The sequence below is a fragment of the Spirosoma daeguense genome (assembly GCF_054776875.1).
On sequence record NZ_BAAHBF010000004.1, the window covers coordinates 57,672 to 173,014 of the forward strand.

Here is a 115,343-nt window from a genome sequence, read left to right on the forward strand (position 1 = left end):
GCTTTTTATCGGTTTGTGTAGTTATTCGGCCTCGTATGGTTATTGTTGCGGGTTTCGCAGGGGCCAATTTCACAAGCGGAATCTCTAGCCGGGAAGGTTGATCATCAGATAAATCCTTTGTAGAGAAACCGAGTTTATTATCCTGATAACCAGTCTGACTTGCCTGAAATTTCACTTCACTATCGGCGTCGATACAAACACGTACCAATCCTTCAGCATCGGTTTTCAACTGTTTCTGTCCGTCACTGGCAGCATTATCAAGAGCAACCGAAGCGTTGGCAAGCGGCTCTCTCGATTCAGCATCGAACACGCTCAATGTTAACTGACGACAGGGATAGAGCGAGCCTTCACGAGCGAAGCGGTATAGATCATCATCTGCACCACCGTTTTTCCGATTCGAGCTAAAAAAACCAGTTTTTCGGTCTCCATCGGTTACAATACCGAAATCATCTTTAGGTGAATTGAGCGGTTCGCCCAAATTACGTACCATTTTCCCTTCCTTGCCATCGGACACGATCTGCGCATAGAACATATCCAGATCACCTAGACCAGGATGTCCATCGGACGAGAAGTAAAGATTTCCTTTCTCATCCACAAAAGGAAACATCTCATTACCCTTTGTATTAACTTCTTTACCCAGATTAATTGGTTCTCCCCATTTTCCGTTTGTCCAGCGCGATACGTAGATATCTGTGCCACCATAACCGCCCGGACGATCTGAGGCAAAATAAAGGAGTTGATCATCCTTAGAAAGAGCTGGATGCCCTGTTGAAAACTCATCGCTATTGAATGGAAGCTCTTCGGCTTTGCTCCAGTATCCATTTGTTTGCGTAGCCGTGTACAACTTTAGTTTATTGATACCGTCGATACTTTTACGAAAATGTCCTTCATTGAAGTTATTACGTGTGAAGACTACCCGTGACCCATCTTTTGTGAAGGTAAGCGGCCCTTCATGGTATTTTGTATTTAACGTCCGGCTAAACTGATCGGAGTCACTCAATGGCGCATCTTCATAGCCCATTGTCATATTATAGCCACCATAGAAACCAACCGTTTTAGTATCATTGGCAGTTGGAGCCGTAAAATCATCACTGCCCAACGGGCGGATTAACTGTGTGCGCTTTTGTTTTACCGACGCTGAACTACCGCCAAGACTTGAGGCTTTGTCAACACGAATACTACTCAGGTCTGGCAAATAGTAGAGATCCAGAAAAGGTGAGTTATTCCATTTGAATACCCGTTTCACACCATTTCCGCCATGACCTGTAGAAACGAAAACCAGACCATCCCGGTAAAACATTGGACTAAATTCGGCTTTCTTGGTATTCATTTTCAGGTATTCGACCTTATAACTACCAGCGTTACGTGTAAGTGCGCTGACATCCTTATAGAGCTTTGTGAACGATGGACTACGTTTATCAGACTCCTGAATTTTTCCATACTTCTCGTAAGCCGTTTGTGCTTCCCTGTATTTTCCATTACTGGCTAATACCTGAGCGTAGTACAAGTAACATTTCGCATAGTCATTCGATAAACTACCATCACCGATTAAATCCCGATAAATCCGTTCAGCATTCTGGGTATCACGTAGCTGTTGGTAACTGTAACCTAGTTTGGCTTTGGCGTCTTTGAGTTCTGCTTCGTTACTTTTTTCAGAACTACTAAGCGCTTTTTCATAAAGTTCTACAGCTTTGGCATAGGCTAGCTGATCAAACTGACGATCGCCCTGTTTGATGAGTGACTGCGCTATTGACTGAGTAATAAATAGCCACAGCAGCCCGATTAGTGAAACGGTACGTATCATAAACTTAAAAGTTGGAAAGCGCAAGAAGAGAAAAGCAGGTGTTTATGTTTAGCTCTATAAAGAAATTATATCTTAATTTTAAGCAAAAAATACACCAAATAGGTACATATAAAGTTCACAAAAAAAGCGAAAGAGCAAAACCCATTTACTAGGTTTTTCAATCTTTCGCTTTTTTGTGTGTTATCCCGACCGGTTAGAAATAACGCGGAGTCAGGATGCGGTTTTTACCAAATCCGAATTCATATCGGATCATAATTTCGTGTGAACTTGGCGCTACACTTTGAAAATTATTCATCGTGCGGTCGTACGAATAGCCAAACCGGAACTGATCGGTCAACTGCACTTCCACCATTCCCACAATGGCATCGGTGCTGTATTGTGTCCAGGACGAGAACTGGTTCCGGCGAATCGAAGCGCCAATGGCAATGCGATCGGCAAACCAGAAGTTAATGTTACCATCAAATCCAAGCGGAGCACCTTCAGCATACTTAACCAACATCGATGGCTTCATTTTAACAGCAGGCCCTAATCCTACCACAAAACCAGCGGCTGCGTACGCGTGACGACGCTGTACTGACCGATAATCACCTGAGTTATACTCACTCAGTTTATTTTTGATCAGCCGAGGTACTGAAAGACTCAGATAAGCGCGGTCGTTGCTGAGGTAAATACCCGTACCAAAATTTGGCAGCACTTTCGAAATGTTACTGGCAAAGGCGGGATCGGGTAAACCCGTGCCGTCTGGACTGGTTTGCACATTAGCAAGGTTCCACTGGAAACTTGATGCGCCCCCCTGTAAACCCAACGCCAGTGTCGACTTTGCACCAACTTTAATGCGGAAAGCATACGATGCAAATGCACCAGCTTCCTGCATTTCGCCAAACTTATCGCCGTAGAGCTGCAATCCGACGCCAACCCGCTCCTGATTAAGTGGCATATCCATCGTGAACGTAGCGGTTTGAGGAGCTCCCTGAACACCTGTCCACTGGTTACGATAGAGGGCCGACATACTCAGTACGTCGCGGCTACCGGCATAAGCCGGGTTAAGGGCCAGCATGTTGAACATGTACTGAGAGAACATCTTGTCCTGCTGTGCCCGGACCTGGCCGCTGCCGATCCCTAGGATCAGCAGCAGCGCACCTGCCCAATGTTTGATTGAAAACTGATTTGACATCGGTATTAGCGGTTAATCGTCATGTATCGAACAAACTTACGTCCGTCGCTCAAAGTAATGATGTAGTAGTACGTTCCATCTGGCAGGCCGTTCGGATCTGCTCCAACAGCGATGCCTGTGTTTGGCTTACCATCCCAATCATTCTGGTAGTTATTGTTCTGGTAAACCATGTGGCCCCAGCGGTTGTACACTTCCAGACTAACTGTTAGGCCAGCGGCCCCACGTATCACAAACAGATCGTTAACACCATCACCGTTCGGCGAGAACCCTTGTGGTATGAATACCGTCGTGTTCGTCGCTGGCAGATTGAGCGGAGTAGCCTCGCGTTCGTTCGAATCGGTTGGGTTGTTGTTGCCGTTGAGGTCCGGATTCAATCCGTTCGTCGACACATCGCTAACCTTACCCGATTTCGAAGTTGCTTCTGCGTAAGCCGAGTTCAGATACGTTGTTGTGGTACCGTTGGTTGCCACATTCACAACTACTAACATCGTATCGACTTTGCCTACACCCAGTATGCTGGTACTATCACCTAGTACGATCACCGGATCAGAATCACCGTTGAAGCCAGGATTTAGTTTCAGCGCACTACCTGTTGAGGTTATCACCGGAGAACCAACGAGCGTGAAGGTTGCACCTGTCTGACTGTTGAAGACTTTCGACAACGAGTCGGTGACAGTTACATTTTTCAGTTCTTCCGTTCCGTAGTTTTTCACCACAATCTGATACGTAACATTAAACGTACCGTCTGCCTGACGAGCTGTATCACGTACTGCCATTGCCACACCGATGTGCGTCGATGTAGAGAGTGCATTCAGCGCCACTGGCGTTGGTCTGCTATCGTTACGTGGATCAAGGTCAGCATCGGGGTCGTTGTCTGTACCTGCTGTCGAGATATCTTCAACTACCGAGCTATCGGGAGCAACCGCTTTAGCCGTTGCCGTGTTGTAGAATGTCAGCGTATCAGCATTTTTCACATCTACCCGAACCGTGAAGCTCAACGATGCTTTTGCACCGACAGCTAACGTACTGAGCGAATCAACCAGCAGTTTGGTGATCAGTCCCTGACCAGAGTACAGCGTGTCGACAGCGACAGTACCTGTGCTCGTAACCGGGATGCGGTTGCTAACAATCAGCGCACCGTTGCCGAAGGTTTCGGATAGTTTATCCTCTACCTGTACATTCGTCAGCGGAACAGTACCAAGGTTAGCCAGCTCAATGGTGTATGGTACGTCATAGATACCCTCTTCTACCTGAGTTGGTGTACCTACCGATTTCGCTACGCCCAACAGAGCCTGTGGCAGATCGAAGCGTACCGTTGTTGGTTTCGAACCAACAGCGAGCGGATCAAGACCGTTATTCGATACATCCATAACTCGTATTGAATCTGGCGACAGACCTACCCCTGTTACGTTCGAATAGAACGGACCATTGTTACCGTTGGTTTTCACATTCACCGTGATCAGTACGGTATCCTGTGCACCGGCAGCCAGATGACTAGCGTTGGTTAGCAGATCAGGATGTACATTACCATCGAAGCTTGCGTTTGCCACCAGTGTACTACCTACACCTACGATTGGCGCGCCTACTACCGAATACGTAGCTGGTGCCGTGAAGACTTTCGTCAGCGAATCGGTCAGGCTGATGTTTTTCAGTTCAACATCACCGAAGTTCTTAATCGTCGCTTTGTAGGTGACGTTGTATGAACTATCCGGTTGCGCTTCGATTTTCACCACCGCCAGTGCAACACCGATGCTTGCACCTGTTGGCTGTTGCGAGCCGAGTGTGAAGCTAGATGCGCTCGTGTTGTTGGTCGGATTGCCATCCTGATCTGGATCAGAATCTCCTCCATCGACCGACGTATCCGACACAGATGTTACACTGTTCAGGGCGGTAATCGTAGCAATGTTGCTGAACGACTTGGTTGTATCACCAGTAGCCCGTTTCACTAATACATCCAGTTTGAAGTGCTGCGATTTGCCAGGGGCAATGTAGCTCGTCGAATCGAACAGATTAGCGTCACTTCCTGAGCCAGTGAAAGCCAGATTTGGACGCAGCGTTACGTTCGTACCAGAAGTCGTCAACGTAGTAGATACTACCGAGTTTGGTGAGAACGCGAAGGCCAGATCATCAACTACCTGTACTTTTCTCAGCGTATCGTCACCAAAGTTTGTTGCTACGAAGCTGTAGGAAACTTTAATGAGCGAGTCACCAATCGTTGCTGGCGTACCAAGCACTGCTTTTGCCAGACCAACCAGACTAGCTTTATGCGAACTGGTATCTTTCACGGTTACACTCGACGAATTGTTTGCCAGATTAGCGTCTTTGTTATCGAGGTAAACAATCTCTGCCTTGTTAACAATATCTACACCTTTCTTCACAACACGTGCCGAGTAGACGACGTCTGTAGACTGACCAACCTGCAGGCTATCGATGTGTTTGTAAAGTACACCACTCGACACTGTGTAGCTTGCTGGGATAGCAGGCACCAGTTCCAGACCGTCTGGCAGTACGTCACGTACATCAATATTCTTAGCCGTATGCGGACCTGCGTTGCTTACAGTAACTGTATACGTAACAGGGCCACCGTTTTGTACAACTGCTGCACTGGCCAGTTTAGCGATACTAACGTCAGCATTCAACGTATCAGAAGCGCAATCGAACACTTTCACAACCACTTTGGCTGGGAGGCTACGGCAACCTGCCGCATTTCGCTCAACAATCCAGTACGTGCCTTCGCAAACTGAATCCGGGCGAGCAATTACGTTCGATGTTACACAGGCACAAATCTGATAGATGTAGCTGCTACCAACGTTCGTTGTCGACAAGGCTTGCGTCAGGTCAACAATTTTCGACGGACACGTATTGCGCAGGTTGTGTACCAGCGGTGGCAGAACTGGGTCTGATACGTGTACAGTTACATCATCCGATTTAACCGAGCTACAGCCGTTGGCATCCATTAACTGAACACTATAGACACCGCTCGTTTTCACGATGATTTCCTGAGTTGTTGCATTCGTATTCCATTTGTAACCAGCAGCACCAGCAGGTGCTCTCAGGATTACGGAATCACCATAGCAGAAGTTAGTAGCTCCAACGATGGTAACGACAGGTACTGAGCGGCTACCGTTGATGGTTAACACCATGTCATCAGTTGCCACAGGGCAAGCTGCATTATTAGTGCTTACCGACAACGTCAGTGTTACTCGCCCTGACAGTAAGTCTTCTGCACTCGCTGTATAGACAGCGTTCAGTGTAAAAGCGTTATCGAACGAACCAGTACCACTGGTGGTCCAGTGGGCGGTTTTACCCGCACCGCCCATGGCACCACTCAGTTGATACGTTTTTGCCGCGCAGATACTTGCATCAACTCCTGCACTGGCCGTAGCCGGATTCGTAGCATCACAAGGTGTCTGCTCTTCACAAGTTCTGATTTGGACATGAATCGCTACTGGCAGGCTAGCGCAACCATTAACCGTACGCTCAACAACGTAGTACGTTCCTGTACCTACAGCCGCTGGGTTAGCCACTTTTGAAGCAGGGCTCAACGAAGCATCAGTATAGAACTCGAACACACCACCCGTTGTAGCTGTAGCGCTTGTTACAGCGGTGCTCAGGTCAACCGTATTGAACGGACACGTATTGGTTTTGTCGACTACTGTTGGCTGTGGCACTTTCGGCGTCACCGTTACAGTTACAGCGTTCGACGGTTCGCTCTTACAAGCTGCCGAGTTGCAACACATTGCGGTGAACGTAGCACTACTAGCCAGCGATACGGTGATCGACGTTCCTACCTGATTGTTCGACCATGTTACGTAGCTATTCGGACCACAACCTTCTGCTGTTAAGGTTACTGGTGCACCGAAGCAAGCGGTGGTGCTGTTGCCTGTTACACCAGCAATCGAGATGGTTGGTGCAGCAGGTCTGCCAACTTCGATAGTCGTCGTTGCCGACCAGTCGCTCAGGCAATCGCCTACTTTACATCTCACACGGTAGCTAACATTAGCGTTCGGCGTTACAGTCAGTATCGGACCAACCGTTGTGCTATCCGACCAGATGTACGTACCACCCGTGCAACCCGTTGCTGTCAGCGATACCGTTTCACCCACACAGGCAGCCAGTTTGTTAGTTACGATAACTGGGATGACCGAATTGCCTATAACGATGTCGACGCGCTCAGACATTGGGCTTGTGCAACCATTGATGGTGCAGGTAGCCGTTAGCCAAGTATTGTTGTAGATCGTTTTCTGAATCGTTTCACCAACCGAGTTATCCGACCAGGTCACTGTTCCACCTGCACAGCCTGTTGCAGTTAGCGATACTACACCACCAGAGCAAGCTGTGATCGATGGGCCACCTGCTATAACTGGTGCCTGCAGATTGCTTACGGCTACTGGTACACCGGTTGTATCGAAGGCTGCACACTTGTTACGAAGCAGCGCCAGAATATCAGCACTTGTCGTCACATTCGGCAGAATCACAGACAGATCGATGTATTGCGGACTAGCAGCATCAGCACTGTATACTAACGTATGGATACTGTAGTTAGCGGCCGTCGATGGTACTGTAAACTCTGGCAGTGAGCCAATTTGCTTAACTGTACCTGCTTCTGTCAGCGCATATACTACCGAGTAGCTGGCTGGCTGAATCAGACCACCATTTGGCGTAGCGGCAATGACAACCGTTCCACTCGAACCACCACAAACTGTTCCACTTACAGGAACCAGTGTACCTGCATTCGCTGCACAATCGCCAGGATTAATGATAATCGTGTTCGATGGGTCGCTTAGGCAAACTCGGAATTTGCAGCGTGCGTAGTAGCTCTGTGTACCTACTGGCTGTACTACTATCGACGTACCAACATCATTACCGTTGATATCGTTAGCCGACCAGATTACCGTACCGTTACAGCCAGAAGCTGTCAGCGTTACCGATCCACCAGGCGTTACCGACGTTGCCGATGCCGTAATGGTCGGAACTGCTGCCGGAATTACTGTGATCGTGTACGTATCAGACGTTGGACTCACACAAACACCGTCCTGACAATAAACTGTGTATCCGGTTGTTACACTTGGCGATACAAAGATTGTAGTCGTTGTCTCTCCTGTGCTCCAGTGTGGTACACCCTGACAGTTTTTCACCGATAGTTCTACCTCTTCACCAGCACAAACTGTATCGGCACTACAGAGGCAGCGAACGATCGTTGGTTTTGGTGTTGGCGTTACGTTGATATTAATCGTATTTGAACGACCTGTGCCACATTGCGCACCAGCTTTGCAAAGCGCGTAGTAAGAATGGTTAGCAGCAGTTGGCGTTACCGAAATCACCGAACCTGTCTGACCATCTGACCAGATCACCGTGCCGCTGGTGCAGCCCGTTGCTGTCAGAGATACCGTTCCACCGCTGCAGATTGCAGTTGTCGATGCGGTAATGGTTGGAGCAGGTGCAGACGATGTATTTACCGTTACACGTACACGTGTCGATGGATCACTTTCACAAGCACCTAGTTTACAGGTAGCGTAGTATTCTTTGGTTTCTGTCGGATAGATGTCAATGCTGGCTCCAATCCGATCAATTCCATACCACTTCACTGTACCTTGGCAACCCGTTGCGGTGAGCGTCACTTTCTCACCACTACAGATGATCGACTTATCAGCCGTAACTTCTGGTGTTGGTAGCGACAGCACAACAAGATTCACCGTGTTCGATGGTGCGCTCAGGCAAGTGCGGAACTTGCACTCAGCGTAGTAGCTGATGTTCGCATTCGGATTAACCGTGATGCTGCTTACACCTGTTACGCCATTCGACCATTGTACAGTACCGTTGCAACCTGTTGCAGTCAATACTACCCGACCACCCACGCAGACCGTATCGGCGCTAGCTGTGACGGTTGGTATTCTTGGTGCTACGATATCAATCGTGTAAACAGGCGACGAAGCACTGGTGCAAGATCCATTTTTACAGTATACTGAGTAGGTGTTATGACCAGCCGTCGGAATTACTGTGATGCTGGATGTTGTAGCCGTTGTGCTGTTCCAGACTGGCGTACCCGTGCAATTTTCAACTGTCAGCGTTACGGCTTCGCCTGGGCAAACTACCGACGTACTACATACGATAGTTGGTCTTGGCAAGTCGTTCGCGATGTTGATAGTCTTGATCGCTGGGCTGCTCAAGCAACCTGCAATCTGACACTGCGCCGTGTAAGTAGTTCTGCTATTTACAGTTACCACAATCGAGTTACCGCTTTGTGCTCTGTCAGACCAGATTACTGTACCACCCGTACAACCTGAAGCGGTTAACGTTACGGAAGTACCTGGGCAAACATTCTCAGAGCTAGCCGTGATAACTGGCGCCTGCGGATCAAGTACGGTTACTGTAACCGAGTTAGAAGCCGTGCTGGTGCAGCTACCCACTACGCAACTTGCAGTATAGGTCGTCGTTGTCGTTGGTGCAACAAATATGGTTTTACCTGTTTTACCATCCGACCAGATTACCGAACCACCTTCGCAACCTTTCGCTGTGAGCGTGGTTGTTCCACCACGGCAAATTTCAGTGATTGCGCAGTCGATTATTGGAGCCTGAGCCACACATGGATTAACCGGAATCACAACGCTCGACGTATCATTATCTGGATACTTCGGATCGTTATTCGGTCCACCGATGATCGCTACGTTACGGATCGACGTACCACCGTTAATCGTTACTTCGATTAACAGGTTACGATTCGAACCTGATGTTAGCGTACCAATATTCCACACACCCGTTGCTGGGCTGTATTGACCCGTTGGCGTTGAGCTTACGTAGGTCAGTGATGGCGACAGAATGTCAACCACTCTTACACCCGTAGCGGTGACCGGACCATTGTTAGAGGCAGTCAGCGAATACGTTATTTTCTGACCAACACTATATGGACCAGGCGTAACAACAGCTTTCACAACAGCTAGATCTGCCAGACATTGTCCAACTACAATCGTAAGCGATGTGCGCTCGCTGATACAACCTTCTGGGCTAATCGCTTCAGCAGTGTAAACTACTGGGCCTGTTGTAGATGGCGTTACCATTAATTTGCCACCACTAACGGTTGTGCCAATCAACGTACCAGCCTGATTGTACCAGTTGATTCGACCATTTGGTGCGAAGCCAACTAACATCGTGCTGTTACCCTGACAAACCAACGTATCATCACAAGCTACACCTACAGGAGCATCAGGACGTCTGTTGATTCTCAAAATGAACGAGCTTGTAGCAGCCTGGCAAACACCAGCACCATCTGGATCGTTCGTAGTAGCTGTCAGCAGAACTGAACCAGCCGCGATATCAGCCGCCGATGGCGTATAGGTCGTAGTTAGGCTAGTTGGATTAGTAAATCCGCCTGTGCCGTTCGTTGACCACGTAACACCCGTTGCAGAACCAGAGATGGTTGCCTGAGCAACTACTGTTCCACCGGCGCAGATTGTTGCGCTAGGCCCTACCGTTACTACGGCTACGTTCTGACAGTTACAGTTCGTAATTTGTGCCGTGATCACTGCTGGTGTGCTGTAGCAAGTACCTGCTTTCGCAAATACGTAGTATTGACCAGCGCCTACTGCTGTCAGGTTTGTTACCCGAGTTGCAACAGAAGGAGTAGCGGTTGTATACCATTCGTAGGTAACGCCTGGCACCTGATTCTGAATCTGAACCGTTGCTAGATTGACTGTCGTCTCTGGGCACGTATTAGCGATGTTAGCTGCAATTACAGGTGTTGTTACTGTGATTACAGATACGCTAACGGGTTCACGCGGGCTTACGCAACCATCAACCGTGAAGGCTTCAGCGAAATACGTTGTCAGCGTAGTCGGCGTCACAACGAGCGGCTGTCCACTAGCTGTAGTGTCAAAAGCAGCTCCACCAACTTGCGTCATATACCAACGGATCTGAGCGGCTGTTACCGAGCTTGATGCCGTTAACGTTGCCGATTCACCCGTGCAGATAATCAGATCGTTTGATGCAATCAGACCGAAGTTGGTCGGACACGCAGGATAGAACCCAGCATCAATCGTCGTGTTATTCTCGCCGGCCGTCAGCGTGATTGGGCCAGTAATACCACCTATTGGATCTGAATCAGTTGCATCAGAACCCACATTTGGTGTGGTAGCCGTCATGCCTGTTGGCGTAGTGAAGCTTACTGAGTAAGGTACACCCGGAGTCAGACCTGTGAAGCTATACAAGCCACTAGCATCGGTCGTGGCCGTAGCCACTACACTACCATTGCTTATTAACGTCACGATAACACCTGAAATGCCTGGCTCACCTGCGTCCTGCTGACCATCACGATCTGTATCGCTCCATACATAATCACCCAGGCTAGCATACTGACCCAGTGGTACAGTAACAGTCGCCGTGTTATTTGTCGGATTGCTATCTACAGGTGGAGTACCAGAGATGTCAGTGGTAGACGTAAAGCGGTCGACAATTGCTACGTTCACTACGTTACTTAGCGAGTAGCCAGCACTTACCTGCACCGTTAGTGTCAGGCTTGCGCTGCCGCCATTGGCAGCTAATGGGCCTGCTAGTAATGCACTTACCGAATTTGGGCTTGTGCTCGTGAAGCCAGCTCCACTTACAAAGCTTACACCTGTCGGTAAATTATCATTCACCCGCACATTGTAAACTGGCACTACTGAGTTATTCGTCACAGTCAGTTGATACTGGATCGAGCTACCTGGGTAGTAAGGACCAGTACTGATAACTGCTTTAGCAATACCTACATCGAAGATTGGCGTAAACCCAGCATCGATTGTAGTATTATTCTCACCTGCTGTCAGCGTCACGGGAGCCGTGATACCTCCTATTGGATCAGAATCGAAAGCGTCATCCCCAACATTCGGTGTAGTAGCTGTGTATCCGGTTGGTGCTGTAAAGCTTACCGAATAAGGTACACCTGGAGTCAGCCCTGTGAAGCTATAGATACCACTTGCATTGGTTACTGTAGTTGCTACTACTGTACCATTGCTGATCAGTGTCACGATTACGCCTTGTATTGGTAGCTCTGTTGGGTCTTGAATTCCATTTCCATTCAGATCGGCCCATACATAGTTACCCAAAGCAGCTACAACTGTTGGCGAAGATGGTGGCGTGTAACCAGCATCCAGATCTGGGAAATTTTCACCAGGCGCCAGTGTAACGCTACGTGTCGTACCTGTCACAGGATCAATATCACTATCCGCTGTATCATCACCACCTACTCCAGGAGCGGTAGCAGTGTATCCGGCTGGAGCCGTAAAGCTTACTGAATAAGGTACACCTGGAGTCAAGCCTGTGAAGCTATATAAGCCACTAGCGTCCGTGGTGGTCGTAGCCACAACCGTACCGTTGCTAATCAGTGTTACTATTACACCTGCAATTGGTGTATCGCCCACATCCTGAATACCGTTACTGTTGTTGTCGGCAAATACAAAGTCACCAAGTGAAGCGGTCGGGAAGTAGAACCCAGCGTCCAAGGTCAGGTTGTTCTCACCCGCCGTCAGCGTCACCGGGGCGGTGATGCCTCCCACGGGATCAGAATCACTGCCGTCTGGACCTACGTTCGACACCGTCGCCGTCATGCCCGATGGCGTGGTGAAGCTCACCGAGTAAGGTACGCCCGGTGTCAAGCCTGTGAAGCTGTACAAGCCACTAGCATCGGTAACCATCGTAGACACAACCGTACCGTTGCTCACCAGTGTCACGGTTACACCCGGAATGCCCGGCTCACCCGCGTCCTGCTGACCATCCCGATCCAGATCATGCCATACATAGTCACCCAACGTAGCAGTTGGGAAGTAGAACCCAGCGTCCAAGGTCAGGTTGTTCTCACCTGCCGTCAGCGTCACCGGGGCGGTGATGCCTCCCACAGGATCAGAATCACTGCCGTCTGGACCTACGTTCGACACCGTCGCCGTCATGCCCGATGGCGTGGTGAAGCTCACCGAGTAAGGTACACCCGGAGTCAAGCCTGTGAAGCTGTACAAGCCACTAGCATCGGTAACCATCGTAGCCACCACTGTGCCGTTGCTCACCAACGTAACGGTCACGCCCGGAATACCTGGCTCGCCAGCATCCTGCTGACCATCACGGTCCAGATCATGCCATACATAGTCACCCAACGTAGCGGTTGGGAGATAGAATCCTGCATCAACTGTTGGATTATTTCTGGCTGTGCTTGATTCTGGCTGGCTCGTATCAATTGTATAAATACCAGTATAACCATTGACACCCGCATCGCTATCCAATTCGTCAGTAACACCCGATGAATTAGCGACTGTTGCGGTATAACCTGTTGGAGCTATAAAACGTACTACGTAACTACCATCAGTCAAACTATCAAACAGGTATTTACCGTTCGCATCGGTAAATGTCGAATCTAGTATAGTTGTCTGAGTCTGGTCATATAAATAGACTTTAACCCCGCTGATAGGAGGTTCGCCCGAATCCTGTTGACCATCACGATCAGTATCACTCCATACATAATCACCCAGACTACCATAAGGTCCCTGAATAATTTGGATATCACAACAGTTTGTTGCTGGACAACCATTACGGTACGTAACGAATCGATACGTACCGGGGCTCTTAATTGTTAGAGACCCATCAGAATTCACTTCAGCCAATGATGTAGATATTGCGGAAGTACTGACAGGTATGTTATCCCGATACCAAACGATCTGATCGTAGCCAGATGGAATCGTTACGGTATATTCATCACCTACGTACCATAAGATAGGTACTGAAAAACAAACAGCATCGTAATCATCCTCGGTTAAGTTCTGATTGTTCGGAAGCGAATTGGTATCCGTTTGGTCAGCCCGCGTAACCTCCGCTGTATTAAACCATACACCGCGATCAAGTACTGTAGCTTTTAGAACAAGTATAACCGAATCATTTGGTGCAATAGATGGTATAGCCCAAACCCCTGTTCCGCCAGTTGCAGAAGCAGGGGGAGTAAAGGTTGCCGTACCACGTAACGCACTGGCCGATCCTGGCAGGTAAGTTACTCCACCTTCAGGAAGTTGATTGGTTACTTCTACATTCGTAGCTGTCGTAGCAGCACTCACACTGTTCGTTACCGTAATTGTATAGGTAACTACGCTGTTAATGGCAGGTGCTTGATTATCAACTTTAGTATGAAGACCTAAATTAATCTGTTGCGCCTGCGCCTGTGCTGGTACCAGCGTCAGCCAGCACAGCAAAAACGTCAATAACGACAAAGCCCCTTTAGAAACAGGTATTGTGGCCCAGCGACCATAGGCAACCAACGAAGATAGCAGCTTATTGAAGCTGCTGACTCCCGATGCCATTGCTCGCTTGGACTTTACACCTATTCCAGAGGAATCATCGTAAGGTGACATGTCTAGTAGAAATTGCTCATTCATTGGATAAGGCACTAATAAATTTAAAGCTTGCTGTTGAGTATCTTTTTGTAGACCGGGTGGCCCAGAATCGAGTATATCAGGCGGCTCTCGATATGACCGGGGTACATCCTGACTTACAGATAAATTCCCAGCTAAAAAACGGAATGAATGAGTAGTAAGTAATTGATTATAAAGAGAAAATGCTACTATCCGGGACGATAATAGTCTTTTAGGAATTAGCCCCAGAAAAAACTGGATCAACCATCCTGTAATACGGACGATTTGGCTCTGCTGCTTCACAGAGTTCTGACTCCTTTGCAGCCAGCGATGCCCTGTTGAAGGCTCAAGATGTTCTTTGTGTAGCGTAGACATTTCTTCCATCTGCAACTTTATTTGGACGGTCTAATTCGAACAAAATATGTCATACATATGCCTAGTTATTCAGACAACCAGATTTTATTTAGTCACTAAATATCTTTCCTGGCACAGAAAGACCTTTTTGCTCACTACAAAATCATCGAAAACTATGCCAAATAGCAGTTTTTGCCGACCACCTCACAAGTATAACCGTCTAAAAAGCTCTTTTATAGAAAGTTACCTCTAAGTAAGTACTACAATATAATTAGATACAGATGATTAATCAGCCTGTAGTCCGTCTTTATTAGTTAGTAAATTTGGCGGTGGGTGATTAGCGAAAACTATGCCAATTGAACTTTTTATAAACCAATCTTAGTCTATACAGTCAAATCACCATTTTTGTGGCTATACTATATATTAATCCGTTTCATTATTCGGAAGACAAGAACTGGCATACGTTAACAATTGGTGTCGACTCACTAACTGCACTATGCGGTTATAACACTTATGGGGCAGACAAAGATACTACCAACCAGTGGAGTTCCCTATGGATTTACTTTCCGGTAATATTTTTACATAAAAAAACCGCTCTCAGAAGCGGTTTTTTTATGCGCGATTAGTAGCTAAAAATCGTATCCTAATGTTAGATATGCAATTGGCTTACTTACGAACTTATCTTCTAAGCCCCATCCATAGTCAAACTTGACAAAATAACCAAAGAGCATCGTTCGTACACCAGCGCCATAGCCAATCAGGAAAGGATTTTTAAAGTTGGTCACAGTAGCTCTAAATGGAATTTTATCTCCTCCAATTATTTCTGTATTCAAACTGTTTGCCCGATTAAACGGCCCACTACCCGACCAGGCTGTACCAATATCGGTAAAAGCTATAAGCTGAAGGTTTCGTAAGAAATTAGATGTTACGTTACCTCGATACAGATAGCGAACCAATGGCAATCGAAGTTCTGCATTAAATTGCATATAACTATTACCCGTAAGTTTTCCTTGACGGAAACCACGTAATGGTGCCGCGAAGTCTAGAAAAAAGGTATTTCGATAATCATAAGGTACATCACTACGTAGCATGTTCGGAACCAGTAACGGATTCGACTGTACATTCTCCCGCTGATTTGCACCATAGCCAATCCAGTTTTCCATTCCACCCAACGTACTTTGTTTTGGCGCTGGCCCTCCTGACTGACTAAACGCAAAACGGGTTGCAAGAATTAAATCCCGGTGAATCCGCTGATAATGACGTAAGTCAAGCGATATCCGACGGAAACTTTCAGAAGCGGCACGCAACCCACCATACTCTTCATACCTAAGTTTCAGTCGTGTACCCACAATCATATTCATGCCATTCACCTTCGTATTATCAAACACAAACTCGGTCCGCAAACCAGCATAATCTGACACACGATCTGGTTCTGCGTAAGAAGTCAGGTCAATGAGCCGGGTCATCGCATAAAAAGGGGAGACCGTAAAACGGCTATTCACCGATAATGGATAGGATGCTGATATAGCAAAGCGATTATATCGGTTTTTCTGATTAATTCCCGGCTGATCAATATAAAGTGTTTGTCGGTCAAAGCGCGCACCAAAGTCGATTCGATGAGTTGAATTTGTGTATTCTGCAAATAAGTCGCTGTTATGTAGTGCATTTGTCAGACTAATAAATCCACCTGCCCGTAATACGTGATTTTCAAGTAAGTCGGTAAGCGTCACCTCCTGCGAATAACCAAATCCACGAATGGGATCAATTCGCCAGTTAGATGGTGCCTCGTTCACTCCAAACAGACCCTGATAAGGGAATGGCCCACGAATCGTGATATTTTCCCGTCGCCGGTTACGTAGCGACAGTGCCGACGTAACAACTGAAGACGTATTTGTGCCCGCTCGACGTTGGCGACTTTCGGCCGCTTTCAGTACGTCAGCATCGAACTGATAATTGTCGGTATCTACCTCGCCGGGTTCCAACGCCAATTGCACAGAAGTTGCTGCTTGTACGCCCGTCGTTTGTGTTTGGCCTGTTCCGGTAGAGTCTGCCACGCCAGCTCGCGCAGTTGAATCCGTTTTAGCTTGTGTAGTACGCACAACTGTAGCCACTTTGGGGCGACTACTTGCAACTCGCTGTGTAGGAGGAGTCTGCGTAGATTGCGACAGGTTAAGCTGTGATTTAAAACCGATGTAAATCTCCCCATTCCGAAGGCTACTATATACGAAACCACCGTTGCCTGGAATTACATCATAAAGTTGAATACTTTGTGAAAAGGCCGTGATTTGCTGAACCGATTTGCTCTCAGTTTCCAGACGATATAGATTACGAATTCCGTTAACATCGCTCAGAAAATAAATTGTTGATTCGCCAGCAGGAACAGGCTGTATTGCATGTCCTAAGGAATCGGTTAGCCGGGATACCGAAAGATTACGGGCACTTCCTTCATGCGTAAAAAGACTTAAATAATCACGTACCGTTTTATAAGATCCTTTGTCAACGCCTAACGTATCATCTTTGCGGTTCGAACTAAAAACGACCTGCTGAGCAGTACGTCCGATAAAAGCGGGATACAAGTCATCGTATAAATCGTTGGTAATCTGTTGATACGTACCGCGATTGATACTATATAAAAACAAATCGTTCTGCCCTTTGTGATCAGCACTTAGAATTAAACTTCCTCCATCTTCCGAAGCATCCATCCAGACAACCTGCGAAAGGTTGTTGACAGAACGCTTAAATTCCCGCTTCGGCCGTTTTTCAAAACTGTATTTATAGAGGTTAGTCTGACCCGACTCATCTGTAATTACAAGCAGATTATTATCTTTTTGCCAGGCAACCAGTGGCGTACTAGTACGGGAGGTTTGTCCGTCGAGCCGATAGCCACCTGTCAGGATGGTTGTTTTTTTACGATTCGACGTATTCACTACGTTCACCTGAAACCGCCCATCGTGTAATACAGTATACGCAATAAACTGTTTATCAGGACTTAATTTCAGGCTAATAAGTGAAGTCTTGTCATTTACTGAGCTTACTTTAATCCTGAAGTCATCGGTACTACTGACATAGCTCTGTGACACCGCATTAGCCATTCCGGTATAATAATCACGCCACTCCCGTAAAAAACGGGTATATGGAATGCCTAACGTACTGGAAATACTACTTTGCTCGTTCCGGATGATACGGGTAAGATTGAGGATGTTAGAGATGTTGTCTCTGCCATAACGCTGTACGATATAGTTCCAGATAGAATGGCCAACTCGCTCTGCATCAGTATCGGCCAGCAGCGACGGTTTACGTACCGGACGTGTCAGTGACACATCGCGCATGTAATCGTCAAGTTCCAGGCTATTTCCATCAGCAATGTAAGAAGCAACTCCAGGCATGAACCAATCGGGCAAGGTCAGTAAAAGCGAACTCTGGAGCGCATCTTTCAAACTACCGCCGTAGAGCATATCATACACGAATAGCATAGCTACATCGTGAATAATTTGTTTACGAAAACTAACCTGATCGCCCGTAAAGGCCAGCTCAATACGTGACTTCGACAAATCCTGCTCTTGGCTCGTCAGCCCTCCCTGCGCGTTGAGACCAATGTTGCTTTGAGCAAGCTCCTCAGGCGAGTTAAACAAGAAAATTTTGACGCGGTTATAGGGCGTATAACCCAACAATTCCGTTATCCGGTCAAACTCAGATTCAGCGTATTGCGCAGTCAGGTTAGCAATCTGCGTACCGTCTTGATAATAGTAAATCTCAAAATTCGACGTTCGAATAATTTTCCAATCAAAACTACGGTACTGAATACGATTTTTTCCAAATCGCTCCATCGATGGATAGTTTTGTGCCATGGCTGCGCTTATTCCCACCAGCCATAGGCCCACCAGCAAAATGTATTGATTCCGCATACGAGTAATAGTCAGAAGTAGAAGAGCATGGAATAAAATGTGAAAAAGATTATTTACGGGGCTTAACTCTGCCGTTTTAGCCGTAAACTAATTACGCCTTACTTTTCGCTCTTAACTCCTTCTAATAACGATATATACCGACTAATATTCACTTCCGTATCTAATTCTTCTCCATCAAAAAGGTACCGAGCAAACTCCTCTGCTAAATAAGGTGCCAATGATACACCTTTAGTACCCATTCCACCGAAAATTCCGATGTTAGACCGTTCAGGATGCATACCAATAAACGGACGTCTGTCTTTAGTTGATGGACGAATGCCTGCCTGTTGTCCAACCACTTCGTAAGGTACTTTCAGCACTGACCGAACTTTCGATTCTAAAAACTCCCGACCATCATCAGTTGTTTGCCAGTCTAAATCATGCCAGCTATACGTAGCACCAATTTTAATAAGACCTTTCCGCACAGGCAAGATAAAAATTCCCTGATTAACTATATTCTTGATCGAATAATTATCAACAAGAGCCGTGAGAATCTGTCCTTTTACAGGATTATACGGAAGCCAGTCAAATAACGGATTCTCGCGGGCCATAACACCATCAGAAAATATAATTTTCCCTATTTCAATACCTTTCCATTGTATCTTATTACTACTGGTGTATAGATCTTTATCCGTTACAATCCCTTCATAAAATTGATTTTTTTTTATAAAATAGCCTTTCACAATTCTGACAAACTCAGTTAAATCTAACCATCCTGCTTTTGTCACTTCTAAACCACCAAACGAATTATCAATAAATTCGCTATATTTCTGGCTATCAACATTTTGCGCTACGTATTGCTGCATATCATCAGCCGATATTAAAGCCTGATACGTTGCTTTTTCCTCTATTGATCGAAACGGGCGGTAGATATTTTTAGGATGAAAAAAACGAACGCCTAGCTTTTCTTCGATATCGCTGTAGAAACGATGCAGAAATGGAAAAAGCTCATCTGCTTTCCAGGTTCGAACCAGTTTACGACCTGTTAATGGATTTACAATGCCAGCGGCTACAGCCGAGGCAGATGGCAATTCGGGGGCATCGGCAAGGATAACGGAACAACCACGCTGGTCAAGCGTCCAGGCCAGTGCCGAACCAGCCACTCCCTGACCCACAATCAAGAAATCGGCTTTCATGAGGTAGTTTTCAATTAGGTTACTACCTTTCGATTACGTTCGCGGTGCAGCTCGGCGAGCCGTCGATCGGCCAGTTCAATCACCCAATCCACCTGTTCTTCAATAGTCATATAAGACGTATCGAGAAGCTCAGCATCTGGAGCACGAACCAAGGGGCTTTCTGCCCGAGTAGTATCAATAAGATCTCGTTTTTCCAGATTTTGGATAATCTCCTGCAGATTTACCATTTCACCTTTGGCAAGTAGTTCCTGCTGACGGCGTCGGGCACGGGTATACGTATCGGCCGTCATAAAAACTTTTACTTCGGCGTCCGGAAAAACTTTTGTGCCAATATCCCGCCCATCCATCACGACGCCCCGCCGACGCCCCATCTGCTGCTGCTGAGCCACCATGGCCCAGCGTACTTCCGGAATGGCGCTGACTTCGCTCACAATGTTGGAGATATACATTTTCCGAATTTCATCTTCCACATTCAGCCCATTGAGGCATGTTTCGTTTTTGCCTGTTCGGGAATTGTGTTTAAAGGCAATATGAATATTCTCCAGTGCCTTCACTACGTCGCGCTGGCTGGTAAGTGATATGCGTTCCTGAATAAAATATAAGCTAACAGCACGGTACATTGCCCCCGTGTCGATATAGCCGTATCCCATACGGGCGGCTACAGCTTTGGCGGTTGTACTTTTTCCGCAGCTCGAATATCCATCGATGGCGATGACTATTTTCGGCATGTATAATGGAACCGCATAGCGGTAATAGTTCAACAAATTAACTCAAAAAACAGCGTATAGTTAAATGAGTTTATGGGCAAATATACTACGTTCACTGAGGGTATTAACAAGTCGTCAGTTAACGATCGTTCCGTGACCGAGTTAAGTCTCTATGCTCAGCGCGAAGCATCGCATATACGTATTCGTCGAGATACTGATTATTCTTTATAGCTGCTTTTTTGTGAATTGCTTCGTGTTGATAACCGGCTCGTTCCAGCACACGCATCGAACCGATATTACCTTCTAAAACGCAGGCAAAAATACGATTCACCTGAAAATTCTGAAAGATATAATCCGTCATAATCGGTAATGCTTCCGTTACAATGCCACGTCCCCAGAAATCCTCGCTCAGCCAATAACCAATTTCAGCGTTATAGCGATAAATGTCATCTTTTACAGTAAAACCAATATTTCCAACAGCTTGCCCGTCTAAATCAATCGCAAAATTGTTAGGTTGCGAATATGATTTATTGGCACGCACCCAAGAATAAGCATCGCGGGGAGTGTATGGAAACGGAAAGAAATCCCGAACATTATTCCAGATATTACGATTATTGGCATGGCGAACCAATGATTCTTCGTCGCCCTCTCGCCAGGGACGCAACTGGCCGATCGATAGTGAAAAGCTTATCAAGGTAGTAGTCAAAACGAGCCGTCTTAAGTAAATCAGTAACAATACATTGAAGCAAATGTTAGCTCAAACGTATCGTTTATACGCATTTGTTTTATCAATACTACGAATAACTTCATCTCCCTCCTACCCTATTTCACTCCTTCCTTTTCAGTATTCGTCGGAAAACCTAGTCAGTTGCTCTGTTAAGGCATTAGTTTTGGTTAGTTTACAAATTAGCTAAATCAGAGGTGCCGGCTTCTGTTTCTGAGCGAAGGTATAGCCGTTAATCTATAAAAACATGACCAATGAACTGATAATCAATGAAGAAACGGCTATCCGTCAGATTTTTGACAAGCTCGCTACAGCCTGGAATACTGGCGATGCACATGCTTTCGCCGACTGTCTTACCGACGATTGTGATTACGTAACATTTGCCGGGCAACATATAAAAGGACGGCATGAAAATCAACAAATACATCACGATTTATTTCATTCCTGGGCTTTAAAAGGTTCAACCATGCACATCGGTTCGTCAGCGCCAATTATTGCTTTTTTAGGAGAAAATATAGCCTTGATGCACTCAACCGGAACTGTTAAACTTCGTTTTCAGAAAAAACCGCCTTTACATCGCTTATCAATTCAGACAACAATATTGGTAAAAACAAACGGTGAGTGGAAGATTCGGGCCTTTCATAACTGTAGGATTCAAAAACCAGGCTTATTCCAACGAATTGCCATGATATTTAAACACGATTAAACCTGCTTACCAACACTAGAAAACAATGAAAAGTATCTTTTGGGTATCATTACGTTGCTGCAACGTCATCAACGATTTCTGATTCTACTTTCATGACGCGCGAACAACTCATTGGTACAATCGGTAAAAATGGTCGCCGACTTAATATGATGGGCTCCGACCTAGCCAATTTCGATTTTAATGGCCTCGATCTGACACAGGCTGATTTTCGTTTTTCAAACCTTGAAGGAGCTAATTTCCGAAACGCTATACTGCGAGGGGCAGACCTTAGTTTTTCGAATCTAGAAGGTGCTACGTTTGCCGAAGCCGATTTATTTGAAGCTAATCTGAATTTCTGTAGTCTGGAAAATGTAGACCTGAATGGGGCAAACGTAGAAGGTGCTACGTTCAATTTTTCGGGACGTAGCAAATATCGCCCTCCTACTGCCGACCGGCCCGAAGCTATTACGCTCACCACCATTCTGCAAAAACCCGGGATCGGTACATTAATTGGGGCATTGCTGGGCGCGTTGCTCATCTACGGAAGTAACGCAGTCGTTTTTTTTACCAACCTCATTATAACTGCTAAAGACCCCCTCATGGCGGGTTTATATCGGTTCCTGATTATACAGAATCTTACCGATGGTGTTGTTGTTTTTTTGCTCACCTGGGCTTTGTCAGGCTGGCTTACTCGTCAGTTTCCGGCTATCTGGCAACGGCACGTAGTAGTCAGTTTTGCTGTGCTCATTAGTTTCACGGTCGTAAATTTAGGGCTCTATAAACTTCTGGGCGAATCTTATGTAAAAGCCTTGATAAATCGGCCGGGTGCTATTGAAGAAACTGCACCGTGGTATTTTTATATGTTTGGCGATTTATTGATTGCTAATTTTTTCCTATATATCCTTCAACAGGGGCGACAGTTGACCCGAAAATTATCGGAACAGGAGTTTCAGTTACTGAATCTGGAAAAACTGAAAACCCGTGCTGAATTAGATGCATTACAGGCTAAAATCAACCCGCATTTTCTGTATAATTCGCTCAATAGCATCGCTAGTTTAGTGCATGAAGATCCCGATAAAGCCGAAGAAATGACATTGCTTTTGTCAAAACTTTTCCGGTATTCAACTGGACGCAATGGTGAGTTATTTGCTACGTTGGCCGACGAGCTGGAAATGGTGCGGACTTATTTACAGGTAGAACAGGTTCGTTTCGGGAAACGGTTGACGTTCAGCGTTGAAGTAGCCGATCCAGCTCTAAATGAACTTAAATTGCCGCAGTTTTTATTACAGCCAATTGTAGAAAACGCCATCAAACACGGCATAGCAAAACGAGCGGATACAGGTCGAATCGATGTCAGAATTTACGAAAAAAATGGCGAATTGCATCTTTGCGTCCACGACAATGGCCCCGCTTTCCCCGACAATATGGATGGCGGCTATGGGCTACGTAGCATTCAGGATAAACTGAAGTTATTGTATGCCGATGCCTCACGCGTTGAGCTTCAGAACTGGCCGCTTAAGCAGGTTTTACTTTCCATTAACATGGCTAAAATCCGCACCACCGATTCGGCAAAATTTGCAAATCTCTAATCTCAACCCTCATGAACTTTCCTTTAAAAACCATACTCATCGACGACGAACCGCTGGCAGTCAGTCGACTGAAACGTCTACTCGATAAACACCGCGAAACATTCGAAATCATCGGTGAAGCGTCGAATGGTGCCGAAGGACTTACGCTTATTGAAGCCGAACAACCCGACGTCATTTTTCTGGATATTGAAATGCCGTTACTGAATGGCTTCGAAATGCTTGCCAAAGTAACCAAGATGCCGATGGTAGTTTTCGCCACGGCATTCAACCAATATGCCATTCGAGCCTTCGAAGAAAATTCGGTCGATTATCTTATGAAGCCGATTGAAGCCGAGCGTCTGACTCGTACAGCGCAGAAAATCAGGGCACTTGCCGAACGCAATGAGGCTCAAGCTAACCCTATGACGGAAAGCGTTATGCGAATGTTAGCGCAAATGCAGCCGAAAAAAGAAGTGTATTCTATCTCCGTAAAAACAGGTGAAAAAATCATTCTGATACCGCTCTCTGACATCGCTTTTTTCGAAGCAGAAGATAAATACGTATTCCTGTCGACTACAGATGGGCAGAAATACCTGACGAGCTATACGCTAACAACCCTTAACGAAAAACTTCCTGATACGTTCGTGCGTGTGAGTCGCTCGGTAATGGTTAACCGGCAAAAAATTTCGGAAGTCCATCGGCATTTCGATGGCAAGTTTGTATTGGCTATGAATGATAAGAAAGGCAGCAAACTTACCACCGGTAGTACATATGGCGATGCGATTCGGCAACTTATGGAATTATAATCAGTCCGTAAACGTGTACTTTTACATATGAGCAAGAAAAATCGCACTGGAGTTATCTATTCAACAAATCCAGACTTTCAATACCAGGACAACGAACAAAATGAAGCTGTTACGTTACCACCTGCCCAACAAAATCTTAAAATCTGGCTGGTAAAATTAGGCGGTAATAAAGTAGTGACGGCGATACGTGGATTTATAGGCACGGATGCTGATTTGTCGGACTTGGGTAAGCAATTAAAAACCGCCTGTGGATCAGGCGGTTCTGCAAAAGACGAAGAAATTCTGATTCAGGGAGACCACCGCGATAAAATGCTAACTTGGCTCACAGGAAAAGGATACAAAGCCAAGAAAGCAGGCGGGTGAAAAGAGAGATAAAATAGGATGTATCATATATGTTAGGTGCTACGTCCTGCTTCATACATCATACTTCTAATCAATTCCGCCCATCCAGCGTTTTAGTGGCTTCACAAAAAGCAACAGTAGCACACCGAATCCCAGACTGAAATAAGCTACGCTCTGGAACAACTCGGGCATTTGTTGCACATTTTTCTCATCGAAACCGCCCGCAAACAAACCCGCTATAAGATTACCAAGCGACGACCCGATAAACCATAATCCCATTAACTGGCTGGTGTATCGTTTAGGCGATAACTTCGAGAAGGCACTTAACCCTACCGGACTCAAAAACAACTCGGCGAGGGTGAAAAACAAATACGTAGCAGATAGGTACATAGGAGATGTTCGGACACCCGTCAGTGCTACTTCGGCAGCAAACACCATTACTACGTAAGCTACGCCCAGTAATAGTAGTGAGACTGCAAACTTGGCCGGAACTGGAAAACTTATCTTACGATTATCGAGAAATAACCAGAGGGCAGCCAGTACGGGCGAGAAAATCAGGATAAAGGCAGGATTCAGATTTTGAAACCAGCTCGACGGAATTTCCCACCCGAAAAAAACCAGATTGGTATACCGGTCAGCGAAAATCTGTAGTGATGAGCCTTGTTGCTCATTACCAGCCCAATACGCTGCCGACGCCAGAAAGAAAACAAACAGTACGCTCACTCGCTTTTTCTCGACAGCATCTAAGCCTCCCGCAATCATGATAAAAGTAAAATATCCAAGTGCTGTGGCCGAGATAATAGTACCCATACCTTTCGCCAGCCCTTGCGCCGTTGTCAGGTCAAGCACGCCCGTAAATTGCAAAACGGCCATCAAAGCAATTAAAGCAGCTACAAATATGAGTATAGGTCGATTGCCTGTTGAAGACGTATCCGTTTCGGCCAACGTTTGTTTCGCAGTATAGTTGCCAAGATTACCAAGATAGCGTTTGCCAAGAGTTTGAAAAGTAATCAGGCCCAGAGCCATCGCAATTGCCGCTGCCCCAAACCCATAATGCCAGCCCACTTTCTGGCCTAAATAGCCGACCACCGAAATACCTAACAGTGAGCCAGTATTGATTCCCATATAGAAAATCGAAAAAGCAGAGTCCTTCCGAGCACCACCTTCTGGATATAATTCGCCAACAATGGTACTGATGTTGGGTTTGAGTAAGCCTGTTCCGATAGCAACAATGCCCAAGCCAGCAAAAAATAGTCCCGGTCCCGATGGAATCGCCAGAATAATATGGCCCATCATAATAATAATGCCACCCAGTACAATCGACTTTCGTTGTCCCAGTAAGTTATCGGCAACCCATCCGCCGGGTAGCGAAAGCAAATAAACAGAAGCCGTGTAAATACCGTAGATAGCAGCCCCATCGCCTTCACTCAGGCCCATACCGCCCCGCACGTTATCAATCAGAAACAGGAGCAAAATGGCCCGCATACCGTAGTAGCTAAACCGCTCCCACATTTCGGTGAAGAACAGAACAAAAAGGCCAATTGGATGCCCAAACAGAGTAGGCGTACTGGGATTAGGTTTTTCAAGAGTGGCTTCCATTCGGTTGGGTAAATTGATTAGTTTGCCAAAGATTGTGTGTAAGTAACGAAAAAATAGCTGTAAATATACCGTTGCTACGTAACACTGGCAACTAACTTGTACCAGCAATCTGCCGATTTATGCTCCTTCCCTTCGATTTTCAAAACGATACGTATCTAGTTCTCGACCTCTCAGCCAGCAATCTCGATCTTGCTACGCTCGACCTAACGGATACGTCTACGTTCACGAAATACGTTTTCGACAAACTCAAAACAGCGGGGGCAAAAGTGGGTGTTGGGGGCTATAACGAACACCGTGTTATTTACCGACGTAGCAACCATTTCAACGTAGCAACCGAAGAATCGCCGTATGACGGCCCCCGCGAAATTCATCTAGGCATCGACTTTTGGGCAGAAGCCGGAATTCCTGTTTTCGCGCCCATGAACGGTATTGTCCATAGCTTTCAGGACAACGCCAACTTCGGTGATTATGGTCCAACCATCATTCTTGAACACTGGGACAACGTAACGCAAAAACCGCATTATACACTCTATGGCCATTTAAGCCGGTCATCGCTTGACGATTTATATGAAGGAAAACCCTTTAAAGCTGGCGAAAAATTAGGCGAAATTGGCCCTTATCCCGAAAATGGCGACTGGCCACCACACCTACACTTTCAACGAATGACCGATATGCTGGGCATGAAAGGAGATTTTCCCGGCGTCTGTTCGTTACGTAATCGGGATAAGTTTCTGACTATCTGCCCCAATCCAAACGAATGGTTAAGTATTTTGGGGCTTCCTTAACGCATTCTATTACATAATGAACTCGTCTGACAGAGTTTCTTAAATTATGAACAAAACCCGTGAGCAAAAAAACGGAGCTGCCCCCAGCTCCGTTCCGAATAAAAGCAAACAATTACTACGTTAACATTTCTGAAAAAGCAGTCGATCAATCTGTATCGGGTGAGCTTTGATTATAAACCAAAACCCACCCACAAAGTATTATCGCTGTATTAATAATCGCAACGTAGTGGACGATTGCCCGGCGGGTTTTATCTGCAAGAGATACAAACCATTAGGTTGCTGACCGATACCGAAGCTATATGGTTCTGTTGGCGCATTCTCCAAGTGCGTCTGCTGAATTGATCTACCGAAGAGATCATTTAGTTGCAAATCAACGGGTTTACCGAGAGCCGGACGGAGGTCAATTAGTACACGATCTCTGGCCGGATTTGGCCACATACTGAACGTAGCACTTAATTCTTCAACTCCTGATCTAGCTCCTGCCGGACACGTTGTTTCGGAAACACTCCATTGCTGATTCAGGCCCGTTCCAAGTGTCTGCTGAGTAATAGCTGCGCCTTCTGCTGTACTCGCATTTCGCACCGTAACAGCTTTATTAGAATTGTGATTACTGAAGGTGTAAAAGCCATCGGCGTTACGTTGCAAAGCCCATTGCTGATGACTGCCCCCCCAATAGGTCCACTGTTCCAGCAACACATCGTCGGTCGTTGAGAAGCTGGGCACCTGAACTCCCTTCTGATTATGCAATATGACCATTTTGTAATAACCTCCGTCGGTCGGAATTAGCCGCCACTTTTGCCAAGCCTGATCTGTATTGGCGTTCTGTCGCAGGTTAGCCCCATCGTCGTATGACCCATTTGGTACGTTCAATACCAGCCCACTGCTACGTGACTGGATTCGGTAACACTTTGCCGGATCGATAGTTACGACCGATGTAGGTGGAGGGGCGGTGGTGGTAGACGAAGGAGGAGACGTAGTACAGGCACGTTCTTCAATGAGCCACTGCTGATTAACTCCCCCGTCAGGCGCATTCTGGACAATCTGACCACCTTCGTCTGAATTGCCATTCTGCACTTCGAGCACCTTTCCCGAATGGCGCGCTGCAATTTGGAAATAACCACTGGCATTACGTTGCAAAGCGAAATGCTGATTATAACTCCAGTTTCCGTTGAACGTCCATTGTTGTATAGCCGCTCCATTTTCCTGAGATCCCCACAATACGTCGATGACTTTGTTACTGTGCACCGCGCCGATTTTGTAGTACCCATTGTCAGTAACCTCAAATCGCCAGCGCTGAGATTGTAGGTTGACATCGGAACGTTGTCTGACTAATGCACCATCTTCCAGAGAACTCCCTTCTACACCCAACACCTTACCACTTACCCGCGATACCACCCGGTAGCACTTGTCTGGTTCGACGCTTGAAACAGAGCCTGTCGCGGCATTGAGTGAGATATTAAATACCTGACTAGTGCTACGTTGCCCTTTTATATCTGTTACGGTAAGCTGGGCCGTAAAATTGTTAATGGTTCCTGACCCATGCTGGCCGGTTTGTGTCGTAAAAACCTTCACAGGGTTTGCTACGTTCAGATACGTACCATCACTAAACGCCCACTCATAGAAAAGTTGATCACCGTCAGGGTCGGAGGATTTGTCGCCAGTGAACGTAACACTGAGGGGTGACGTACCTGTTAACGAGGTTGACGTAGCCACAACCACTGGTGGACGGTTGACGCCCGACGATTTTGTGTTCACCTCTACCCCACCCGACCAGACACCAGCACGGGTATAAACCCGGAAATAATAAACTTGCTCTGGAGCCAGGTCTGTTACTACCACTGAATTGCCTGTACCTTCATAAAGTACCTGAACATTTCCTGGTACGTTACCTGTAAAGCTGGGGTTGGGTGTGAAGGTTGAACCCGGATCAGGTATATTGCCAAGAAGCGTTGAGCCAGCTCTTCCCACAACTACCACCTTATCGAAGGGAATTGTCGGATTCGTCCAATTGAGTCGCACGCTACTGCTCGTGAGCGTAGTAGCTGTCAGGCCAGTGACATTTAGCTTGGGCGAATTACAGTCGGGGTAAATCTTAACCGAATCCTGGGCCGTCAGGAGACCAACATCCGTCACTTTCAGCGTAAATACGTAGTAGTAATCGTCAACACCATCGCAACCTATCGGCGAAACCGTAAATACAGGATTGGCCTCCGTCATCGTTGTCGGGTATTGATCTTTGCCATTAATGCGCAATTTCGCCTGCCAGAAATAGCTAAGTCTGCTGGGTACATCGTCAGTAACAGCAGCAGCCAGTGTGTAACTAGTAGCCTTATTAAGAGCGTATTTGGATAAATTAACAGGCGTGGTGATCCTGGCCGTCGGAGCCGGATTGGTGACCTCCACATAGAATGTTTGGAATCCGCTGTAGCCCCCTTTATTATCGCCAACAAACATCCTAACTGTGAAACCGAGTTGAACAGAACCCAGTTTACCCAGGGTTGGCGTAAACACATGAACGGGGTTGGCTGCGCTAGACGAAGTACCATCGCCAAAATCCCAGTTGTAGGCAATAATATCGCCGTCGGGGTCATAGGATTTATCACCAGTGAATGTAACGCTCAGAGGTGAAGTGCCCCTTAGCGAGGTTGACGTAACCACCGCCACTGGTGGACGGTTGGGAGTAGCGGCCTTCGCACTCACCTCTATACCCCCATTCCACACAGCACCAGTTGAGGGAGCCGTTCCTTTTCGCGTGTAGACCCGAAAATAATAGGTCTGCCCCGGAGTCAGGTCTGTCACTACTAACGAGGTAGACTTTCCCTGATATAACGCTTTCCCACCCAATACAGCTGTGCCTGTAGCGGTGAAGCTATTGCTGGTTGTATACGTAGCACTATTTGGAATCTCTGTAATACTGGACCCGGCTTTACCTACTACCAGCACATCGTCGAATGCAACACTCGGGTTGGTCCAGTTGAGTCGTACACTGTTACTAGTAAGCTGGGTCGCTTGTAAGGCAGCCACATTAAGATTAGCCGAGCCACAGTTAGGGTAAATTTTAACGGAATCTACCGTTGAAGAAAGGCCGCCCAAATCGGTTACTTTCACTGAAATAACGTAGTACGTAACGTCTCCGTCGCAGCCAACAGGCAGGATGTCGAAGTTCGGATTACCTCCTGCCACGTTTCTCACCAGTATATCACGATCATTACGTCGAAGCTTGGCTGTCCAGGCGTAAGTTAGCTCTGTAGCAAACTCATCGGTAACTGCCGCCCTAGCCGTGTAGACGGTTGCTTTGTCAACTGCATACTTGTCGGTATTGGTCGGATATGTGATCTTAACCGTCGGCGGCTTATTAGGAATACTTACATAAAAGTTTGTACTCACAGTGATACCTCCTTTATTGTCGGACACCGTAAGTCTGGCCGTATAGCTCTGAACAATAACACCCTGCTTTCCACGTGTTTGCGTAAACACATGAACAGGATTGGCCTGTGTCGACGTAGTGCCATCGCCAAAGTCCCACAGAAAAGAGATGGGATCACCATCGGGGTCGTAGGATTTACTCCCAGTGAAGGTTACGCTGAGCGGTGAAGAGCCCGTAAGTGTTGTAGAAGTAGCAACGGCAATAGGCGACTGATTCGCGCTGAAATTGCTTTTTAGTTCATCGTCAAGACGGCTAAAACTCGTTGGAAGCGACAGGCCAAGAACAGAAGTTGAACTTCCCAGCCAAAGAAAAAGACTAACCAAAAGACTACAGCCAAAGGCATACACCTTTGGCGGGTACGTAAATGTTACATTCATTTTATGGGTTAGATTTTATGGGTATAAATAATATGTACCAGACTAAGCTTTACGTCGCCTGATACATATCATTTAGACAACTAATCCAATAAACGTAACATTAATAATAGCAAAGGATGAGCCTTATAGTCTACTGACCACTAAAAACGTAACAGTTACATATACTTCATTCAGGTCAGGAATCGAGCCGGAGTGCTGAGTTGCTAATCCGAAAGCAGTGGTACGTTATTTTTTAAGAAAATCGACCACAGCCGTTGCAAATTCGGGCGTTCGCATGGCTCCACCGTGATCGCCGGGCACAATCACCAATCGGGAACCGGGAATTGCATCGACCAGCGTTTGCGGATCGCCATTGTCTTTGTCCTTATCACCATTTACAACCAGCACCGGAATTTTAATCTGAGCCAGTTCGGTTTTAGTCGTAACTGGCTGAAACTCCTGCAAACGAGCCAGCACGACCATATCGGCTCCCGATTTCTGGGCATAATCGACGGCAGGTTGCAACTCAGGATGGCTACCGGGTTTGGTGAGTGCTTCGAAAAAATTCCGGCGACGAAACCAGTTTGGGTCCGAAAAATCGACGCTGATACCGCCCATCACAGCCCTACGTACCTGTTTATCCATCGTCAATAATTTAGCCGTCAGAATGGCTCCACGAGAATAGCCTACTACGTCGTAATTGGTCAGGCCTAGATGTTTTGTTAATGCCATAACATCCTTTAATTCAGTATTATCACGATAAGCTTCGGCTTCATGAGGTTTATCCGATAATCCATTCCCTCTCAAATCGAGCGTAATCACCTTAAAACCAGCATCGGCCAGCGCCTGTCGAACCGAAGCGCGTTTCCAGCTTTCACTATTGCTGATAAATCCGTGCAGCAGCACAACAGGCTTCCCTTCTCCTAAAATATCATAATGAATTTGTGCCATCGAACGACGTAAACAGTGGTTCGCGGGAGGTTTGCCCATTGGCCAGAAAAGCGAACAGGACGTAGTTAATGAGTAAGTAAAATTTCATCAGATGAATAGGTTGATTTATGACGTAAAAACTGTCTCCAACAAAGTTGTTAACGTAGTGAAGTCTAACCTTTCGGCTTTCTACCGGGTTATGTTAGCATCACTTAAGCAGACAACAATATGTATACAATTCAGGACAACGATACATTGGCTGATACGTATTCGGCAGGTGCGTGGGAAGACCGTATGGCTCCCGATCCGTTCCGAAATCAGAGTGGTGCCACTATGGAGGATGGCGATGATGAAACGGAAGCTAACAACGTAGCAAACGAAGAAGAATACGACGAACCGCTCGACGAAGACGGCGACCCAACGGGCGAACACGATCATCATCAGGACGATAATTACTCGCTTGGCGGTCACGTAACACGGTCGAGCAGCTAACCAAAAACACTACGTAGCACTATGAATATTAACGAAACCAAAGACTATAATCCAGCCGACGACGACAATCAGGGCGTTGTTCAGTTATTGGCACAGGCTGAAAAGGCTGAACCCGGCGTAGCGCAGGCCGAACAAATGAGTCCGTCAGCGGCAGCAAACACAAACTCATCTAAAACGGCTGAGATGAGTGATAATGAACGCATCAATGACGACGTACTAGCCGAAGAAGAAACCGAATTGGGCGAGCAAACGATGAACAATAAATAACGTTTCGTCCGTTATCTGCCACTTCTAACCTTCCTCTTTTTTATATCTTATGAATTCGAATCAGTTAGCTCAGCTTGTGATACGTATTGGCTTGGGCATCAATATGCTCATGCATGGGCTAGTACGTATTCCGAAACTTCAGGCATTTGTTGCAAAAACGGAAGCTGGTTTTGCCAATACTATCCTCCCGCCATTACTTACTAAAAGTTTTCTTTATACGCTTCCATTTTTTGAGCTGATCTGTGGAATTCTTATCCTAATCGGCGGTCAATTTTCAAAATGGGGCTACCTGCTCGGCGGATTAATTATTGGTAGTTTATTGTTCGGAACAACACTCAAAGAAGACTGGACAGGCGCTGGTAATCAGATAATTTACGTGATTGCGTTTTATCTGGCGCTACGTGGCCTGGATAGTACGAGCCGGGGGCGATTCTGATAATTTTAAAAAACGTTTACAACGGTTAGCAACTTCGAAGAGTCCGTATAGGAAATCAACAAAGTTTTATAATGAAGTCAACGTTTTTGTTAACAACTGTTTTAACGGTTAGCTTATTCAGTTTTTCATCATGCAAACAAGACGATGTGCCAACACAAGCTGGCCTTCCTTATCAATCTTCTTTCCAGCGCGACGCTGATGGCTGGACAGCCGATATTACCGATTATGGTACTCCACAGGCCGAAATCATGGAGTTTAAATCAGCTCATTCAAAGTTGCCTTCACCACTTGATTCTACCCGCAAGTCGATCATGATCGAGAGCATGAACCGCAGTGATGATGCATTCATGTTTTTGAAAAAGAAAGTAACAGGTTTACAGCCAAACAAAGATTACAAACTCGTTTTCAATGTTGAACTGGCATCGAAATATCCCGAAAATTCGATTGGTATTGGCGGTTCGCCGGGTGGCAGTGTCTGGCTGAAAGTTGGTGCTTCGGCTATTGAACCGGTCAAAGAACTGAAAGACGGCTTTTATTCACTTAATCTCGATAAAGGCGTTCAGAATAATGATGGCAAAGACGCTATCCGTCTGGGCAACATTGGCACCACTGACGATACTGGAAAATACACGCTTATTAAACGTAGCAACGCCGAAAAGCCATTCACTGCCAAGTCGAACGACAAAGGTGAACTCTGGTTGCTGGTTGGTACCGACTCTGGTTTTGAAGGTTTAACCACGCTCTATTACAGCGATATTAAAGTGACACTCAACTAATTTCTGATTTGCTCAACCTCACGATGCCGTTACGTACTACGTAGCGGCATTTGTTGTTTACGGCTCTGGACATTCACTCACTTCCGTCACTTTATTATGGTCGAGAAGCCAGCAATTGCCATACACATCAGCATAGTGAATACGTACCCGAAACGACGTATCGGCAATCATTTGTCCTACTTTCTGAACGATCGAATCATTTTTGCTCACAAACAAAAGTTCCAGGTTTTCGCCAGACTTGAAAACGTCACCACTAACCATACCACCAAATCCTTTTCCGCCAAGAGTACGTCGACCGATATTTTCGAAAAACAACGCCTGTATGTTCGGATACTCTTTCCCCTTATAGCTAAGCACATACTTCTTTATAATAGCCGGCCCTACGCCTTTGTTCTCCAGCCCGAAATGAAACTCCTGATCGAAATTCGAACCAATTGTCTGTAGATAAGGCCAGACAGAAGCGTGCTGTTCTTCGCGTGAAATCTTAGTTTGAAAAACAGAGACAATTAATGCTGCCAAACTCAGAAACGTAGCAGAGAGGCTCAAGTGCAATTCGATATTGATCCGTTTCTTGGGCGGAGGCATAAACAGATAGAGTATAAAGACTGATATTCCCGAAAATAACGGAAAGTTTCCGATATTTGTCCAGCCTGCCCGGAACGTACCCGTTAAGCCGAGTGTTAAAAAAGTAGCACAACGGTGCAATAAGGCAAGTCATTAACCGAGACTATGAGCAAGGACGCTGACATTTTAGAAAGCATAACCAACGCTGAATATAAATACGGATTCGAGACCAATATTGAGGCCGATGAGGCTCCGGTAGGCCTTGATGAGAGCATTATTCGATTTATTTCTGCGAAGAAAAACGAGCCTGAGTGGTTGCTCGAAAATCGCTTGAAGGCATTCCATATGTGGCAGGGAATGACCGAGCCTACATGGCCGAACGTTACGTATCAAAAAATTGACTATCAGGCCATTAAATATTATTCGGCGCCCAAACAGAAAAAAACTGTTAACTCGCTCGACGAAATTGATCCTGAACTGCTGGATACATTCAATCGGCTTGGTATTTCGCTAAGCGAACAGAAAAGACTGGCTGGTGTTGTTGATGGTACCACTTCGGATACAAATCCGAGCGACCGCCCGCGTGTGGCCGTTGATGCCGTTATGGACTCGGTTTCAGTAGCTACTACGTTCAAGAAAGATCTGGCTGAGCGTGGTATCATCTTCTGTTCTATCACTGAGGCCGTTCATGAACACCCTGAGCTGGTAAAGAAATACCTTGGTTCAGTCGTTCCTGCAAAAGACAACTATTTTGCTGCGCTCAATGCGGCAGTTTTCACCGACGGTTCATTCTGTTACATTCCGAAAGGCGTTCGTTGCCCGATGGAATTATCAACCTATTTCCGGATTAACGCTGCCGGAACGGGTCAGTTTGAGCGTACGCTGATTATTGCTGACGAAGGTTCGTACGTAAGCTATCTGGAGGGCTGCACGGCTCCCATGCGCGACGAAAACCAACTTCACGCGGCTGTAGTTGAGCTGATTGCTCATGCCGATGCCGAAATTAAATACTCGACGGTTCAGAACTGGTATCCGGGCGATAAAGACGGGAAAGGTGGAATTTATAACTTCGTTACCAAACGTGGTATCTGCGAAGGCCCGAACGCCAAAATCTCCTGGACACAGGTTGAAACAGGTTCTGCCATTACGTGGAAATACCCATCGGTGATTTTGAAAGGCGATAACTCAATTGGTGAATTTTATTCGGTAGCTGTTACCAACAACATGCAGCAGGCCGATACGGGCACCAAAATGATTCACATCGGCAAAAACACCAAAAGCCGGATTGTATCGAAAGGTATCTCGGCGGGTAAAAGTCAGAACTCCTATCGGGGTCTGGTAGAGGTGATGAAGCGCGCTGAAAACGCCCGTAACTATTCGCAATGCGACTCGCTGTTGCTGGGCGATAAATGCGGTGCGCATACGTTCCCGTATCTTGAAGTAAACAATCCTTCGGCCACGGTAGAACACGAAGCCACTACATCGAAAATCGGCGAAGATCAGTTGTTCTATTGCAACCAGCGTGGTATTCCAACCGAGCAGGCAGTAGCCCTGATTATCAACGGATACGCCAAAGAAGTTCTGAATCAGCTTCCGATGGAATTTGCGGTGGAAGCTCAGAAGCTGCTGGCCATCAGTCTGGAAGGTAGTGTGGGATAAACCACAACTAGTTTATAAATTGAAGCCTCTACAGAGTTGTAGGGGCTTTTTTATTCATAAGCTATGAAACGATTCGAATACAGAATTTTAGACGTATCTGCTGGCGGCTTTTGGGGCGGCAAGGTAGATGCACAGGAATTAACCAACCGATTAAATGAACTCGGTCAGGAAGGTTGGGAAGTTGTTTCGGTGGTCGATACCGACATTTACGGTGGCGGCACAAAAGGGCTGTTGGTCACGTTGAAAAGGGAACTAATTTAATACCTCCTTAACTGGATAAGAATCGAACTCTCCTTGGAATTCGGGCCATTTATTCGTAAATTAGCCAGATTCCAAACGGCACTAATGAACTTCCAACTAACCTCTGAATTTCAGCCCACCGGCGATCAGCCGAAGGCGATTGAACAACTCATCAAAGGGCTTAAAGAAGGCGAACCAGCGCAAGTGTTGCTGGGAGTTACAGGGTCTGGCAAAACATTTAGTGTTGCCAATGTAATAGCTCAGACCAATCGTCCTACGCTTGTTTTGAGCCATAATAAAACGCTGGCTGCCCAGCTTTACGGCGAATTCAAGCAGTTTTTCCCCAACAATGCTGTCGAGTACTTCATAAGCTATTACGATTATTATCAGCCAGAAGCTTATATAGCGACGACCAATACCTATATCGAGAAAGATCTGGCTATCAACGAAGAAATTGACAAGCTAAGGCTTTCTGCTACGTCGGCACTCATGAGTGGTCGGCGTGATGTTATTGTTGTCGCTTCTGTCTCGTGCATCTATGGCATGGGTAATCCCGACGAATTCAAACGGAACGTAGTACCAATTGAAGTAGGCGCCCGCTTAAGTCGGAATCAGTTTCTGCACCAGTTGGTTAGCATTCTGTATAGCCGCACGGAAGGCGAATTTCAACGCGGCAATTTCCGTGTCAAAGGCGATACCGTTGATCTATACGTAGCATACGCTGATTTTGCCTATCGGGTTATTTTCTTCGGCGATGAAATAGAAACTATCCAACGTATCGATCCATCGACCGGGCGCAAGCTCTCCGACGAACGTATCGTTACTATTTTTCCGGCAAATCTGTTCGTAACCAGTAGCGAAACAATGCAAGGTGCTATTCACCAGATTCAGGATGATATGGTGGCGCAGATACGTTACTTCGAATCAGAATTCCGCGAAATGGAAGCTACCCGTATACGTGAACGTACTGAATTTGATCTCGAAATGATGCGCGAATTAGGCTATTGCTCGGGTATTGAAAACTACTCACGCTATTTCGACCGACGGCTTCCCGGTCAACGGCCGTTCTGTCTGCTCGATTATTTCCCGGAAGATTATCTGTTAGTTGTCGATGAGAGCCACGTAACGATTCCGCAAATTCGTGCGATGTGGGGGGGCGACCGCTCTCGTAAAACGGCGCTGGTCGATTATGGTTTCCGGCTCCCTTCTGCGATGGACAACCGCCCATTGACGTTTCAGGAATTCGAGGATTTATCAGGACAAGCCATTTTCGTATCAGCAACACCAGCCGATTATGAATTACGACGTAGCGAAGGCGTTGTGGTTGAGCAACTTATTAGGCCAACGGGCCTGCTCGATCCAGAAATTGAAGTACGTCCGAGCCTGAATCAAATTGACGATCTGCTTGAATCGATTGATAGTCGGGTAAAAAAAGGAGATCGTGTGCTGGTTACTACGTTGACCAAACGAATGGCCGAAGAGTTAACCAAATACCTCGAGCGGGTTGGTATCCGAACACGTTATATTCACTCCGAAGTAAAAACGCTCGATCGGGTTGAAATTCTACGCGATTTGCGACTCGGAAATTTCGACGTACTAGTGGGCGTAAACTTGCTACGTGAAGGACTCGACCTTCCTGAAGTATCGCTGGTTGCGATCATGGACGCCGACAAAGAAGGATTTCTGCGCGACATTCGTTCACTGATCCAAACCATTGGCCGGGCCGCCCGGAATGCCGATGGAAAGGTAATTATGTATGCCGACAGGATTACAGGTTCGATGCAAAAAGCCATTGATGAAACGAACCGTCGCCGGGCTATTCAGATGGAATATAATATCGATCATGGCATCACTCCAACTACGGTTCTGAAATCGAAAGAAGCAATTATGGGTCAAACCAAAGTAGCTGATTCGAAAGTAAGACAGGTTTATATCGAGCCAGAGGAAATTCGGATAGCGGCCGATCCTGTGGTGCGTTACATGGGCAAAGGCGATCTGGAGAAAATGATTGTTGAAACCCAATCCAAAATGGAACGCGCAGCCAAAGACCTCGACTTTATGGAAGCCGCTCGTCTTCGCGACGAATTGTTTCAGTTACGCGATAAACTTAAACAGGAAACAGCTTAAGTAAATACGTGAGGGAGTCGCAATAGGTTGTACCCCCTCACGTACTATTGCCATTTTCGGGGATATAACGGCATTTGTAAGACATTCATGTTTTCACAATAGCTATACGGTTCGTACGGATTGAATAATTTGTACCTTGCAGCCAGTCTGTTTTCAACTACCTGACACACATGAAACGTCTTTTTATTGTTCTGGGAATTATTGCTGCGGTTGTACTCGTGGGTCTTTTTTCATTACGTAGCTGGACCAAATCCAGTAGTCCTGAAGCCATTGCCGAGTTCGACCAGAGTGGTCTTAAAATCAGTGTAAACTACTGCCGCCCCTATAAAAAAGAACGCGCGATTTTCGGAACTCTTGTTCCTTATGGTAAAGTCTGGCGAACAGGGGCAAATGAGGCAACGGTCATTACGTTCAATCAGAACGTAACAGTAGCAGGACAGCCTTTAAAAGCCGGTACTTATTCGCTCTGGACAATTCCATCGAATAGTACTTGGGTCACTATTTTTAATAGCGAAACTGGCCAGTGGGGCACTAATTACGACCAGTCGAAAGATGTGCTACGTGTGCAGGTCGAATCACATAAACATAGCCCAGTGGCCGAGCAGTTTACTATCAATCTGGCTCCGGCCACTAACGGCGCCGACATGTCGCTGGTATGGGATGAAACTGAAGTTATTGTTCCGATTATGCGCCAGTAGTCGTTACGTAGCAGCTTACCATTGAAAGCATATCCGATAAATTTCAACGCTTGGGGAAATCCTATGCGTCAATAAAGTATGTGCGCCATCACGAGCGCGGTATTCACGAAGAAATTTCCCGTTCCAGTAAAGTCAGACTAAGGCTGTTTTCGTTTAATTATAGATTAACCTTTACAGGTTACGATAAAAAATCCTGCTATTCTATCTTTTAACCAGCATATCCAATCGTTTATATAAACTTATCTAGTAAAAATATTATAATATTAGTATATAATCATAAATTAAGAGTAGTAGGAATCCAATATACGTTTAAAAATCTGCCCCCATATCAGTGTTACCTTTGCTTGAATAAGTGGAATAAAGTAGTGTAGTAACGTAATCCACCTGTTCATTCTTTACTATACATCTGCCAACGCCGATTTAGCAAGAAATTTGAACGAAAAAGTAGCAGTAATATTTTAAACGGTAGATAAATCTGACTGTGTGTCATACTATCTTTACAATGCTTACTATACCAACACTTATTAAGTAATATGAGAAAACAAGTTTACCTCCTCCTTTTGCTGATTCTGTCCTCACTGAACGTACTTGCCCAGGAAACAATTGGTAATCAGAATATTATTACGATGGTACAGGCCAAGATAGCCCGTGACCTAATAATTGATAAAATAAAAGCAAGTAAGCCTCAGTTCAATATGTCGACTAGCGGCTTAATCGAACTGAAACAAGCTAATGTTCCGGAGCCTGTAGTTGATGCCATGATGTTAGCTTCGTCTCCTCTTCCTACACTGAAGAATCAGGATATTATCGAAATGCATACAAGTGGAGTTCCACGTACCATCATCACTAAAAAGATTCAGTATAGCGATACGAATTTTAGTCTATCTACAGATGATATTATTGCGCTAAAATCAGCTCGTGTGCCTGACCAACTGGTTAAAGTGATGATGGTGCCTAAGCGGGCTCAGAAACAGAGTACAAACCCCAATCTCATTGCTGGCACACTGCCTCCGCATCCTGACAATTTGCCATTGGCAGCCCGGTCTCGATTTGCTGAACCAGGTATATATTACGAAGATTATAAAACTCCTAAAGCCCAGTATTTACAATTAGAACCAACCACAACCAATCAGACTAAAAATGGGAGTGTGGGCGAATCTGTTGCCAATAATACTACGCTGGGTATTAGCGGTACTACTCAACGAGTAGGTTTGGCCAATAAATCTGCCAACATGATTATTGAAGACAACCGTCCTGTTTTCTATCTGGTTTTTGGTGGTGCTCGTAAAAATATGAATACGGTTGCCGAGTCTGTTTTTGAGGGCGTTGCCAGCCCTAATGATTTTGTGGTTATCCGAACAAAAGTGAGTGATCGCGGTCGGGAAGTAGTTATCGGTCGTCAGTCATCTTATACATCTGAAACAGGTTTTGGTACAGGAGCCATTCCATTTCGGTTCACAAAAATCAGTAATACACTATATAAAGTATTTTTTGAAGAAGATGTGGCGGCAGGAGAGTATGCCATTTTATATAACAAAGGCAGTGAATTCACTTCGTCATTAAAAATCTACGACTTCTCCCTACACAACAATACAAAGTAATCTATTTTACGTCATTAAGCTGGCCTTTCTATTAAAAACAGACAGACTGCATAGCTCAACTATTTTGAAGCTAGCGGCCTGTCTGTCTTTTTTATTAGAGCTGTGCGTAACGTAGTAACTTACCGATGGAAGCTCGTTCCGATGAACTTCAACGCTTCGGGCAACCCTGTGCGCCAATACGACCAGGTATGTGCTCCATCACGAGCGCGGTATTCGTGAGGAATTTTTCGTTCTAGCAAAGCCAGATGTAGAGCCGCATTTCCAACAGTCAGGGCATCATCATCACCACAATCGATATACCAGCGCACGCGTGTCAGATCTCCTTCCGGAGCAGATTTTGCCAGCGTGATCGGGCTATTTCGCTTCCAGGTTAGTGTTAGTCGTTCATCGCCCGTAGCTGGCCCGCTAAAAATGGGGGCAAAAACTGTATTATAACGCTCGTCGGGAATACTTTTAAAGCTTTCATCAGTTCGGATACCCGCACTCAAAGCGGCACATGAACTAAATAAATCGGGGTGGTGCATAGCCAGCATCAACGATCCAAACCCTCCCATCGACAACCCAGAAACGCCCCTGTATTCCCGCTGTGTCCGGGTACGAAACATCGAATCGATGTGCGGAATCAGTTCCTGCACAAACATATCTTCGTAACGAATTTTATTCAGATAATCATTCACATACCACGTAGTACCGGCATTGGGCATGACAATTATCATCGGTGGTACGTCGCCAGATCGAATAGCGGCATCAGCAATACGGTCAGCTTCACCGAACTGAATCCAGCCCGTTTCATCATCGCCCAGACCATGCAGCAGATAAACTACCGGATAACGTCGGTTCGATACGTAGTAATCAGGGGGCAGATATATCGAAAATTTGACAGTCTGATTCATGATCGAGCTGTTCATCACCAGACTTTCAAGAAGCCGCGTTTGAGGAGCTGCTACAACCGGAACCGGCCCGCTAGACTGAGGAGTTGTTAGCTGTGTACGTCGTCGTGATTGGGCTGGCGACGCTACGTATATCAACAACAGTAGTAAACTAATTAAAAGACTACGTATAACCATTACGTTTGAGGTAGGTGAAAGGCCGTTAAATTTAGATGTAATTTAAGCCGTTTGCTGTATGGCTCGTGAATAAGTGCGTTCTTTAACATTCGCTTTTGCGCTAACGCATTCGCTTATGTACAGAAACAAACGTATTTACGATGCTCAAACGCTTACCTACCTTCCTCTTTTTAATCGTTTTTTTATCTGTAACCAGTCTTGCTCAGAATCTGCCTGATTGGGAAAACCCACAAATCATCAGCCTCAATACCGAAAAGCCACATGCCAACCTGATTCCTTTCGAAACCGAAACTCAAGCATTAGCTTCTACCAATTGGCGAACGTCGCCTTATACAAAATTGCTGAATGGTACGTGGAAATTTCGCTGGTTAAAACACCCTTCTCTAATACCGGGCGATTTCTACCAGCCCACGTTAAATGACCAAAACTGGGATAATTTACCAGTCCCATCAAATTGGCAGGTGGTAGGCGCCCGCGAAGGCCGCTCTTACGACCGACCTGTTTTCACTAATAACAAACACCCGTTTCCGGCTACTCCACCCCGCATTACGTCAGACACGAACGCCGTAGGTCTGTATCGGCTTCGGTTTACGGTACCAGCTAATTTTCAGAACCGAAATATATTCCTACACTTTGCGGGTGTTCAGTCAACTTGCCGAGTTTACTTAAACGGACAACCAGTTGGTTATCATGAAGATAGCATGACACCAGCGGAGTTTCAGATTACCGACAAACTCAAAACGGGCGAGAATTTATTGGCCGTTGAGGTCATTAACTGGTCGGATGGAAGTTATCTGGAAGATCAGGATTTCTGGCGAATTTCAGGTATTTTCCGGGATGTATTTCTGGTTGCTCGTCCTAAAACGTACTTACGCGATTTAACCATCGTTACCGATCTTGACGATCAATACCGTGATGCTACGTTGAAAATTAACGCCAATGTACGCACGTTGAATGCGCAGGGTACAATCGCCCCCTATCGACTACGTGTTACGTTATATAATCCAAAAAAGGAGGCAATTTTCACCGAAACCTTAACTTCCGACAATGCTACTGACACCGGGCAGGAATCACTGTTTCGATTGTCGAAAGAAGTAAAAGCGCCTGCGCTCTGGAGTGCCGAATCGCCATCACTTTATATGCTTACCGCTCAGTTGCTTGGCTCCGATGGTCAGCCCACAGAGGTTATCACCCAACGTATTGGTTTTCGTGAAATGAAACTAGCCGATGGACTATTGCTGCTCAATGGAAAGCCCGTTACGTATAAAGGAGTTAACCGACACGAGTTCGATCCAACGACTGGCCGAGTGATTAGCTACGAATCGATGGTGCAGGATATTAAGCTCATGAAGCAGTACAATATCAATGCGGTTCGTACGTCACATTATCCGAACGTAACAGACTGGTATGATCTCTGTGATGAATACGGGCTTTACGTTATTGACGAGGCTAATATCGAGAGCCATGAATTATGGGGTAAAGACCAGACACCAGCCGCTAAACCCGAATGGCGGGATGCGTTTGTGGCACGCGGAAGGGCTATGGTTGAACGGGATAAAAATCATCCCTCCATCGTAATATGGTCGTTGGGAAATGAAACGGGAATGGGCCAGAATTTCCGCGATATGGCCGACATAATCCGTATGATTGACCCGACCCGGCCTATACATTATGAAGGACGACAACCTTATAACGCTACGTCGTTAAGCAATTTCGACATTATTTCAACGATGTATCCGTCGGTCGATGACATGATCAAACTCATGGAAAAAGACCCGACCCGGCCCGTCATTGTCTGTGAATTTGCACATGCCATGGGCAACAGTGTTGGCAATCTTAAAGATTATTGGGCTGCTATCGATAAATATCCACGGATGCAGGGCGGTTTCATCTGGGATTGGGTCGATCAGGGTTTACGGCTGAAAAATAGTTCAGGGAAAGAGTACACAGCGCACATAAATTATATCGACGGTGCCAATGCCTGCGACGGTCTTGTTAACCCCGACCGAACGCCACAGCCTGAACTCAACGAAGTAAAGCTTGTCTATCAATATGTTAAATTAACGCCCCCAACAGCATTGTCGGCCGGGCAACCGTTTAAAATTAACGTTCGGAATGCCTACGATTTTTTACCCCTCGATTTGTTTCGGCTCGAATGGGAATTAGTACGTAACGGCGAGGTTGTACAACGCGGGGGAGAAAATAACCTCGTAGCAAAACCGGGGCAAACGCAGGTTTTAACGCTACCGATCCGGCTCGATGAATACGTCGATTCGCGGCAAATCGACGGCAATGCGCGGCCAAATCAAGCCAATCGAATGGCGCAATCGGGCGAATATTTTCTGAACGTAACAGTTCGACTGAAACAGGCTACCACTTGGGCCCCGGCTGGTCATGACGTAGCAAGTGGTCAGTTTCCGGTGAAGATCAACTCCCCTACGCCTATTGTTGTAGGCATGAATCGGCTTCTTCCTGTAAAAGCAACCTCAACGCCAACTAACGTAACAATCCGAGGGCGTGACTTCGCCATCATTTTCGATAAAACTAAAGGGACATTAAGTCAGTGGCTTTTTCGGGGTAAAAATATGCTGTCTACCGACGCCCTAAACAGGGGGTTTCAACCAAGTTTCTGGCGCGTTCCAACCGATAATGATGAAGGCGGACAGGTTAATTCTTTCGCATCACGCTGGCGAAAAGCAGGTTATGATACCGTTCAGACACACCCTGTTGATTTTAAGCTAGAACCCCATACACAAATGATTCGGGTTAGCTGCACGAATGAATTGGCCTGCAACGGTGGCGGTATTTTACAGCAAACGGATTATATAGTATATGGGACTGGCGACGTTCAGATTACTACTACGTATACACCCTCTGGTACGCTTCCTCCGCTTGCCCGTATAGGTATGCAGGTAACGCTTCCGCCAACGTTTGCAACGATGAAATGGTATGGACGTGGGCCGTTCGAAAGCTATGCCGACCGAAAAGATGCCGCAAAAATTGGCATTTATGAAACAAAAATTACGGATCAGTTTTTCCCCTATAGCATGGCTCAGGAAAATGGCAACAAAACCGATGTTCGCTGGGCAAAACTTACGGACGCACTAGGCACAGGCTTTTTAGTTATTGCCGACTTGAACTCTGGCAAGCCGCTCAACATCAATGCACGTGACTACACTGATGAGGCATTATTGCAGGCTAAACAACCCGATACACAGGAAGTTGAACATGGCGAACATACGGTCATAAACATTGATATGGCGCAAATGGGATTAGGGGGCGATGATAGTTGGTCTCCACGAGTTCATACCGAATATCTGTTGCCTGCCACAAAACCATATACGTATTCATTTCGTATACGTCCTATAGATCAACGTACCAACATAAACGAGGCTGTGAATCTACAATTACCGCGCTGATGCTCTCTGACTGTCGATTTTGGCAAATTTGACCGGCAATACGCTGTATGCCGTACAAATTTCCTATTTTTCGGCCCTGTAGATTTACTAGTTACTTAGTTTGCATTGCTACGTCTGACTATTATTAAGTTGTCGGTTCTAATGGAATAAAAACATATAGGGCACCCGATATAAATAAATTCTGACTTACTTTTACTTACCGAATAAAAATATCCAGTTCTATGGCCAAACTGATTATCGTGGATGATGAGTGGAAAATCCGGGCAGCGTTACGCGACATCCTGGAGTATGAAGGCTACGAGGTCGATGAAGCAAAAGATGGAGAAGAAGGGCTGGAAATGATTCTGCGCAGCAATTACGATGTTGCCCTGTGCGACATTAAGATGCCTAAACTGACCGGTCTTGATGTTCTTTTGAAAGCTAGTGAAGCCAGCAAAGCCACACAGTTCATCATGGTTTCAGCATTCGGCAATGTCGAAAATGCTGTTGAAGCAACCAAACGCGGAGCCTACGATTTCATTACAAAACCACCCGATCTGAACCGCCTGCTCGTTACGGTACGTAATGCCATTGAGCGGGCCAAACTGCTGCAGGAAACCAAAACCCTGAAGAAACGTATCTACAAATTGAACGAAATTGTTGGCGAATCAGAGCCAATCAAGAAAGTAAAGGATACGATCAATCGGGTAGCAGCAACTGAAGCCCGGGTACTGGTTACAGGAGCCAATGGTTCGGGGAAAGAAATGGTTGCCAAACAGATTCATGAAAAAGGTAGCCGCGCAAATCACCATTTAATAGAGGTAAACTGCGCAGCTATACCTAGCGAACTAATTGAAAGTGAACTGTTTGGTCACGAAAAAGGTGCTTTTACAGGCGCTGCGGCCAAACGTACGGGCAAATTCGAACAAGCCGACGGTGGTACGTTGTTTCTCGATGAAATTGGTGATATGAGTTTGTCGGCTCAGGCGAAAGTGCTTCGGGCGTTGCAGGAGAACAAAATAACTCGTGTTGGTGGCGATAAAGAAATCAAGGTAAACGTACGGGTTATTGCGGCTACTAATAAAGATCTTCGGCAGGAAATCATAAACGGCAATTTCCGCGAAGATTTATTCCACCGGCTCAGCGTTATTATGATTCACGTACCGCCCCTGGCCGAACGTCGGACCGATATTCCCTTGCTGGCCGATAAGTTTTTGCATGATATTGCCACCGAATACGGAGCATCGCCTAAAGAGCTGACGCCCGATGCCATGGCTTATCTGCAATCCTTACCCTGGACTGGTAATGTTCGTGAGCTACGTAACGTTATTGAACGATTGGTCATCATGTGTGGCGATCTGATTTCGCTCGATGATGTAAAATCGTACGCATAACTCAATGATAGAATTACAGAATGATTGAATAGCTTCTCTGAGCTGGTATTCAATCATTCTGTAATTCTATCATTCTATCATTAAATTACACCCTCGCACATCGGAATTGTCGAAACGCCCGATAACGCGGAAATTTCCTTCATCACCAACGTATTGACCAAGATCCTGCGTTTCGATAAATGAACAGGAATCCAGATTAGCTAAATCCGCTACGTTGATACCACCCGACCGCGTGGTGTCATGATCGTAAAAACAAAACGGATCATTAATATCTCGGAGGAAAACACGTAACGTTGCGCTTGGCCGAAATACGCCCTCTCCCATCGAATACGCCTGCGACAAAAGTTCGGTCATACCATATTCCGAATGAATGGCCTGCACGTTCAATTTCTCTTTGAGCAACGTATGAACTTCATCGCGTAGTAACTCTTTACGTCTTCCTTTCATACCGCCCGTTTCCATAACAATTAGATTTGGAAGATCGCCCAGAAAAGATAAATCTGATGACGATTCGGCCCAGTCGAGCAATCCAAACGTTACGCCGATAAGAAGTATTTTTTTCCCGTCTTTCTGGCGGCTAAGTGCATGCAACTGTTGGGTCAGTTCGTTATAGTTGTGGAGATAAAACCCGCTTGTCGGTTCATCAACGATAGACTTTCCGGCCAAAGGCTGTTTACTTCGGTCTATAAATCGCTGAACCATATACACCAGTGAGGAGTTATTTCGTTCAAGGTAGGAAGGCAGTAACGCCAGAATATGAACGTCTTGAAGAGGCCCATATAGTTGTTCAAAAAGTTGAGCACTGATGGCATCGTAAAGCGCCGAATCGGGCACATAATGCCGACTGGTTTGTTCGCCTGTTGTACCACTACTAGTAAACGCCAACGTATTAGTTAGAATCGGTTCCGATGAGTTTATAAAACTGGTTAAGACAGCGTGCTTTTTAAAAAAACTAATAGGCATAAACGGTATTTGACGAATCTCCTGAACCTGTTCCGGGCGTATATTCAGATGCCTTAAATAAGTTTTATAAAGCGGATTATGAGCCGACTGGTAGTAGAAAACAGATAGTGCCAGTTTTTCAAATTGAGCGGCATTGGGCGAACAACTACTAATTGACAGAATTTCGTCCCGCAATGCCCGGCGAGTCGGCTGAGCTTCGGCTGAGTAAATGAGTGAAAAAGACAATAGATTTAAGCGTTTATTGCGTAACAAGTACAACAATATGCAACGGCAACAAATTCAACCGTATTTCTTCATTCTGGGAGCAGCGTTGCTTCTTTCATCTTGTTTTACCGAACCCGACTACCCTAATACGCCCGAAATAGACTTCAAGGGCCTGTTTAAATATACCCTCAATGCTGGCACAGGCGTTGGTCAATCGAGACGCGATTCAGTGGTGATTACAATAGGCTTCCGCGATGGAGATGGGAATCTGGGTACAGCATCTCCACTTTCGAAAGCCGATTCGGCTAAATATGCATCGAATGGTGGCTGGGGGAATTATCAGATTCGTACGTTTCGACTAGTCAACAGCAGATTTGAGGAGTATCCTCTTTCAGTAAATAATACACTTATTTTTCCGGAGCTAACGCCTGGTAAACCCAAAGGGGCTATTGAAGGTAAGCTGGATTTTTATCAGATATTCCCTTATGGTACTAGCTTCCAGCTTTATCGGACGAAGTTTCAAATCAAAATTCGGGATCGCGACCTTAACGAAAGTAACGTAATCGAAACCGATACGTTAACCGTACCTTTTCCACGGTAACGTTTTTATTTAGATTTTTAAGGTTATAAAGTTATAGGGTTGTAAAGTTGGTGAGTGCGTCAGCCAACTTTACAACCCTATAACTTTATAAATCTAAAGCCTTATTTTACATTCAGTACAATTCTGAACGTAGTACCTTTTCCCACTTCGGAGCTTTTTACAAATAGTTTGCCGCTGTGATATTCTTCCACGATACGTTTGGCCAATGTGAGGCCTAATCCCCAACCCCGTTTTTTTGTGCTGAAACCCGGCGAGAATACCTTCTGCATATTCGCCTTAGAAATTCCTTTCCCTGTATCGGTAATGTCGATAGCGACCTGCTGATGTTGTGGCAATGCTATCATATTCAAGCGCAGCTCGCCCGTTCCTTTCATAGCATCGACCGCATTTTTACAGATATTCTCAATTACCCATTCAAATAGAAGTTTATTGATTTTAACAAGTTGATCAGCAGGTAATTGACTATCAAGAGTCATTTTCACTTTCGTCGAAATTCGTCGGGCGAGATAGCTGGTAAACTGGCTTACTACGTCATTGATATTTTCTTCTTTCAATGTTGGAATCGACCCAATACTTGAAAAACGAGCTGTTATCGTTTCCAGACGCTGTACGTCTTTCTCAATCTCGTCGGTTATGCTGGAGTCATACTGAGCAGGGTCAGAACGCATATACTCAACCCAAGCCATCAACGACGACATTGGTGTACCAAGCTGGTGAGCTGTTTCTTTCGCCAAACCTACCCAAACGCGGTTTTGCTCGGCCCGGCGTGATGAACTAAACGATAAATAAGCCAATACGCTCAAGATGGCCAGAATAGCGAGCAATACGTATGGGAAATAGTTGAGCTGAATCAGCAAATTTGAATTATTGTAATAAACCAGCCCACGCACGCCATTACCGATCTCAACGGCCAGAGGAACGTGATTTTTACGCATCTCCGCAATTTTCTGCCGCAAAAACTGCTCGGTTTCTTCAGCCGTATAATCTTCAGGAACGTCGATATTCCGTTTCATGGCAATTTGCCCGTCCGGATTGAGATAAATAGCCGGAATACTTTTGTTGGCTTCCAGAATTTCGCTCGTCACAAACGTAAGATCACCCGAAGCAGCATGACTGGTATCGACCAGAAAGGCAATGCTATTGGCATATAATTTCACATACTGTTCTTCACGACTCTCTAATTGATTAATCAATCGATCCGTATATAATAACGACGCCGTTCCGACCAGCAGCAGATTCAGAGCCACTATAATTTTCAGAGTGTTATTCTGACTGTAAATGTCAAATGACTTCAGCATAATTTCGTACTGATTTCAGACAGTTTATTTCCTGATTTTTGCTATCTGAAAGCACTTATTAGATCTTTATTTTTGCAATTAAATAGATAACGCGTTCCAGCTCGCAAAATGCTTGTTTCACCCGGCAAAATGTGCATTTAGCCCAATGAAGAGAACGTCTGAACTGCGTTATGTGTTACTTTTACGGATAGGATTGAAAACAGAGCGAGTGGAATTATTTAGAAGTTATCTAAATAGATATTGCCGCCCGAAAGGTTGTTTTTACGTCCATGATTGTGTTGTAAATTTGTGCAGGTCAATGGCCATTTAGTGTGTTTTATCGAAAATGTTAGATACGTTCAAAGCAATTAGTTTATCTCATAAAACGGCTCCCCTGCGGATACGTGAACTAATTGCACTTAACGAAGACGAAGCTAAGGGGCTTATGCTCCGGCTACGTGATTTTTTCGGGCTGACAGATTTATTAGTCATCTCAACCTGCAATCGTACCGAAATATACTACGCCCTCGATCAGGCTGGCGCTACTGATACTATAAACGCAGATATTGCGCGGTTGTTACTGATTGAAAAGGGTCTAACCGACTCCGATACGTATCTACCTTATTTTCAGTTTTTCGATGCGCACGATGATGCCGTTCGACATCTGTTTGAGGTTTGTACCGGATTGCACTCGCAGGTTGTAGGCGATATGCAAATACCGAACCAAGTGAAGCAATCGTACCAATGGTCGGCTGATCTTGACATGGCGGGTCCGTTTCTGCACCGATTGATGCACACGATTTTCTTTACCAACAAGCGGGTTGCTCAGGAAACGGCTTTTCGCGATGGTGCCGCTTCGGTTTCGTATGCTGCGGTTGAATTGATCGAAGAACTGGTTGGTGAACACCAGAAACCAAATATTCTGGTTGTTGGTCTGGGCGAGATTGGCACCGATGTTTGTAAAAACCTTGAAGCCCGCGCCGGTAACGATGTAAGTCACATTACTCTCTGCAACCGTACCCGGTCAAAATCAGAAGCACTTGCCCAACAATATGGCTTTCAGGTTGCGGATTTCGACAATCTGACCGACGAAATTCATCGGGCGGATGTGATCATCACATCGGTTATGCTCGATGATCCACTGATTACGCCCGAATTGCTACGTAATGTAAAAGTGCTGACATTCAAATATTTCATTGATTTGTCGGTACCACGTAGCGTCGATACGTCGGTTGAGCAGATTCCTGGCGTACTGGTCTATAACATCGATCACATTCGCAATCGGGCCGACGAAGCACTGAATCAGCGATTGGCTGCCATTCCGCAGGTTGAGGCAATTATTTCGCAGGCAGTTGCTGAATTCGGCGATTGGTCGAAAGAAATGGTTGTATCGCCAACGATCAATAAATTAAAAAATGCGCTGGAGCAGATTCGTCGCGACGAAATTGCCCGACATCTGAAGCATCTTACACCCGATGAGTCGGAGAAAATCGATAAAATTACCCGGGGCATCATGCAGAAAATCATTAAACTTCCGGTGCTTCAGCTCAAAGCAGCCTGCAAACGTGGTGAAGCCGAAACGCTCATCGACGTACTGAACGACCTCTTCGATTTAGAAAAGCAGCCTGTTGAAGAAAGCAGACATACGTATTAACAATTACCAAGTTCTCAAAAACGCCCTGCATCTGCTTAGATACAGGGCGTTTTTTATTGATGTATTCTATAACTTTCCGGTCATTCGCTACGTTCTATCCATCCAATGGCATACGTAGCATTGCGCAAATCAGTTGTTAAGCCATGTCCCGATTGTTAACCATTCTTTTCCGCCTGTTTCTGTTAGCCGTACTAGCAGTTGGCTTGATTGCGATCTGGGAACAGATACGTAGCAATGACGTCATGAGCAGGTTTCGGCGGGGCGACAAGACTACGCAAAGTGTTGTTTTGAAAGAAATAAAGGAATTAGGACGGCTGGAACTTGTACGTTATACATTCAAAGACATTGTTGAACACGAGCAGGTCAATACGTTTCTACCGAATGCAAACGCTATTTTGCTGGTAGAAGGTGAAGCAACTGGCTGTCTGGATCTTACAAAGATCACTCCAGCCGATATCAGGGTAAATACCGATTCGATAATCATTCTATTACCCAAGCCCGAACTTTGCACCTGGAAAATCAATCACGACCGCTCACGCGTGTATGACACCCGATTTTCGTTTCTGAATGAAGCTCAACTCGTAAGTGATGCGTATCGGCAGGCCGAGCGACAAGTTCGTGAAGCCGCCCTGAATAGCGGCATATTAGTCCAAACCAGCCGTAATGCCGACCAGATGCTACGTCCACTGCTTGAACGGATTTCTGGACGTAAAATCAAATTAGCCTTTCAAATGTGATACAGATGAATCTATAGGCGTAAATTGTTCGTAAAATAAGGAAGCTAGCCTCAGAAAATCGTTTGTATCAATACAGGAGAAAAAAAGTCGTTACTTAGTACAACTCACGCAGCAACCTGATGCCTATGTCTAGCCAGTCTATAGTCGTTACCAACGGCGACCTGCTGATTGCCGAACCCTTTATGGGCGATACCAATTTCGAACGTAGTGTTGTGCTGGTTTGTGAGCACAGTACGTCAGGTACGTTTGGCCTCGTTCTTAACCAATTGACGGATATTCATCTCGGCGATGTTATTGATGAAGTACATACCGATCTGCCACTTTTTGTAGGCGGGCCGGTTCAGCAAAACACCCTGCATTTTATTCACCGACGCCCCGATCTAATCGATGGCTCCATTCGCGTAATTGACGGTTTATACTGGAGTGGTGACTTTGAGCAGATTAAGAAGAATGTTAATCTGGGAACCCTCACAGAGCATGATGTTCGATTTTTTATTGGCTATTCGGGCTGGAGCGAAGGTCAGTTAGACGCTGAGTTAGGCCAGAAAGCCTGGATCGTAAGCCAGAGCAACCGAACTAGCGCCGAGTTTTTATTCGAAACACCGACAAAGGAATTCTGGCGGGGCGTATTGAAACGAATGGGGGGCGAATACAAATCGATTGCCCATTATCCGGTCGACCCACGACTAAATTAGGCGATTCGTTACGTTCAATTGAGGGCGTAACAACGGCTTCTTAACTTTTTTTAACCAACTTTGTGCATCCTTGAAGTCCAGCGTTTCGGTAGTATTACGTTATCGAAAGAAAACGCTCATGTTAAACGCTTGTATGCATACGTATCGGTTACTTTTTTTTCTAGTTGCAATTAGCTTTCCCGGCCTTGTTCTGGGGCAAAGTAATAAGCCAGTTGGTGGTCATTTCGGGCTCAAACTCGGCGGGTCATTTACCCAGATATCTATTTCTGGGGTCAGTCCGAATATTCCTCACCGTGCCCTCGAACCACATGCTGGCGTCATGTATCGGTATCGGTACAATCGATTGGTTCTACAGCCCGAAGCATTGGTAGGTATCCGTGGTGGTACGTTCCAGCAGGAGCTAACGACGGGTGGACGTTCCACAACCAGTGTGTCTTATTATTACGCCAGCCTCCCAATTCTTCTTGGCTATATTCCAACTGAAGGCATTACGATTCAGGCGGGCCCTGAGTTTAGCTATGCATTAAATGGTGGACGTACCGGCGGGCCGGGCCTTAAGTACGACACGGGAATTGTTGTAGGTGCGCACTACGATTTTCTCGATATGGCCGACAAATTTAGCCTGCATGTTCGCTACGTTCATGGCCTTGTCAACGTATCGCCCGAGCCCACGGCTCAATATTACAATCGCAATCTACAGGTAGGCATTGTCTATAACCTGTATCAGAAGAAGAAAAAATAAAGTTGTAATAGAAGTGGGGAGCGCGTAGTAGGAGTGCTAGCGCTTTATTTCAAAAGTATAAAACTCCTACTACGCGCTCCTCACTCTTACTACTCCAAAAGATATGCTTTCCGACTTTGGCATCATATTGTTATTTATTGTGGGGGCATTTGCGTTCATTGCCATCGTGCTGTTTGTAGCGCGTTTGCTACGTCCGAATCGTCCGAATATTGAAAAAAACAGTACGTATGAATCGGGCGAGGAACCCGTTGGAAATGCCAATGTGCAGTTCAATATCCGGTTCTACGTTGTGGCATTGGTGTTCGTTCTGTTCGATGTTGAATTGGTTTTTCTCTTTCCATGGGCAACTGTATTTGGTCAGGAGCAACTGATTAAAGCGACAAACGGCTTATGGGGCTGGTTCGCCCTGACCGAAGCAATTCTCTTTGTGGCCATTCTGGCGCTGGGGCTGGCTTATGTCTGGGTAAAAGGCTATCTGGATTGGGTGAAGCCAACACCGAAAATTCCAACCATCGAAACCAAAGTTCCAAAGCAGTTGTATCAACAGGTAAACGACCGGTATAAGGGTAGATTGTAAATTGCAAATTGTAGAGACAAGGCATGCCTTGCCTCTACCTATAAAATTATGACCTCTCATTCTATATCTGATAAATCGGGCGAAGCCAGCGTTTTGCTGATGCACTCGGAAGATTTGCTCAACTGGTCGCGAGAAAAATCGCTTTGGCCGCTTACGTTTGGGCTGGCCTGTTGCGCTATAGAGATGATGGGAGCCATGGCCTCAAATTACGATCTAGAACGATTCGGTATTTTTCCTCGCCCCTCCCCTCGCCAGTCTGATATTATGATCGTTTCGGGAACGGTTACCTACAAAATGGCCGACCGTATCCGCCGACTCTATGAGCAAATGGCCGAGCCTCGTTATGTAATTTCGATGGGCTCATGTTCAAATTGTGGAGGCCCTTATTGGCAACATGGTTACCACGTAGTAAAAGGCGTAGACCGCATTATTCCAGTCGATGTATACGTACCGGGCTGCCCACCCCGTCCCGAAGCACTGATTGATGGTTTTCTGAAATTACAGGAAAAAATCAGGACGGAACATCCGCTTTCAGGCGATTGATTAGTAACGAAGTATTTTCGTTTGGCCGACGCGAACAAAAATTCGTAATATGTGCCTTGAAAAGCCTGGGCACTCCGGCTAATATCTGACAGAACGTGAATTCGCTTCTTCTTTCTTTCCGCCAAACGCTCGGCAGTCTTCGGCTGGTATGGCTTCTGTATGGCATTACGCTGGTGCTTGGGCTCATTGCGGCACTCCCTTTTTATAATACTCTGAAAGTCGAAGGGCAAGATTCGCTGGCTTTCGAAGAGCTACTGAACGGTTTCGACTATACCGTTATCTCCGATTTTCTTCACCAAAGTAAAAAGGCTGTCAATCCACTAGTCAGCGTTGGGCGATGGTTAGGGCTTTTCTATCTATTTCTGAGTGTATTTTTTGCGGGTGGTATTCTGCTACGTTTCGCCCAACCCAATTCCCGATTCGATGCCGGTACGTTCTGGCAGGGCTGTACGCACTACGTTGGTCGGTTTCTGCGATTGTTGGGCGTTACGTTCGTCTTTGTTTTAATTGGCGGAGGACTATGGCTTGTAGCAGGTTCGTTAGTAGCGGTGCTCGCCAATGACGCGGTAACCGAGCGTGGCCAGTTCTGGATTGGTCTATCGTTTTTTGTTCTCTTCGCGCTGACCGTTACGTTGGTGTTGTGCATCAACGATTACGCTAAAGTGATTTTGTTTCGGGAAGATCAACGTAGCGCACTACGTGCTTTTGGTCTCGCCGGACGACTTGTGCTACGTAACCCGGTAAAAACCTACGGAATTTATTTGCTCCTTATTCTGGTCGGAACGGGTTTATTCGGTATCTATTTCTTGCTCGATTCCCTTATTTTAATGAGTGGCTGGCTCACCATTCTGCTCATGTTTGTGGTTCAGCAAGCTCTGATTTTCATACGAGTCGGTTTGAAAGTTTGGGCGTTGGGAACGGCCTATAGCGTTTACGGATTCCTGCCCAAACCACAACCCCTGCTACGTCCCGAACCAGTTATTGAGACAGTTCAAGAAACAAGTATTCCTCCCGAAAATCCAGCTCCAATAGATGAATGACAGCCGGGCGACTAAAAATAAAGGATAACAGGAAAAAATATTTATGTTCTTATGTGAGGTAATAAAGTCCAAACTTGTCTATGTTAAGTACTACCCGCTTAACGGACGTTTGTATGTCTCTATTACCGTTAAACAGTGACCTTCCTAAACCCGATAGCTTTCCTCGACTGTCGGTTAATAAAAGACCAGAATCGACGCCCAACGTGACGGACGACGAATTGATGCTTCGTCAGGCATTTACGCAAAATGCTCAACAAGGCTGCGCTTTGTTGTTTCGGCGCTACTATACCAATCTGGTTAACCATGCCGTCCGCTTCGTGTATTCGAAAGAGATAGCCGAAGATTTGGTAGCCGAGGTTTTCACTACGTTCTGGCAAGACCGGATTTTTGAAAACATTACTACGTCGTATCGCGCTTATCTGTATCAGGCCGTTCGGTACCGCGCTTACAATTATTTACGCTGGGAACTCCATCAGTCCGATTCGCTGGAGTCGGCAAAGGAGCAATCGGTTCCAACGTCGCTGCAACCTGATCAGGTGCTTCATTACAGCGAACTCCATCAGAAAATCGACGCGGTAATTCAGAACTTACCGCCCCAATGTCAACGCGCTTTTCTGCTCAGCCGAATCGAAGGAAAGAAATACACAGAAATCGCGCAGGATATGCAAATCAGCAACAGTGCTGTTGAAAAACTGCTCATCCGCGCGCTGAGCAAACTTCGGCAGGAGCTAAAAGCTGAATGGTTCATTACGTTGGTAATTGGCCTCTCGTCCCTTCTCGGTTTATAATTCACAACCTATCTCACCTTTGTTAATCAACATACTATCAAGCAGTTATGAACCAATCACCTTTAAAAAATATTGTCTTTGATTTTTTCGATGGAAAAGCGACAGCCATCCAGCGAAAATACATCGAAGCCTGGCTGACCGACGAAACGAATCGGGAAACGTATTACCAATATCTCGATGAATGGGAAAGTCAGCATCCGCAGTTCGCCGTCGATGACGATACTGCGCTGAACCAATTTCAGTCTGTTCTCCAGCAAAATACGCCTTCGGCCAACCAGCCCAGAGAGTCAAAACCGATGCGTGTGTCCTGGACAGCCGGTTGGATAAACTGGCAAATAGCGGCTTCAATTCTATTGATTAGTGCCATAAGTGCTTACTGGTTTCGGGCAGAACTGCTTTATACTACGTATCGGACCGCTTATGGTGAAACCGCTACGTTCCAGCTCTCCGATGGTACGTCGGTTGCCCTAAATGCCAATTCAACGCTACGTGTTCCCCGCTTCGGATTTGGCAGCGATACCCGCGATGTTTTCCTGAACGGTGAAGGCGAATTTAAAGTAACGCATAAGACTAATAATCAACGATTTGTGGTTCGGACATCCGGAAATTTTCAGGTCGAAGTGCTGGGTACGGAGTTTGTCGTCTACGCTCGTGAGCGGGGCAAGCGAGTTTTCCTTAATAAGGGAAAAGTAAAGCTTGAACTCCCTCAGGGTCAGCAGCTCTACATGAAACCCGGCAACGTAGTAACCGTAGCTAATTCGGGACGGTATAAACTCACCCAATCAGCCCCTGCCCGCCCATATACGGCCTGGAAAGAGTACTGGTTTTATTTCGACAATACGTCACTTTCTGAAGTTGCCGAACAGATAAAAGAACGCTTTGGCGTGAAAGTGATTGTGGTTGACGCGCAACTGGCGCAGCGACGCATTGCCGGAAATTTCAAGGCTGAAAAAGCAGATGATTTGCTCCAGATTCTGTCAGAGATGCTCAATCTGAATATTGTAAAAAATCGAAATCATATCGAATTAAGAACTTCCAAACAACCTCAGTAACATGTTTCGTTTACCTATACCCAACGCCTGGCTTGTTCTGTTCGGTTTGCTGTGTCAGCAATTGGCATTAGCTCAACCATTCGCACTGGCACGTCAGCAAAATAAATCAACTCGTGCTACACAATCAGTCTTTGCCGAAGGGCAGAAACTTAAAGAGGTTCTCACCGAACTGAGCCGCCAGCATCAGGTGAGTATCCTGTTCGAAGAAACAACCGTTCAGGGCATTGTCGTACCGGCTGAAGCCCGTAATCGGTCGGGTAAGCTGGAAAAGCAATTGCAAACGTTGCTGAAACCTTATGGTCTTCAGGTAAAAAAGTTAAATGAGCAGTCTTACTACGTCATCAAATCGGATGATCGAAAAACGAGTGCATCGGCCGGTTTAGGTCAGCCCGAAGCCAGCTTACAGCAGTCGTCCGAAAACAGTTTTTCGCCAGTTTCGCCGTTGAGTCCAAAGATGGCTCCACTGGCACCCGAAGACATTCGCGTAGTTGGCCGCGTTACGGGCGATAAAGGCGAAGCACTCCCTGGTGTGAACGTAGTGATTAAAGGCACGATACGTGGTACCAGTACCGATGCCGAAGGGCGTTATCAGATAGCCGTTCCCGACGAAAAAACGGTGCTTGTTTTCAGTTTCGTCGGATACACATCGCAGGAACTGGCAGTCGGCAATCGTACATCGTTGAACGTTACGTTGCAACCCGACAATCAGTCGCTAAACGAAGTCGTGGTAGTTGGCTACGGTACGGTGAAGAAATCGGATCTGACCGGGTCGGTGGCGAAGGTAGGCGAAGCGAATATTAAAGCCACGCCGATTCCATCGCTCGACCGGGCCATGCAGGGTCGTGCGGCCGGTGTTCAGGTAACGACCAACTCGGCACGTCCGGGCGGAAGTGCTACGATACGTATCCGGGGTTCCGGGTCAGTAAACGCCAGCAACGACCCGCTTTACGTGATCGATGGATTTCCGACGGGAAACCTCAACTCAATCAATACGGACGATATTGAGAGTATCGAAATTCTGAAAGATGCCTCAGCAACAGCCATTTACGGCTCACGGGGTTCGAACGGTGTTGTGCTGGTAACCACCAAACGGGGTAAATCGGGAAAGTCCGTAGTGAGTTACGATGGCTACTATGGTAATCAGACTCCACGGTATATTATTCCCCTGCTCAACGCCCGTCAGTTTGCCGAACTGGTCAACGAAGCGCAGACGAACAACGGCGGCAAACCCTATTTTGATGGTAGTACGGCTGATCGGCCGCTGGCTTCTACGCTGGGCGAAGGCACCGACTGGCAGCGGACTGTACTACGTGATGCACCTATTCAGAGTCATCAGCTTTCCATTTCGGGAGGGGGCGCTACGTCTCGCTACGCGGTTTCGGCGGGTTACTTTAGCCAGGACGGTATTATTCCCCGGTCCGATTTTAAGCGTTACACCCTGCGTACCAATCTGGATAACGAACTGTCCTCACGGGTTAAAGTGGGCATGACTATACAGGGAGCTTATACAATCAGCAATGGACCGCGCACGGAGACTGCCGGAAACCGGGCTGTCGACGGTGTAATTGCCTCAGCGTTCAATTACTCACCTACGTTCCCGATCTACAATGCCGACGGTAGCTATTATAAAAACGTGGGCGTGCTGAACGGTTTGGGAGCGGATAACCCAATGGCTATGGTTAGGGAATTTACCGACCGTACCTCGCTGATACGTCTGTTGGCGAACACCTACGTTGATGTAAAAATTCTGGAAGGACTGACGTTCAGAACCAGCTTCGGTGCCGATTTGCTAACCTCGAAGAACAACTCTTACATTACCCGACTTGCTACGTTAGGGGCCAGTTTGGGCGGAAGCGGTTCGGTTAGCTCGTCACAATCCATAAACTGGCTGAACGAAAATACGCTTAATTACAGCCGTCAATTGGGTAAAGATCATAACATCAATGCGATAGTAGGCTACACATTTCAGGGAATTAATGCGGAATCGGTGGATGCGAACGCCAATACGTTTGCCGATGATTTTGCATTGTATAATAATCTCGGAGCGGGTTCTACGTTGGTTGCACCGAGCACTGGCGCTAGTCAATGGCGACTCATTTCGTATCTGGCTCGCGTCAATTACTCGCTCAAAGATCGCTTTCTGTTTACGCTTACCGGTCGTCGCGACGGTTCCAGCCGTTTTGGTCCGAACAACAAGTTTGGCTTTTTCCCATCGGGTGCTTTTGCCTGGAAACTGGCGAATGAACCCTGGATGAAAGGACTGACAGGCGTATCGGATGCTAAAATCCGGGCCAGCTACGGCTTATCCGGCAATCAGGAAATCGGGAACTATCAGTATCTGGCCAACATTACCTCAACTCCTTACGTTTTAGGGGGTGCTTTACAGGTAGGATCGGCTACAGGCGGCATTGGTAACCCCGATCTGCGGTGGGAGAAAAACGCCCAGTTCGACGTTGGCTTTGACATTGGCCTGTTCAACAACCGGCTTCAGATATCGGCGGATTATTACAACAAACTAACGTCTGATCTCCTCTTCAGCGTGAGCGTACCCACCTCGTCGGGTTTCGGCAACACACTCAAAAACATTGGTAGCGTGCGCAATACGGGTTTCGAATTTGCGCTGAATACGATCAACGTAGACCGGGGCGGCTTCCGCTGGACATCGGAATTTAACATTACGTTTAACCGGAACAAAATCCTTACCCTCGATGGTCGGCAGGAGTTTCGGACTGGTTCCGACGCCACTATTTCGAACACGGGGCAAAACCCGATTCTATTGCGTGTAGGCAGCTCGCTAGGCAATTTCTTTGGGCTGGTAACGAACGGTATTTTTCAGAATCAGGCCGAAGTGGACGCATCATCTCAGAAAACGGCTAAACCCGGCGATCTTCGCTACGTAGACCGTAATGGCGATGGTATTATCAGCGATCTGGACAGGGATATTATCGGTAATGCCAATCCTGATTTTTTTGGTGGGTTTAACAATACGTTCTCCTACAAAGGCTTTGATCTGAATCTCTTTGTTCAGGGAAGTGCTGGAAACGAAATCATCAACTACGCTACGTTCGACCTGATTAATCTAACGGGCGGCAACAATCAGTCAGCGCGTGTACTGGAACGCTGGACGCCAACGAACGGCGGTAATACGATTCCTCGTGCCAATGCCGCCGGTGGTTCGCGGTTGCTGTCGAGCCTGCACGTAGAAGATGGCTCATACCTGCGTTTGAAAAATATTTCGCTGGGTTACACGCTGCCCACTACGTTGATTAACCGGGCTGGATTTTCGTCGGTCAAAGTATATGTAGCGGCTCAAAACTATCTGACGTTCACCAAATACACGGGCTATGATCCCGAGGTAAACCGCTACGGTAGCTCGTCGCTTAGTCAGGGAATTGACTACGGCGGGTATCCAGCCGCTAAGACTTTATTGATTGGCCTGAACCTGAAACTCTAAACCGAACTCCGATCATGAAAATTAACCGTCTTTTACTGATAATTCCGGTATTTCTGGCGTTCGGTTGCGAAAGTCAGCTCAATTTGTCGCCCGTTACCAATCTGACCAACGCTACGTATTACAAAAGTGCCGACGATGCCAGAGCCGCGCTGGGAGCCTGTTACAACGCGATTGGAAACGTCGATCCGAACCTCGATATCACAACTACCGACGATGCCATTCCGTTTCTGACAGGTGACGCGAACCGGCCATTGCTGTGGCGTTATCAAATAACACCGGCCAACGGATTTATCTCGCAATACGCACCTGCTTATCGGGGTATCAATCGTTCCAACATCGTTATTGATCGGTTGCCGGGCATTCCAATGGACGAAACCCTGAAGAAACGCTACGTTGCCGAAGCCAAATTTTTGCGGGCCTTGCATTACTTCAATCTGGTTCGTTTTTACGGTGACGTACCGTTAGTAACTTCAGAAACTACGTCGCTGGATGGGCTTGAACTGGCCCGGTCGCCGGTGGCGGACATTTACGCCCAGATTGAAGCCGATTTGAAGGAAGCCGAGAGTGTGTTACCCAAGAGTTACCCAGCCGCCGAATCGGGCCGGGCCACGCAGGGAGCCGCCAAAGGTATACTGGCAAAAGTTTATCTGACCCGCGCCGGTACAACCGCCAGTTCGCCGTTTTGGGCACAGGCGGCAGCCAAAGCGAAAGAAGTTGTTGACTTGGGTGTCTATGACCTCTACGCAAACTTCGCCGATGCATTTGCCTTGAGCGCTCGGGGCGGAAAAGAGAATATTTTTGAGGTTCAGTACCTTACCGACGTGCGCGGACACGGAATTGGCCGGGGTTTTGGGGTTCGTTCTGCCTTGATTTATCCAAGTGGTGGATCAGGAATTGCGCGAGTTAGCCAAAGTTTGTTCAATGCCTACTCCGATGCCGACAAACGGAAAGCCGTTTCATTCATCACATCTTTCGTGTATAACGGGGCAACTACGGTGCTGTCGATCACCGACCCGGACCCAACCAAAGCCGTTTCATTCCAGAAATTATGGGACAAAACGGCAAAAACGGCCGGTGGCGAAGGCACCAGTTTCCCAATATTACGGTATTCAGATGTACTGCTTATGCAGGCAGAAGCTTTGAACGAAGTGAACCAGGGACCAACGGCTGAAGCGTATGCGGCCATTAATAAGGTACGAACCCGCGCTGGGATTCCGGCTCTTTCAGGGCTAACGTATCAACAGTTTAAGGATGCCGTTGCATTGGAACGTCGACTGGAACTGACCTTTGAAAACCATCGTCGTTTTGACCTAGTACGTACCGGAAAACTGGTTGACGCGGTGAAGGCCGATAATACCTTCAGCCGAAATCCGGTTATTCAAGCGTTTCACAACCTGCTTCCGATTCCGCAAAACGATATGGATGCGAACCCGAAACTGGTGCAGAACCCAGGTTATTGATAAGCAGGGATTTTCCTTTAGATACGGCTACTTATGCGTAAAGAAAATCGCTTGCCTAATCGGCGTACCTTCCTTAAATCGACTGGTGGGGCAATTGGGGGTCTGGGATTAATCTGGCCCGGTTTCGACCTGACACAACTGACTGAAACAAGTAATGCTCCTTCAGAACTGGGGCTTATTCAGCAACGGCTCGCCGAACATTATCTGACCCTGATCCCGGAAGTGAACTGGATTAGCACGGAACAACTGCTTGCTACGTTAGACCCGACGGGTCATTGGCCTGATCTGGAAGCGCAGTTCAAACCCGAACACGAAGGCATCAAACGCTACGGTCACTGCACCCGCATTCTGAAACTGGCGGGAGCCTTTCACGAAGCGAAGGGACAACAACGTAGCGAGCTGGCCAGCGCACTGCATCGGGCGTTAAGCGTGTGGCTGGGTAAGCCTCATCCCCCATCGGCAGGCTGGTTCTACCAGATTGGTTCGCCTTTAGCGTTAGGACAGGCCGCCGTGCTGATGGGCAATGAGTTATCAGCAACCGAAAAAGCGCAGATCGTTACAATTCTGAAAACCTGTGTACGGCCCGATGGCGTTCTGGATTATTCCGGCTCTCCGGCAACGGGAGAAAACCTAATGCACGAAGCCTCTATTCAGGTATTGGCGGGTCTACTGTCGAACGATGCCGCCTACGTAGCGCGGTACGCCAGGCAGGCCGAACAGGAAATTGGCCCCGGTCGGCGAGAAAGTATTCAGGTCGATTACAGTTTTCACCAACACGGTCCCCAATTTTATTCGGGCGGATTATACGGGCTTGGTTTCTCCCGCGACGCTACGGCTTTGGCGTTGGCGCTACGTAACACATCGCTGGCTTTTGCGCCCGACAAAATAGAGACGCTGACCCGCTACGTCCTCGACGGTCAGCAACCGCTTACGCGGGGTCGTTCGCTTGATTTTACGACTGTAGGACGAATGGTTTCGTGGCCGGTGAAACATGGCCCCGATCACGACTCCGGTTTCGGAACCGAAGCCGCCTGCGATCATTTGATTCCGTTTGGCGGCAAACGCCAGGCCGAACTTCAGGCGTTTGCTCGTCGGATGCGGGGCGAAGCGGAACCCCAAACGGCTCCAGTCGGCAATCGGGTTTTCTGGATGTCGGACTACGTAGCGCATAACCGGCCCGGTTTTCAGGCGTCGGCCCGTATGTCGTCGCGCCGGGTCTACAGTCATGAATCGGGTGGAAAGCAGAACGAGTTAGGCTATCATCTCGGCGATGGAGCCATGTGCCTGATGCAGACCGGCGAGGAATATCGAAACATTTTCCCAATTTGGGACTGGCGTCGGATTCCGGGGGTAAGTTGTGTCTATAATCCGAGTGTACCCTTACCGTTGCACAGTTGGGGCGCTGGTTCGTACGGCGGCAGCGACTGGGCGGGTGGCGTCTCCGACGGAACACTGGGTGCAGCGTCTATGGAAGTTCATCGGGGTGGCTTACACGCGCAGAAAGCCTGGTTTTTCCTGGATAACGTAGTGGTCTGTCTGGGCGCAAGCGTTCGATCTTACGACGCTACGTTGCCCGTTGTAACCAGTGTTAATCAATGCTGGGTCAAGGGCGGAGTTACTACTAGTGAACAAACCGCTCCGTTGCCTGCTGGCGAAACCCACACCCAAACCAAGGCGGGCTGGGTTCACCACGATGGCGTAACGTATCTCTTTCCGCAGGCAACAAACTTACGTATCCGTACCGAGCGGAAGTCGGCCCCCTGGAAAACACTTAACACGGCACCGCACCGGGAAGCCCGCGAAGACCCTAAAAACCCACCTCCCGCCATTGAGGGCGACGTATTCAGTCTCTGGATTGAACACGGGAGTTCGGGCTCGAAAGACGGTTCTACCTATAGCTACGTAGTGGCACCGGGTCTGAAACCAGCCGATATTGCCTCTTTTCAATCGCCAACCGTTGTCACCAATACGACTAGCATACAGGCCATTGCGCTCCCCGATTTGGTGCAGGTTATATTCTGGAAACCGGGTTCACTGGATTTACCCAATCAGCGCAAACTGACTGTTGACCAGCCCTGTATTGTGCAATGGCGACGTAGTGAGACCAATCGGTGGACACTGTCCATCGGCAATCCAACCCATCGCGCCGGAAAGGTGACGGTTCGGGTGCAGGATTCAACCGCATCGGCAAAGCCCATCGCAACGACGTTTACCTTCCCGGAAGGTCCGGAATCTGGTCGTCCACAGGTACAATCCTTCCCGAAAGCTTAATTAATTATGACGTCACGCCGACATTTTCTAAAGGTATCTGGTCTGTCGATGGCTGCTACGGCAATTCCGTTCCAACCATCGTTTGCAGCCGCCAAACCCGTTATTCTGCTCAAGTCATCGTGGAACGATATGAACATTGGCGACATTGGCCATACGCCCGGCACGCTACGTCTGCTGGAACGCTACGTTCCCGAAGCGCAGGTTGTGCTCTGGCATGCGGCTCCCCGGCCTATTACGGAAGCGCTGGTAGCTAAAAACTTCCCGAAAGTGAAACTGGTTTCGGGCGAATTTGCTCCCGACAAACCCGATAGTCCGGTTATAAAGGCATTCAACGAAGCCAATCTATACATTCATAATTCGGGTATGCCGATGAATTACGGCCTGTTTAGTTACGAATGGACTGCGCCGATGGCGAACCTCACGCCGATGCTTTATTGCTACGAGCGGAACATTCCGTTTGGGCTGTATGGCCAGTCGTTCGATAAGTTTGCCTCCCCTTCCGATTTGATTTTCCGCGACGTACTGAATCGGGCCGCTTTCATTTATACCCGCGACAAAGATTCACTGAATTATTTGCAGGAAAACAAATTCAAACCTGCCGTGCTTGAATTCGGGCCAGACGGTTGTTTCGGTATTGATGTGCGCGATGAGGAAAAAGGACTGGCTTACCTGAAACAGACCGGGCTGGAAGCGGGTAAATTTCTGGCGGTCGTGATTCGGACGAATACGCCCCCGCTCGATGGTCACGGCAAGAGCAGTTTCCTGAACCCCGCCGACCCAACGCCCGAACAACAGGCTCAAAACCGCGACTGGATGGCTAAAACCGGCGCGGTAATTACCAACTGGGTCCGCAAAACCGGGCAAAAGGCCCTGATCGCTCCCGAATCGATCAAAGAAACCAAATACGGCAAGACGATGCTGTACGATACGTTACCCGACGACGTAAAACCGCGCGTTGTTTTTCGTGATACGTTCTGGAGTGCCGACGAAGCGATGTCGGTTTATGCACGCGCCCATACGGTGTTTGGTATGGAACCACATTCGCTCATTATGGCACTGGCGCTAGGCGTTCCGGTTATTCATGCCCGCTCCATCTGGCACGGACGCAAGGGCTGGATGTTCCGTGATATTGGCCTGAATGAGTGGCTGTTCGATATTAACACCACCTCAGCCGATACGATGAATACGACCCTGATGCAGATTCATCAAAACTATCCACAGGCCAAAGAAAAAGCCCGTATGGCCATGCAGGTGGTTGCCGACCGCCAAAAAGCATCGATGCAGGTCGTGCGTAAGCTTATTAAACTGACTTCTTAATACATTCGCTATGAATAACGAAACCCATTCAACCCGTCGCAACTTCCTGAAACAAACGCCCGCTCTGATCGGGTTACTATCCAGCATTCCGGCGTTGGCGCAATTGACCGAAACGCAACCGGGGGCAAATGGTCTAGCAGCAGACGGTCTGGCCCCAAAAAAATCCATTATACTACGTTCATCGTGGCAAACTGTCAACATCGGCGATATTGGACATACACCGGGCGTTCTAACGTTGCTCGAAAAATACCTGCCCGACGTAGAAGTGCGGCTGTGGCCGTCGAGCGTGGATAATGGCGTTGAAGAACTGCTGCGCAAACGGTTCCCGAACGTACCGATTATCCGAACGCCGGAGGAAATTCAAAAAGCCTTTACCGAATGCGTCTTTCTGTTGCATGGCTCCGGCCCCTCGCTGGTGGCGACTGGTAGCGTAGTGCAGTGGGATAAAGAAACCGGGAAACCGTTTGGCGTGTATGGCATTACGTTTCCGGGCGTCTACAGTCCCGACCCGAAGGCCGTGGTAACGCCCAATCCACAAGCCGTTGAGATGCTCAAAAAAGCACAATTTGCGCTTTTCCGGGATTCGATTTCGCTGGAGTTCGCGAAGAACATTGGTATAAAATCGCCCATTATGGAGTTCTGCCCCGATGGTGCCTTTGCCGTTGATCTACGTAACGATGCCGCTGCCACTACGTTCATGAAAGAGCACGGGCTGGAAGAAGGCAAGTTTATGTGCGTGATTCCGCGCACACGCTTCACGCCCTATTGGGAAATTCCAAGCAAGAAAACCCCTTTCAATGAAGAACGTGACGCACGGAATAAGGCCATGCGCGAACACGATAACGCCCCCCTTCGCGAAGCCATTATCCAGATTGTTCGGCAAACTCCGCTGAAAGTACTGATTTGCCCCGAAGATGAAACGCAGGTAAAACTCGGCAAGGAGATCCTGTACGATAAACTTCCCGACGATGTGAAAGCAAAAGTCGTCTGGCGCGACCGCTACTGGCTAACCGACGAGGCCGTCAGTACGTATATCCGGTCGGCGGGGTTGTTTGGCCTGGAGATGCACTCGCCCATCATGTGCATCGGCAATGGCATTCCGGCTATTGTCGGACGTTTTGCCGAACAAACCAGCAAAGGTGCCATGTGGAAGGATATCGGCCTCGGCGACTGGCTGTTTGATTTTGACAAAGAAGACGATATTGCCCGTTACGCTCCAACGGTACTGGAAATGGCTAAAAATCCAAAAGCCGCCAAAGCTAAAGCCGCTAAAGCCCGCAAATACGTAGAGCAACGCCAGCGCGAAACGATGGGATACGTCAAAAAAAATGTAATGGCGTAACTGAGTTTTTTTGGCAGGATTTACGGGATGAACATGATTTTTTATCAGTATTCAACGCAATAAATCCTGTAAATCCTGTCTAACTGTGATTCGAAATTATGCTAAACCGACGCGATTTTCTTCAACAGGTTCCGGGCATTGCCGGGTTGATTTTAGGTTCACTTTCTTCACTGAAAGCGGGCAACGTAGCATCTAAATCTATTATTCTACGCTCGTCGTGGCAGACCGAAAACATTGGCGACATTGCACACACACCGGGTGTATTAACGTTGCTCGAAAAATACCTGCCCGATGTACAGGTACGACTCTGGCCCTCGAACGTAGGAAACGGCGTAGAGGAAATGCTACGTAAGCGATTCCCAAACGTACCGATTATCCGAACACCCGAGGAAATCCAGAAAGCCTTTACCGATTGTGTGTTTCTACTGCACGGTTCTGGACCGCAATTGGTGGCGCGCAAGGACGTAGAACGCTGGGTAAAGGAAACGGGTAAACCATACGGCATTTATGGCATTACGTTTCCGGGTGTGTATGGGTTTGCCGAGGAACGTAGCAAATTCAACCCCATTGATATTGACCTGCTGACCAATGCCAAATTCGCCTTATTCCGGGATTCGGTATCGCTGGAGTTTGCCAAGAAGAACGGAGTAAAATGCCCGATTATGGAGTTTTGCCCCGATGGTGCATTTGCCGTCGACATTCGAAACGACGCGGCAGCCGACGCATTTTTGCGGGAACATGGGCTGGAAACGGGTAAGTTCCTATGTGCTATTCCACAATATCGGTTTTCGCCCTGGTGGGAGTTGCCCAGCAAAAATCAGACTCCCAACGAAGCCAAACGGGCGTACAATGATAAAATGAAAGAGCAGGACAACGCCCCCATCCGCGAAGCCATTATTCAGGTGGTTCGGCAAACCCCGCTCAAAGTATTGCTTGTGCCAGAAAACGGAACACAGGTACGTATCGGCAAGGAAATGCTTTACGATCCGCTCCCTGAGGATGTGAAGAAAAAAGTAGTCTGGCGCGACCATTATTGGTTGACCGATGAGGCTGTCAGTACGTATATCCGGTCGGCGGGGTTGTTCGGTCTGGAGATGCATTCCCCCATTATGTGCATTGCGCAGGGCGTTCCGGCCATCGTCTGTCGGTTCGAGGAGCAGACCAGCAAAGGAGCCATGTGGCGGGATGTTGGTCTAGGCGACTGGCTATTCGACATGGACACGCCCAGCGACGTAGCGAAAATTGTTCCAGCGGTGCTGGCTATGGCGAAAGACCCGAAAGCGGCAAAAGCCAAAGTGGCAAAAGCGCAGAAATTTGTGGAGCAACGCCAGCGCGAAACGATGGGATACGTCAAGAAAAACGTAGTCGCTACGTAAATCACTACGTAATGGAGTCTTTAACGTAGCATCGGTACGTAGCGAGTTATGATTTTTCGGTTTAAATCCGGGTAGTCATAACTCGCTACGTGCTTTTTTGAAACGTTCGACAAGAACTTACCATGTTAAGTTGACCAAACGCTTATGAAATTCAGCGCTCGTCTGTCTGCCGTTCTTCTTTTGTTTGTTACTCTCGCTTTCAGGCAGGACGTTCCTCCTCGATTGCAACTGTTTTTGCTAATCGGTCAGTCGAATATGGCCGGGCGGGGTGTTCCCGAAACCGAAGATAAGCAAACACATCCGCGTATCTGGATGCTGGATAAAGCTGAAACATGGGTACCTGCTCAAGACCCGATGCATTTCGACAAGCCAGCCGTTATCGGTGTTGGGCCGGGTTTCCCGTTCGCGAAACGACTGACTGAAGCGTATCCATCAATGAACATCGGTCTGGTCCCCTGCGCAGTTGGCGGTTCGGGGATTGATAGCTGGAAAACAGGGGCTTATTACGAGCCAACAAAATCTCACCCATATGATGATGCGCTACGTAGAGCGAAGAAAGCTTTGGAGAATGGTCAACTGGCAGGGTTTATCTGGCATCAGGGCGAATCGGATTCCAATCCAGAGAAAGCACCAGACTATGAAGCTAAACTGACCGAACTGGTAGCGCGATTTCGGAAAGATCTGAATGCACCCAACGTACCGTTTGTGGTTGGAACGCTTGGTGATTTTGTGGTGAAACGTAATCCAAATGCAAAAACCGTCAACGAAGCGCTTCAGAAAGCCACGCAGCACATTCCAAATTCATACTACGTTCTTTCAGAAGGATTGACCCATAAAGGCGATTCGACCCACTTCGATACGCAATCGGCGCGTACGCTTGGTCGGCGCTATGCCGATGTATTTATTCAGAAAAAACTGATCAAAACAAAACCATAATATTATCAGAGTATGCTTTCAGACAAATGCGAAGGTGATTCTAACCCATTTCTTCGTAAAACATCCTGAACCTTACCGGATTTTGGCCTAATCTTCTTTGGCTGTTTCGTATTATTGCAGAATTATTTCGCCCTTTTAATCTTCTTTTTTGCCGCATGGCTGTTTCTTCCGTCTCCCCTAAAACCGAATCTCCGACTGTTGGCCTGTTTAGTTTGCCTGTTATTGTAGCCGCCCTGGGTTACTTCGTCGATATTTACGATTTACTCTTATTTGGAATTGTACGCGTTCCCAGCCTACAAGACCTCGGCCTTACTGGTGAGGATATTTCGACCGTGGGAGCCAGCATCCTAAACTGGCAAATGGGCGGTCTGCTGCTCGGGGGTATTCTGTGGGGTGTGCTAGGCGATAAACGCGGACGTCTTTCGGTACTCTTTGGTTCGATCATTACGTATTCGCTCGCCAACATTGCCTGCGGATTCATCAAAAATATTACGTTCATGGACCCGGTGGTGTATTACGCGCTGATGCGTTTTATTGCCGGAATCGGCTTGGCTGGCGAACTCGGCGCAGGCATAACGCTTGTAAGCGAAGTACTTCCGAAAGAGAAACGTGCTATTGGTACGTCATTGGTAGCCGGTATTGGTCTGTTCGGCGCTGTGGTGGCTTATTTCACCGTGAAACTGTTCGACTGGCAGATGGCCTTTTTTGTGGGCGGTGGCTTGGGAGTTGGCCTCTTGCTGCTACGTGTCGGCGTAGTGGAATCGGGTATGTTTACTGACGTATCGTCGCAGGATCACGTAGCAAAAGGCGATTTTCTTTCGTTTTTCACTAATGCCGACCGCTTTAAGCGCTATCTGAAATGCATCGGCATTGGTTTACCAACGTGGTTTGTAATTGGTATCCTTGCTACGTTCGCCAATGAGTTCGGGCGCGCACTGGGCATTGTGGAAGAAATTCAGCCGGGTTTAGCCATTATGTGGTGCTACGTTGGTCTGGCGTTCGGCGATTTGGCCAGTGGTTTTATCAGTCAAGCAATGGCTTCCCGGAAAAAGGCCGTTACGTTATTAATGATTGTATCGCTCGTGTTCAGTCTGATTTATCTGTATTTCGGTGTGAAGAGCGCTACGGTTCTGTACGGACTCGCTGGAGCAATGGGCTTTGGAATTGGTTACTGGGCTATGTTTGTGACAATTGGAGCGGAGCAATTTGGCACCAACCTCCGCGCTACGGCGGCAACTACAGTTCCAAATATGGTACGTGGTACAGTTATTCTGATGACTAGTTTATACGCTTACCTGAAACCATCACTCGATATTATTAACGCAGGGGCGGCTGTAGGTCTGATCTGCTTTATACTCGGCTTTTACTCCATCCTAACTATTCCCGAAACCCACGGAAAAGATTTGAATTATCTGGAGGAATAGTCAGAACCGACACGTCGGCCCGGCGAGGTTTAGCTGATTTAGGGATTAAATCAGCTAAATCCCGGTCGAAATTCATATCTATTAATCTGCCTAATTCCGACTCCAACAATGGAAGTCCTTACTCCTTCGTCAACGCGCGTTTCGTTTCGTCCATTATTTACGTTGCCGGTCATTGTATCGGCGCTTGGCTTTTTCGTGGACGTTTACGACATGCTCATTTTCAGCATTGTGCGTGTTCCAAGTTTGCAGTCGCTGGGATTATCGGAAGCAGACGTATCGAAAGCCGGTACGTTCATTCTGAATTTTCAACAGGCGGGACTTTTGGTCGGCGGGTTTCTCTGGGGCGTTCTTGGCGATAAACGGGGCCGAATGTCGGTTCTGTTTGGTAGCATTCTTACGTATTCACTCACGAATATTGCCTGTGGATTCGTGCAGGATGTTACTACGTATGCTATTCTGCGATTTATTGCTGGCGTTGGTCTATCAGGTGAAATTGGGGCCGCTATGGTGCTGGTATCAGAAATTCTTCCGAAACAGATTCGGAGCTACGGTTCATCAATGGTTGCTGGCATTGGTTATCTGGGGGCAGGAGCCGCATACCTCACTGTCGAATATTTCAACTGGCGCACCGCTTTCTGGGTGGGCGGTGGAATGGGCCTTGCTTTGCTCCTACTTCGGGTAAGTATTTTTGAATCAGGTTTATTCAGCCGAATGAAAGCAGAGCATCAACACGTAAGCCGTGGAAATTTTCTTCAGTTTTTTAGCACTTGGCCCCAAATTAAAAAGTATTTTCGTTGCGTAACAATCGGAATGCCCACGTGGTTTATCGTCGGCATATTGGGTACGTTTGCCAACGAATTTGGCGAAGCACTGGCTATTCCAGAAATAGTTAAGCCTGGGCGTTGCGTCATGATGATTTACGTTGGTCTGGCCGGGGGCGATTTGTTAAGTGGTCCGATAAGCCACTGGCTTCAATCACGTATCAAAGCCATTACGGGTCTTTTGATATCCAGTGCATTATTAAGTAGTATCTATCTTTTCGGTGGAATAAACACAGCCAAAGGACTTTATACCATCTGTCTGCTGGCGGGCTTCTGTACGGGTTATATTGCGATGTACCTTACGATGGTAGCCGAACTATATGGTACAAACCTTCGCAATACAGCCACGACGTCGGTGCCGAGTGTGGTGCGCGGTACGTTAATTCCGATGACATTACTATTTCAGGCACTGAAGCCATCTATGGGCGCTTTAGTTGCGGCAGGTATACTGGGCGTTATTGTTTATGGGCTGTCATTTTGGTCACTCAGCCGCCTTCCAGATCCGTTTGGAAAAGATCTGGACTTTGTAGAATAGCTTTAACCACTTATCATTTTTTTTAGCCGTTGCTCCTAAACGGCCGCGACGGGCAGGTTGGCAAGCATCATTGAGTTGACACTTAAAGGTTCTCTTTAAATTAATCGACTCACATGAAAACTACCGTCAAAATGCTCGCTAGCGCCATCTTATTGGCACTTACTGTATCTGTTGTGACACCTGCTCTAGCTGATGATGGCAACTCGCAGAAGAAAGTTTTTGCCGCTGCTGTGTTTCCAGCCGCAGACATGACTAAGATGTGGATCTATCTGGAAAAGTATAAGTCAGAAAATAAAGTGAACCTTGAGTTAGTTAGCGAGAAGGGTGAAGTTCTCTTTCAGGAAACACTACTTCGGAAAAATAGTAAACGAAACGCATGCCGCCAGCAATTTGATATGAGTCAGCTTGGTGATGGAACCTACATATTTCGTATTACAGCCGGAACGCAGGTTGAGGAAGTATCTTTCAAACTGTCGACACCAGCGTTAACGAAACCGATGCCGATACGTCAGATTGCCATCAAATAATGGAATGCTAGTTAATAAACATAACGGCGGTGCTGATTTTCTGAATCAGCACCGCCGTTATGTTTATTAACAAATCTTTAAGTTAAAGGTTATCAGCATATAACATATACTTTAAGGGTACTAAATTTCGACAGCAAACTATTTAAGGACCGATAAATAAAGATGCACAAAAAATTAACTTATTGGTCATATCCAGATATGCTGGTTACGGATAAACTGCCTACATTTGTAAACAAGGCAGCTTATATTACCGAATCAGTGATAGTTTTAAAATAAAGTATCCAAAAAATACTTTGTCGTCTAAAATAATTCCACTAACTTTTCCACTTTATTAATTCATCGAACCGCAAATGAAACAAATTATCTACCTCGGCTTACTGGGCTTTAGCTTTTCGGCAGTAGGGCAAACCATTGAGGTTCCCTCTGGTACCCCTTTGACAGTTCAGGGTAACCTGAATATGCCTACTGGATTTTCTATCCAATATAACGCACAGAATTACATTAAAGCCCCTAACACTGGCTCCAACAGTGTTTATATGGGTCTTGAATCAGGTAATACAGGAGCTGGAATCAATAACGCATTTATTGGGCATCAGGCAGGTAAAGCCAATACCGGTGGTGGTAATGCTTTTCTGGGCGCACAGGCAGGTTCTAACAATACATCAGGAGCAGCGAACGTATTTGTAGGTTATCAGGCAGGTATCACCAACACAACCGGTACAGGTAACTTGTACCTAGGTCAGCAATCTGGAGCCAACAGCAATGGGTCATATAACCTGTTTATGGGTAATGGTTCAGGAAATGGTAATACTGCAGGTACTGGTAATACCGCCATTGGTGACGGAGTTTTCTTTAAAAACACGACGGGTGGTGAAAACGTATCGATTGGTCGATATGCTGGTTATCATAATGTGACCGGTTCTAATAACACATTCATTGGTGTAGCAGCTTCTCCTCCAAACGGAACAGGAGCCTTAAACAATGCTACTGCTATTGGATATAACTCAGTGGTATCAGCTTCGAATGCAATGATTCTTGGTAACACCAGTGTAAATGTTGGTATCGGTAATAGCGCTCCTCAAAATAAGCTGGAAATCACGAAAGGAACTGCCCACCAATCAGGTCTTCGGTTTACCAATTTGACCAGCAGCTCCCCTGCTTCGGCAACCAACCAAACAAAAGTCCTCTCCGTCAATTCTTCTGGTGATGTTATTCTGGTCAGCACAAATGCTTCGGCTCGTGAAGGTGTCGCTGAAAACTTCTGGCAACGGAAAGGTTCGTTCCTGCAAAGCACACAGGATGATGCTGTCATCATCGGTAGTAGCACTCGTACCCCAGCAGGTTATAAACTATTCGTTGAACAAGGTATCCTGACCGAGAAAGTAAAAGTAGCTGTAAAAAACACGGCTGACTGGAGTGACTACGTGTTCGCATCGGATTACAAACTGAAGTCGTTGAGCGAAGTTGAAAGATTTATCAAAGCCAACAAACACCTGCCAGGCATGCCATCGGCAGAGGAAATGGTACAGAAAGGTAACGACCTCCACCAAACGGATGCTAAACTGTTAGCACAAATCGAACAAGTTGTACTGCACAGCATCGAACTCGAAAAAGCCAACAATGCTCAAAAGTCTCAGATTGAACAACTTCAACAAGAGAAACAACAAACTGAGCAACGTCTGCAAAGCCAAATTGATGATCTAAAGAAATTGGTAAATCAACTGGTTGAGAAAAAATAAGCATAATAATAAGCCATTGCCCAGTAATTAATGGCAGATAAACAAGAAAGGCGCTAATCATTTTGATTAGCGCCTTTCTTGTTTATCTGCCATTCTACGCAAAAAATGCATGTATTATAGGGTATAAGTAGGGATTCATATCATTAAAAAAAGGCGGACTTGTAAATGATTTTGCTAAAAAGTAAGCCGAATTAGAGAAATAATTGCTTTTTTACACGCTAATTCGAAAACTATATTCCAAGCTATTCCATGAACCAGCTTAACCAGACTGATTACATCATTTTCTTCCTTTATTTCATTGGGGTCTCCTCGTATGGATATTGGATTTATAAAAAGAAGCAAAAGACTAAACTCGATACTAAAGACTTTTTTCTGGCAGAGGGCTCGCTAACCTGGTGGGCAATTGGGGCTTCATTAATTGCCTCAAACATTTCGGCGGAACAGTTCATTGGCATGTCGGGCAATGGTTTTACGTTTGGGATTGCTGTGGCAGCCTATGAATGGTTAGCCGCCGTTGCACTCATTATTGTGGCTATATGGTTTATTCCTATTTACCTGAAAAATCATATTTACACTATGCCGCAGTTTTTGAAAACGCGGTATAATGAAACAGTTAGTTTAATTATGGCCGTTTTCTGGCTATTTCTCTATGTATTCGTTAACCTGACGTCTATTCTATTTCTGGGAGCGCTCGCCATCAGTACGTTAGTTGGTGCAGATTTCTTTCACCCTATTGTCATTGGCCTAAGCATTTTCGCCCTGATTATTACGTTGGGCGGCATGAAAGTAATTGGCTACACCGATGTTATTCAAGTTGTCGTATTGATTATCGGAGGATTGGTTACGAGCTACATTGCCCTTACGTTAGTGAGTCAGAAATTTGGATTGGGCAACGATGTTATAGCCGGTTTTGGGGCTATGATGAACGATGCCGAAGATCACTTTCATCTGATTTTCCCAAAACCAGGTCCTGATACGCCACAGGTAGATGTAAATAAATACCTGACCGTACCGGGTATCACGATGTATTTTGCCGGTCAATGGATTGTAAACCTTAACTACTGGGGTTGTAATCAGTACATTACGCAGCGGGCGCTCGGAGCTGACCTAAAAACGGCACGTACAGGTATTCTTTTTGCAGCTATGATTAAGCTGTTTATGCCACTGATTGTGATGCTCCCCGGTATTGCGGCTTATGTATTGTATAAAAATGGCGGGCTGCAAAATGAAATGGCTCCGGGGGGTAAACTCTTGGCCGACAATGCCTACTCTGCGATTCTGTCGTTTTTGCCGAATGGACTGAAAGGCTTATCGATGGCCGCGCTTACAGCCGCTATTGTAGCATCGCTGGCAGGTAAAGCCAATTCAATCTCTACAATTTTTACCCTCGATATCTACCACAAGTACATTAAAAAAGACGCGACCGAAATACAACTTGTTTGGGCCGGACGTATCACTATTTTTGTGGCAATGCTTCTTTCTATTGCCCTAACATGGAAAGATACATTAGGTGTTGGTAGCGAAGGTGGTTTTACGTTCATCCAGAAATACACCGGTTACCTGAGCCCCGGTATTTTTGCGGTGTTCCTACTTGGCTTCTTCTGGAAACGTACTACAGGAGCCGCTGCCGTTGTTGGTATTCTGTTGGGCTTTGGTCTGACAACTCTATTCAATAACTTCGCCCCCCAGCTATTCGGGCACGAGACAATTCTCTACACGGCCTTCAAAAACGCCGACGGTATTTATGAAATTCCTTTTCTGGTTTCGATGGGTTGGGCCTTTTTCTTTACCGTGCTAGCAATGGTATTGATTAGCCTGACAGGGCCTGCCATAAATCCAAAAGCATTTGAGATCGATTCCAGAATGTTTAAACTAGCCCCATCAGCTACAGCACTGATTACGGTTATCATGCTTATTCTTACAGTTCTTTATATTCGATTCTGGTAGTTTCAAACCAAATAATCGTATAAAAAATGGCTAAACAAGTACTTGTTTAGCCATTTTTTATACGATCAACTTATAACCAATTCCCCGTACATTAACGATCTGAAGGCTTGGATCGTCGCGTAAATGCCGTCGTAGTTTGGTAATAAAAACATCTAAGCTACGGCCGTTAAAGAAACTATCATCGCCCCAAAGCTGAAGCAGCACAACGTTACGTTCAAGCACCTGATTTCGCTGTTCATACAAAAGACGTAACAGCTCCGATTCACGGTGCGACAGTAATACGTCATGACCATTGAATGATAACCGCTGTTTGGGTGAATCGAACAGATACCGACCAATATGTACTCCATCTTGCTTCAGGTTATCGGCTCGAGACGCTACGTTACGTCGAAGCAACGCATTGATCCGCACAATCAACTCATCCAGACTAAACGGTTTTTTGAGGTAATCATTTCCGCCTAACTCAAAACCACGTACTACGTCAGCCGTTTGCGAACGAGCCGTTAGAAAGAGTATCGGTACGTCCAGATCAGTCTGACGAATTTGTTTGGCCACCGAAAAACCGTCCAGATTTGGCATCATCACATCAGCCACAACAATATCGGGGCGCTCTTGCTGAAACATTGTTAAACCCACATCTCCATCAGTTGCATAACGTACCGTAAAGCCTCGTACTTCGAGACTGTCTTTCACAATCATTCCCAGTGCCGGTTCGTCTTCAATCAGCAAAACTATAGGCATACACGTAGCAGATTCGCTCTGTTTATGAAAATGTAAGTAAAAATTCACTCCCTTTTCCCGGTTCACTACGTAGCGATACGGACCCACTGTGTCGTTCAACAACCTGACGGACATAAGCGAGCCCAAGACCGAAGCCTTTTACGGGATGCAAATCGCCGGTGGGCACCCGGAAGAAGCGTTCAAAAATGGCTGACTGATAGGATTTAGCGATACCGATTCCATCGTCTGCAACCGACAATTGCCAGCCTGTTTCACTTCTCAGAAATGCCAATTGAATGGTTACAGCCTCTCTGGAATAATTAATGGCGTTGTCGATCAGGTTGTTAAGGGCATTTCCGAAATGAACTCGATCAACAGTTACCATAGTGTCGGCAGGGATAGTTACCCGGAACGTAACGGGTTTTGTGGCCTTCAACTCATGGCTCGTTACCAGATCAGCTACTACGTCGTTCAGGTTTGTTGGTTCAGGATGCAGCACCAGCTCGCGCTTTTCTTCGACGGCCAGATTCAACACTTTTTCAACCAAATCAGACAGCCGTTGCAGGTTGTTTTGCGAGATAGCCAAATACATTTGAGCCTTCTTTGGGTCATCCAAAGCACCAAAATTTTGCATAGCTTCTACAGCTGCCGTCACCGTAGCAATCGGTGTTTTCAGCTCGTGCGTCATGTTGTTGATGAAGTCGTTTTTCACCTCCGACAGTTTTTTCTGGCGCAGAATTGTACTCAGCATGAACAGAAAACTTCCAGTGGTCAAGAACAATAAAAACACCGAACCACCCAGTAGCCACCCCATCCGACGTAGCAAATAGAACTTTGGCGTTTCAAAAGTTACCTGTGCAAACAGATTCCGAATCGGGTTGACAGGTACCACTAATTTGTTCATTACGTTCGACTTATCATTCGGTTTTGACGGTGTTCTCAATTGACTTACCAGAATATTACCAGAAGTCTTTTGCGGCTGAACACTTACCGTATCTAGTTTAAAATCAGGATTTATACCGCGCTGAAGAAGCTCAGAACGGTATGCTTCTGACAATTTTGCCAGATTGATACGTGTGCCTTCGGCCCAGTCGAGCATTAACATAGTCGAAATCCGATGGGCAAGCGTGTCGGGCGATTCAAATACTTGTGTTTCTATTCCGGGTGAACCTGGCAACAACCGCTGATAAAAGCTATCAACGGCTACCACGCGGATATCACGCTTATGAGTTTCGTTGGCGTTTACTGGTGGCCCGGGTTGCCTTACGATAACTCGAATCTGCTCCCGATTGGTCGTACCGTCAAACTGGCGAATAATCATTCGCGTTGGTTTCAGCGACTTCTCATTATCCTGTCTGGCAAATAATCGGTTAGCCTCAACCATCTGGCGTTGCTGCAATACAGAAAACAGTGCATCCCGCATCGTTTGGTTAAACTGCTGGCTTTTCACATGATACGTTGTCCAGAGCCAATATCCCTGAAACGCATTGATGCCAATGATGCAAAGAGTCATCAGCCAGAATATCGAACGAATACGTCGGTTCATACACAAATCTACACTGTCTGAGCGGGCTTAGGATAGCCGTTAACACTGTTTAACACTATGTAGCAGTGCGTTACAAAACTCTGCCAGACCTTTGAGTCGTCCGTCATCTCGGATGCAAAATCAAACCAACATTATTTCATGAAACCGCTTCTATTTGTAGTTGTCAACTGCGTAGCCGCCTTTTTGGCAACTTATCCAATCATCGCCCAAACGGTGGCTACTACGTGGTCGGGGCAGATTACCTACGAGGGTGTCCGCAAAGTTGACCCATCCCAAATGCGTATCGTTATTAACGGCGAACAGGTAAAACCGGGTGACCCTAATTTCCCAACCGATATTCCTGATACACGCATGTTTGGTCAAAAGGTACTGATTAACGGTACGTATGCCAAAGAAAGCCGCGACGAGCAGGCAGCCGTTGTTCGGGTGCGGGGCGATGGTGGGCCAGCTCAAACCCGAAACTTCCCTCGTCCATTTTCAGAGCAGGTTTTCGTAGATCTGAAAGACCAGAAAAAGGTAACCTTGCTCACGGTAGGTAAAGATGCAGATGCGAAAACGTATCAGGCCGACGCACCGATCAAGCGCGTAAGTGGCTGGCAATTAACCAACCAGACAAAAAAAATAGCTGGCTATACCTGCCAGAAAGCTACCGTACCATTCAACAAGGAAACCTACACTGTCTGGATCACCAACGAGCTACCTATTACCTACTCGCCTATCCATGAGCTGACGCCCGAAACCGGAACAGTTCTACTGATCGAAGGAAGCAAAGAACAATTTAAGGCAACAAAAATTGACACTACGACTACTGATGTACAGGCCGCTAGACCAGATATAAAGGCTCAAGCCGTTACGCCCGAACAGTTAGCAGATCTACGTCAGAAGGCCATCACTGATTTTCAGCAACAAATCCAACAGAACGAGCGGAACTAGGTGGCAGAGAGCAAAGGGTTAGCTACAAAGGGTATCTTTCTACTCTCCGCCTTTTGCCCCATGCCCTCACCAAAAAGCCCTCTGCAAATCCATGAAACCGATTTTCTTACTCTTCTGTCTTTTTCTAAGTTCCGGTTTATTTGCTCAACGTAACGTAACAAAATCGGAGATTTGGGGAATGGTGTTTGATTCAACCAGTGGCAAACCGCTTCGGCAAGCTTCTATTTCGTTGATGATGATTCAGGATTCAAGCTACGTAATGGGCACAATTACCGATGGCGAGGGTCAATTTCAACTACGTAACGTAGCAAAAGGAAGTTATCGACTGCTTATTACGTTCCTTGGCTATCGCAATCTGTCTCAATTAGTTACTATCACATCTGGAAAGCCAATAATCAATGTCGGTGTTTTGCAGATGGTTGAGCAGAGTAATCATCTTCAGGAAGTAGTTGTTCGACAGGAAAGCCCGCCGATTACGGTAAAACAGGATACACTGGAGTTCAACGCAGAATCGTTCAAGACACAACAAAATGCCGCTGTGGAGGAACTGATCCGTAAACTGCCAGGGATGGAAGTTAGTCGAGATGGTACGATAAAGGCGCAAGGCCAGACCGTCAATCGGGTATTAGTTGATGGAAAACCGTTTTTTGGGACTGATCCGAAGATGGCGACCCGAAATCTACCCGCCGATATTGTTGATAAGGTTCAATTATACGATCAGTCGTCCGATCAGTCGCAATTTTCGGGTATCGACGATGGAAATCGGGAACGTACCATCAACATTACGCTCAAACGGGATAAGCGGAAAGGCTATTTTGGACAGAATTCGCTGGGATTGGGCACGGCCCGCGATGGAGAAGCGAATCGGTATCAGGGTCGATTGAATCTGAATCGCTTCGAGAATGGACGCCAAATTTCGCTGATCGGACAAGCCAATAATCTCAACCAGCAAAACTTTACGTTAGGGGCTTGGCCGGCACAGGGTCCCGTTTTTGTAGGCGGTTTGGAGAGTGCAGGACTTCCTGGTAACCAGACCCCAACGAATATAATTGAAGTACGTGCCGGTGGATTGAACTATAAAGACAAATGGGGTAAGCGGGCCGAACTAGCAACGAGTTATTTTCTTAATCAGGCCATTACCACTACCGAACAACAGAGTCGACGCACGAGCCTTTTGCCCGAACGTTCGCTCATAACCAATCAGCAGAACTATTCGCAGAATCAGCAATTGACGCATCGGTTCAACGCTCGGCTGGATTGGGTCCTCGATTCGCTAACTAGTCTTCGGCTTACGCCCAGTTTCTCGTGGCAAACTACAGATTTTACCAGCCAACTATCCAGCCGCTCTACGTTACCGGGCCTTTTGGGGCAAACAATTCAATCAGTAAATACAGGCCAAACTAATTACGGATCGACAGGTAATGGGGTAATTGGCTATAATAATCTACTACTCATGCGTAAGTTCCGACGAGAAGGGCGCACGTTGTCGGTCAATCTGAACACGATTTTGGGCGATGCAATTACAAAGGCGTTAAATCAGTCGATCAATACGTTCTACGACTCTACGGGTGTCAACCCCGTTTCGAACCTATTGAATCAGCAGAACCAGCAAGCAAATTACAACCTGCAAAACACGCTCACGGTATCATATACAGAACCGTTATCGTTCACGCAAAAACTGGAGTTGCGGTACGCTTATTCAGTGAACAGCAACCAGGCCGACCGACGGGTTACTGATCGAAGCGAAACGACGGGGCTTTACGACCACGTTAATTTCCCGCTATCAAATCAATTTAGAAACTCATTTGACTATCATCGGGTGGGTGCTACGTTTCAGACGCAACGACTACGGTATAAATTTGCTATTGGTGCAGACGTTCAGCAATCGCAGTTACAACTTGATAACATCTCCGTAGATACCAGCCAACGACGCCCCTATTTCAACGTATTGCCGAATGCCTTATGGAGTTTCACCTTTTCTGGAAATCGAAACTTGCGTTTGCACTATCGAACCCGCCTGAATGCGCCTTCGCTGTACCAATTGCAGCCTGTAATCGACAATATGAATCCGCTCAATGTTCGGGTAGGGAATCCATATCTCGCGCCAGAGTTTTACAATACGATGATGCTGAGCTACAATACGTCGGCCGGATTAGGGACTAAAAGCTTTTCGTTGTTTGCCAGCCTCAACCAGAGTTCTAACCGCATTGCTACGTCGACAACAATCAGTCCGTCGGGTGTACAGACAACGCAACCTATCAATGTAGGCGGGTTCTGGTCGGCCAACGGGGCAATGTCTGTCGGGCAAACGCTTCACCCCTCGAAACTAGGACTTACGCTCACAACCAACGTAGCACTGAGTTGGGCGGTGAGTTTTATTAACAATCAACGTAACGAAGCGAAAAATGCCAGTGTAGGCCAGGGCTTTCGGCTGCAATCTAATTTCAATAATAGGCTGGAATACGGCCTCAGCGGTAACCTAACCTACCAAAGTGCTACGTATTCGCTAACCTCGAAACAAAACACGTCCTTCTGGTCGCAATACGCTACTGCCGACTTGTTCTGGAAACTTCCTTTCCGATTCGTGCTCACCAGCGACGTAACGTATACAGGTACAACGGGCCGGGCTGCGGGTTATAATCAGCAGATTATGCTATGGAACGGAGCACTGGCAAAGCAGTTTTTCAAAGGCAATACAGGCGAACTGCGGTTACAGATTTTCGACGTATTGAATCAGAATAGCAGTCTGATACGTAACACGACCGATACGTATATCGAGGATGTGCAAAGCCGAATACTACGTCGGTATTTGCTGGTTAGTTTCGTGTATAACCTACGGAAGTTTGGAGTCTGAGTAATGATTTTTTGACAGGATTGACAAGATTTCGACGTACTACAACTACCAGAGTAGAGTGATAAAAATCCTGTAAATCCTGTCAAAAAGCAAAGACGAAAATTTGTCAACCTTTTCTCAACAGAATCATGATCGGAAGCTACATCAAAACATCACGACGCAACTTAATGCACAACAAGCTGTTTTCGGCCCTCAATATTGTTGGTCTCGCCATCAGTATGTCCGTCGGCTTGCTGCTGATCGCGTTCTTACTCGACCTGCGTTCATACGACAGATTTCACGAAGATGGGGAACAGATTTATCGCATTACCAACGTAGCAACATTTAAAGGTGAACAAGGTATATGGCGCCCCAGAGCCAAGTTTGCAACCACATCGATAAAGGCCGGAAAGCTTATTCGCGAGAAAGTGACGGGCATGGAGGAGGTAACGATTCTGCGTAGCGATTTTTCGCAGGATGCCAACGTTGGCGACGATATTATTCCGATAAAAGGCTACTGGGCTGATCCGTCGGTGTTTAGAGTTTTTACGTTTCCGATGCTGGAAGGCAATCCTGAAACGGCATTGAAAGACCCTTACTCAATCGTTCTTACGGAGACGGCGGCCCGAAAACTCTTTGGCAACCAATCGGCGCTGGGCAAGGCAATCAAATTCGATACACTCGCTTATCAGGTGACCGGAGTCATGCAGGATGTTCCTTTCTTTTCGCATATTCATTTCGAAGCACTCGTCTCACTGGCAACGGCCGCGCAGCTTAATAAAAACGACAAGAACTTCGACAAATGGACAAGCATGTCGTCGCACTACGTTTACCTAAAGTTGCCAGAAAATGCTGACGTAGTATCAATTCAATCACAGCTCGATGTTATAGCAAAACAGGAAAATCTTGCCGAAGAAAATACGAAGATTCAGCTTGAACTTCTTCCGTTATACAAGACCGTGGTTGGCGAAAATTTTCATGCCACTGAGGGTGGGCCGGGCTCTGTGGGGCCTCACATGTCTCCTCGTGTGCTTTGGATACTCGCCGGGCTTGCCCTTATTGTGATTTTGTCGGCTTGTTTCAACTATACAAATCTTTCGATGGCACGCGCCATCCGTCGCTTTAAAGAAATAGGTCTCCGCAAAGCAATTGGGGCCGAAAAGAGTCAGATCCGGCAACAATTTCTGGCCGAATCAATCCTGATTTCGCTGTCGGCTCTTGTTCTTTCATTCATTCTGTTTCTTGTTCTGCGACCGCTTCTGATAAATCTGGCTCCTGAAATGCAAGGTATCGTGAAACTCGAGCTTACATTGCCTATGGTCGTAGCGTTTATTATCTTTTCGCTTATGGTCGGCGTAATTGCTGGCTTCATGCCTGCGCTGTTCTTCTCGAAAGTCAACGCGATCAGTGCACTCAGGAACGTATCCGCGCCAACGTATCGGTCGGTGAAAGTTTTCAAACACGTAACATTACGGCGTGCATTAGTGGTGGTTCAATACACGCTCACCCTGATCTTTATCACAACAACCGCTATCGGTTATGTGCAGTACAAAAACATTCTGACATTCGATTTGGGATTCAACACCGAAAATATCCTGAACATCAATATGCAGGGCAACAAACCAGATGCCTTTCTCAAGGAATTGAGCGAGATGCCAGAAGTGTCTGCCCTTTCCCGATCGTTAATTGTCACCAGCGTTGGGAATGCCTGGGGCGGCTACATGAAATATAATACTTCACGCGATTCAGCGCTGGTGATGACCAACCACGTCGACGAAAACTATGTGTCTCTGCATGAATACAAACTCGCTGCTGGAGGAAATTTTATGGCCCGCCCTACCACAACCAAAGCCGCTACCGAAATAATCGTTAATCAGCAAGTATTGAAACGATTTAACATAGCGAACAACGACCCTCAGAAAGCAATCGGAAAAGAAATTACGTTCAGTAATTTCAATGGAACCCGCAGGATGACCATTGTTGGTGTCATGAAAGACTTTCATTACGGTAAGGTCGATAACCTCATCGGGCCGGTGGCATTCATGCACTGGACACCTGAAGACAGAACGGTTATTAATGCCAAAATACAGAACAAAGACATCTTGGCAACCCGAGCCAAAATCGAGTCGGTCTGGAAGAAAATTGACCGTGTTCATCCGTTTGACGCCAAATTCTACGACGAAGATATAGAAGAGGCCTATCGCGAATTTTCCACACTGATCAAGATCATTGGCTTCCTTTCGTTTCTGTCCATTTCAATCGCATCGATGGGTCTGTTTGGGATGGTAACTTACACAACCGAAACCCGACTCAAGGAGATCAGTATCCGAAAAGTGATGGGCGCAAGTTCAGGCAACCTCATCTACTTACTAAGTCGCGGTTTTCTCATGCAACTATCGGTTTCGGCACTCATCGCATTGCCGATAACGTACTTGTTTTTTGAAAAGGTTGTGCTCACCAATTTTCCGTACCATACCCCTGTGCAGATCACGGAGTTACTGATTGGCTTGCTGGCGGTATTACTGATCGCATTCCTTATGATTGGCTCGCAGACGATGAAAGCCGCGAAAAGTAATCCGGTAGACATTCTCAAAAGCGAATAGATGGGAACGAATTGATAATTAAGCTTCGGGCCAATGTTTAGTTCATTATAGTAACAGTTTATTGAGCGACCGAAGAGATGCATTTAAGAGAACAGTGTTTTTCAAGGTCTTATTGGATTATTTGAGACGGGATTGACAGTAATTGAGACAGAATTGACAGTGAGTTTAGTAAAGGGGTTAGATATTTGACGAGCAGAAAAACGCTACGTATCGACCCAGCCGATGGCTAAACTTTACGACTCGCTTTTTAAACCCTGATCTTCTCTCTTTTGCTCAACAGTACGTGTTTAAGAACTTGCCTATAAATTACATCAGGTAGAGATGACGCTAAAAATGGCATTGACTGAAACACATAAACCGACTCAATGTAATGCCTGACAAGACTCAATCAGTTGATACTCTTCTAGAAAATTATGTATTCATGGTTGCCAATCAATATATTGATCAGGTAGATGCTGAACTGCAAAAGAGACTAATAAGATTGTTGCTTGAAGTGGGGCAGGAAACTCGTCAGGAAGATCAGGCTGCACAGCAGATTGTTCTTGATCACAATGAAACCTAGCACTCGTGATTTCTACGATAGATTGTCAACAGAAAAGATTGAACTTGATACGTAGTCGTTCATTCTAGTTGTTGCTACGTTGATTGCTTTTATCGGCACATTCAATGTAAACTTTCATTTTTCAGCGCATTAAAGATAGTATAAAATTAAGGGTTGAGAATGTTCCAGGTCGGGTAGCTAATCTAAAGCTCCCAAAGTAGAATTAACGCCGTAAATCATAGCTCTTTTAACGTCTGTTTTCTATTTTTTGCCGTACTTTCGGTGCTATAATCACTCGCTCCGAAACGTTGGCCTTATGCCGCACACAACTACCGTACCGCCTTCTACTTCACTACGTCCACTGTTTTCCCTGCCCGTCATTGTTGCTGCGTTGGGCTATTTTGTCGATGTCTATGATTTGCTGTTGTTCAACATCGTTCGCGTTCCGAGTTTGAAAGATATGGGGCTTTCGGAGGCTGATATTTCACTAGTTGGCGGACGGATTCTGAATTTTCAGCAGGCGGGCTTGTTACTCGGCGGTATTCTCTGGGGCATTCTGGGCGATAAACGGGGCAGGCTTTCGGTACTTTTCGGCAGTATCATTACGTATTCACTAGCCAACATCGCCTGCGGATTTGTTCACAATCCAGAGCTTTACGCCTGGCTTCGGTTCATTGCCGGTTTTGGACTGGCGGGCGAATTAGGTGCGGGCATTACATTGGTGAGTGAAATTTTACCTGCTCGTCTCCGAGGCTATGGTTCATCGCTGGTAGCCAGCGTGGGTTTGTTAGGGGCGATTGTAGCCTACTTTACCGTATCACTTTTCGACTGGCGAATCACGTATTTCATTGGTGGCGGACTTGGGCTTGGTTTGTTGTTGCTACGTGTCAGCGTACTTGAATCGGGAATGTTTACCCGTATACAAACCTCTAACGTATCGCGTGGTAATTTCTGGGCATTATTTCGAAACGGGCCAGCTGTGCTACGTTACCTGCGCTGCATGGGAATTGCGCTGCCTACGTATCTGGTGATTGGTATTCTCGCTACGTTCAGCAATGAATTCGGAAAAGCGTTGGGTATTCAGGAAGCCATTCCGCCGGGCCGGGCCGTTATGTATACGTACATTGGCATTGTTGCAGGCGATTTGTTCAGCGGATTTCTGAGTCAGTGGTTGCAGTCTCGCCGGAAAGCGGTGGGGCTGATGATGGGCTTTACGTTGCTGTGTATCGTTGTGTATCTGTTTGGTGGTATTACGTCGGCAAGTGCGTTCTATACTGTGCTAATGATAATGGGTTTTGGAACGGGCTACATCGCCATGTTCCTGACCATAACAGCCGAAAGCTATGGCACCAACCTTCGGGCAACGGCTACTACGTCGGTGGCTAATAACGTTCGGGCTACTACGTTGCTAACCATTCCGGCGTTTCAGATGATGAAGCCATCGCTGGGTGTTGCCGAGTCAGCCGCTATTGTGGCACTGGTCTGTTTTGCACTGGGTTACTGGTCATTGGCTACCATTGAAGAAACGTTTGGTAAAGACTTGGATTACAGTGAGTAATATTCACAAACCAACATCTTTTGCTTTTATAAGCTAAAGTCAGAGACATTGCTTTATAATTCAGCATTTACGACTCATTTTTTATGAATCTGTTTGCAGCTACTCATACTATTTTCTATAGTTGTTTGTTCACTATTGGCTTGTTAACATCCTGCCAACCGAAGGCTGAATTAACACCTGTTCCACAGACAGCAGCGACAAACAAGACGAACGACAAAGATTTCCAGCCAATTGCGCAGGCTGTTAATTTACCAATAACTGTTGATTATCATGATTATGAGGGTATGCTGGCACATCTTGTCTACCGCTCAACCTTTACATATGACAATCAAAACCGACTGCTAAACATTAGCGATCAATTGACCGATTCGCCGGGTAGCAACAGTTCAAGCTGGGTGCAGTTTCAGTATACCGACAATCGGTTGACCAGCATCGATTTAAAATCTATTTCGGCAAATAGTGATGACCCAATCTACGACGAAGACCGAAAACCGGCTCGCTTTGAGTTAACCTATTCTGGTCAGAATGTAGCAGCACGGCTTTTTATTGGCGGAAAAGAAGTTCAGAAGAGTTCGATTATGCTCGATGAGAAAGGCCTACCCGTGAAAAGTAGTTTCAAAAAATTGTTTTTTGATGAGAAAGGGAATATCGATTTTATTGCTAAATCAAGAGCATTTCCTTTGGTTGGTACGGAAATTATTGAACAGCGATATGATGCCAATCCGACTGTGTTTAGTCAGCTCAGGGAAATGCAGCTTCTGGATGGTTTGTTAAGCTCGGTTAACCGATTCGCTACGTCAAGCGGCTTAACAGGGTTAGGTAGCAGCCTGAGTACGAATAATTTGATCTATACAAAACGTAAGAATTGCGATCCCAAATACGGTTGTAAGGAAATAGACGAACCGCATATTCAGGCAGTAACCCTAAATGGGCAGGGCTTTCCTAACCAGTTGATTTGCAGTATGGGTGCGCTGGGTAATTATAAGTTTACTGTTGCCTACAAACAGGTAAAGAATTAGGCCACACAAAACCTGTAGCCGTTCTAACCGGGCTGAGAGGCATCTCTTTTTTGCCAGTGATACGCAGCCATCGAATTCCTCCAGAAATATTTTTCGGCTACGGTTCGGCCTTTTGCTGTAAAATATTCTTTCACAAGACTCAATCCGGCGTTAATGGGCAACCAGTTATCGCTGTTCGGCCAATCGCTGCCATATAATAGCCGATCTTCGCCGAACGTAGCAAAAAACGTATCCAATCGATCTTGATAGAAGCTTAGGTTTTGCGGAATTTTTCCGTCGACCCGACGTAGCACTTCTGAAATCTTTACGTAAACCTGAGATCGCTTTCCTAATTCACGCAAATCGGCTTCATAATTATTCCGCACATTAGCATCGTCCGGAATAGCCATTTGAGGAAGGTGATCGATTACTATCTTCAGATTTGGCACCTGATCGCTGATACGTAGCACGGCCGCGAGTAGGGTTGGATTTGGGTTTGCCGTATCAAGCACCAGCCCCGCCTGCGCAAGAAGTTTCAGATCGTCGATAAACGCCGGATTCGACAATTGGCCCGATAGGTTACGATTCCAAAGGTTTCCATACCGAATGCCGCGGAACAGTGGATTCCGCCCAAAACGTTCGAGCTGGCGACTAAATTCTGGTTTACCCGGCTCAAGATTACCTATAATTCCTACGATAATATTGTCTTTATCGGCAACATCCAGCACCCACTGATTATCCTCGAGCCAGGGGCTGGCTTCTACCACAACAGCCCCCACAATGCCAAGCGGACTGACCAACTTACGGTAACGTTCTGGAAGGGCTGGCCGATAAAGAAGCTTGTCTTTGGGCGTTGGCCAGGGCACACCTTGCGAACGAGACGTATCGAACAGGTGAATGTGCGTATCAATGATTGGGATAGCAGGTTCTTCTCCCCAGCTTATAGATGGGAGTCCAATCGTTGCAGAAGCCCCAGCGGTCAGGGCAAGAAAATTTCGGCGGTTCATGGTATTAAAATAACGAATCCAGCCATTTTCTACCCAGCAACAGGCGGCTTTAACTCACTGACTTTGCCTTTTTTCTCACTTTTCTTACCACGATACCACCAGATAATGAATCCTGTTACAGGCAAGCTTGCGCCAATTAAGCTGATGAAAAAAGCTAGAATCCGAGTTGGTAAGTCATAAATCTGCCCTAGGTGAATATCAAAATTCAGGAGGTATAGTTTTTCGCCCGCCGAAAGTTCATGATATTGGCGCGACTCCTTCGACGGTAATTCTTTCAACGTATTTTGATCGAAAAAGCGGTTAAATGTTTTGTAAATGGTGCCATCTTCTGGATTGATACTCACCTCAAAAGGTTCTTTCGCTTCGTCGGGAAACGAAATGTTCATTCGTCCCATCGAGCCTGGATGCTCGCGACGAATGAGTTGCCACAATTTATCTTCGGGCTGCGAATATGCACGGGTTGTGATGGTTGTATCTGACAATGGGTGTTCTCCATGTCCGTGCGCCCCAACCTGTTCTTTCCCCGTCAGAATCTCATTTCAATTGTTACTCCTGTTTTTCTTAGTTATAGAGTTGTAAAGTTGACTGTCGCAAGAACAGTGTCAATGAGACAGCTCACTCTACAACTTTACAACCCTATAACCTTAGCAAGTGCCGTAGAAAAGAGTTCCATCGACTTATAACCGGGCGGTCACCGGTTCGACTCCGGCCATCAGAGAAGCAATTTTCTGGTGTAGCTCAGTGGTAGAGCACCTCTCTTTTCGCTTGTTGCCTTGCTATTTTTTATACAACCAGAACCGGTGCCGTAGTGCATAAATTCTTCGATTCCCGCTGGAGATGATGGTAAACTTCATCTCATTGCCAAAGCAGTGATAGCTCAATCAGAGTGCCAGAATGCAGTCTGCTCGAAAGTTGCCCGGTTTTGGTCTTTTAATACGTATCGCTTATAAAACTGGCAGTTTGTCGAACCACGGACGCTCTTTCTCCAATTGACCAGCCAAACGAAATAAGGTAGCTTCGGCACCCTGTTTCGCAGCAAACATCACTCCTATTGGCAAACCATCTGCCGACCAATGCAGCGGAACCGACATGGATGGCTGCCCGGTCATATTTGTAATGACCGTGTAGGAAATATATCCCAATGAACGTTCGGCCAGATCAGTCACTGTTTTGCTGCCGTTCAAAAATTTCAATCCGCCGAGCGAGTCGACCAGTTTCAACAACCGTTGCTCTGAAACAGTATTCTGAAACGTACCAATCGCAATCGGCGGGCGCGGTAACGTAGGCGTCAGAAACACATCGTAGGTTTCATGCAACTGGCCCATAGCGCGGTTGAGCGAATTCCAGCGACGCTTTTGATACGCTACATCGGCGGCTGAAAACCCTTCGGCCAGTCGAGCCTGTGCCCACGTATTCAGCTCTACATCTTCACGACGGGTCGGCCGTCCTAAAAACTTGCCCAACTCACGTAGTACGCCCGCCGTTTCGCTTAATACTGTTAGAAAGAAAGCTTCTGTTACAATCGTTTTCTCATAAGGTAACGGAATTTCCTCGACCGTATGACCTAGCTTTTCCAGCAGTTTTACCGTTTCCTTAACCGCCTTTACGCACTCAGAATCTGTTGGTTGTGATTCAATCAATGCCTGCGTTGAGAAAGCGATACGTAGCTTGCCCGGCTCCCGACTAACTTCTTCTTTGAATGGCCGTTCGGGCGGAGCAATTCCATAAGGATCACCAGCGAGCGGACCAGCAATTGCATCGAGCATCGTGGCACTATCCCGAACGCTACGTGTCACTACGTTGCCAATAACGGCACCATTCCAGAGTTCACCATATTGTGGGCCAAGCGTAACCCGACCGCGTGATGGTTTTAAGCCAAACAAACCGCAGCAAGAGGCCGGAATCCGTATGGAGCCACCCCCATCTGTAGCCGTTGCCGCCGGAACAATACCAGCCGAAACAGCCACCGCCGAGCCGCCACTTGATCCTCCGGGCGAATGCGTTGGTTTCCACGGATTACGGGCGGGGCCGTATAATTTCGATTCAGTGTAAGGTGTCAGGCCGAATTCGGGCGTATTGGTTTTGCCAAAAAATACCAGCCCGGCCGCCTTCAGTCGCTTTATGACTTCACTATCAGTCTTCGATACGTAGCGTTCGTAACCCCGACATCCTGATTTCATCGGCGTACCAGCCCACTCATATTCCAGGTCTTTCAGTAAAAATGGTACGCCCCGGAATGGACCTTTTTCGGGCAATTTGTTCAGCATGCTACGTCCCTGATCATATAAAGGCGTAACAATGGCATTCAGTTGGGGATTTACGGCTTCGGCACGGGCAATGGCCGTTTCAAGCAATTCACCAGCCGTAACCTCACCTTTTTGCACCAACTCAGCTAACGCGGTGGCATCATGTGTAACGTATTCGTTGAATGACAAGGTTTTAGGACTGGCAGTTTGCATAGTTACAAAGCTGAAACGGCAAATATCGAATCGGAATAAGCGCCAATTGATACGTAATCTTTCTGACTTAACTCAGGCGCGAACTCCTGTAATTCAGTAAGCGAAACCGGCCAATTAATTACTCCATTTGATAAGCCTAACGCCAGTTTCGTAAACAACATATAAGCCGATGCCCCTACAAGTCGATCTGTTTTTGCCGATGGAAGTTTAACGTATCGCCCAATAATCTGCATAATAGCACTCTTCTTACCGGGAAGCATTTTCCCTAAAAGTCGGTGGCCTTCTGTAGATACGTTATCTATATCAGTATCGTCATTCCCAAAATCAGGGGCATCCTTTGCGGTTGTTGCATGTTGCGCCAGAATTCGTCGAGTCAACTCTCTTCCGATGTCGCTCTGTAGCTGTTGATTCAGACAGGCCAGCGTTAAACTTACGGCTAACCGATATGCATCTTTCGTGATTGCGGTTGGCTGATTAATCCATTGTGCCAGTTTTTCGAGATGCGTATCATTATCGATAAGCAGTTTAAAAGAAGAAGAAATGTCTTTCATGAATAGTAGAAATTAGTTACGAAATGGCGCATGGTTTATACAACTGAGACGAAACGTCCATTAGTTAGTTTCGCTGGCCGATAAACTTCACAATCCATTTTTGTACCAATCTCTGCCTAGTCGCGTATTTTATTTGGCAACTACGTTCTTTCCTTCTTTTATTTCGGAAACCAGCTCAGGCGCTCCGTCTTGGGCAGGCTCGGTCAACGTACCGCCAAACCATTGTCTTCGTTGCTGGCGAGTTGACGATGCTTCATCCGTCGATTCCTCCAGTTCCAACAAACGAATACCTCCCGGCTGATCAATAGTTGGCTCTTCATACACGACCTGTAAACCCACCCAAGCCAAATACTCATTCAGTTTGTTTTCAAGCGGTTGATTCCCGAAAATACACAGATCGTAATACCAGTCGAGCGATTCTCCCGCTACATCTTCGGTGATTTCCCGATAGTCTTCTAACGTATACCCAACAAAGGGTTTGCCAAAACGCTGCCACATCTGCCGCATTACGTCGTCCAACGAGCGCGCATGATTCGAGATTTGTCGGATATGCAGATCAAGAATCAGAGCAGCAATAGAACCTTTGTGATAAACCGAAACTTTTCGATCAGGAACGCCTTTGTCGTAGCCATCGAGCCATAAATCCCACGATGATTCGACGAGCGACTGAAACGCCCGACCATTATTTTCGAAATGTCGTTTAAAAAGTACCTGCAATTCTTTCAGATAAGCCTCATCGGTGAAAACGCCAGATTGACGTAGCATCAAATCGCCGTAATACGTTGTGACGCCTTCGGCTACGAAACAGGTTGGGAAATAATTCTCCTGCGTGAAATCATACGGCAACAATTCTGTTGGCCGAATCCGGATGATGTTCCAGGCGTGAAACAACTCATGCGACGATACGCCCAGCAAATCCTGATACAAACCTTCACCTTCATCGTTTGGGCCTAAAACCAATACGGTCGAATTCCGATGTTCGACACCATGATAATATGGTACCGTAAGGACAAGGGTCAAAAAATGATACGTCTTTTCGGGGAATTCACCATACAGTTTCAATTGCTTTTCAGTAAACCGGCTAAAATCACGCACCAATCGTTCGGCGTCATAAACCGGCGTACCATCACTACGCCAGCCGCCATGTAGCCAGACATTAAACGAAATGCCATTCACTACGTATTCAATACGTTGCAGATCAGGTGATGCGATGAGCGGGCAATCGACCAGTTCGTAAAAATCAGACGCCTTCAAACTTTTTTCGCTGATTTGCTCCAGTCCACAGGCAATTGTCCAGCCATCCGGAATCGCCAGTTCGAGCGTGCAGGGTTCGTCAATACGCCCTTCGGCATACATACAAAGATTGACAGGATTGACGTACAGCAACGTATCGTCTATATAACTACTTCCGGCATTTAGCTGATAAATTGTTGGCAGAATGGCATAATAATTATACCGGGCAATTAACGTAGTGCCGCCATTCATCTGCACGCGCCAGCGGTCTTTCGTAATCTTCCGAAACGGCAGCGGATTTCCATCGCCATCGAACAGTTCTAATCGCTGAATATTTTTAGCAAATTGCTGCAACTCGTAACGTCCCGGACGCCAGGCGGGTAACTGCAATTCGACTTCCGACGTAGTGATGGCCGATAGTTGGGCGTCTACGGCAATATAATTAGGCAAAAGAGGATCGGCAGACAAACGATAGTGCATAACGTAGGCAATATAGCGCTCACAAGAAGCTGTTTTGAGAACGTAATTTAGCGGCTCAACGGCTCATTTCCCGACAAAACAGCACATTCCGATAACTTTTACAATCTATCGACGTGATCGACGTGTTTTTATAAATCAAGGCTTTGTAAACTACACTGATTCTCGTATCTTTGCGGACTCATTTCGGAAATAACGATTTAGGCAGAAATATATCATGAAAAGAACGTACCAACCATCGAACCGTAAGCGGAAAAACAAACACGGATTCCGTGAGCGGATGTTAACCGCAAATGGCCGCAAAGTTTTGGCTCGTCGTCGTGCTAAAGGTCGGTGGAAACTGACTGTTTCGGACGAGAAAAAAGGCGAACGGTTCAAAATCTAATTACTGGTCGATAGTTTCTTTTCGAGCAACTGTCGGCTACTTTCTATCGAGTTTATGCCGCAAACCTTCACGCAATCGGAACGGCTTTGCAGCAAAAAAATCATCGGTGAATTATTCAAAAAAGGTAGTTCGTCTGTCAGGACGTTCTACCTTTTTCCGTTTCGGGTTCTGTATATTTCCCAATCTGAATTTCCCGCCGAAAGCAACGTTTCGCTGCCTGCCATTGTCATTACCGTACCCAAACGAACATTCAAACACGCCGTCGACCGAAATCTGATTCGCCGACGTGTACGAGAGGCTTATCGGCTCAACAAACAGCTTTTTAGCCCAGCAACCAGTGAGGTCGTTTCGCAAGGCCCCGCCTACATTGCCTTTTTGTATACCGCCAAGCAAATAATTTCGTTTGAAGAAATAGAAAAAGGTATGAAATTGGCTCTCAAAAAAATGTAGCCTGATCACACTCAGCTATTGGACTGTTCTGATGCGTCTTCCACTTTCTCCATTTCGATGGCTGTTTTTGTTTACTGGGCTGGCCCTACTCCTCATTGGAGTCGAATACTCCATTGTGCAGTCTGTGGCTTTTAGCCAACGGCCCGATTGGATATCAGCGGGAGTCATTTTCGATCTAGTATTGCTCCTACCCGCTCTCTATTACTTTCTGGTTATCCGAAAACTTAACCTCTCTCTACGAAGCCTTACTATCGTTGTCGGAGTTGCGTTGAGTATAACAGCACTTATACTACCAACAAATTATCGGCAATTTCTTAGTATAATACAGCATTCGCTGGTAGTTGTTGAGCTATTTTTTGTTGGCTACGTTCTTCTCCGCATCAATAAGATAATCAGGAATTACTGGCAATTGAGCACGCAAAATCCTGACTTTGTTACGAATCTCCTTCAAAGTCTCGACACTATACTGGGGCATTCCCGATTTAATCGTATTTTAGTAAGCGAACTTTCTGTGCTACGGTATGGCTTATTCGGGTGGTGCTTTTCGACCGAGAAAACAGCAACCGATAAAGCGTTTAGTTCGCATCAGGACTCAGGAGAATTAGCACTAACAACGGGAGTAATTCTGGTTGGTTTAATTGAAACGTTGGTTGTGCATTTACTGCTAAATCGCTGGAGCCCAGTTGTGGCATGGGGTGCAACAGTAATAAGTTTTTATGGTCTATTGTTTTTCGCTGCCGATCTGGTAGCTACCATCAAACGACCCGTATTGATACGTGAGAATGAACTAGTTTTTCGATTTGGTTTACGTGGTTATGGCACGGTGGCAAAACCACTAATTGACCAGGTACTCGCTATTAACACTAAACCCGAACGAAACTCAGCCACCATGAACGGTACATTTTTAGCTGTACCAAATTTATTGATCACAGTACGTGAACCAGTATTAATGACTGGCCTGTTGGGCAGTCAACGCTATGTGAGCCAGATTGCTTTATTTATTGATGACAAACAGCAATTTATTAACGAATTGACGGCCTGAACCGCCTTTATACTATAGAAAGGTTATGAAAAAACACTGGAAATCCCTCGCTCTAGCTGGCGCTCTGGCCGGAGGTTTATCATTGGTTGCAATGAAAACTGACGATCGGTTCTTCGAAATCGCTCGTAACCTCGATATCTACGCTACGTTGTTCAAAGAACTGAACCTGTACTACGTTGATGAGGTGAATCCGAACCGCATGGTGAAAACCAGCATCGACGCCATGCTGAAGGCGCTTGACCCATACACCAACTTTTTTGCCGAAGACGAAATCGAAGACTATATGACCATGACCACCGGCCGCTATAATGGTATTGGTGCACTGATTGGGCAACGTCAGGGTAAGAGCATCGTATTGATGGTGTATGAAGGAACGCCTGCCGAAAAATCAGGGTTACGTATTGGCGATGAGGTGGTTAAGATTGACGGCGTTACGTTGAAAAACCTGAAAGATGCCGACCCCGGCAAGTTGCTGAAAGGTCAGAACAACACGGCGGTGAAATTATCGGTGATGCGGTACGGCCAGAAAGATCCGGTCGAATTGAGCGTAACGCGCGACGTAGTGAAAATGACCAACGTACCGTATTACGGCATGATTACGGAAGATGTGGGTTATATCGACCTGAAAGATTTCACAGCTACAGCCTCGCGGGAAGTTCGTTCAGCGTTTCAGGAACTGAAGGGTAAAGGGATGAAAAAGTTAATTATCGATGTTCGTGAAAACCCCGGCGGGTTGTTGAACATGGCCATCGATATTTCGAATATTTTCATTCCCAAAGACTCAGAAGTTGTTACCACGAAAGGCAAAGTGACGGAGTGGAACAAAACCTACACGGCTCTAAATCCTCCGCTTGACCTCGAAGTTCCGATTATCGTTCTAACAAATAATCACAGTGCTTCGGCTGCCGAAATCGTGTCGGGAGTGATTCAGGATTACGACCGAGGTGTGCTGATTGGTCAGCGGACATACGGAAAAGGGCTGGTACAAACCACCCGCGAATTATCGTTCAATACGAAGCTGAAAATCACGACAGCTAAATATTACATTCCAAGCGGTCGCTGTATTCAGGCCATTGATTATAGCCATCGGAATCCCGACGGTAGTGTTGGCAAGATTCCAGATTCCTTGAAAACAGCTTTTAAAACGAAAGCAGGCCGGGTGGTTTATGATGGTGGTGGCGTATTGCCCGACGTAGTGATTGAAGCACAAACACCTGCGCCGATTGCCTTGAGCCTGACCAACAAAGGACATATTTTCGACTATGCAGTGAAATATCGCCACGAGCACCCGACAATTAAACCCGCGCGTGAGTTTCGCCTGACCGATGCCGAGTATCAGGACTTCACCAAATGGGTAGCTGATAAAGAGTACGATTATACGACACAGGTTGAAAAAGACCTCGGTACGCTCGAAGCATCGGCCAAGAAAGAAAAATACTTCGACCAGATTCAGGATCAGCTAAAATCGCTGAAAACCAAAATGTCGCATAGTAAAGACGCCGACCTCAATACGTTCAAAGCCGAGCTTAAAACGCTGCTCGAGCAGGAAATTGCGGGTAACTATTATTTGCAACGTGGCCTGAAAGAATCGTCGTTCGCTACCGACCCTGAAATGAAAGCCGCCCTTGATCTGTTCAAAGACATGGGCCGCTATAACTCCATTCTGAAAGGAAAATAAGTTAAGTAACGATAAGTGATGAACGGTCCGCCGTAGCGGTTTGCTGACGCCAGCTTTTATTAATTGCGTCAGCAAACCGCTACGGCGGACCGTTCATCACTCATCGTTCATCACTTATCACTCATTACGTATGCCTCTACTTCTCTCGCTTGATACGTCGACAACGGTTTGCTCGGTTGCACTGCATCAGAATGGTACGTTGCTGGGCAGTTACGAACTATTTACCGAACGAACGTCGGCGGCAATGCTGACAACTCTGTTAAACAACGTAGTACAACATACTGGGCACGAACTGCAACAGATAGATGCTATTGCGGTAGCAAAAGGGCCGGGTTCTTATACGGGTCTGCGTATCGGAATTTCTACCGCTAAAGGACTTTGTTTCGCTCTCGATAAACCGCTAGTGGCGATCAATACGTTAGCCGGCATGACCGAGCAGGTTCGTACTTTTTTTCCGAATAATTCACTTCTTTGCCCAATGCTCGACGCCCGGCGTATGGAAGTTTATTGTGCTTTTTACACAACGCAGGGCAATGAAGTTGCACCAACATCAGCACAAATCATTGATGAGCACTCGTTTGAGAATTGGTTGATAAAAGGGCCGGTCGTGTTTTTTGGCGACGGAGCGGCTAAATGCAAGTCGTTACTAGCACAACATCCAAACGCGCATTTCCCTGATATAACAATTCAGCCGTCGGCCCGAGCTATTGGCGTACTAGCAACAGCAGCTTATGAAGCCGGTCAGTTTGAAGATATTGCTACGTTTGAGCCTTTTTACCTCAAGGATTTTATGACAACCCAGCCAAGAAAAGCAGCTTTTTAAGTTGCTTCTTCACCGCTATTGTTCTATCAACTGACGAATTTGTGCGGGAATCTGCGGTTTTTGTCCTTATTTCGTCCCGATAACCGTCTATTATCCGCTTCTGTGCAGATTATCGTTGACATCGGCAATACCGACGCCGTTTTCGGTCTTTACGACCAAACAAACTGGCCACATATCTGGCGAACGCCCGCCCGTAGGGACGAAACGCCAGAATCATACGAGGGCCGTTTGCGGCTCTGGCTCCTCGAAGCGTCTATTCCGCTTAGTTCTATAGAACGTACCGTTATTAGTAGCGTAGTGCCCGATTTGACCCCAACGCTACGTGTTATGATGGCCGAATTATTCGGTTTTGAGCCAATAGTAGTAGGTCCGGGAGTTTATCCGTTATTACCTGTTGAGGTGCTACGTCCGCACGAAATCGGTGCCGATCTGGTTGCTAATGCGCTGGCGGCTTACACACGCTACCAACGAAACTGCGTAGTGGTTGATTTTGGAACGGCGCTTACCTTTACAACGGTTTCGGGCGAAGGTAAAATAATCGGTGTTGCCATTGCACCGGGTCTTCGAACCGCGATTCGTTCACTTTTTTCGAATACTGCCCAACTCCCTGAAGTTCCGATTGAGGTTCCAGAATCGGCACTTGGCACCAGTACTACGCACGCTATTCAGGCAGGTATTTTATTAGGTTACGATGGCCTTGTCCGTTCGTTGGTCGAGCGGATTCAAACCGAACTCAATGGCGATTGTATTGCTGTTGCTACAGGTGGTTTATCGAGTCGGATACCGTCGCTACGTAGCGTTTTTACGGATATTGTTCCTTCACTTACGCTAGAAGGCGTTCGCTTGATTGGCGAGTTTGCATCCAAATAAACATCTTTCTCACATCAACCAATAAGCTCACAATCAGTTTTTTGGCTACTACGTCGTTGCAGGTTTAGTTCCTACCAGGACACTATAATACAAAAAAGACTTCTAACAATAGGGGTCTTTTTTTTGCATTATACTAATACATACAAGTATCACTAAATTATTGGTATACCATTAAATAAATTTCAAAAAAGGTTTTTTTTTAACCTATCTCCAGAAAAATTGAACATTACGTTTTTTTTCCTCTATCACTTCTATTCTATCTCTGTATAATTAAAAATCAACAAATAGGATTATTTTTTATCTGATTATTAAGCACTTATAAATTAGTTAAATTAAGGTATTCAAATAACGGGGTAACTCTAAAAAGTGTATATCAGAATCCGTTGGAGAGTCAGTTCCTTAATACAACCTGCTACTATGAAAAATATTACTATGTTCATCACAATCACATTAATTGTATTTTTCTCTGTTTATTTTGCTCATGCGGCTTTACCGAAACCAATCTGGCAATCAGGAAAAATTGTTCTACAAGATAACACCGTACTGGAAGGTGATCTGGTTTACAATTGGCTGGTGGAAACCGTACAACTACGTCAACCCGACGGACGTATTCGCCTGTTTACTACGTATCAGGTACGTCAATTCAGTTGGTTCGATATTGAGCTGAACAAACGCCGGGATTTTATGGCACTCACCAATGCCGCCAGTAAAGAAACTGAAACGAGTCGATTTTATGAAGTAATTATGGACGGGCCGTTGGCGGTTGTTCGGAAGCTCAAACGGCCACGCGGTCTATGGAAACGGGCTATCAGTCATCCCATTCATTTTAACGATCAGGTTACGCTGGCCCAGAACACTGATTTATTCGACTACTACGTACACGACGCCGGAAAATTACTTTCGCTGGACAGATATTATACCGACGTTTATAAACCGCTTATGACCACCTATGCCCAACAAATACAGCAATATACCATTGGACATAACATAAACGACCGTGTATTGTTGGGCCGTCTTCTGCTAATCAGTCATTACAATACGTTAGTCGAGCAATCGTCGTCAACAGCATCAGTACGAAATCTGATTCCAGCACAGGAATAGTTTCGCTACGTATCTGATGTATCTGACGACGTATTATCATCCGACGGTGGGCCTTTTTGCTTTTTTCGTTTACGTAGCGCATCATTGAGCAGAAACTCAATTTGCCCATTCACGCTTCGAAATTCTTCCTGCGCCCAACGTTCCAGTTCTTTCAGCATTTCCGGCTGAATTCGAAGGACAAATGCTTTTTTTTCGGCAGGCATATTTTAAAGGAGTGAGGAGTGAGGAGCGAGTAGTGAGAATGGCTGGCGCATCAAATCTTTTGCGTCAGCATTCTCATTACTCGCTCCTCACTCCTAATACTGATACTAGTTATAAAGCGTTCCTGCATTTACTACCGGGCTTACCGATTTTTCACCACATAAAACAACCAGCAAATTACTAACCATAGCGGCTTTACGTTCTTCATCAAGTTGTACTACGTCTTTTTCGGCTAATCGGGCAAGGGCCATTTCAACCATACCCACAGCGCCCTCCACAATCTGTTTCCGAGCCGATACAACGGCGGTTGCCTGCTGACGCTGCAACATAGCTCCGGCAATCTCAGGGGCATAGGCCAAATGGCTGATACGTGCCTCCATTACGTGAACACCCGCCTGCCCAAGACGTTCGTTAAGTTCCTGTTCCAGAAACAAGTTAATCTGTCCCGTATTATCGCGCAACGTAGTGGTTCCGGGCTGAAGGGCTTCGTGCTCGTCTTCCATATTATCATACGCATGTGAGCTGGCTAGGAACCGCACGGCGGCTTCCGACTGAATCTGCACAAAATTAGCGTAGTTATCTACGTCGAAAAGGGCTTTTGCGGTATCGGATACCTGCCAGACAACCACAGCCGCAATTTCGATGGGATTACCCATTTTATCATTCACTTTCAGTTGCTGGCCGTTTAGGTTTCGGGCGCGCAGACTAATTCGGGTTTTACTGTAAAGCGGGTTTACCCAACGTAGCCCGGTTTCTTTCGTTGTGCCTACATAATCGCCAAAGAACGTAGCAGCAATGCCTTCATTCGGGTAAATGACAATAATTCCTTTCAGAATAAATACAGCCGCTAAAATCAAGACTCCTGGCCAAAATGGTGTTTCGACAATACCATTTAAAAGAATGAGGGCAGCTATCACAAAACATAGTAGGGCGATCAGTAAAAACAAATAGCCCGAAACGGAAATAAGCTTTTTCTCTTGCATAGCGGTATTATTTAGTTTAGAAATATGATATCAAAATAATATCACAATGATACATACATTTTTTGAGTTACTGGCAAGAATTGTATAAACGGTTTTTGTTGCCCAGAAACGGCTTCTTTAGCCTTATGGCTATAAACGCCAATCCTTTTCATTATTTTTGCGCCCTCAAATAGTAGTTGGAATAAACCAACTAACGAATTGATCACCATGCAGCTTAGTGAACAGGAAATAAATCGCCGACAAAAGCGCGAAGAACTCATGCGGATGGGTATCGACCCCTACCCTGCCGCTCTTTATGACGTAAATACCAGCGTTGCCGACATTCGGTCTGCTTTTCAGACTGTTGAACCCGAACAGGATTTCGCTGGCGACGAACGATGGGGAAATGTCCAATTGGCTGGGCGGCTGATGATTATCCGCATCAGTGGTAGTGCGTCTTTTGCCGAATTACAGGACTCTACCGGACGAATTCAGCTTTACTTCCGACGCGATGATATTTGTCCCGGCGAAGACAAAACGCTTTACAATACGGTATTTAAAAAGCTACTCGACATTGGCGACATCATCGGCGTTCGTGGGCATATTTTTTCCACGAAAACAGGTGAGCTGTCTGTTTATGTGAAAGAATTCACGATTCTCAATAAATCACTACGTCCGTTACCGGTTGTAAAAGAAGTAGTGAACGAGAAAGGCGAAAAAGAAACGTTCGATGCTTTTACGGACCCTGAGCAACGGTACCGCCAACGCTACGTCGATCTGATTGTGAATCCGCAGGTACGTGATGTTTTTGTGAAACGGACCAAACTGGTTAATTCCATTCGGCATTATCTGAGCAACAAAGGCTATCTGGAAGTAGAAACGCCTATTCTGCAACCAATTCATGGTGGTGCTACGGCCCGTCCGTTCATTACCCACCACAACTCGCTCGACATGACGCTCTATATGCGTATTGCCAACGAGTTGTATCTGAAGCGGTTAATTGTAGGGGGTTATGATGGCGTGTTCGAGTTTGCGAAAGATTTCCGCAACGAAGGCATGGATCGCACGCATAATCCGGAGTTTACGCAGGTCGAATTTTACGTTGCTTATAAAGACTATATCTGGATGATGGACACCATCGAAGAGATGGTTGAGAAAGTGGCGCTCGACGTAGCAGGAACGACTAAAGTTACGGTTGGCGAAAACGTAATCGACTTCAAACGTCCGTGGAAACGTTTGACGATGTTCGAAGCCATTCAGGAATATACGGGTGTCGACGTATCGGAAATGGACGAAGCACAACTGCGGAACGTAGCAGAAAGCCGGGGCATTAAAACCGACAGCACAATGGGCAAATCGAAACTGATTGACGAACTGTTTGGCGATGCTTGTGAACCGAATTTGATTCAGCCGACGTTCATTACCGATTACCCAGTCGAAATGTCGCCGTTGACCAAAAAGCACCGGAGCAAACCGGGGTTGGTTGAACGATTCGAAGCTATTTGCAACGGAAAAGAAATTGCCAACGCTTATTCTGAGCTGAACGACCCGTTAGATCAGCGCGAGCGTTTTGAAGAACAGCTACGGTTGGCCGAACGTGGCGACGAAGAAGCAATGGCTCTGGACGAAGATTTCCTGCGCTCGTTAGAATACGGAATGCCGCCAACGGCAGGTGTCGGGCTGGGTATTGATCGGCTGGCGATGATTATGACCAATCAGCCGTCGATTCAGGATGTTCTTTTCTTCCCGCAAATGCGCCCCGAAAAGAAACTTGAGCAATCGAGCGAAAACGATTACGTAGCAGCAGGTATTCCGGCAGAATGGGTACCCGCTATTCAGAAACTGGGTTTCATGACCGTAGAGCAACTACGTAGTGCTAACCCCAATAAGCTTTTCAATGATCTGGGCGGGGTGCGCAAAAAGTTGAAAATGGAGGCAAAAATGCCCGCTCTCGACGAGGTAAAAAGCTGGACAGGCCAGTCATAGCACGAACACGGAACAATTTATGGGACATACGAAATAGGGCTGTGAAAACAACCTGTTAGTATGCCCCATAAATTGTCCAGATTATGTGTTGTTTGTGCCGGGAGTCTGCTACGTTGCTAAACGCTGGCGGTTTAGTATTCAGAATCCAGTTTTTTAACTTTTACGGCATTAAGACCTTTTTTGCCATCAACCACTTCAAACTGTACGCGGTCTTTCTCGCGAATCGTGATACCGTTCAGGCCGGTAATGTGAACGAAGATGTCCCGGTTGGTATCATCTTCAACAATGAATCCGTATCCTTTACTTTCGTTAAAGAATTTTACTACACCTGTTTGCATAAAACTTAAACAATTAGAACAATTAAAAACTTAAAGGGTCAGTTAGTTAATAACATTAAACGCGAAACAGCCACAGGGTATCTCATGTGTTCAGGAAACATTGTTGAGAATCAGCGAAACTTGTTGCGTATATGTATCGAAATGGATAGTGTCACGCCACTAACCGTCGTCACAACACAAAGAAAACAAAAATGTTCCTACTACAAGTAGATAAAGCCCTTTTTTTAGCTATTTTCAATAGATTTACGTCGTTTTCTGTGTAAACGGCAAACAATCTATTAAATCGACCCGTTATTTTTTATCCTCAATGATTCGAATTTAGTAGACACTTCGCAACGAAAAACGATGAACAGGATACGATACTTCCTTGAAAATCAAGCATTTGGCGTCTGCTCCTTATTAGGTGAGAAGATGAACATATCTGCCAGCAGTATTCGGCTCTATTTTATATATACTTCCTGCCTTACTTTGGGCTCTCCTGTTGTTCTTTATCTGATTATGGCATTTTGGATGGAAATCAATAAACACATGCGTCGTCATGCCCATCCAACCGTTTGGGAACTGTAAATTATGTAGGATATATGGTGTATAAACTATGGTGTATAAAGAAGTATTTACACCATAGTTTATACACCATATATCACACTTCATACATCTCTTTTCGCCAGATCTCCGAACGTTTTTTTCCCTTTGCCGAAATATTGCCACACAAGGCTATGTGGGTATAGTTTTACGTTGGTCTTTTGTTGTTGCTGTAATTGTCTGCGTTGACGATGTAGTTCGGGTAATCGGCCGTAGAAAGCGAAATGCGCCCGTAGAATTGCCCAGATATCCTGCCATTGGCCAGCTTTCAGAAAAAGCAGTGAAGACACGCCATCCAATGTTAGTCGCAGAAAGATTTTAGGCCATAGCCAACCCGATGCAGGCCAGTTCTTATACAGCATGAATAAGCTGTTCCGGTAGTTTAGATATGTTTTATGCGGATTTGATTTGTGTAGAGTTCCTCCGCCAACGTGATAAACAGTAGATTGGCCGCAGGTCCAGATTTCATAACCGATACGTTGCACGCGCCAGCACCAGTCAATTTCTTCCATGTGCGCAAAAAAAGCCGCATCGAAACCACCTGCCTGATGAAACACATCGGCACGAACGAACAGACACGCGCCAGTAGCCCAGAAAACCTGCCGATTGTCGTCATATTGCCCTTGGTCTGCCTCGAACGTAGCGAATACTCTACCCCGACAAAAAACGTAACCTAGCCAGTCTAGAAAGCCTCCGGCGGCTCCAGCATGTTCAAAAAGTAGTGGTTCGCTATAGGATCGTATTTTGGGTTGACAGCCTGCTACGTTCGTATTGCCCTCCATTAGTGTTAGTATAGGCTTTATCCAATTTGGAGTTACATCAATATCTGAGTTTAACAGGACGTAATACGTAGCACCCCCATAATTGGCTCGCACACTATCAAGTGCGCGATTATAACCTCCTGCGTAGCCTTCATTCTGAGGCAGCTCAATAATACGAACGGTAGGAAAGTTTGTGCGTAAGAACGAAATAGAATCGTCACGAGAAGCGCTGTCTGCTACGTAGACGGGGTGCCCGTCGGAATTCGCTAATACGGTAGGAAGGAATTTTTCTAAAAACGGTTTCCCGTTGTAGTTCAGAATAACAATAGCAAGTGTATCCACAGAAAAGTAGTCGGCGGGTCAATCGGTTGGTACGTAGCATTCGCTCTATAGCATGGCGAACGCTACGTTACCTATGCATTACGACATTAACCCATCGAGGTTAAGTCCGGGAATATTTGGTAGTAATCCTTCTGTTGCCTGACGCAGATGCTCGCGTGCTTTTGATTCAACGCTGGCCATTGCTTTGTTGGTTGCCGCAACAATTAAGTCCTGAAGCATTTCGCGATCGTCGGGCTTGATCAGATCGGGATCAATATCAATTTTCAGGACGTTTTTTAGTCCATTTACAGTTACTTTCACCATACCAGCTCCCGATTCTCCTGTTTCGGTAACGGTGCTAAGTGTTTCCTGAGCATCTTTCATTCGGGACTGAACTTCTTTCATCTTCCCGAACATGTCAAACATATTCATACATCTGGGGTAATTTGTGGTTGGCAGGTAGACTGCAATCAATTCGCTACGTTCTACTATCGAATTAACAACAATGCTCCGGTGCGAACAGTTTTCTTACCCAGCAAATCAGTCATTTCAATCCGATACATATATTGTCCCGAAGCGGCAATCTGGCCGTTAGCGTTACCATCCCAGCCTTTCTTTTTATCAGTAGTGCTATAAATAACTTCACCCCAACGGGAGTAAATGGTCATATTAAACTGATCGACGTAGATACCTTTAGCCAAAAACTCATCATTAATACCGTCGCCGTTCGGCGTAAAGGCATCAGGCACCAGAATACGGGCATCCTGCTTAATGGTGAAGAAATTAGAATAACTTCTTACCCCATTACTGGATATGGTCACAATCCGAAACCGCTGCGATTGCAGTCTGGGATCGTCCAGATCAATATCATGGTGCGTGAGCAGACTTTTCTCAATCTCCCGTTGCGTGCCATCGACCGAATCAATGACTTCTACTACGTATCTGGCTACCGTACTGGGCCAGAATGGCGAAGCGGTTGTCCAGTCAATACCTGTTGCCGATTGTGATCCTAAATGTACCGTACAGACGGGTTCTGATGGAGTCGACGTGAGGCCGCAACTATTCCGAAAAGCCACCCGATAGCAATACGATTGCGTTGATGCGCTAACCGTTGTATCTGTATATTGATTACGACGGTCGAGTTCGGCAATAACCTGCCCACTGGCCGCATTTGTAATAACCATGGTATATGAATTACCAGCCGGCTGCGTACTGAACACAACGGGACGATTATTCTGCACATCGGCCCGAACGTTTGTCGGCGCAGCAGGAGGATCGGTGTTCGTTCCGATAACGCAGGTTAGATTCGACGTAATGGTAACCTCAGGAGTACCGGCTAGCGTTGCCATAACCGAATAGCAATATTGTTGCCCGCAAACGATGTCTCTATCCTGATACGTAGTGGTTGCTCTATTGGTTATAGCTGCGCCGGTTTCCGATCCGCTACGTATTACCCGATAGCCTCTGAATTGCTGTGTTCCAGTTCCAGCATAAGCCTGCCAGCTCAGGTTGTTCTGGTTATTCGCAACCTGCACATTTAATACCATGCTACAAACCTCCTCCGACTGAGCTGAGGTACCACACTCATCCTGTACCTGCACCTTAAAACATTGCACCTGTGACGTATTCCCCTGTGCTCTGAATTCTCCCGGCCCCGTAGCTGTCTGTCCAGTGCTAACATAATTAGCCCCATCTTTCCGAAAAAGCGTTACGGTTACGCCCGCTGGAGCAGTATATCCTATCGAAGTGGTATTGGCATCGCTCGTATATAAAGATGTGATGGTGGCTGCTCCTGCCGAAGCCGCAACAATCGCAGTTTGTGATGTAGTAGGGCTAGAACAAAGCGTTACTGTTTGATTATTGGGACTGGTAGTTGTATAACTCCCAGCAACTGTTATAGTAAACGTACCGGAGGTTGCATAGGTATGAGGTGGAATATTGTTCCTACTGTAAGACTGAGGTTGAGTTTGATCTCCCCAGCGGATCAGATAAAAGTCATATTGTCCAACTGTTGCAGGATCAAGTGTAATTGTTACCCGCCTGTTAGCGCAAGACTTAACAGTAAACCGAACAGGATCTGTAGGAACAACGTCAACTCTCTGACAGGCAACAGAACCCTGACCATTACTACCAATCTGAAGAATAGTATATGAGCCAGGCCGCGTATAGGTATGACTGGTTCCACTAGCAAACGTAGTACTGCCGGTGATTGAACTGCCGTCATACTCAAAAATATATCTGGGACTTCCTATCTGAGCCGTTGCATTTACATTAACAGCAGTTCCAACACACGTCTTTGGCTTATCAAGTGTAAACGCACCGGGAGCAGCATTACCGGGATTAAGACAAACATTGGTTGGTTGTGCAAGAGACATACTGCTCTTTGCAAAGATGAGTAGCAGAATCGCAGCAATTCTTATTAACGAGTTGGAGTTCACCCTAACATCAGTCAGCCACAATCGTAAAAGTCGCACAGAGAGTAAAATTTTTATCGTTCCAGGAATTAATCAGTTTCTTTTCGTAAAAAACGTCTCTTTTGACATTTTCGCGTCTGGCGAAACGTATCTTTCGCAAAATCAGTTTTCTGATCGAACCTACAGCGCACTCGAAAGGAGTTCGTATGGGTTAAAAATAGTAATTACGTATCAAAGATACTTCCGATGATACGCATCAACCAAACAGATGAGCAATAATAGTACCAATACCGGAGCGTCGAATTCTGAAAATTCAGAACGTATCCAGCCTGCCGAAACACCCGCTATTCGTCTCGATCGCATCGAAGAAGCTATAGCCGATATTCGGGCCGGGAAAATAGTTATCGTGGTCGATGATGAAGACCGTGAGAATGAGGGCGATATGATTTGCGCAGCCGAAATGACCACGCCCGAAATGGTCAATTTCATGGTTCGCGAAGCGCGTGGGCTTATGTGCGCCCCCATTACCGAAGAACGTTGCGAAGAACTGGGGCTCACCATGATGGTTACCAGCAATACGTCGGTACATACAACGCCATTCACGGTTTCGGTCGATTTGCTGGGTAATGGCTGCACAACGGGCATTTCGGCATCTGACCGGGCCAAAACCATTCAGGCACTGGTAGACCCCGCCACCACGCCCGACGATCTGGGTCGGCCGGGTCATATTTTCCCGCTACGTGCCGTTGAAGGAGGTGTAATTCGTCGGGCAGGTCACACTGAAGCGGCTGTCGATCTGGCACGGCTAGCGGGTTTGCAACCGGCGGGCGTACTCATCGAAGTACTCAATGAAGATGGCACCATGGCGCGGCTGCCCGAGTTGCGCATAATGGCCGATCGATTTGGCATGAAGCTCGTCAGTATTCAGGATTTGATTGAATACCGACTACGTACTGAAACGCTGATTCGTCGTGAAATTGGTGTTAATCTACCAACCGAGTGGGGCCAATTCGATTTGATTGCCTATAAACAAAGCAATACAGGTGATACGCATCTGGCGTTGGTAAAAGGAAGCTGGGAGCCTAATGAACCCGTTCTGGTTCGTGTTCATTCGTCCTGCGTGACCGGCGATATTTTTGGTTCCTGCCGTTGCGACTGTGGGCCTCAATTGCATCGTTCGCTTCAGATAATTGAAGCTGAAGGCAAAGGTGTAGTGGTTTATATGTTTCAGGAAGGACGAGGCATTGGTTTGCTGAATAAACTGAAGGCCTATAAACTTCAGGAAATGGGCCGCGATACGGTCGAAGCTAATCTGGAACTAGGTTTGCCGATGGACGCCCGCGATTACGGTATCGGTGCGCAGATTTTGCGTGATCTGGGCATTCGCAAGTTACGTCTCTTATCGAACAACCCCCGCAAACGGGCTGGTTTGATGGGTTATGGACTCGAAATTATCGACACCGTTCCGATTGAGATTCCATCGAATCCGCATAACGTAAAATACTTACGTACCAAGCGCGATAAGATGGGGCATACCATCATGAACGAGCCAGTAAACGAAGAACAATAGAACCTATTTGAGGTTTAAGAATATAAGCCTTATCCCCTCAGATTCATTGTATAATCTGTTGAGGCTGACGCTAGAAAACCTAGAACCTGAACGACTAGCTATGAACAAGCCATCTTTTAAAGACCTGATTAACGGCGATAAGCCGGTTCTGGTCGATTTCTATGCCGATTGGTGTGGTCCCTGCAAACAGCAGGCTCCCATTCTGAAGCAACTTACCGAACGGGCTGGCGATAAAGTACGTATCGTGAAAATTGATGTCGACAAAGCACAGGCCGCTGCCAATCAGTATCAGATACGTAGCATTCCAACTATGATTTTGTTTAAAGACGGAAAAATCGTCTGGCGGCAGTCGGGCGTTCAACCACTGCATACGCTGGAAGGGTTAGTGAAGCAGTTTGGTAATTGACGCTACGTTCCGCATTCACGTAGCAACCAACATCTTATTGATACGTAGCTAACTTTTATAAAAAAGCCCGTCAGCTAAAAACTGACGGGCTTACTTGTTTTTGGCATTAATCCCGTTTACTGCTTAGATACGTTTTATTGCCATTCTTATTAATGTAATATTTACCACCGCGCGGTCCCGTCATCACTTTTTCGCCATTCGGCCCTTTCAACGACGCATCAACTGGGGCTTTATAATCTTCTGGTTTTGCTTTTTCTTCTTTCGCTACTTTCTCGGCCTTCTCTTTCGACTTTGTCATTTTGTCGTCTTTCAGGCCAGCATTTGCCGCTGCTTTATCCGCTTTCTTTTCGGCTTTCTCGGCTTTAGCGTCCACTTTCGCGGCTTTGTCCTCTACTTTCTTTTCAGCTTTTGCTTTTTCTTTAGCTGCTTTTTTCTCCGCTTTAGCAGCTTCCTTTGCTACGTCATCACCAGCCGCTTTTGCGTCTTTCTTCGCTTCTTTGGCAACATCCTTAGCAGCTTTTTTATCTTCCTTTATGGCTTTTTTAGCAGACGCTTCCGCATCATTCACTTCTTTTTTTGCTTTCTTTTTGGCCGTTTTTTCGTCCTGAGCTGTGCCGTTATATGCAATCAGCAAACTAAGCATGAGGCAAAAAATTGAGAGTGTCTTTTTCATAAGATTACTCGGTTTATGGATTAACTAATTGAGAATAGGCACTTTTGACGGAAAGATGAGCATAAAATCACGAATCTACCAGTGAAAAAGACTTAAATTTTTCTTAAATTTGAGATAGCGATAGTTATTAATTTGTTGACGAATTACTATCGTGTTACGTCCTTAGTGTCAGGCCCATTTTATTGTGCCGACAACTTTCCCGCTAAAAGTCAATGTCTATTGCAACCCCGTCGCATACGCAAACGCCAGTCGATTATCTGAAACGTTATTACGGTTATGACCGCTTCCGGCCCATGCAGGAATCCATAATCGACACAATAGTGGGCGGACGCGATACGGTGGTTTTAATGCCTACTGGCGGAGGTAAATCGGTCTGCTTTCAGATACCCGCTCTTATGATGCCGGGTGTTACCGTCGTGGTTTCGCCTTTGATTGCCTTGATGAAAGATCAGGTTGAAGCCCTGCACATGAACGGAATTCCGGCCGCTTATTACAACAGTACCCAAACCGCTCGGGAGCAGCGAGATATTGAAGACGATTGCCTGAAAGGAAAACTAAAACTGCTCTACGTATCGCCCGAAAAACTGCTTACGGAATCGTTTTTTAATTTTTTGCAACGAGCGAACGTATCACTTTTTGCTATTGACGAAGCGCATTGTATTTCATCGTGGGGTCATGATTTTCGGCCGGAATACACGCAGCTACACGTATTAAAAGAACGCTTCCCGAACGTACCGACAATTGCGCTTACAGCTACTGCCGACAAATTGACCCGTGCCGATATTTCGTCTCAGCTTGGTATGAATGACCCGGCGGTGTTTGTGGCCTCTTTTAACCGAACCAATTTAAGTTTGCAGGTATTGCCGGGTCAGAATCGTATCCAGCAAATTATTAAGCTGCTGAGTCAAAAGCCAGATACGTCGGGGATTATTTACTGCCTGAGCCGTAAATCGACCGAATCGCTGGCGGCCAAATTGCAGGAGAAAGGATTTAGTGCGGCATTTTACCATGCCAAAATGGACCCCGGCGACCGATCTCGAACGCAGGAAGCTTTCCTGCGCGACGATGTACGTATTGTTTGTGCCACCATTGCGTTTGGCATGGGTATCGACAAATCGAATGTTCGCTGGGTGATTCATTACAATATGCCCAAAAACATCGAGAGTTTTTATCAGGAAATTGGTCGGGCTGGCCGCGATGGTGCTGCTGCACAAACCGTTCTGTTTTACAGCTTCGCCGACGTAGCAACGTATAAGGAGATGCTTGCAGAAAATAGCCCTGCCAATTTGGGGCTGCAACTGGCAAAACTGGAACGTATGCAGCAATATGCCGACGCGCACACCTGTCGACGCCAGATTCTTCTCTCCTATTTTTCTGAGGAACTACCCGAACCTTGCGGCAATTGTGATGTCTGTCGTGATCCACGTGTTACGTTTGATGGTACGATTCTGGCGCAGAAAGCTCTTTCGGCCATGGTACGTACTGGAGAGCGGGTGCCAATGAATTTGCTGATTGATATTCTGCGTGGCTCCCGAAGTCAGCAGGTGTTGCAGGGCGGATACGATCAGGTGAAAACGTATGGTGCCGGGCGCGACCTTCGTTTCGAAGACTGGCGTAACTACCTCCACCAACTTATCAATATTGGTGTTATTGAAGTGGCCTATGACCAGCATTACGCACTACGTCGGGGTATTCTGTCAGATCAGGTATTATACAATGGGCGAAAAATAGAGCTGGTTCGTCCCGATGATGCACCGAAACCGGTGGTTGAGAAAGTGCGTACAAAAACCGAAAGCCAGCGCGATGAGTTGTTCGAACGTTTGCGTACACTTCGGAAACAGGTGGCCGACCAGCAAAACGTACCGGCTTACGTTATTTTCACGGATACAACCCTCGAAGATATGGCTCGTCAGCGACCAACTACACCCGATGCGCTACGTAACGTAAGTGGAGTTGGTGAACGAAAGCTTCAACTCTTTGGCAAGCAGTTTCTGGATGTGATCGTGAGCTACGTACGTGGGCGTGTACAATCAGGTGAGAAACCTAAAGGTTCTACCCAACTAGTGACCTTAGATTTATACAATCAGGGATTAAGCATCGACGAGATTGCCGCCGAACGTCAGTTGACCAGTGGTTCAATAGCCTCTCATCTGGTGCAGCTTTCCAAATCTGGTTATACAATTGATTTAGCTTCATTAATTGACCCTAAAGAACGGGAAGAAATTGCGAAAGCTATCCTGACGGTAGGTATGGAAGAAGGTCGATTAAAGCCCGTTTTCGACCATTTTGGCGGTCGGTATGACTATGGGAAATTAACCCTTGTAGCAGGGCTTTTATAGAGATAAAATCCTGTTTTAAGGAGTACCGTTGGATATTTCTTAGATAAAACGTTTGGTTTATACTTCACCATCCCCTATATTCGTATTTATGTACCCGAGAAACCCGTTACGTAAGTACGGGTTTTATCGTGTTTATGTATCATAACAACAAATGTTATTTTGATTAAAGAAGTAAGTTTTTCATTGCTCATGGCCGCCATTAAACCGGCCTTTGCGCTTCCAATGTTGGAAGCCGACACGAGCCGAGGGCTTCCCTTTTCAAATGGACTGAACAATCCCGAATTAATGGTTGTCGATTCAAGTCAGCGCGTATTTCCGATCTACTTTTGTGGTGAAGAAGTGCCAGTTGGCGAGCCCCGTGTAGCCCGTCGATGGGTACAAACGCTACGTACTTACGGAGCAGAACCTGAGTTTCTGCTCGATCTTCGTGCGAAAGCATCTGAATTCTTCACCATCATTGACCCAATTCTGCGGAAGCACAAAATTCCCCGTGATTTTCGGTTCATGCCATTGGCCGAAAGTGCTCTGGATAATCGAAGCGTTTCGCCCAAAGGAGCAAAAGGTTACTGGCAGATCATGCCCGGCACCGCCCGTGAGCTGGGGCTAAAAGTTAACAGCGATGTTGACGAGCGCAGAAATCTGGAAAAAGCAACGATTGCTGTTTGTCGGCATTTACACCAACTGTATCGGGAACTTGGTTCCTGGACGCTGGTAGCGGCTGCTTACAATGGAGGCATTACACACGTGCGGAACAAAATGGGCCAGCAGGGGCATTCCAATTATTATCGGCTCCGCCTGCATCGGGAAACCAGCCATTATTTGTTCCGTATTCTGGCATTTAAGGAGTTGCTTACTAACCCTCGGCAGTATTCATTATTACTACGTAGTGAAACCATTGCCGAACTTACCAAGCCCTTACCAAGCTGGCGTAAACCATTAGCATTGCCGAAGAAAATTAAGGATGCGCCTGTTGTTGAGATTGTCGATGAGGACTATAATGAACGAACCTGGGGACCACGCCCCAATACGTTGCTGACTCACACACCTTCCGATTCAGAGCAGTTGATTGCTGATGCATCTTTAGCAAGAACATCGCCGAACGCACCTGTTTCAGAAATAGAAAAACAGGAAGCTCGTTTTCCTGTTAAGAAACTGATGATGGCTTTAATGGTAATACGTTTTCGTCGTCCTCGTTTTTTACAATTGAAAAAAGGTGAGGGAATTCGTCCGCTGCATTTTTGGGACTGGATTTAGTGTGACCCCAACACATTTATAAAGTCTATATTACCAACAAAGCCGCTATTACTAGCGGCTTTTTGTATTCATATACAACAGATTATAAAATTAATATTACTACTTATATGTTACCGCAAACTACTTAGCGAGTCTAAACAGGAAACACTGACCCATAAATTGATATTTCTCTTTTAATGAATTTACTCACTTCATTCGCGTTAGCGGCTGGATTGATAGTAGTTAGTACGTTCCCTAAAATAAATTCTTTCAGTACGCTGACCAGCCAGTCAGTTTTTACTACTCCAGTTGCTGTAACCGCCGATCCGGGACTGACTAAGTTGTTGCCTCCCGTCTATTTCTGTGGTGAATCGGTCCCATTACACGAAGAAGCGGTTGCCCGTCAATTGGTAACGGCACTGTTACGTAATACAGCTCATAATCAGGCTTTGCTACGTATCAGACAACGTTCAGCCGTTTTTTTTCCAGTAATTGAACCGATTCTGGCCCAGTATAATATTCCCTCCGATTTCAAATATCTGCCTCTGGTTGAAAGTGCTTTAACTGGTACAGCCGTTTCGTCGAAAGGTGCCGCTGGCTATTGGCAGTTTATGCCAGCTACTGCCCGTGAACTTGGGTTAACAATCCGAAATGGCGTTGACGAGCGGCAGAACCTGATTAAATCGACCGATGCGGCCTGCCGATACCTACGTTATTTATACACCCGGCTCGGCTCCTGGACATTAGCGGCTGCCGCTTACAACAATGGCATTGGTGCGCTGTTAGTCAATATCCGCCGACAACAGCAGCGCGATTATTATTACCTCCGCCTAAATGCCGAAACAGGCAAATATTTATACCGGATTCTAGCCTTCAAAGAGCTATTTTCGAACGCCCGCTCATACCAGCACCTGATTCCCAACCAGATGATGGCGTACTTGCAAGCCCCCCTTTCTGTTGATGAAGAAACCAACACAGATGAAGTCCTGCTCTCGGAAACAATGGTAAATGAGGTTACAAAAACAGCCGTTACTTCCGAAACACTACGTCCCGAAGCTCCACCCGATGAAATTCCGTTGCCAAATGCCGCCGAAGTTTTTCGGGGTGGAATCAAAGCCAAACTGGTGGAATCATCGGGAGTTATCCGTGGACAAACGTGGGTCTTCCATCTTACCCGCAACGGTATGGCAGATGGTCGCGAAGTAGATGAAGGCGATATTCTTTATGCAGTTATCGAAGATCTTGACGTAAAAACCAATAAAATATACCTCCGCGCCGACAAACTTTACTCCCCTTCCGAGAAA

86 protein-coding genes (2 of these 86 cut by a window edge) are annotated in these 115,343 nt (G+C 46.4%); 58 read left to right on the top strand and 28 right to left on the bottom strand.

Features of this window, described 5'->3' with window-relative positions:
• The 7 genes from ACYVD4_RS13240 to ACYVD4_RS13270 form a co-directional block, all read right to left on the bottom strand.
• On the bottom strand, positions 1–1,804 hold the 5' portion of the coding sequence (locus ACYVD4_RS13240) for a carboxypeptidase regulatory-like domain-containing protein (RefSeq protein WP_460946321.1). Its footprint begins 569 nt before the window's first position; 1,804 of the gene's 2,373 nt are visible here — the first part of the coding sequence; it begins with the start codon at positions 1,802–1,804; its stop codon lies off the left edge, out of view.
• A gap of 193 nt (positions 1,805–1,997) precedes the next feature.
• Entirely contained in the window at positions 1,998–2,978 is a 981-nt protein-coding gene (locus ACYVD4_RS13245) for a PorP/SprF family type IX secretion system membrane protein (RefSeq protein WP_460946323.1), read from the bottom strand.
• A gap of 5 nt (positions 2,979–2,983) precedes the next feature.
• Positions 2,984–14,365 carry an SdrD B-like domain-containing protein gene (locus ACYVD4_RS13250; RefSeq protein ID WP_460946325.1) on the bottom strand — a complete coding sequence of 3,794 codons (11,382 nt, stop codon included), beginning with the start codon at positions 14,363–14,365 and terminating at the stop codon, positions 2,984–2,986.
• Between the two features lie 959 nt (positions 14,366–15,324).
• On the bottom strand, positions 15,325–18,600 hold the full coding sequence (locus ACYVD4_RS13255; protein WP_460946327.1) for a hypothetical protein: 3,276 nt from the start codon (positions 18,598–18,600) through the stop codon (positions 15,325–15,327).
• Positions 18,601–18,698: 98 nt separating this feature from the next.
• Positions 18,699–19,775 carry an NAD(P)/FAD-dependent oxidoreductase gene (locus ACYVD4_RS13260; RefSeq protein ID WP_460946329.1) on the bottom strand — a complete coding sequence of 359 codons (1,077 nt, stop codon included), beginning with the start codon at positions 19,773–19,775 and terminating at the stop codon, positions 18,699–18,701.
• Between the two features lie 14 nt (positions 19,776–19,789).
• Positions 19,790–20,503 (bottom strand): (d)CMP kinase, encoded by a 714-nt coding sequence (cmk, locus tag ACYVD4_RS13265; protein ID WP_460946331.1) that lies wholly within the window; start codon positions 20,501–20,503, stop codon positions 19,790–19,792.
• A 118-nt stretch (positions 20,504–20,621) separates the two neighbouring features.
• Positions 20,622–21,188: a GNAT family N-acetyltransferase gene (locus ACYVD4_RS13270; protein ID WP_460946333.1), complete on the bottom strand. Its 567-nt coding sequence runs from the start codon at positions 21,186–21,188 to the stop codon at positions 20,622–20,624.
• Between the two features lie 265 nt (positions 21,189–21,453).
• On the opposite strand from ACYVD4_RS13270, the gene ACYVD4_RS13275 reads away from it, so the two are divergent.
• The 4 genes from ACYVD4_RS13275 to ACYVD4_RS13290 all read left to right on the top strand — a co-directional run bounded on the left by ACYVD4_RS13275 (position 21,454) and on the right by ACYVD4_RS13290 (position 24,628).
• Positions 21,454–21,912, top strand: coding sequence for an SgcJ/EcaC family oxidoreductase (locus tag ACYVD4_RS13275; RefSeq protein WP_460946335.1), 459 nt, complete (start codon positions 21,454–21,456; stop codon positions 21,910–21,912).
• Between the two features lie 92 nt (positions 21,913–22,004).
• Positions 22,005–23,480: a histidine kinase gene (locus ACYVD4_RS13280; protein ID WP_460946337.1), complete on the top strand. Its 1,476-nt coding sequence runs from the start codon at positions 22,005–22,007 to the stop codon at positions 23,478–23,480.
• Positions 23,481–23,491: 11 nt separating this feature from the next.
• Positions 23,492–24,265 carry a LytR/AlgR family response regulator transcription factor gene (locus ACYVD4_RS13285; RefSeq protein ID WP_460946339.1) on the top strand — a complete coding sequence of 258 codons (774 nt, stop codon included), beginning with the start codon at positions 23,492–23,494 and terminating at the stop codon, positions 24,263–24,265.
• Between the two features lie 27 nt (positions 24,266–24,292).
• Positions 24,293–24,628, top strand: a complete 336-nt coding sequence (locus ACYVD4_RS13290) for a translation initiation factor (protein WP_460946341.1) — start codon at positions 24,293–24,295, stop codon at positions 24,626–24,628.
• 66 nt (positions 24,629–24,694) lie between these two features.
• Here the strand turns inward: ACYVD4_RS13290 and ACYVD4_RS13295 are convergent, their stop codons facing one another.
• Positions 24,695–26,206 carry a peptide MFS transporter gene (locus ACYVD4_RS13295; RefSeq protein ID WP_460946343.1) on the bottom strand — a complete coding sequence of 504 codons (1,512 nt, stop codon included), beginning with the start codon at positions 26,204–26,206 and terminating at the stop codon, positions 24,695–24,697.
• 119 nt (positions 26,207–26,325) lie between these two features.
• Here ACYVD4_RS13295 and ACYVD4_RS13300 point away from each other — a divergent pair, with 119 nt between their 5' ends.
• Entirely contained in the window at positions 26,326–26,991 is a 666-nt protein-coding gene (locus ACYVD4_RS13300; RefSeq protein WP_460946345.1) for a peptidoglycan DD-metalloendopeptidase family protein, read from the top strand.
• A gap of 198 nt (positions 26,992–27,189) precedes the next feature.
• On the opposite strand, the gene ACYVD4_RS13305 is transcribed toward ACYVD4_RS13300, so the two are convergent.
• Entirely contained in the window at positions 27,190–30,795 is a 3,606-nt protein-coding gene (locus tag ACYVD4_RS13305) for an RICIN domain-containing protein (protein ID WP_460946347.1), read from the bottom strand.
• Between the two features lie 225 nt (positions 30,796–31,020).
• Positions 31,021–31,725, bottom strand: a complete 705-nt coding sequence (locus ACYVD4_RS13310) for an alpha/beta fold hydrolase (RefSeq protein WP_460946349.1) — start codon at positions 31,723–31,725, stop codon at positions 31,021–31,023.
• Positions 31,726–31,932: 207 nt separating this feature from the next.
• Between ACYVD4_RS13310 and ACYVD4_RS13315 the strand changes: the two genes are divergently transcribed.
• From ACYVD4_RS13315 to ACYVD4_RS13330, 4 genes are all read left to right on the top strand, one after another.
• Positions 31,933–32,196 (top strand): hypothetical protein, encoded by a 264-nt coding sequence (locus tag ACYVD4_RS13315; protein WP_460946351.1) that lies wholly within the window; start codon positions 31,933–31,935, stop codon positions 32,194–32,196.
• 21 nt (positions 32,197–32,217) lie between these two features.
• Positions 32,218–32,463, top strand: a complete 246-nt coding sequence (locus ACYVD4_RS13320; RefSeq protein WP_460946353.1) for a hypothetical protein — start codon at positions 32,218–32,220, stop codon at positions 32,461–32,463.
• A gap of 49 nt (positions 32,464–32,512) precedes the next feature.
• Positions 32,513–32,899, top strand: a complete 387-nt coding sequence (locus ACYVD4_RS13325) for a DoxX family membrane protein (RefSeq protein ID WP_460946355.1) — start codon at positions 32,513–32,515, stop codon at positions 32,897–32,899.
• A gap of 71 nt (positions 32,900–32,970) precedes the next feature.
• Positions 32,971–33,675 (top strand): hypothetical protein, encoded by a 705-nt coding sequence (locus ACYVD4_RS13330; RefSeq protein WP_460946357.1) that lies wholly within the window; start codon positions 32,971–32,973, stop codon positions 33,673–33,675.
• Between the two features lie 57 nt (positions 33,676–33,732).
• Here ACYVD4_RS13330 and ACYVD4_RS13335 read toward each other — a convergent pair whose 3' ends face one another.
• On the bottom strand, positions 33,733–34,380 hold the full coding sequence (locus tag ACYVD4_RS13335; RefSeq protein WP_460946359.1) for a hypothetical protein: 648 nt from the start codon (positions 34,378–34,380) through the stop codon (positions 33,733–33,735).
• A 24-nt stretch (positions 34,381–34,404) separates the two neighbouring features.
• Between ACYVD4_RS13335 and sufB the strand changes: the two genes are divergently transcribed.
• From sufB to ACYVD4_RS13360, 5 genes are all read left to right on the top strand, one after another.
• Positions 34,405–35,898 carry a Fe-S cluster assembly protein SufB gene (gene sufB / locus ACYVD4_RS13340; RefSeq protein WP_460946360.1) on the top strand — a complete coding sequence of 498 codons (1,494 nt, stop codon included), beginning with the start codon at positions 34,405–34,407 and terminating at the stop codon, positions 35,896–35,898.
• Positions 35,899–35,961: 63 nt separating this feature from the next.
• Entirely contained in the window at positions 35,962–36,159 is a 198-nt protein-coding gene (locus ACYVD4_RS13345) for a DUF4177 domain-containing protein (protein ID WP_460946362.1), read from the top strand.
• 84 nt (positions 36,160–36,243) lie between these two features.
• Entirely contained in the window at positions 36,244–38,265 is a 2,022-nt protein-coding gene (gene uvrB / locus ACYVD4_RS13350; RefSeq protein WP_460946364.1) for an excinuclease ABC subunit UvrB, read from the top strand.
• A 170-nt stretch (positions 38,266–38,435) separates the two neighbouring features.
• Positions 38,436–38,963: a DUF2911 domain-containing protein gene (locus ACYVD4_RS13355; RefSeq protein WP_460946366.1), complete on the top strand. Its 528-nt coding sequence runs from the start codon at positions 38,436–38,438 to the stop codon at positions 38,961–38,963.
• A gap of 533 nt (positions 38,964–39,496) precedes the next feature.
• Positions 39,497–40,564 (top strand): hypothetical protein, encoded by a 1,068-nt coding sequence (locus ACYVD4_RS13360; RefSeq protein ID WP_460946368.1) that lies wholly within the window; start codon positions 39,497–39,499, stop codon positions 40,562–40,564.
• Between the two features lie 119 nt (positions 40,565–40,683).
• Here ACYVD4_RS13360 and ACYVD4_RS13365 read toward each other — a convergent pair whose 3' ends face one another.
• Positions 40,684–41,631, bottom strand: coding sequence for an alpha/beta hydrolase (locus ACYVD4_RS13365; protein WP_460946370.1), 948 nt, complete (start codon positions 41,629–41,631; stop codon positions 40,684–40,686).
• A 140-nt stretch (positions 41,632–41,771) separates the two neighbouring features.
• On the opposite strand from ACYVD4_RS13365, the gene lacZ reads away from it, so the two are divergent.
• Positions 41,772–45,050 carry a beta-galactosidase, LacZ type gene (gene lacZ / locus ACYVD4_RS13370; protein WP_460946372.1) on the top strand — a complete coding sequence of 1,093 codons (3,279 nt, stop codon included), beginning with the start codon at positions 41,772–41,774 and terminating at the stop codon, positions 45,048–45,050.
• A 221-nt stretch (positions 45,051–45,271) separates the two neighbouring features.
• Entirely contained in the window at positions 45,272–46,423 is a 1,152-nt protein-coding gene (locus ACYVD4_RS13375) for a sigma-54-dependent transcriptional regulator (protein ID WP_460946374.1), read from the top strand.
• A gap of 69 nt (positions 46,424–46,492) precedes the next feature.
• Here ACYVD4_RS13375 and ACYVD4_RS13380 read toward each other — a convergent pair whose 3' ends face one another.
• Positions 46,493–47,611 (bottom strand): LuxE/PaaK family acyltransferase, encoded by a 1,119-nt coding sequence (locus ACYVD4_RS13380; RefSeq protein ID WP_460946376.1) that lies wholly within the window; start codon positions 47,609–47,611, stop codon positions 46,493–46,495.
• 37 nt (positions 47,612–47,648) lie between these two features.
• Here ACYVD4_RS13380 and ACYVD4_RS13385 point away from each other — a divergent pair, with 37 nt between their 5' ends.
• A complete protein-coding gene (locus ACYVD4_RS13385) occupies positions 47,649–48,191 on the top strand; it encodes a hypothetical protein (protein ID WP_460946378.1) in 543 nt (180 codons plus the stop codon).
• Between the two features lie 101 nt (positions 48,192–48,292).
• Here ACYVD4_RS13385 and ACYVD4_RS13390 read toward each other — a convergent pair whose 3' ends face one another.
• Entirely contained in the window at positions 48,293–49,489 is a 1,197-nt protein-coding gene (locus ACYVD4_RS13390) for a sensor histidine kinase (protein ID WP_460946380.1), read from the bottom strand.
• Positions 49,490–49,814: 325 nt separating this feature from the next.
• On the opposite strand from ACYVD4_RS13390, the gene hemA reads away from it, so the two are divergent.
• From hemA to ACYVD4_RS13495, 21 genes are all read left to right on the top strand, one after another.
• A complete protein-coding gene (gene hemA, locus ACYVD4_RS13395) occupies positions 49,815–51,122 on the top strand; it encodes a glutamyl-tRNA reductase (RefSeq protein WP_460946382.1) in 1,308 nt (435 codons plus the stop codon).
• A gap of 143 nt (positions 51,123–51,265) precedes the next feature.
• Positions 51,266–51,859, top strand: coding sequence for a DUF4230 domain-containing protein (locus ACYVD4_RS13400; RefSeq protein WP_460946384.1), 594 nt, complete (start codon positions 51,266–51,268; stop codon positions 51,857–51,859).
• A 125-nt stretch (positions 51,860–51,984) separates the two neighbouring features.
• Positions 51,985–52,554, top strand: coding sequence for a YqgE/AlgH family protein (locus tag ACYVD4_RS13405; protein WP_460946386.1), 570 nt, complete (start codon positions 51,985–51,987; stop codon positions 52,552–52,554).
• A gap of 133 nt (positions 52,555–52,687) precedes the next feature.
• Positions 52,688–53,296 (top strand): outer membrane beta-barrel protein, encoded by a 609-nt coding sequence (locus tag ACYVD4_RS13410; RefSeq protein ID WP_460947539.1) that lies wholly within the window; start codon positions 52,688–52,690, stop codon positions 53,294–53,296.
• A gap of 103 nt (positions 53,297–53,399) precedes the next feature.
• Positions 53,400–53,873 (top strand): NADH-quinone oxidoreductase subunit A, encoded by a 474-nt coding sequence (locus ACYVD4_RS13415; RefSeq protein ID WP_460946388.1) that lies wholly within the window; start codon positions 53,400–53,402, stop codon positions 53,871–53,873.
• Positions 53,874–53,921: 48 nt separating this feature from the next.
• Positions 53,922–54,416 carry an NADH-quinone oxidoreductase subunit B gene (locus ACYVD4_RS13420; RefSeq protein ID WP_460946390.1) on the top strand — a complete coding sequence of 165 codons (495 nt, stop codon included), beginning with the start codon at positions 53,922–53,924 and terminating at the stop codon, positions 54,414–54,416.
• Positions 54,417–54,511: 95 nt separating this feature from the next.
• Entirely contained in the window at positions 54,512–55,456 is a 945-nt protein-coding gene (locus ACYVD4_RS13425) for a hypothetical protein (RefSeq protein WP_460946392.1), read from the top strand.
• A gap of 113 nt (positions 55,457–55,569) precedes the next feature.
• Positions 55,570–56,244, top strand: coding sequence for an RNA polymerase sigma-70 factor (locus ACYVD4_RS13430; protein WP_460946394.1), 675 nt, complete (start codon positions 55,570–55,572; stop codon positions 56,242–56,244).
• A 47-nt stretch (positions 56,245–56,291) separates the two neighbouring features.
• A complete protein-coding gene (locus ACYVD4_RS13435; protein WP_460946396.1) occupies positions 56,292–57,296 on the top strand; it encodes a FecR family protein in 1,005 nt (334 codons plus the stop codon).
• A 1-nt stretch (position 57,297) separates the two neighbouring features.
• Positions 57,298–60,750, top strand: coding sequence for a SusC/RagA family TonB-linked outer membrane protein (locus ACYVD4_RS13440; protein ID WP_460946398.1), 3,453 nt, complete (start codon positions 57,298–57,300; stop codon positions 60,748–60,750).
• Positions 60,751–60,764: 14 nt separating this feature from the next.
• Positions 60,765–62,210, top strand: a complete 1,446-nt coding sequence (locus tag ACYVD4_RS13445; RefSeq protein ID WP_460946400.1) for a RagB/SusD family nutrient uptake outer membrane protein — start codon at positions 60,765–60,767, stop codon at positions 62,208–62,210.
• A 33-nt stretch (positions 62,211–62,243) separates the two neighbouring features.
• Entirely contained in the window at positions 62,244–64,481 is a 2,238-nt protein-coding gene (locus ACYVD4_RS13450; RefSeq protein WP_460946402.1) for a polysaccharide lyase family 8 super-sandwich domain-containing protein, read from the top strand.
• Between the two features lie 6 nt (positions 64,482–64,487).
• Positions 64,488–65,798, top strand: a complete 1,311-nt coding sequence (locus ACYVD4_RS13455) for a polysaccharide pyruvyl transferase family protein (protein WP_460946404.1) — start codon at positions 64,488–64,490, stop codon at positions 65,796–65,798.
• 10 nt (positions 65,799–65,808) lie between these two features.
• The gene (locus tag ACYVD4_RS13460; RefSeq protein WP_460946406.1) at positions 65,809–67,140 is read left to right on the top strand and encodes a polysaccharide pyruvyl transferase family protein; all 1,332 of its coding nucleotides are present in this window, start codon (positions 65,809–65,811) and stop codon (positions 67,138–67,140) included.
• A 98-nt stretch (positions 67,141–67,238) separates the two neighbouring features.
• The gene (locus ACYVD4_RS13465) at positions 67,239–68,516 is read left to right on the top strand and encodes a polysaccharide pyruvyl transferase family protein (RefSeq protein ID WP_460946408.1); all 1,278 of its coding nucleotides are present in this window, start codon (positions 67,239–67,241) and stop codon (positions 68,514–68,516) included.
• A 144-nt stretch (positions 68,517–68,660) separates the two neighbouring features.
• On the top strand, positions 68,661–69,452 hold the full coding sequence (locus ACYVD4_RS13470; protein ID WP_460946410.1) for a sialate O-acetylesterase: 792 nt from the start codon (positions 68,661–68,663) through the stop codon (positions 69,450–69,452).
• A gap of 155 nt (positions 69,453–69,607) precedes the next feature.
• Positions 69,608–70,876 carry an MFS transporter gene (locus tag ACYVD4_RS13475; RefSeq protein ID WP_460946412.1) on the top strand — a complete coding sequence of 423 codons (1,269 nt, stop codon included), beginning with the start codon at positions 69,608–69,610 and terminating at the stop codon, positions 70,874–70,876.
• Positions 70,877–70,984: 108 nt separating this feature from the next.
• Complete coding sequence (locus ACYVD4_RS13480) at positions 70,985–72,232, top strand: MFS transporter (RefSeq protein ID WP_460946414.1); 1,248 nt, start codon at positions 70,985–70,987, stop codon at positions 72,230–72,232.
• Between the two features lie 113 nt (positions 72,233–72,345).
• Entirely contained in the window at positions 72,346–72,759 is a 414-nt protein-coding gene (locus tag ACYVD4_RS13485; RefSeq protein WP_460946416.1) for a hypothetical protein, read from the top strand.
• 350 nt (positions 72,760–73,109) lie between these two features.
• On the top strand, positions 73,110–74,498 hold the full coding sequence (locus ACYVD4_RS13490; RefSeq protein ID WP_460946418.1) for a cell division protein ZapB: 1,389 nt from the start codon (positions 73,110–73,112) through the stop codon (positions 74,496–74,498).
• Positions 74,499–74,747: 249 nt separating this feature from the next.
• Positions 74,748–76,445 carry a sodium:solute symporter family transporter gene (locus tag ACYVD4_RS13495; protein WP_460946420.1) on the top strand — a complete coding sequence of 566 codons (1,698 nt, stop codon included), beginning with the start codon at positions 74,748–74,750 and terminating at the stop codon, positions 76,443–76,445.
• A 57-nt stretch (positions 76,446–76,502) separates the two neighbouring features.
• Here the strand turns inward: ACYVD4_RS13495 and ACYVD4_RS13500 are convergent, their stop codons facing one another.
• Both ACYVD4_RS13500 and ACYVD4_RS13505 read right to left on the bottom strand, forming a co-directional pair.
• Positions 76,503–77,186 carry a response regulator transcription factor gene (locus tag ACYVD4_RS13500; protein ID WP_460946422.1) on the bottom strand — a complete coding sequence of 228 codons (684 nt, stop codon included), beginning with the start codon at positions 77,184–77,186 and terminating at the stop codon, positions 76,503–76,505.
• Between the two features lie 22 nt (positions 77,187–77,208).
• Positions 77,209–78,711 carry a sensor histidine kinase gene (locus tag ACYVD4_RS13505; protein ID WP_460946424.1) on the bottom strand — a complete coding sequence of 501 codons (1,503 nt, stop codon included), beginning with the start codon at positions 78,709–78,711 and terminating at the stop codon, positions 77,209–77,211.
• Between the two features lie 138 nt (positions 78,712–78,849).
• On the opposite strand from ACYVD4_RS13505, the gene ACYVD4_RS13510 reads away from it, so the two are divergent.
• The 6 genes from ACYVD4_RS13510 to ACYVD4_RS13535 all read left to right on the top strand — a co-directional run bounded on the left by ACYVD4_RS13510 (position 78,850) and on the right by ACYVD4_RS13535 (position 88,198).
• Entirely contained in the window at positions 78,850–79,644 is a 795-nt protein-coding gene (locus tag ACYVD4_RS13510; protein ID WP_460946426.1) for a GLPGLI family protein, read from the top strand.
• Positions 79,645–79,735: 91 nt separating this feature from the next.
• A complete protein-coding gene (locus tag ACYVD4_RS13515; protein ID WP_460946428.1) occupies positions 79,736–82,498 on the top strand; it encodes a TonB-dependent receptor in 2,763 nt (920 codons plus the stop codon).
• A 167-nt stretch (positions 82,499–82,665) separates the two neighbouring features.
• Positions 82,666–85,080 (top strand): ABC transporter permease, encoded by a 2,415-nt coding sequence (locus ACYVD4_RS13520; protein WP_460946430.1) that lies wholly within the window; start codon positions 82,666–82,668, stop codon positions 85,078–85,080.
• A gap of 370 nt (positions 85,081–85,450) precedes the next feature.
• Positions 85,451–85,642 carry a hypothetical protein gene (locus ACYVD4_RS13525; RefSeq protein ID WP_460946432.1) on the top strand — a complete coding sequence of 64 codons (192 nt, stop codon included), beginning with the start codon at positions 85,451–85,453 and terminating at the stop codon, positions 85,640–85,642.
• 295 nt (positions 85,643–85,937) lie between these two features.
• Entirely contained in the window at positions 85,938–87,179 is a 1,242-nt protein-coding gene (locus tag ACYVD4_RS13530; RefSeq protein WP_460946434.1) for an MFS transporter, read from the top strand.
• 83 nt (positions 87,180–87,262) lie between these two features.
• Positions 87,263–88,198, top strand: a complete 936-nt coding sequence (locus ACYVD4_RS13535) for a hypothetical protein (protein WP_460946436.1) — start codon at positions 87,263–87,265, stop codon at positions 88,196–88,198.
• 23 nt (positions 88,199–88,221) lie between these two features.
• Here the strand turns inward: ACYVD4_RS13535 and ACYVD4_RS13540 are convergent, their stop codons facing one another.
• The 5 genes from ACYVD4_RS13540 to ACYVD4_RS13560 all read right to left on the bottom strand — a co-directional run bounded on the left by ACYVD4_RS13540 (position 88,222) and on the right by ACYVD4_RS13560 (position 93,907).
• Positions 88,222–89,184, bottom strand: a complete 963-nt coding sequence (locus ACYVD4_RS13540) for an amidohydrolase family protein (protein WP_460946438.1) — start codon at positions 89,182–89,184, stop codon at positions 88,222–88,224.
• A gap of 29 nt (positions 89,185–89,213) precedes the next feature.
• Positions 89,214–89,666, bottom strand: coding sequence for a PepSY domain-containing protein (locus ACYVD4_RS13545; protein WP_460946440.1), 453 nt, complete (start codon positions 89,664–89,666; stop codon positions 89,214–89,216).
• Between the two features lie 462 nt (positions 89,667–90,128).
• Entirely contained in the window at positions 90,129–91,643 is a 1,515-nt protein-coding gene (locus ACYVD4_RS13550; protein ID WP_460946442.1) for an amidase, read from the bottom strand.
• Positions 91,644–91,645: 2 nt separating this feature from the next.
• On the bottom strand, positions 91,646–92,194 hold the full coding sequence (locus ACYVD4_RS13555; protein ID WP_460946444.1) for a hypothetical protein: 549 nt from the start codon (positions 92,192–92,194) through the stop codon (positions 91,646–91,648).
• A gap of 129 nt (positions 92,195–92,323) precedes the next feature.
• The gene (locus ACYVD4_RS13560; protein WP_460946446.1) at positions 92,324–93,907 is read right to left on the bottom strand and encodes a M61 family metallopeptidase; all 1,584 of its coding nucleotides are present in this window, start codon (positions 93,905–93,907) and stop codon (positions 92,324–92,326) included.
• A 214-nt stretch (positions 93,908–94,121) separates the two neighbouring features.
• Between ACYVD4_RS13560 and rpmH the strand changes: the two genes are divergently transcribed.
• The 7 genes from rpmH (at position 94,122) to ACYVD4_RS13595 (ending at position 100,253) form a co-directional block, all read left to right on the top strand.
• Entirely contained in the window at positions 94,122–94,289 is a 168-nt protein-coding gene (rpmH, locus tag ACYVD4_RS13565; protein WP_460946448.1) for a 50S ribosomal protein L34, read from the top strand.
• Between the two features lie 54 nt (positions 94,290–94,343).
• Positions 94,344–94,739 (top strand): ribonuclease P protein component, encoded by a 396-nt coding sequence (locus tag ACYVD4_RS13570; RefSeq protein WP_460946450.1) that lies wholly within the window; start codon positions 94,344–94,346, stop codon positions 94,737–94,739.
• Positions 94,740–94,770: 31 nt separating this feature from the next.
• Positions 94,771–95,781, top strand: a complete 1,011-nt coding sequence (locus ACYVD4_RS13575) for a hypothetical protein (protein ID WP_460946452.1) — start codon at positions 94,771–94,773, stop codon at positions 95,779–95,781.
• 25 nt (positions 95,782–95,806) lie between these two features.
• On the top strand, positions 95,807–97,459 hold the full coding sequence (locus ACYVD4_RS13580) for a S41 family peptidase (RefSeq protein WP_460946454.1): 1,653 nt from the start codon (positions 95,807–95,809) through the stop codon (positions 97,457–97,459).
• Positions 97,460–97,589: 130 nt separating this feature from the next.
• Positions 97,590–98,282 carry a tRNA (adenosine(37)-N6)-threonylcarbamoyltransferase complex dimerization subunit type 1 TsaB gene (gene tsaB / locus ACYVD4_RS13585; RefSeq protein ID WP_460946456.1) on the top strand — a complete coding sequence of 231 codons (693 nt, stop codon included), beginning with the start codon at positions 97,590–97,592 and terminating at the stop codon, positions 98,280–98,282.
• Between the two features lie 102 nt (positions 98,283–98,384).
• On the top strand, positions 98,385–99,152 hold the full coding sequence (locus ACYVD4_RS13590) for a type III pantothenate kinase (protein WP_460947541.1): 768 nt from the start codon (positions 98,385–98,387) through the stop codon (positions 99,150–99,152).
• Positions 99,153–99,569: 417 nt separating this feature from the next.
• The gene (locus ACYVD4_RS13595) at positions 99,570–100,253 is read left to right on the top strand and encodes a hypothetical protein (RefSeq protein ID WP_460946458.1); all 684 of its coding nucleotides are present in this window, start codon (positions 99,570–99,572) and stop codon (positions 100,251–100,253) included.
• A 5-nt stretch (positions 100,254–100,258) separates the two neighbouring features.
• Here the strand turns inward: ACYVD4_RS13595 and ACYVD4_RS13600 are convergent, their stop codons facing one another.
• Positions 100,259–100,456, bottom strand: coding sequence for a type II toxin-antitoxin system antitoxin (locus tag ACYVD4_RS13600; RefSeq protein ID WP_460946460.1), 198 nt, complete (start codon positions 100,454–100,456; stop codon positions 100,259–100,261).
• A 105-nt stretch (positions 100,457–100,561) separates the two neighbouring features.
• Positions 100,562–101,437 (bottom strand): SPFH domain-containing protein, encoded by an 876-nt coding sequence (locus ACYVD4_RS13605; RefSeq protein ID WP_460946462.1) that lies wholly within the window; start codon positions 101,435–101,437, stop codon positions 100,562–100,564.
• 207 nt (positions 101,438–101,644) lie between these two features.
• Here ACYVD4_RS13605 and lysS point away from each other — a divergent pair, with 207 nt between their 5' ends.
• Positions 101,645–103,402: a lysine--tRNA ligase gene (gene lysS, locus ACYVD4_RS13610; RefSeq protein ID WP_460946464.1), complete on the top strand. Its 1,758-nt coding sequence runs from the start codon at positions 101,645–101,647 to the stop codon at positions 103,400–103,402.
• 131 nt (positions 103,403–103,533) lie between these two features.
• On the opposite strand, the gene ACYVD4_RS13615 is transcribed toward lysS, so the two are convergent.
• Positions 103,534–103,740, bottom strand: coding sequence for a cold-shock protein (locus ACYVD4_RS13615; protein WP_460946466.1), 207 nt, complete (start codon positions 103,738–103,740; stop codon positions 103,534–103,536).
• A 345-nt stretch (positions 103,741–104,085) separates the two neighbouring features.
• Between ACYVD4_RS13615 and ACYVD4_RS13620 the strand changes: the two genes are divergently transcribed.
• A complete protein-coding gene (locus ACYVD4_RS13620) occupies positions 104,086–104,307 on the top strand; it encodes a PspC domain-containing protein (protein ID WP_460946468.1) in 222 nt (73 codons plus the stop codon).
• Between the two features lie 80 nt (positions 104,308–104,387).
• On the opposite strand, the gene ACYVD4_RS13625 is transcribed toward ACYVD4_RS13620, so the two are convergent.
• The 3 genes from ACYVD4_RS13625 to ACYVD4_RS13635 form a co-directional block, all read right to left on the bottom strand.
• Positions 104,388–105,425 carry a glycosyltransferase family 2 protein gene (locus tag ACYVD4_RS13625; RefSeq protein ID WP_460946470.1) on the bottom strand — a complete coding sequence of 346 codons (1,038 nt, stop codon included), beginning with the start codon at positions 105,423–105,425 and terminating at the stop codon, positions 104,388–104,390.
• A gap of 78 nt (positions 105,426–105,503) precedes the next feature.
• Positions 105,504–105,836: a YbaB/EbfC family nucleoid-associated protein gene (locus ACYVD4_RS13630; RefSeq protein WP_460946472.1), complete on the bottom strand. Its 333-nt coding sequence runs from the start codon at positions 105,834–105,836 to the stop codon at positions 105,504–105,506.
• A 56-nt stretch (positions 105,837–105,892) separates the two neighbouring features.
• Positions 105,893–107,779 carry a T9SS type B sorting domain-containing protein gene (locus ACYVD4_RS13635; protein ID WP_460946474.1) on the bottom strand — a complete coding sequence of 629 codons (1,887 nt, stop codon included), beginning with the start codon at positions 107,777–107,779 and terminating at the stop codon, positions 105,893–105,895.
• A 307-nt stretch (positions 107,780–108,086) separates the two neighbouring features.
• Here ACYVD4_RS13635 and ACYVD4_RS13640 point away from each other — a divergent pair, with 307 nt between their 5' ends.
• A complete protein-coding gene (locus tag ACYVD4_RS13640; RefSeq protein WP_460946476.1) occupies positions 108,087–109,388 on the top strand; it encodes a bifunctional 3,4-dihydroxy-2-butanone-4-phosphate synthase/GTP cyclohydrolase II in 1,302 nt (433 codons plus the stop codon).
• Between the two features lie 100 nt (positions 109,389–109,488).
• Positions 109,489–109,794: a thioredoxin gene (gene trxA / locus ACYVD4_RS13645; RefSeq protein WP_460946478.1), complete on the top strand. Its 306-nt coding sequence runs from the start codon at positions 109,489–109,491 to the stop codon at positions 109,792–109,794.
• 106 nt (positions 109,795–109,900) lie between these two features.
• Here the strand turns inward: trxA and ACYVD4_RS13650 are convergent, their stop codons facing one another.
• Positions 109,901–110,467 carry a hypothetical protein gene (locus tag ACYVD4_RS13650; protein ID WP_460946480.1) on the bottom strand — a complete coding sequence of 189 codons (567 nt, stop codon included), beginning with the start codon at positions 110,465–110,467 and terminating at the stop codon, positions 109,901–109,903.
• Positions 110,468–110,679: 212 nt separating this feature from the next.
• Here ACYVD4_RS13650 and recQ point away from each other — a divergent pair, with 212 nt between their 5' ends.
• The 3 genes from recQ to ACYVD4_RS13665 all read left to right on the top strand — a co-directional run.
• Positions 110,680–112,806 (top strand): DNA helicase RecQ, encoded by a 2,127-nt coding sequence (recQ, locus tag ACYVD4_RS13655; protein WP_460946482.1) that lies wholly within the window; start codon positions 110,680–110,682, stop codon positions 112,804–112,806.
• Between the two features lie 189 nt (positions 112,807–112,995).
• A complete protein-coding gene (locus ACYVD4_RS13660; protein ID WP_460947543.1) occupies positions 112,996–114,060 on the top strand; it encodes a lytic transglycosylase domain-containing protein in 1,065 nt (354 codons plus the stop codon).
• Positions 114,061–114,236: 176 nt separating this feature from the next.
• Positions 114,237–115,343, top strand: the 5' portion of a protein-coding gene (locus ACYVD4_RS13665; RefSeq protein WP_460946484.1) for a lytic transglycosylase domain-containing protein. It continues 117 nt past the right edge of the window; only the first 1,107 of its 1,224 coding nucleotides appear in the window; the start codon lies at positions 114,237–114,239; the stop codon falls past the right edge of the window.

Coding starts and splice junctions, on each gene's coding strand:
- ACYVD4_RS13410 (WP_460947539.1), top strand. CDS start 52,688: ATGCATACGTATCGGTTACTTTTTTTTCTAGTTGCAATTAGCTTTCCC.
- ACYVD4_RS13275 (WP_460946335.1), top strand. CDS start 21,454: ATGACCAATGAACTGATAATCAATGAAGAAACGGCTATCCGTCAGATT.
- ACYVD4_RS13295 (WP_460946343.1), bottom strand. CDS start 26,206: ATGGAAGCCACTCTTGAAAAACCTAATCCCAGTACGCCTACTCTGTTT.
- ACYVD4_RS13535 (WP_460946436.1), top strand. CDS start 87,263: ATGAATCTGTTTGCAGCTACTCATACTATTTTCTATAGTTGTTTGTTC.
- ACYVD4_RS13420 (WP_460946390.1), top strand. CDS start 53,922: ATGACCTCTCATTCTATATCTGATAAATCGGGCGAAGCCAGCGTTTTG.
- ACYVD4_RS13300 (WP_460946345.1), top strand. CDS start 26,326: ATGCTCCTTCCCTTCGATTTTCAAAACGATACGTATCTAGTTCTCGAC.
- ACYVD4_RS13620 (WP_460946468.1), top strand. CDS start 104,086: ATGAACAGGATACGATACTTCCTTGAAAATCAAGCATTTGGCGTCTGC.
- lacZ (WP_460946372.1), top strand. CDS start 41,772: ATGCTCAAACGCTTACCTACCTTCCTCTTTTTAATCGTTTTTTTATCT.
- ACYVD4_RS13245 (WP_460946323.1), bottom strand. CDS start 2,978: ATGTCAAATCAGTTTTCAATCAAACATTGGGCAGGTGCGCTGCTGCTG.
- ACYVD4_RS13430 (WP_460946394.1), top strand. CDS start 55,570: ATGTCTCTATTACCGTTAAACAGTGACCTTCCTAAACCCGATAGCTTT.
- ACYVD4_RS13360 (WP_460946368.1), top strand. CDS start 39,497: ATGAGAAAACAAGTTTACCTCCTCCTTTTGCTGATTCTGTCCTCACTG.
- ACYVD4_RS13345 (WP_460946362.1), top strand. CDS start 35,962: ATGAAACGATTCGAATACAGAATTTTAGACGTATCTGCTGGCGGCTTT.
- ACYVD4_RS13330 (WP_460946357.1), top strand. CDS start 32,971: ATGAAGTCAACGTTTTTGTTAACAACTGTTTTAACGGTTAGCTTATTC.
- ACYVD4_RS13640 (WP_460946476.1), top strand. CDS start 108,087: ATGAGCAATAATAGTACCAATACCGGAGCGTCGAATTCTGAAAATTCA.
- ACYVD4_RS13250 (WP_460946325.1), bottom strand. CDS start 14,365: ATGAATGAGCAATTTCTACTAGACATGTCACCTTACGATGATTCCTCT.
- ACYVD4_RS13550 (WP_460946442.1), bottom strand. CDS start 91,643: ATGCAAACTGCCAGTCCTAAAACCTTGTCATTCAACGAATACGTTACA.
- ACYVD4_RS13485 (WP_460946416.1), top strand. CDS start 72,346: ATGAAAACTACCGTCAAAATGCTCGCTAGCGCCATCTTATTGGCACTT.
- ACYVD4_RS13310 (WP_460946349.1), bottom strand. CDS start 31,725: ATGGCACAAATTCATTATGATATTTTAGGAGAAGGGAAGCCTGTTGTG.
- ACYVD4_RS13490 (WP_460946418.1), top strand. CDS start 73,110: ATGAAACAAATTATCTACCTCGGCTTACTGGGCTTTAGCTTTTCGGCA.
- recQ (WP_460946482.1), top strand. CDS start 110,680: ATGTCTATTGCAACCCCGTCGCATACGCAAACGCCAGTCGATTATCTG.
- ACYVD4_RS13445 (WP_460946400.1), top strand. CDS start 60,765: ATGAAAATTAACCGTCTTTTACTGATAATTCCGGTATTTCTGGCGTTC.
- ACYVD4_RS13465 (WP_460946408.1), top strand. CDS start 67,239: ATGCTAAACCGACGCGATTTTCTTCAACAGGTTCCGGGCATTGCCGGG.
- ACYVD4_RS13615 (WP_460946466.1), bottom strand. CDS start 103,740: ATGCAAACAGGTGTAGTAAAATTCTTTAACGAAAGTAAAGGATACGGA.
- ACYVD4_RS13435 (WP_460946396.1), top strand. CDS start 56,292: ATGAACCAATCACCTTTAAAAAATATTGTCTTTGATTTTTTCGATGGA.
- ACYVD4_RS13540 (WP_460946438.1), bottom strand. CDS start 89,184: ATGAACCGCCGAAATTTTCTTGCCCTGACCGCTGGGGCTTCTGCAACG.
- ACYVD4_RS13260 (WP_460946329.1), bottom strand. CDS start 19,775: ATGAAAGCCGATTTCTTGATTGTGGGTCAGGGAGTGGCTGGTTCGGCA.
- ACYVD4_RS13500 (WP_460946422.1), bottom strand. CDS start 77,186: ATGCCTATAGTTTTGCTGATTGAAGACGAACCGGCACTGGGAATGATT.
- ACYVD4_RS13305 (WP_460946347.1), bottom strand. CDS start 30,795: ATGAATGTAACATTTACGTACCCGCCAAAGGTGTATGCCTTTGGCTGT.
- ACYVD4_RS13495 (WP_460946420.1), top strand. CDS start 74,748: ATGAACCAGCTTAACCAGACTGATTACATCATTTTCTTCCTTTATTTC.
- ACYVD4_RS13605 (WP_460946462.1), bottom strand. CDS start 101,437: ATGCAAGAGAAAAAGCTTATTTCCGTTTCGGGCTATTTGTTTTTACTG.
- ACYVD4_RS13320 (WP_460946353.1), top strand. CDS start 32,218: ATGAATATTAACGAAACCAAAGACTATAATCCAGCCGACGACGACAAT.
- sufB (WP_460946360.1), top strand. CDS start 34,405: ATGAGCAAGGACGCTGACATTTTAGAAAGCATAACCAACGCTGAATAT.
- ACYVD4_RS13580 (WP_460946454.1), top strand. CDS start 95,807: ATGAAAAAACACTGGAAATCCCTCGCTCTAGCTGGCGCTCTGGCCGGA.
- ACYVD4_RS13470 (WP_460946410.1), top strand. CDS start 68,661: ATGAAATTCAGCGCTCGTCTGTCTGCCGTTCTTCTTTTGTTTGTTACT.
- ACYVD4_RS13315 (WP_460946351.1), top strand. CDS start 31,933: ATGTATACAATTCAGGACAACGATACATTGGCTGATACGTATTCGGCA.
- ACYVD4_RS13650 (WP_460946480.1), bottom strand. CDS start 110,467: ATGAAAAAGACACTCTCAATTTTTTGCCTCATGCTTAGTTTGCTGATT.
- ACYVD4_RS13280 (WP_460946337.1), top strand. CDS start 22,005: ATGACGCGCGAACAACTCATTGGTACAATCGGTAAAAATGGTCGCCGA.
- ACYVD4_RS13355 (WP_460946366.1), top strand. CDS start 38,436: ATGAAACGTCTTTTTATTGTTCTGGGAATTATTGCTGCGGTTGTACTC.
- ACYVD4_RS13600 (WP_460946460.1), bottom strand. CDS start 100,456: ATGCCTGCCGAAAAAAAAGCATTTGTCCTTCGAATTCAGCCGGAAATG.
- ACYVD4_RS13440 (WP_460946398.1), top strand. CDS start 57,298: ATGTTTCGTTTACCTATACCCAACGCCTGGCTTGTTCTGTTCGGTTTG.
- ACYVD4_RS13530 (WP_460946434.1), top strand. CDS start 85,938: ATGCCGCACACAACTACCGTACCGCCTTCTACTTCACTACGTCCACTG.
- trxA (WP_460946478.1), top strand. CDS start 109,489: ATGAACAAGCCATCTTTTAAAGACCTGATTAACGGCGATAAGCCGGTT.
- ACYVD4_RS13385 (WP_460946378.1), top strand. CDS start 47,649: ATGCAACGGCAACAAATTCAACCGTATTTCTTCATTCTGGGAGCAGCG.
- uvrB (WP_460946364.1), top strand. CDS start 36,244: ATGAACTTCCAACTAACCTCTGAATTTCAGCCCACCGGCGATCAGCCG.
- ACYVD4_RS13285 (WP_460946339.1), top strand. CDS start 23,492: ATGAACTTTCCTTTAAAAACCATACTCATCGACGACGAACCGCTGGCA.
- rpmH (WP_460946448.1), top strand. CDS start 94,122: ATGAAAAGAACGTACCAACCATCGAACCGTAAGCGGAAAAACAAACAC.
- ACYVD4_RS13595 (WP_460946458.1), top strand. CDS start 99,570: ATGAAAAATATTACTATGTTCATCACAATCACATTAATTGTATTTTTC.
- ACYVD4_RS13630 (WP_460946472.1), bottom strand. CDS start 105,836: ATGAATATGTTTGACATGTTCGGGAAGATGAAAGAAGTTCAGTCCCGA.
- ACYVD4_RS13375 (WP_460946374.1), top strand. CDS start 45,272: ATGGCCAAACTGATTATCGTGGATGATGAGTGGAAAATCCGGGCAGCG.
- ACYVD4_RS13400 (WP_460946384.1), top strand. CDS start 51,266: ATGTCCCGATTGTTAACCATTCTTTTCCGCCTGTTTCTGTTAGCCGTA.
- ACYVD4_RS13255 (WP_460946327.1), bottom strand. CDS start 18,600: ATGCGGAATCAATACATTTTGCTGGTGGGCCTATGGCTGGTGGGAATA.
- ACYVD4_RS13555 (WP_460946444.1), bottom strand. CDS start 92,194: ATGAAAGACATTTCTTCTTCTTTTAAACTGCTTATCGATAATGATACG.
- ACYVD4_RS13390 (WP_460946380.1), bottom strand. CDS start 49,489: ATGCTGAAGTCATTTGACATTTACAGTCAGAATAACACTCTGAAAATT.
- ACYVD4_RS13520 (WP_460946430.1), top strand. CDS start 82,666: ATGCACAACAAGCTGTTTTCGGCCCTCAATATTGTTGGTCTCGCCATC.
- tsaB (WP_460946456.1), top strand. CDS start 97,590: ATGCCTCTACTTCTCTCGCTTGATACGTCGACAACGGTTTGCTCGGTT.
- ACYVD4_RS13515 (WP_460946428.1), top strand. CDS start 79,736: ATGAAACCGATTTTCTTACTCTTCTGTCTTTTTCTAAGTTCCGGTTTA.
- cmk (WP_460946331.1), bottom strand. CDS start 20,503: ATGCCGAAAATAGTCATCGCCATCGATGGATATTCGAGCTGCGGAAAA.
- ACYVD4_RS13560 (WP_460946446.1), bottom strand. CDS start 93,907: ATGCACTATCGTTTGTCTGCCGATCCTCTTTTGCCTAATTATATTGCC.
- ACYVD4_RS13325 (WP_460946355.1), top strand. CDS start 32,513: ATGAATTCGAATCAGTTAGCTCAGCTTGTGATACGTATTGGCTTGGGC.
- ACYVD4_RS13460 (WP_460946406.1), top strand. CDS start 65,809: ATGAATAACGAAACCCATTCAACCCGTCGCAACTTCCTGAAACAAACG.
- ACYVD4_RS13405 (WP_460946386.1), top strand. CDS start 51,985: ATGTCTAGCCAGTCTATAGTCGTTACCAACGGCGACCTGCTGATTGCC.
- ACYVD4_RS13570 (WP_460946450.1), top strand. CDS start 94,344: ATGCCGCAAACCTTCACGCAATCGGAACGGCTTTGCAGCAAAAAAATC.
- ACYVD4_RS13525 (WP_460946432.1), top strand. CDS start 85,451: ATGCCTGACAAGACTCAATCAGTTGATACTCTTCTAGAAAATTATGTA.
- ACYVD4_RS13475 (WP_460946412.1), top strand. CDS start 69,608: ATGGCTGTTTCTTCCGTCTCCCCTAAAACCGAATCTCCGACTGTTGGC.
- ACYVD4_RS13510 (WP_460946426.1), top strand. CDS start 78,850: ATGAAACCGCTTCTATTTGTAGTTGTCAACTGCGTAGCCGCCTTTTTG.
- ACYVD4_RS13575 (WP_460946452.1), top strand. CDS start 94,771: ATGCGTCTTCCACTTTCTCCATTTCGATGGCTGTTTTTGTTTACTGGG.
- ACYVD4_RS13480 (WP_460946414.1), top strand. CDS start 70,985: ATGGAAGTCCTTACTCCTTCGTCAACGCGCGTTTCGTTTCGTCCATTA.
- ACYVD4_RS13505 (WP_460946424.1), bottom strand. CDS start 78,711: ATGAACCGACGTATTCGTTCGATATTCTGGCTGATGACTCTTTGCATC.
- lysS (WP_460946464.1), top strand. CDS start 101,645: ATGCAGCTTAGTGAACAGGAAATAAATCGCCGACAAAAGCGCGAAGAA.
- ACYVD4_RS13365 (WP_460946370.1), bottom strand. CDS start 41,631: ATGGTTATACGTAGTCTTTTAATTAGTTTACTACTGTTGTTGATATAC.
- ACYVD4_RS13450 (WP_460946402.1), top strand. CDS start 62,244: ATGCGTAAAGAAAATCGCTTGCCTAATCGGCGTACCTTCCTTAAATCG.
- hemA (WP_460946382.1), top strand. CDS start 49,815: ATGTTAGATACGTTCAAAGCAATTAGTTTATCTCATAAAACGGCTCCC.
- ACYVD4_RS13455 (WP_460946404.1), top strand. CDS start 64,488: ATGACGTCACGCCGACATTTTCTAAAGGTATCTGGTCTGTCGATGGCT.
- ACYVD4_RS13660 (WP_460947543.1), top strand. CDS start 112,996: ATGGCCGCCATTAAACCGGCCTTTGCGCTTCCAATGTTGGAAGCCGAC.
- ACYVD4_RS13635 (WP_460946474.1), bottom strand. CDS start 107,779: ATGTCTCTTGCACAACCAACCAATGTTTGTCTTAATCCCGGTAATGCT.
- ACYVD4_RS13290 (WP_460946341.1), top strand. CDS start 24,293: ATGAGCAAGAAAAATCGCACTGGAGTTATCTATTCAACAAATCCAGAC.
- ACYVD4_RS13415 (WP_460946388.1), top strand. CDS start 53,400: ATGCTTTCCGACTTTGGCATCATATTGTTATTTATTGTGGGGGCATTT.